The organism is Streptomyces sp. NPDC003379, from assembly GCF_053589195.1.
Genome location: NZ_JBSFRK010000008.1, coordinates 73,922 through 189,264, shown reverse-complemented (window position 1 = coordinate 189,264; position 115,343 = coordinate 73,922). Strand labels below are relative to the sequence as shown.

Annotated in this window: 86 protein-coding genes and 22 pseudogenes (1 of these 108 cut by a window edge); 58 read left to right on the top strand and 50 right to left on the bottom strand. The window is 69.8% G+C overall.

All coding sequences use genetic code 11. The features are described from left to right. The 5 genes from ACWDVB_RS10435 to ACWDVB_RS10415 form a co-directional block, all read left to right on the top strand. Positions 1-6,430: the 3' end of a non-ribosomal peptide synthase/polyketide synthase gene (locus tag ACWDVB_RS10435; RefSeq protein ID WP_451514307.1), read on the top strand. Its footprint begins 13,856 nt before the window's first position; only the last 6,430 of its 20,286 coding nucleotides appear in the window; its start codon lies beyond the left edge, outside the window; the stop codon is at positions 6,428-6,430. A 142-nt stretch (positions 6,431-6,572) separates the two neighbouring features. After that, entirely contained in the window at positions 6,573-6,776 is a 204-nt protein-coding gene (locus tag ACWDVB_RS10430; protein ID WP_451514308.1) for an MbtH family protein, read from the top strand. A 131-nt stretch (positions 6,777-6,907) separates the two neighbouring features. Beyond that, complete coding sequence (locus ACWDVB_RS10425) at positions 6,908-7,582, top strand: GNAT family N-acetyltransferase (protein WP_451514309.1); 675 nt, start codon at positions 6,908-6,910, stop codon at positions 7,580-7,582. Next, the gene (locus ACWDVB_RS10420; protein ID WP_451514310.1) at positions 7,579-8,838 is read left to right on the top strand and encodes an MFS transporter; all 1,260 of its coding nucleotides are present in this window, start codon (positions 7,579-7,581) and stop codon (positions 8,836-8,838) included. Before ACWDVB_RS10425 ends, ACWDVB_RS10420 begins: the two co-directional genes overlap by 4 nt. Positions 8,839-9,290: 452 nt before the next feature. Beyond that, positions 9,291-10,562 (top strand): MFS transporter, encoded by a 1,272-nt coding sequence (locus ACWDVB_RS10415; RefSeq protein WP_451514311.1) that lies wholly within the window; start codon positions 9,291-9,293, stop codon positions 10,560-10,562. Positions 10,563-10,623: 61 nt separating this feature from the next. Here the strand turns inward: ACWDVB_RS10415 and ACWDVB_RS10410 are convergent, their stop codons facing one another. Next, positions 10,624-10,725: an NUDIX domain-containing protein gene (locus ACWDVB_RS10410; protein WP_451514437.1), complete on the bottom strand. Its 102-nt coding sequence runs from the start codon at positions 10,723-10,725 to the stop codon at positions 10,624-10,626. 813 nt (positions 10,726-11,538) lie between these two features. Here ACWDVB_RS10410 and ACWDVB_RS10405 point away from each other — a divergent pair. Continuing rightward, a complete protein-coding gene (locus ACWDVB_RS10405; protein WP_451514312.1) occupies positions 11,539-12,969 on the top strand; it encodes a vanadium-dependent haloperoxidase in 1,431 nt (476 codons plus the stop codon). 131 nt (positions 12,970-13,100) lie between these two features. Here the strand turns inward: ACWDVB_RS10405 and ACWDVB_RS10400 are convergent. Together ACWDVB_RS10400 and ACWDVB_RS10395 are read right to left on the bottom strand one after the other, a co-directional pair. After that, a pseudogene (locus tag ACWDVB_RS10400) lies at positions 13,101-13,366 on the bottom strand (GDP-mannose 4,6-dehydratase); the annotation flags it as partial. Between the two features lie 121 nt (positions 13,367-13,487). Next, a pseudogene (locus tag ACWDVB_RS10395) lies at positions 13,488-14,348 on the bottom strand (IS701 family transposase); the annotation flags it as partial. 85 nt (positions 14,349-14,433) lie between these two features. Between ACWDVB_RS10395 and ACWDVB_RS10390 the strand changes: the two are divergent. Continuing rightward, positions 14,434-15,151 (top strand): annotated as a pseudogene (locus ACWDVB_RS10390) (IS630 family transposase); the annotation flags it as partial. A gap of 204 nt (positions 15,152-15,355) precedes the next feature. On the opposite strand, the gene ACWDVB_RS10385 reads toward ACWDVB_RS10390, so the two are convergent. Further along, positions 15,356-15,898, bottom strand: a complete 543-nt coding sequence (locus ACWDVB_RS10385) for a hypothetical protein (RefSeq protein ID WP_451514449.1) — start codon at positions 15,896-15,898, stop codon at positions 15,356-15,358. Positions 15,899-16,151: 253 nt separating this feature from the next. Here ACWDVB_RS10385 and ACWDVB_RS10380 point away from each other — a divergent pair, with 253 nt between their 5' ends. From ACWDVB_RS10380 to ACWDVB_RS10355, 6 genes are read left to right on the top strand one after another with little or no spacing between them, the layout of a single operon-like run. Continuing rightward, positions 16,152-17,189, top strand: a complete 1,038-nt coding sequence (locus ACWDVB_RS10380) for a cupin-like domain-containing protein (RefSeq protein ID WP_451514313.1) — start codon at positions 16,152-16,154, stop codon at positions 17,187-17,189. Positions 17,190-17,201: 12 nt separating this feature from the next. Beyond that, positions 17,202-18,047 carry a hypothetical protein gene (locus ACWDVB_RS10375; protein WP_451514314.1) on the top strand — a complete coding sequence of 282 codons (846 nt, stop codon included), beginning with the start codon at positions 17,202-17,204 and terminating at the stop codon, positions 18,045-18,047. Further along, the gene (locus tag ACWDVB_RS10370) at positions 18,044-19,078 is read left to right on the top strand and encodes a hypothetical protein (protein ID WP_451514315.1); all 1,035 of its coding nucleotides are present in this window, start codon (positions 18,044-18,046) and stop codon (positions 19,076-19,078) included. Before ACWDVB_RS10375 ends, ACWDVB_RS10370 begins: the two co-directional genes overlap by 4 nt. 26 nt (positions 19,079-19,104) lie before the next feature. Further along, positions 19,105-19,836 (top strand): SDR family NAD(P)-dependent oxidoreductase, encoded by a 732-nt coding sequence (locus tag ACWDVB_RS10365; RefSeq protein WP_451514316.1) that lies wholly within the window; start codon positions 19,105-19,107, stop codon positions 19,834-19,836. Between the two features lie 60 nt (positions 19,837-19,896). Further along, a complete protein-coding gene (locus ACWDVB_RS10360; RefSeq protein ID WP_451514317.1) occupies positions 19,897-21,018 on the top strand; it encodes an amidinotransferase in 1,122 nt (373 codons plus the stop codon). Further along, positions 21,011-22,072 (top strand): zinc-dependent alcohol dehydrogenase, encoded by a 1,062-nt coding sequence (locus ACWDVB_RS10355; RefSeq protein WP_451514318.1) that lies wholly within the window; start codon positions 21,011-21,013, stop codon positions 22,070-22,072. Before ACWDVB_RS10360 ends, ACWDVB_RS10355 begins: the two co-directional genes overlap by 8 nt. A 534-nt stretch (positions 22,073-22,606) precedes the next feature. Here ACWDVB_RS10355 and ACWDVB_RS10350 read toward each other — a convergent pair. Further along, positions 22,607-22,900: pseudogene (locus ACWDVB_RS10350) on the bottom strand (VOC family protein); the annotation flags it as partial. Between ACWDVB_RS10350 and ACWDVB_RS10345 the strand changes: the two are divergent. After that, a pseudogene (locus ACWDVB_RS10345) lies at positions 22,851-23,480 on the top strand (hypothetical protein). The pseudogenes ACWDVB_RS10350 and ACWDVB_RS10345 overlap by 50 nt on opposite strands. Before the next feature lie 66 nt (positions 23,481-23,546). Here ACWDVB_RS10345 and ACWDVB_RS10340 read toward each other — a convergent pair. The 5 genes and pseudogenes from ACWDVB_RS10340 to ACWDVB_RS10320 form a co-directional block, all read right to left on the bottom strand. Then, a complete protein-coding gene (locus tag ACWDVB_RS10340) occupies positions 23,547-24,095 on the bottom strand; it encodes a hypothetical protein (protein ID WP_451514319.1) in 549 nt (182 codons plus the stop codon). 50 nt (positions 24,096-24,145) lie between these two features. After that, the gene (locus tag ACWDVB_RS10335; RefSeq protein WP_451514320.1) at positions 24,146-24,376 is read right to left on the bottom strand and encodes a hypothetical protein; all 231 of its coding nucleotides are present in this window, start codon (positions 24,374-24,376) and stop codon (positions 24,146-24,148) included. 126 nt (positions 24,377-24,502) lie between these two features. Further along, positions 24,503-24,865 (bottom strand): annotated as a pseudogene (locus tag ACWDVB_RS10330) (IS5 family transposase); the annotation flags it as partial. A gap of 227 nt (positions 24,866-25,092) precedes the next feature. Continuing rightward, a complete protein-coding gene (locus tag ACWDVB_RS10325) occupies positions 25,093-26,301 on the bottom strand; it encodes an FAD-dependent monooxygenase (protein ID WP_451514321.1) in 1,209 nt (402 codons plus the stop codon). A 544-nt stretch (positions 26,302-26,845) separates the two neighbouring features. Beyond that, entirely contained in the window at positions 26,846-27,364 is a 519-nt protein-coding gene (locus ACWDVB_RS10320; RefSeq protein ID WP_451514322.1) for a cupin domain-containing protein, read from the bottom strand. A gap of 506 nt (positions 27,365-27,870) precedes the next feature. Here ACWDVB_RS10320 and ACWDVB_RS10315 point away from each other — a divergent pair. The 3 genes and pseudogenes from ACWDVB_RS10315 to ACWDVB_RS10305 form a co-directional block, all read left to right on the top strand. Next, a pseudogene (locus ACWDVB_RS10315) lies at positions 27,871-28,237 on the top strand (DUF6415 family natural product biosynthesis protein); the annotation flags it as partial. Between the two features lie 957 nt (positions 28,238-29,194). Continuing rightward, entirely contained in the window at positions 29,195-29,485 is a 291-nt protein-coding gene (locus ACWDVB_RS10310; protein ID WP_451514438.1) for an STAS domain-containing protein, read from the top strand. Continuing rightward, the gene (locus tag ACWDVB_RS10305) at positions 29,485-30,420 is read left to right on the top strand and encodes an anti-sigma factor RsbA family regulatory protein (RefSeq protein WP_451514323.1); all 936 of its coding nucleotides are present in this window, start codon (positions 29,485-29,487) and stop codon (positions 30,418-30,420) included. The genes ACWDVB_RS10310 and ACWDVB_RS10305 overlap by 1 nt, the downstream gene beginning before the upstream one ends. A 950-nt stretch (positions 30,421-31,370) precedes the next feature. On the opposite strand, the pseudogene ACWDVB_RS10300 reads toward ACWDVB_RS10305, so the two are convergent. Beyond that, positions 31,371-32,173, bottom strand: a pseudogene (locus tag ACWDVB_RS10300) (helix-turn-helix domain-containing protein). A 136-nt stretch (positions 32,174-32,309) separates the two neighbouring features. Here ACWDVB_RS10300 and ACWDVB_RS10295 point away from each other — a divergent pair. Beyond that, positions 32,310-32,708, top strand: a complete 399-nt coding sequence (locus tag ACWDVB_RS10295) for an MmcQ/YjbR family DNA-binding protein (protein ID WP_451514324.1) — start codon at positions 32,310-32,312, stop codon at positions 32,706-32,708. Beyond that, positions 32,705-33,079, top strand: a complete 375-nt coding sequence (locus tag ACWDVB_RS10290; RefSeq protein ID WP_451514325.1) for an MmcQ/YjbR family DNA-binding protein — start codon at positions 32,705-32,707, stop codon at positions 33,077-33,079. Before ACWDVB_RS10295 ends, ACWDVB_RS10290 begins: the two co-directional genes overlap by 4 nt. 564 nt (positions 33,080-33,643) lie before the next feature. Here ACWDVB_RS10290 and ACWDVB_RS10285 read toward each other — a convergent pair. Beyond that, positions 33,644-34,600 (bottom strand): ArsR/SmtB family transcription factor, encoded by a 957-nt coding sequence (locus ACWDVB_RS10285; protein ID WP_451514326.1) that lies wholly within the window; start codon positions 34,598-34,600, stop codon positions 33,644-33,646. Between the two features lie 85 nt (positions 34,601-34,685). On the opposite strand from ACWDVB_RS10285, the gene ACWDVB_RS10280 reads away from it, so the two are divergent. From ACWDVB_RS10280 to ACWDVB_RS10270, 3 genes and pseudogenes are all read left to right on the top strand, one after another. Next, a complete protein-coding gene (locus ACWDVB_RS10280; RefSeq protein ID WP_451514327.1) occupies positions 34,686-35,759 on the top strand; it encodes an alpha/beta hydrolase family protein in 1,074 nt (357 codons plus the stop codon). Between the two features lie 141 nt (positions 35,760-35,900). After that, positions 35,901-36,150: pseudogene (locus ACWDVB_RS10275) on the top strand (helix-turn-helix domain-containing protein); the annotation flags it as partial. A gap of 175 nt (positions 36,151-36,325) precedes the next feature. Beyond that, positions 36,326-37,780 (top strand): serine hydrolase domain-containing protein, encoded by a 1,455-nt coding sequence (locus ACWDVB_RS10270; protein WP_451514328.1) that lies wholly within the window; start codon positions 36,326-36,328, stop codon positions 37,778-37,780. Positions 37,781-38,191: 411 nt separating this feature from the next. Here the strand turns inward: ACWDVB_RS10270 and ACWDVB_RS10265 are convergent, their stop codons facing one another. Continuing rightward, a complete protein-coding gene (locus ACWDVB_RS10265; RefSeq protein ID WP_451514329.1) occupies positions 38,192-39,196 on the bottom strand; it encodes a helix-turn-helix domain-containing protein in 1,005 nt (334 codons plus the stop codon). 243 nt (positions 39,197-39,439) lie between these two features. Here ACWDVB_RS10265 and ACWDVB_RS10260 point away from each other — a divergent pair, with 243 nt between their 5' ends. The 10 genes from ACWDVB_RS10260 (at position 39,440) to ACWDVB_RS10215 (ending at position 57,399) form a co-directional block, all read left to right on the top strand. Further along, positions 39,440-39,838, top strand: coding sequence for a peptidoglycan-binding domain-containing protein (locus ACWDVB_RS10260; RefSeq protein WP_451514330.1), 399 nt, complete (start codon positions 39,440-39,442; stop codon positions 39,836-39,838). 195 nt (positions 39,839-40,033) lie between these two features. Then, positions 40,034-40,246, top strand: coding sequence for a peptidoglycan-binding domain-containing protein (locus ACWDVB_RS10255; protein WP_451514331.1), 213 nt, complete (start codon positions 40,034-40,036; stop codon positions 40,244-40,246). Positions 40,247-41,218: 972 nt separating this feature from the next. Next, positions 41,219-42,118 carry an alpha/beta hydrolase family protein gene (locus ACWDVB_RS10250; protein WP_451514332.1) on the top strand — a complete coding sequence of 300 codons (900 nt, stop codon included), beginning with the start codon at positions 41,219-41,221 and terminating at the stop codon, positions 42,116-42,118. Positions 42,119-42,353: 235 nt separating this feature from the next. Further along, positions 42,354-43,799: a CocE/NonD family hydrolase gene (locus tag ACWDVB_RS10245; protein WP_451514333.1), complete on the top strand. Its 1,446-nt coding sequence runs from the start codon at positions 42,354-42,356 to the stop codon at positions 43,797-43,799. After that, a complete protein-coding gene (locus ACWDVB_RS10240) occupies positions 43,796-45,157 on the top strand; it encodes an MFS transporter (protein WP_451514334.1) in 1,362 nt (453 codons plus the stop codon). The genes ACWDVB_RS10245 and ACWDVB_RS10240 overlap by 4 nt, the downstream gene beginning before the upstream one ends. A 53-nt stretch (positions 45,158-45,210) precedes the next feature. After that, positions 45,211-46,947, top strand: a complete 1,737-nt coding sequence (locus tag ACWDVB_RS10235) for a fatty acyl-AMP ligase (protein WP_451514335.1) — start codon at positions 45,211-45,213, stop codon at positions 46,945-46,947. Next, positions 46,944-53,405 (top strand): SDR family NAD(P)-dependent oxidoreductase, encoded by a 6,462-nt coding sequence (locus ACWDVB_RS10230; RefSeq protein ID WP_451514336.1) that lies wholly within the window; start codon positions 46,944-46,946, stop codon positions 53,403-53,405. Before ACWDVB_RS10235 ends, ACWDVB_RS10230 begins: the two co-directional genes overlap by 4 nt. Continuing rightward, the gene (locus ACWDVB_RS10225; RefSeq protein WP_451514337.1) at positions 53,398-54,978 is read left to right on the top strand and encodes an acyl-CoA carboxylase subunit beta; all 1,581 of its coding nucleotides are present in this window, start codon (positions 53,398-53,400) and stop codon (positions 54,976-54,978) included. The genes ACWDVB_RS10230 and ACWDVB_RS10225 overlap by 8 nt, the downstream gene beginning before the upstream one ends. A gap of 28 nt (positions 54,979-55,006) precedes the next feature. Continuing rightward, a complete protein-coding gene (locus ACWDVB_RS10220; protein WP_451514338.1) occupies positions 55,007-56,005 on the top strand; it encodes an alpha/beta hydrolase in 999 nt (332 codons plus the stop codon). A gap of 50 nt (positions 56,006-56,055) precedes the next feature. After that, on the top strand, positions 56,056-57,399 hold the full coding sequence (locus ACWDVB_RS10215; RefSeq protein WP_451514339.1) for a helix-turn-helix domain-containing protein: 1,344 nt from the start codon (positions 56,056-56,058) through the stop codon (positions 57,397-57,399). Between the two features lie 69 nt (positions 57,400-57,468). Here ACWDVB_RS10215 and ACWDVB_RS10210 read toward each other — a convergent pair whose 3' ends face one another. From ACWDVB_RS10210 to ACWDVB_RS10200, 3 genes are all read right to left on the bottom strand, one after another. Further along, positions 57,469-58,767 (bottom strand): MFS transporter, encoded by a 1,299-nt coding sequence (locus ACWDVB_RS10210; protein ID WP_451514340.1) that lies wholly within the window; start codon positions 58,765-58,767, stop codon positions 57,469-57,471. Next, the gene (locus ACWDVB_RS10205; protein WP_451514341.1) at positions 58,764-59,861 is read right to left on the bottom strand and encodes a PLP-dependent cysteine synthase family protein; all 1,098 of its coding nucleotides are present in this window, start codon (positions 59,859-59,861) and stop codon (positions 58,764-58,766) included. The genes ACWDVB_RS10210 and ACWDVB_RS10205 overlap by 4 nt, the downstream gene beginning before the upstream one ends. Positions 59,862-60,550: 689 nt before the next feature. Beyond that, entirely contained in the window at positions 60,551-61,006 is a 456-nt protein-coding gene (locus tag ACWDVB_RS10200) for a hypothetical protein (RefSeq protein WP_451514342.1), read from the bottom strand. A 349-nt stretch (positions 61,007-61,355) separates the two neighbouring features. Between ACWDVB_RS10200 and ACWDVB_RS10195 the strand changes: the two are divergent. Both ACWDVB_RS10195 and ACWDVB_RS10190 read left to right on the top strand, forming a co-directional pair. After that, a pseudogene (locus ACWDVB_RS10195) lies at positions 61,356-61,676 on the top strand (transposase); the annotation flags it as partial. 75 nt (positions 61,677-61,751) lie between these two features. After that, complete coding sequence (locus tag ACWDVB_RS10190; protein ID WP_451514343.1) at positions 61,752-62,417, top strand: HalD/BesD family halogenase; 666 nt, start codon at positions 61,752-61,754, stop codon at positions 62,415-62,417. A 144-nt stretch (positions 62,418-62,561) separates the two neighbouring features. Here the strand turns inward: ACWDVB_RS10190 and ACWDVB_RS10185 are convergent, their stop codons facing one another. The 11 genes and pseudogenes from ACWDVB_RS10185 to ACWDVB_RS10135 form a co-directional block, all read right to left on the bottom strand. Then, positions 62,562-62,732 carry a hypothetical protein gene (locus tag ACWDVB_RS10185; protein WP_451514344.1) on the bottom strand — a complete coding sequence of 57 codons (171 nt, stop codon included), beginning with the start codon at positions 62,730-62,732 and terminating at the stop codon, positions 62,562-62,564. Between the two features lie 785 nt (positions 62,733-63,517). Further along, entirely contained in the window at positions 63,518-64,282 is a 765-nt protein-coding gene (locus ACWDVB_RS10180; protein ID WP_451514345.1) for an SAM-dependent methyltransferase, read from the bottom strand. 62 nt (positions 64,283-64,344) lie between these two features. Continuing rightward, the gene (locus ACWDVB_RS10175; protein WP_451514346.1) at positions 64,345-66,051 is read right to left on the bottom strand and encodes a S8 family serine peptidase; all 1,707 of its coding nucleotides are present in this window, start codon (positions 66,049-66,051) and stop codon (positions 64,345-64,347) included. After that, positions 66,048-66,215 (bottom strand): hypothetical protein, encoded by a 168-nt coding sequence (locus tag ACWDVB_RS10170; RefSeq protein ID WP_451514347.1) that lies wholly within the window; start codon positions 66,213-66,215, stop codon positions 66,048-66,050. Before ACWDVB_RS10170 ends, ACWDVB_RS10175 begins: the two co-directional genes overlap by 4 nt. Before the next feature lie 92 nt (positions 66,216-66,307). Further along, positions 66,308-68,233: a PatA/PatG family cyanobactin maturation protease gene (locus ACWDVB_RS10165; protein WP_451514348.1), complete on the bottom strand. Its 1,926-nt coding sequence runs from the start codon at positions 68,231-68,233 to the stop codon at positions 66,308-66,310. Positions 68,234-69,157: 924 nt separating this feature from the next. Beyond that, positions 69,158-69,400 carry a hypothetical protein gene (locus ACWDVB_RS10160; protein WP_451514349.1) on the bottom strand — a complete coding sequence of 81 codons (243 nt, stop codon included), beginning with the start codon at positions 69,398-69,400 and terminating at the stop codon, positions 69,158-69,160. Between the two features lie 166 nt (positions 69,401-69,566). Beyond that, positions 69,567-70,142: a hypothetical protein gene (locus ACWDVB_RS10155; RefSeq protein WP_451514350.1), complete on the bottom strand. Its 576-nt coding sequence runs from the start codon at positions 70,140-70,142 to the stop codon at positions 69,567-69,569. A 392-nt stretch (positions 70,143-70,534) separates the two neighbouring features. After that, complete coding sequence (locus tag ACWDVB_RS10150; protein ID WP_451514351.1) at positions 70,535-70,912, bottom strand: hypothetical protein; 378 nt, start codon at positions 70,910-70,912, stop codon at positions 70,535-70,537. A gap of 398 nt (positions 70,913-71,310) precedes the next feature. After that, positions 71,311-71,661, bottom strand: a complete 351-nt coding sequence (locus tag ACWDVB_RS10145) for a helix-turn-helix domain-containing protein (RefSeq protein WP_451514352.1) — start codon at positions 71,659-71,661, stop codon at positions 71,311-71,313. After that, positions 71,658-72,498: pseudogene (locus ACWDVB_RS10140) on the bottom strand (site-specific integrase); the annotation flags it as partial. The gene ACWDVB_RS10145 and the pseudogene ACWDVB_RS10140, both read right to left, overlap by 4 nt. Positions 72,499-72,511: 13 nt before the next feature. Continuing rightward, a pseudogene (locus ACWDVB_RS10135) lies at positions 72,512-72,928 on the bottom strand (IS5 family transposase); the annotation flags it as partial. Between the two features lie 211 nt (positions 72,929-73,139). Here ACWDVB_RS10135 and ACWDVB_RS10130 point away from each other — a divergent pair. Then, entirely contained in the window at positions 73,140-74,354 is a 1,215-nt protein-coding gene (locus tag ACWDVB_RS10130; protein WP_451514353.1) for an MFS transporter, read from the top strand. 372 nt (positions 74,355-74,726) lie between these two features. Then, positions 74,727-76,085, top strand: a complete 1,359-nt coding sequence (locus ACWDVB_RS10125; RefSeq protein ID WP_451514354.1) for an FG-GAP and VCBS repeat-containing protein — start codon at positions 74,727-74,729, stop codon at positions 76,083-76,085. Between the two features lie 68 nt (positions 76,086-76,153). On the opposite strand, the gene ACWDVB_RS10120 is transcribed toward ACWDVB_RS10125, so the two are convergent. Then, positions 76,154-76,312 carry a hypothetical protein gene (locus ACWDVB_RS10120; protein ID WP_451514355.1) on the bottom strand — a complete coding sequence of 53 codons (159 nt, stop codon included), beginning with the start codon at positions 76,310-76,312 and terminating at the stop codon, positions 76,154-76,156. 591 nt (positions 76,313-76,903) lie between these two features. Between ACWDVB_RS10120 and ACWDVB_RS10115 the strand changes: the two genes are divergently transcribed. Then, entirely contained in the window at positions 76,904-77,398 is a 495-nt protein-coding gene (locus ACWDVB_RS10115) for a DinB family protein (protein ID WP_451514356.1), read from the top strand. A gap of 473 nt (positions 77,399-77,871) precedes the next feature. Continuing rightward, the gene (locus ACWDVB_RS10110; RefSeq protein ID WP_451514357.1) at positions 77,872-78,030 is read left to right on the top strand and encodes a hypothetical protein; all 159 of its coding nucleotides are present in this window, start codon (positions 77,872-77,874) and stop codon (positions 78,028-78,030) included. 52 nt (positions 78,031-78,082) lie between these two features. Here the strand turns inward: ACWDVB_RS10110 and ACWDVB_RS10105 are convergent, their stop codons facing one another. After that, positions 78,083-78,697, bottom strand: a complete 615-nt coding sequence (locus tag ACWDVB_RS10105) for a CGNR zinc finger domain-containing protein (RefSeq protein WP_451514358.1) — start codon at positions 78,695-78,697, stop codon at positions 78,083-78,085. A 27-nt stretch (positions 78,698-78,724) separates the two neighbouring features. Here ACWDVB_RS10105 and ACWDVB_RS10100 point away from each other — a divergent pair. From ACWDVB_RS10100 to ACWDVB_RS10090, 3 genes and pseudogenes are all read left to right on the top strand, one after another. Next, a pseudogene (locus ACWDVB_RS10100) lies at positions 78,725-79,207 on the top strand (NAD(P)-dependent oxidoreductase); the annotation flags it as partial. After that, positions 79,202-79,615: an NAD-binding protein gene (locus ACWDVB_RS10095; protein WP_451514439.1), complete on the top strand. Its 414-nt coding sequence runs from the start codon at positions 79,202-79,204 to the stop codon at positions 79,613-79,615. The pseudogene ACWDVB_RS10100 and the gene ACWDVB_RS10095, both read left to right, overlap by 6 nt. 374 nt (positions 79,616-79,989) lie before the next feature. Beyond that, positions 79,990-80,517 (top strand): annotated as a pseudogene (locus tag ACWDVB_RS10090) (ATP-binding protein); the annotation flags it as partial. A 14-nt stretch (positions 80,518-80,531) separates the two neighbouring features. On the opposite strand, the gene ACWDVB_RS10085 reads toward ACWDVB_RS10090, so the two are convergent. Next, positions 80,532-81,092 (bottom strand): hypothetical protein, encoded by a 561-nt coding sequence (locus tag ACWDVB_RS10085; RefSeq protein WP_451514359.1) that lies wholly within the window; start codon positions 81,090-81,092, stop codon positions 80,532-80,534. A 76-nt stretch (positions 81,093-81,168) separates the two neighbouring features. Here ACWDVB_RS10085 and ACWDVB_RS10080 point away from each other — a divergent pair. From ACWDVB_RS10080 to ACWDVB_RS10070, 3 genes and pseudogenes are all read left to right on the top strand, one after another. Continuing rightward, positions 81,169-81,623 (top strand): annotated as a pseudogene (locus ACWDVB_RS10080) (VOC family protein). Positions 81,624-82,129: 506 nt separating this feature from the next. Then, positions 82,130-82,219: pseudogene (locus tag ACWDVB_RS10075) on the top strand (IS5 family transposase); the annotation flags it as partial. A gap of 56 nt (positions 82,220-82,275) precedes the next feature. Further along, positions 82,276-82,809 carry a DUF6192 family protein gene (locus ACWDVB_RS10070; RefSeq protein ID WP_451611957.1) on the top strand — a complete coding sequence of 178 codons (534 nt, stop codon included), beginning with the start codon at positions 82,276-82,278 and terminating at the stop codon, positions 82,807-82,809. On the opposite strand, the gene ACWDVB_RS10065 is transcribed toward ACWDVB_RS10070, so the two are convergent. From ACWDVB_RS10065 to ACWDVB_RS10040, 6 genes are all read right to left on the bottom strand, one after another. After that, positions 82,769-82,909, bottom strand: a complete 141-nt coding sequence (locus ACWDVB_RS10065; protein ID WP_451514450.1) for a hypothetical protein — start codon at positions 82,907-82,909, stop codon at positions 82,769-82,771. The two genes, ACWDVB_RS10070 and ACWDVB_RS10065, sit on opposite strands and share 41 nt — an antisense overlap. 180 nt (positions 82,910-83,089) lie before the next feature. Next, positions 83,090-83,773: a hypothetical protein gene (locus ACWDVB_RS10060; RefSeq protein WP_451514360.1), complete on the bottom strand. Its 684-nt coding sequence runs from the start codon at positions 83,771-83,773 to the stop codon at positions 83,090-83,092. A gap of 66 nt (positions 83,774-83,839) precedes the next feature. Beyond that, a complete protein-coding gene (locus tag ACWDVB_RS10055) occupies positions 83,840-84,688 on the bottom strand; it encodes a hypothetical protein (RefSeq protein WP_451514361.1) in 849 nt (282 codons plus the stop codon). 4 nt (positions 84,689-84,692) lie between these two features. Continuing rightward, complete coding sequence (locus ACWDVB_RS10050) at positions 84,693-85,022, bottom strand: helix-turn-helix domain-containing protein (RefSeq protein WP_069774978.1); 330 nt, start codon at positions 85,020-85,022, stop codon at positions 84,693-84,695. Further along, positions 85,022-86,143, bottom strand: a complete 1,122-nt coding sequence (locus ACWDVB_RS10045) for a tyrosine-type recombinase/integrase (protein ID WP_451514362.1) — start codon at positions 86,141-86,143, stop codon at positions 85,022-85,024. The genes ACWDVB_RS10050 and ACWDVB_RS10045 overlap by 1 nt, the downstream gene beginning before the upstream one ends. 213 nt (positions 86,144-86,356) lie before the next feature. Beyond that, on the bottom strand, positions 86,357-86,857 hold the full coding sequence (locus ACWDVB_RS10040) for an NUDIX domain-containing protein (RefSeq protein ID WP_451514441.1): 501 nt from the start codon (positions 86,855-86,857) through the stop codon (positions 86,357-86,359). 136 nt (positions 86,858-86,993) lie between these two features. Between ACWDVB_RS10040 and ACWDVB_RS10035 the strand changes: the two genes are divergently transcribed. Both ACWDVB_RS10035 and ACWDVB_RS10030 read left to right on the top strand, forming a co-directional pair. Continuing rightward, positions 86,994-87,404: a RidA family protein gene (locus ACWDVB_RS10035; protein ID WP_451514363.1), complete on the top strand. Its 411-nt coding sequence runs from the start codon at positions 86,994-86,996 to the stop codon at positions 87,402-87,404. Positions 87,405-87,696: 292 nt separating this feature from the next. Next, positions 87,697-87,927, top strand: a complete 231-nt coding sequence (locus tag ACWDVB_RS10030; RefSeq protein ID WP_451514364.1) for a DUF998 domain-containing protein — start codon at positions 87,697-87,699, stop codon at positions 87,925-87,927. Positions 87,928-88,057: 130 nt separating this feature from the next. Here the strand turns inward: ACWDVB_RS10030 and ACWDVB_RS10025 are convergent, their stop codons facing one another. Continuing rightward, a complete protein-coding gene (locus ACWDVB_RS10025; RefSeq protein ID WP_451514365.1) occupies positions 88,058-88,684 on the bottom strand; it encodes a TetR/AcrR family transcriptional regulator in 627 nt (208 codons plus the stop codon). A 95-nt stretch (positions 88,685-88,779) separates the two neighbouring features. Between ACWDVB_RS10025 and ACWDVB_RS10020 the strand changes: the two genes are divergently transcribed. After that, a complete protein-coding gene (locus ACWDVB_RS10020) occupies positions 88,780-89,265 on the top strand; it encodes a DUF1453 domain-containing protein (protein ID WP_451514366.1) in 486 nt (161 codons plus the stop codon). An 82-nt stretch (positions 89,266-89,347) separates the two neighbouring features. Here ACWDVB_RS10020 and ACWDVB_RS10015 read toward each other — a convergent pair whose 3' ends face one another. The 3 genes from ACWDVB_RS10015 to ACWDVB_RS10005 form a co-directional block, all read right to left on the bottom strand. Beyond that, positions 89,348-89,599, bottom strand: coding sequence for a nitrilase-related carbon-nitrogen hydrolase (locus ACWDVB_RS10015; protein WP_451514367.1), 252 nt, complete (start codon positions 89,597-89,599; stop codon positions 89,348-89,350). After that, a complete protein-coding gene (locus ACWDVB_RS10010; protein WP_451514368.1) occupies positions 89,599-89,724 on the bottom strand; it encodes a nitrilase-related carbon-nitrogen hydrolase in 126 nt (41 codons plus the stop codon). The genes ACWDVB_RS10015 and ACWDVB_RS10010 overlap by 1 nt, the downstream gene beginning before the upstream one ends. A 332-nt stretch (positions 89,725-90,056) precedes the next feature. Continuing rightward, a complete protein-coding gene (locus ACWDVB_RS10005; protein ID WP_451514369.1) occupies positions 90,057-90,587 on the bottom strand; it encodes a GrpB family protein in 531 nt (176 codons plus the stop codon). A 192-nt stretch (positions 90,588-90,779) separates the two neighbouring features. Between ACWDVB_RS10005 and ACWDVB_RS10000 the strand changes: the two are divergent. Further along, positions 90,780-92,608, top strand: a pseudogene (locus ACWDVB_RS10000) (IS481 family transposase). Positions 92,609-92,761: 153 nt separating this feature from the next. Here ACWDVB_RS10000 and ACWDVB_RS09995 read toward each other — a convergent pair. The 3 genes and pseudogenes from ACWDVB_RS09995 to ACWDVB_RS09985 all read right to left on the bottom strand — a co-directional run. After that, entirely contained in the window at positions 92,762-93,403 is a 642-nt protein-coding gene (locus ACWDVB_RS09995; protein ID WP_451514370.1) for a nucleotidyltransferase domain-containing protein, read from the bottom strand. Positions 93,404-93,652: 249 nt separating this feature from the next. Continuing rightward, positions 93,653-94,466 (bottom strand): annotated as a pseudogene (locus ACWDVB_RS09990) (IS5 family transposase). 105 nt (positions 94,467-94,571) lie between these two features. Continuing rightward, a pseudogene (locus ACWDVB_RS09985) lies at positions 94,572-94,807 on the bottom strand (NF041680 family putative transposase); the annotation flags it as partial. 111 nt (positions 94,808-94,918) lie between these two features. Between ACWDVB_RS09985 and ACWDVB_RS09980 the strand changes: the two are divergent. Then, positions 94,919-96,524: pseudogene (locus ACWDVB_RS09980) on the top strand (IS4 family transposase); the annotation flags it as partial. A gap of 64 nt (positions 96,525-96,588) precedes the next feature. Here the strand turns inward: ACWDVB_RS09980 and ACWDVB_RS09975 are convergent. The 5 genes and pseudogenes from ACWDVB_RS09975 to ACWDVB_RS09955 form a co-directional block, all read right to left on the bottom strand. Further along, positions 96,589-96,931: pseudogene (locus ACWDVB_RS09975) on the bottom strand (transposase); the annotation flags it as partial. 66 nt (positions 96,932-96,997) lie between these two features. Further along, entirely contained in the window at positions 96,998-97,777 is a 780-nt protein-coding gene (locus ACWDVB_RS09970) for a class I SAM-dependent methyltransferase (RefSeq protein WP_451514371.1), read from the bottom strand. Between the two features lie 63 nt (positions 97,778-97,840). Further along, positions 97,841-99,427, bottom strand: coding sequence for a condensation domain-containing protein (locus tag ACWDVB_RS09965; RefSeq protein ID WP_451514372.1), 1,587 nt, complete (start codon positions 99,425-99,427; stop codon positions 97,841-97,843). Continuing rightward, the gene (locus tag ACWDVB_RS09960; protein ID WP_451514373.1) at positions 99,424-100,155 is read right to left on the bottom strand and encodes an alpha/beta fold hydrolase; all 732 of its coding nucleotides are present in this window, start codon (positions 100,153-100,155) and stop codon (positions 99,424-99,426) included. The genes ACWDVB_RS09965 and ACWDVB_RS09960 overlap by 4 nt, the downstream gene beginning before the upstream one ends. Further along, complete coding sequence (locus tag ACWDVB_RS09955) at positions 100,148-101,731, bottom strand: amino acid adenylation domain-containing protein (RefSeq protein ID WP_451514374.1); 1,584 nt, start codon at positions 101,729-101,731, stop codon at positions 100,148-100,150. The genes ACWDVB_RS09960 and ACWDVB_RS09955 overlap by 8 nt, the downstream gene beginning before the upstream one ends. 590 nt (positions 101,732-102,321) lie before the next feature. Here ACWDVB_RS09955 and ACWDVB_RS09950 point away from each other — a divergent pair. The 6 genes from ACWDVB_RS09950 to acnA all read left to right on the top strand — a co-directional run bounded on the left by ACWDVB_RS09950 (position 102,322) and on the right by acnA (position 110,959). Further along, positions 102,322-103,302, top strand: a complete 981-nt coding sequence (locus tag ACWDVB_RS09950; protein WP_451514375.1) for a TauD/TfdA family dioxygenase — start codon at positions 102,322-102,324, stop codon at positions 103,300-103,302. Positions 103,303-103,505: 203 nt separating this feature from the next. Next, the gene (locus tag ACWDVB_RS09945; RefSeq protein WP_451611954.1) at positions 103,506-104,282 is read left to right on the top strand and encodes a phytanoyl-CoA dioxygenase family protein; all 777 of its coding nucleotides are present in this window, start codon (positions 103,506-103,508) and stop codon (positions 104,280-104,282) included. Between the two features lie 43 nt (positions 104,283-104,325). Next, entirely contained in the window at positions 104,326-105,708 is a 1,383-nt protein-coding gene (locus ACWDVB_RS09940; protein ID WP_451514377.1) for a homocitrate synthase/isopropylmalate synthase family protein, read from the top strand. Then, positions 105,705-106,499: a hypothetical protein gene (locus tag ACWDVB_RS09935; RefSeq protein WP_451514378.1), complete on the top strand. Its 795-nt coding sequence runs from the start codon at positions 105,705-105,707 to the stop codon at positions 106,497-106,499. The genes ACWDVB_RS09940 and ACWDVB_RS09935 overlap by 4 nt, the downstream gene beginning before the upstream one ends. 21 nt (positions 106,500-106,520) lie before the next feature. After that, a complete protein-coding gene (locus tag ACWDVB_RS09930; RefSeq protein ID WP_451514379.1) occupies positions 106,521-108,269 on the top strand; it encodes an asparagine synthetase B family protein in 1,749 nt (582 codons plus the stop codon). Further along, the gene (gene acnA, locus ACWDVB_RS09925; protein WP_451514380.1) at positions 108,266-110,959 is read left to right on the top strand and encodes an aconitate hydratase AcnA; all 2,694 of its coding nucleotides are present in this window, start codon (positions 108,266-108,268) and stop codon (positions 110,957-110,959) included. The genes ACWDVB_RS09930 and acnA overlap by 4 nt, the downstream gene beginning before the upstream one ends. A 149-nt stretch (positions 110,960-111,108) precedes the next feature. On the opposite strand, the gene ACWDVB_RS09920 is transcribed toward acnA, so the two are convergent. After that, positions 111,109-112,353: an ATP-grasp domain-containing protein gene (locus ACWDVB_RS09920; RefSeq protein WP_451514381.1), complete on the bottom strand. Its 1,245-nt coding sequence runs from the start codon at positions 112,351-112,353 to the stop codon at positions 111,109-111,111. A gap of 165 nt (positions 112,354-112,518) precedes the next feature. Here ACWDVB_RS09920 and ACWDVB_RS09915 point away from each other — a divergent pair, with 165 nt between their 5' ends. From ACWDVB_RS09915 to ACWDVB_RS09905, 3 genes are all read left to right on the top strand, one after another. Further along, on the top strand, positions 112,519-113,775 hold the full coding sequence (locus tag ACWDVB_RS09915) for an MFS transporter (RefSeq protein WP_451514382.1): 1,257 nt from the start codon (positions 112,519-112,521) through the stop codon (positions 113,773-113,775). A gap of 252 nt (positions 113,776-114,027) precedes the next feature. Further along, entirely contained in the window at positions 114,028-114,216 is a 189-nt protein-coding gene (locus ACWDVB_RS09910) for a hypothetical protein (RefSeq protein WP_451514383.1), read from the top strand. A gap of 127 nt (positions 114,217-114,343) precedes the next feature. Beyond that, positions 114,344-114,946 (top strand): tyrosine-type recombinase/integrase, encoded by a 603-nt coding sequence (locus ACWDVB_RS09905; protein ID WP_451611956.1) that lies wholly within the window; start codon positions 114,344-114,346, stop codon positions 114,944-114,946. Here the strand turns inward: ACWDVB_RS09905 and ACWDVB_RS09900 are convergent. Beyond that, positions 114,865-115,322, bottom strand: a pseudogene (locus ACWDVB_RS09900) (transposase); the annotation flags it as partial. The gene ACWDVB_RS09905 and the pseudogene ACWDVB_RS09900 overlap by 82 nt on opposite strands. Positions 115,323-115,343: the final 21 nt, after the last annotated feature.

The window sequence follows — 115,343 nt, the reverse complement described above, 5'->3', positions numbered from 1 at the left end:
GTTCACCGCGCAGGCCCGGCGCACCCCGGACGCGCCCGCGATCCACGACGGCGAACGCCGCCTGACCTACTCGCAACTGCTCTCCTGGGCCCACTCACTGGCCGACCGACTGCGGGCCTCCGGAGTGGCCCCCGAGGACCGAGTGGCGCTGCTCCTCGACCGCTCCGCCGAACTGGTCGTCGCCCAGCTCGCGGTGCTCCTGGCCGGTGGCGCCTACGTCCCCGTGGACACCCGCGCCCCCGAGGAGCGCCGCCACACCTTGCTCGCCCAGGCGGGCGCGACCCTCCGACTCACCGCCACAGAGGTGGCGGCGGCCCGCACCGGGACCCCGAAGACGTTCGCACAGCCCGCCGCGGCGGAGCCGCTGACCTCCGCGGACCCCGACCGGCCGACGCACGGCACGGGAGCCGCGCAGAAGTCGGCGCCGTCCGTCCAGCCCGGCCCGGCGGCGACCGGGGCGCCGGACGCGGACCGGTCGGCGTACGACATCGGGACCACGGACAGTCGGACGCCGCCCGCACAGTCCGCCGCGGCGGAGCCGCCGACCTCCGCGGACCCCGATCAACTGGCGTACGTGATGTTCACCTCCGGCTCCACCGGGCTGCCCAAAGCGGTCGCCGTGCGGCACCGTGACGTGGCGGCGCTGGCCACCGACAGCCGGTTCACCAGCGGGGTGTGCGACCGTGTGCTGCTGCACTCGCCGGTGGCGTTCGACGCCGCCACCTTCGAGGTGTGGGCACCGCTCCTCAACGGCGGCTGCGTGGTCGTGGCTCCGGGCGGCGGCGTCGTCGCGGCCTCGCTGCGGCGGATCGCCGCCGACGGCGGGCTGACCGCGCTGTGGCTGACCGCCGGACTGTTCCGGCTGCTCGCACAGGACGCGCCCGACTGCTTCCGCGGCCTCGCGCAACTGTGGACCGGCGGTGACGTCGTACCGGCGCAGGCCGTGCGCCGGGTGCTTGACGCCTGCCCCGGCCTGACCGTCGTGGACGGCTACGGACCCACCGAGACCACCACCTTCGCGACCTCCTTCGCCCTCTCCGACCCGGCGGCGGTGCCCGGCACGATCCCCATCGGGCGGCCACTGGACGACATGCGGGCGCTGGTCCTCGACGCCCGGCTGCGGCCCGTACCGCCGGGCTGCCCGGGAGAGCTGTTCCTGGCGGGTGAGGGCGTCGCCCGGGGTTACCTGGGCCGCCCAGGCGACACCGCCGCCCGCTTCCTCGCCGACCCGCTCGGTCCTCCCGGCGCCCGCATGTACCGCACGGGCGACCTGGCGCGGCGGCGCCCGGACGGCACCGTCGAGTTCCTCGGGCGCGCCGACGACCAGGTGAAGATCCGGGGCTTCCGGGTGGAGCCCGGCGAGGTCGAGGCCGCGCTCGCCGCCCACCCGGACGTCGTCGACGTGGCCGTCCTGGCCCGCGAGGACCGCCCCGGCGCCAAGCGGCTCGTCGCCTACGTCGTCGGACCGGCGGGCCAGGGCGGCGAGGAACTGCGGGCGTTCGCCGCCCGCGCCCTGCCCGACTACCTCGTGCCCACCACCGTCGTCCCGCTCGCCGCGCTGCCGCTCAGCCGCAACGGCAAGGTCGACCGGGCCGCCCTGCCCGCGCCGGACGCCGTGCCGGGCCGCGAGCGGGTCGAGCCCCGCACCGAGGCCGAGCGCCGCACGGCGGACCTCTTCGGCGAGGTGCTCGGCAGTGAACCGCCCGGCGCGGAGGACAACTTCTTCCAGCTCGGCGGCGACTCGATCCTCAGCATCCGGCTCGCCTCCCGCCTCGCCGAGTCCTTCGACACCGACGTCACACCGCGCGCGGTCTTCTCCCACCCGACCCCGGCCGCCCTGGCCCGCCTGCTCGGCGACCGGCGGGACCCCGGCCGCCCGGGCCTCGTCCCGGTCGCCCGCGACGCGGTCGCGCCGATGTCACACGCCCAGCAACGCCTGTGGTTCCTGCACGAGTTCGAGCCCGACGGCGCCGAGTACGTCACCACGCTCGCCCTGCGCCTGCGCGGCACCCTGGACAGCGACGCGCTGCGCACCGCCCTCGGCGCCGTGGTGGCCCGGCACGAGTCACTGCGTACGACCTTCGACAGCGTCGACGGACACGGCATCCAGCGCGTCCACCCGCCCCACGACGTGCCCCTGCCCGTGCACGACCTGTCCCGGCTCGGTGTGGGGGAGCGGGAACCGGCCGTGCGCGGCCTGCTCGCCGAGGAACGCGTCCGCCCCTTCGACCTGCGCGAGGGCCCGCTGCTGCGCGCCGGTCTGTTCCGGCTCGCCGAGCACGACCACGTACTCGCCCTCACCCTGCACCACATCGTCACCGACGGCTGGTCCACCTCCGTCCTGCTCGGCGACCTCGCGCACTTCTACCGCGCCGAACTCGGCGCTACAGGCAGCCACTTGGCGCCGCTGCCGGTGCAGTACGCCGACTACGCCCACTGGCAGCGCACCACCGGAGCCACCGAGGCCGCAGAGCACCTCGCCTACTGGAAGGAGCAACTCGCCGACACCGCACCGCTGGAGCTGCCCACCGACCGGCCCCGGCCACCGGTGCGCACCAGTACCGGCGCGACCACCCGGCTCGTGGTGCCCGCCCGGACCGCCCGACGGCTCACCCGGCTCGCCCGGGACCACGGCACCACCCTGTTCACCACGCTCGTGGCCGCCGCCCAGAGCTACCTCGCCCGGCTCTCCGGCGCCGAGGACATCACCGTCGGCACCGTCAACGCCGGCCGCGACCGGCCCGAGACGCAGGCCCTCGTCGGCTTCTTCGTCAACACCCTGGTGCTGCGCTCCCGGGCCGAGGCGGACCGGCCGTTCACCGCGTTCCTCGGCGACGTACGGCAGACCGTCCAGGACGCCTTCGCCCACCAGGACGTACCGTTCGAACGGGTCGTCGACGAGGTGCAGCCCGTCCGCGACACCAGCCGCAGCCCGCTCTTCCAGGTCATGGTCGTCCTCCAGAACACCCCGGCCGTCGCCCTCGACCTGCCCGGCCTGGACGTCGCCGACGTCGAACCGGACTCGGAGCATGCCGCGTTCGACCTCACCCTGGAGTTCGCCGAGACCGACTCCGGCGACCTGCACGCCCTGCTCACCTACAACACCGACCTGTTCGACGCGGACACGGCCGAACGGATGGCGGCACAGCTCGGCACGCTGCTGCACGCCGTCGCCGAGGACCCCCGCCGCCCGCTCGGCGCGCTGCCGCTGGCCTCCGACGACGAGCGGGAGAACCTGTTGGAGCAGGGCCGGGGCACCTTCCGCCCGGTGCCCGAGGCCACCCTGCCCGCCCTGTTCGAACGGCAGGCGGTACGCACCCCGGGCGCCGTGGCGCTGATAGACGGCGACCGGGAGCTGACCTACGCCGACGTGGAGCGGGCCGCCAACCGGCTGGCCCACCGGCTCGTCCGGGACGGCGTCGGACCCGAGCGCGTGGTGGCCCTCGCACTGCCGCGCTCGGCGGCGGCCGTGGTGGCGCAGCTCGCCGTCGCCAAGGCGGGCGGGGCCTTCCTGCCCGTGGACCCCGAATACCCGCCGCAGCGACGGGAGTTCATGGTTCGGGACGCGGGCGCCCACCTGGTCCTCGACGACCCGTCCGAGGTGTGGTCCACCGAGGGGCCGGACACGGCGCTCACGGACGCCGACCGCACCACCGCGCTCACTCCCGCCCACTCCGCCTACGTCATCTACACCTCCGGCTCCACCGGCACGCCCAAGGGCGTCGTGGTCACCCACCGGGGCCTCGCCTCCTTCACCGCGGCGGCCGCCGAACAGTACGCGGCGGGCCCCGGCGACCGGGTGCTCCAGTTCGCCTCCCCGAGCTTCGACGCGTCCGTCCTCGAACTGTGCGTCTCCCTGCTCAGCGGAGCCGCGCTGGTGACGGGCGAGGAAGGGCCACTGGTCGGGGAGCGGCTGGCGGAGGTGCTCGCCGAACGGCGCGTCAGCCATACGCTGATCCCGCCGGCGGCGCTGGCCACACTCCCGCCGGAGACCGCCTCCGCCCTGCCCCACCTGCGCACCCTCATCGTCGGCGCCGAGGCCTGCCCGGCCGACCTGGTCGACACCTGGGCCCCGGGCCGCCGCATGGTCAACTCCTACGGCCCCACCGAGGCCACCGTGGTCGCCACCTGGACCGGTCCGCTGACCCCGGGCACCGGCACCCCGACCATCGGCCGCCCCTCGGGCGCCACTCGCGTATACGTGCTCGACGCCGCCCTGCGCCCCGTACCGCCCGGCGTGACCGGCGAGCTGTACATCGCCGGGCCCGGCCTCGCCCGTGGCTACCTGGGCCGGCCGCGGCTCACCGCCCAGCGGTTCCTGCCCGACCCGTTCGACGCGCCGGGGGAGCGGATGTACCGCACCGGCGACCTGGTCCGCTGGACCGCCGACGGGCGGCTGCGGTTCGCGGGCCGCGCCGACGACCAGGTCAAACTGCGCGGCTTCCGGATCGAGCCCGGGGAGATCGAGAGCGCGCTGCGGCGCAGCCCGCTGGTGCGGGACGCGGCCGTGGTCGTCCGCGCGGGGGACGGGCCCGGCGCACCGGCCCGGCTCGTCGCCTACGTCGTACCGGCACAGCCGCCCACCACCACACCCGCCACCCCTCCCGGCCACCCCGAACCGACGGGAACCGGCTCCTCGGGAACCGAACCGTCCGGGTCCGCGCTGCCCGTCGGGGAGCTGAGGCTGCATCTGGCCGGGACGCTGCCCCCGCACATGGTGCCGTCGGTCTTCGTCACCCTCGACCGGCTGCCGCTCACCCCGAACGGCAAGACCGACCGGCGGGCGCTGCCCGCACCCGGGCCCGCCCAGGCCGCGGAAGGCCCGCGGACCGCGCCGCGCAACGACACCGAACGCCGTATCGCCCGTATCTGGGCCGATGTGCTCGGCATCGCGGAGGTCGGCGCCGACGACAACTTCTTCGCGCTCGGCGGCGACTCCATCCTGAGCATGCAGGTCGTCTCCCGGATGCGCCGCGACGGACTGCACGTGGCGACCCGGGACCTGTTCACGCACCAGAGTGTCGCCGAACTGGCCACCGTGGTCCGCACCGCGCCCCGGCGCTCCGCCGACGGCCCGGTGACCGGCGAGGTACCGCTCACCCCGATCCAGGAGTGGTTCCTCACCACACCCCGCGCCGCCCACCACCACTTCAACCAGTCGGCGCTCCTTGAACTCGACGGCCGCCCCGACCCGCGGGCGCTGCGCGCCGCACTCGACGCCCTCCTTGAGCACCACGACGCCCTGCGCATGCGCTTCACCCGGGACGAGCACGGCTGGCGGCAGTTCAACCCGCCGCACGCCACCTCCGACGACGACATCCTCGTACGTCACGACCTGACGGGTCTGTCCGCCGAGGACGCCGACGCGGCGATGGCGAAGGCCGCCGACGATCTCCACGCGAGCTTCGACCTGGCCCACGGCCCGCACCTGCGGGCGGCCCTGTTCACCGGGGACCCGGACCGGCCCGCGTACCTCCTCCTCGTCGCCCACCACCTCGTGGTGGACGCCGTCTCCTGGCGCATCCTGCGCGACGACCTGGAGACCGCCTACCGGCAGGCCCTCCAGGGCGATCCGGTCGCGTTGGGCGAGCGCGGCACGAGCTTCCGCGCATGGTCCCGGCGCCTGGCCGAACACGTCGCCGAGGGCGGCCTCGACCACGAACTGCCGCACTGGGAGCAGACGGCGGGCGCCGAGCCCGCCCCGACGGACCCGGACCCGGCAGCCGGGTCAGGACCGGCCGCCACGGTGAGCGTGGAACTCGACGAGGACGACACCACGGCCCTGCTGCGCTCCGCGCCCACCGCCTACCGCACCCGGGTCAACGACGTACTGCTCACCGCGCTCGCCCTGGCACTGGCCCGCTGGACCGGCCACGACCGGGTCCGCCTGGACCTGGAGGGCCACGGCAGGGAGGACCTGCTCGACGACGTCGACCTCTCGCGCACCGTCGGCTGGTTCACCACGGTCTATCCGGTCGCCATCCAGGTGCCCGACCCCGGCGGTCTCGGCCCGGACCGCGACTGGCGGTCCCTGGTGAAGTCGGTCCGCCGCCAGTTGCGCGCCGTGCCCGGCAACGGCATCGGTTACGGCGCCCTGCGCACCTTCGGCCCGCCCGAGGCCCGCGAACGCCTCGGCGACCGGGCCCACAGCCAGGTGGTGTTCAACTACCTCGGCCAGTGGGACGCACGCCCCGAGACGGCGGACGGCGGCCTGGTCCGCGCCGAACACGGCTCCTTCGGACAGGACCACGACCCGCGGGATCCCGGCTCGCACCCGGTGGAGGTGGTGGGCGCCGTGCAGCACGGCCGGCTCGCCTTCACCTGGCACCACCGGCCGGGCCTCCACGACACGGCGAGCGTGCGCCGGGCGGCCGAGGACTTCGCCGAGGCCCTGCGCCACCTCGCCCGGCACGCCCGGGGAGGCAGGTGACAACACCCCGGCCCCGCCAGGCCCCGTCCCGGCGGACCGCCCGGCACGGCCCTCGCGCACCCCGCGCCCCGACCACCCACCCCTCGACTACTCATCGATCAGCCGAACCGGACGACGAAACCGGACGACGAAAGAGGACGACATGGACGAGAACACCCGCTACCAGGTGCTGCGCAACGACGAGGAGCAGTACTCGCTCTGGCCCGCCGACATCGAGGTGCCCGCGGGCTGGCAGCCCGTCGGGAAGGAGGGCACCGAGGCAGAGTGCTCCGCCTACGTCGACGAGGTCTGGACCGACATGCGGCCCAGGAGCCTGCGCGAGCGTATGGAGAACGCCGGGGCCTGACCGGCCCGCGCACCCGCACGCCGGGCCGGCCGCACCGAGCCGGCCCGGCGCCCCGCCCCCACGCGTCGCCGTTCCGGCGCCCCACCGCCCTCGGCCCACCACCGCACGGCATCGCCCCCGAGGAGCCCGTCATGACCCCCGTCCTGCGCACCGAACGCCTGGACTTCCTCCCGTACCGACCCGACCACGAGGACCACTTCGTCGCGCTGCTGCGGGACGCGGAGGTGTGCCGCTGGATGGGCCAGGAGCTCGTACCAGAACCACAGCTGCGTGAGGTGTTCCGCACCATCCTCACCGACGTCTACCCCCGGCACCGGTTCGACGTGTGGGGCCTGTGGCTGGCGGACGCCTACATCGGGCACGCCGAGGTGAAGCGCACCGGCAACGTCGACGGCCATGAACTCGTCACCGCGCTCGCCCCCGCGTACTGGGGGCACGGGCTGGGCGGCGAGGCCGTACGCGGCCTGCTCCGCCACGCCGCCGACAACCTGGGGCTCAGCGAGGCGTACGGCATGGTCGGCGCCGAGAACACCGCAAGCCTCGCCCTCTGCCGCCGCATGGGGTTCCGCCACGTCCGGGATGTCGTCGCGGACGACGGCTCCGTCACGAAGATGATGGTCATCCCGGTGACGGACCCGAGCGAGACGGCACCCACCGCTGGGAACCCAGAACCCGAGAACGCGCGGAGTGCCGGGGATACGGACGACGCGGAGCCGGTCCCGGGCGGGGCGGCAGGCGCGGGCGTGACCGGCGCGGATGGTGGGGCCGGAGCGGCCGGGACCGCGTTCGCCGGGGACTCGCTGTGAGTAGGCCGTCCGTCGGCAAGGGCACCGCCGGGACGGCGGACGGCGGTCGGTCGCCGGGGCTGTGGCGCAACCGCGACTTCAACCTGCTGTGGTCCGGGCAGTGCCTGTCCGACCTCGGCGGCGCCATGGTGGAACTGGCGCTGCCGCTGCTGGTGCTCCAGCAGACCGGGTCCCCGGCGCAGGCCGGGCTCGTCGGCACCGCCGGACTCGTCACCACCCTGGTGTGCCGGCTGCCGGCGGGTGTCCTCGCCGACCGCCTCGACCGGCGCCGCCTGATGATCACCTGCGATGTGCTGCGGCTCGTCGGGTACGCGCTGCTCGGCTGGGCAGTGGCGGCGGGCGCCGCGAGCCTGCCGGTGATCGTCGCGGTGGTGATCGCCACCGCCGCCGCCACGGCCGTCTTCAGCACCGCGGAGCACGCCTCGGTGCGCAGCCTGGTCCGCCCCGACCAGCTCACCGCCGCCGTCGCCCGCAACGAGGCGCGCACGTACGCCGTTTCGCTGACCGGTCCGCCGTTGGGCGGCCTGCTGTTCGGGCTCGGCCGCGCCCTGCCCTTCCTCGGCAACGCGCTGAGCCACCTGCTCTCCCTCGTGGCCGTCGCCTGTATCCGGCGGCCTCTTCAGGAGGCCCGGCGGGAGGCGGCCCCGCCCGCCGCCGTCTCCGCGGCGCAGGGCCTGCGCTTCCTCCTCGGACATCCCTTCCTGCGTGCCCTGTTGGTGATCGCCGCGCCGCTGAACATGGCCTTCACCGGCATGATCTTCGCGATGACGCTCGCCCTGCTCGACGCGGGCGTCCCCCCGGCCCTGGTCGGTCTCGCCGGCACGATCTTCGCGCTGGGCGGCTTCCTCGGCGCTCTCGTGGCCCCCGCGCTGCAGCGGCGGTTGCGGCTGCCCGTCCTGATGAGGCTGCTGTGCTGGACGACCGCCGCGCTGATGGCGGTGAGCACGCTGCTGGCGGGCAGTGTGCTGGCCGCCATACCGTTGGCCGCCGCTGTGTTCCTCGGGCCCACGGCGAACGCGGCGCTCTTCGCCCACCAGGCCGCCGTCACACCGGACCACCTGCAAGGCCGCGTGGTCAGTGGCGTACTGCTCGCCGCAGGTTCCGCCGCCGCGCTCGCCCCCGCCCTGGCCGGTGCCCTCCTGGCCCGCTTCAGCCCGGCACCGGCCATGCTGGTCTTCCCCGCCCTGGTGGCCGTCGCCGCGGTGACGGCCACTCGCAGCAAGGGCATCCGCGACATGTCCGTCCAGGTCTGTTGAACGAGCCGTGGTGCTCGGAAACGGGCATGCCCGTTTCCGCAAAGGCCGGGTAGTCGCCACCCGATACGACCAACGCGCCGCCCGCGCATGACCAGTCATGCGGTTACGGCACTCACAGACTCCGCCATAACGCTGCACCGTTTCGCCCCAGTGAGCGAAGTCGAAGTGTTCGGCAGGGGATCTGGTACGGGCCAGGCCAGGCGACGTATCGCGGGCACTGCGCCAATCCGGCGGGCAATGCTGCCGCTGTGCCGTGTCCACGCGTGGCTGCGTATACTGCCCGGCTCACGACGTCGGCATTTGACACCTCCACCGAGGATGGCCGCGGCGCCGACAACGCTTCCCGGAGGGGCGGCCCAATGTCCTGCGCGAAGTACGGACTTGAGGTTCCGGTCGACGGCGGAGGCGGCCCGACACCAATGATCACCGGAGTCACCAGGGGAGCCCGCAGCATGACCGGCACCACGGAGGCCCTTGGCGGGCCGGCCGCAGTCGACGATGCAGCACGAAGCGTCGCGCGCCCGTTCTACGTATACGCCGTGCTCGCCAACACGCTGTTCCAGCGCGGCGTATTCGTCCTCTTCCTTTATGAGCGAGGCTTCTCCGCCGGGCAAGTGGCCCTCCTTCAGACACTGCTCTATCTGGTCAGCGGGCTTGCGGAGTTGCCGACAGGAGTCATCGCCGACCGAGTCGGCAGGCGTGCCGGCATCGCGATCGGCCAGGTGCTGATAGCTGGTTGCCTGCTCGGTCAGGTGACGTCCTCCAACTACTGGGTGTTCCTGGCGCTGTTCATCGGGCAGGGCGTGGGCATGGCATGTGTGTCCGGCTCGGACACCGCCCTGCTGTACGACCTGCTCGTGCGCCGTGGTGCAACGACCGGCTACGTCAAGATCAAGTCCCGGTTCACCATGCTCGGGACGGTCACCTCGGGAGCCGCCATCGTCCTCGGCGGCCAACTGCAGCAGATCTCCTGGGGAGTCGTCTACTCCGGTTCGGCGGCGTGCCTCGTCCTGGCCGTGGTGGTGCTGATGTCACGGGTGCCCGAGATCCGCGGCGCGGACGCGGTGGACGAGCAGGACGGAGCCGAGGAGGGGCACGGCGACGCCACAGCATGGCGGGCGATGCTTCGGGTCGCCACGCCGGCGCTCGTGACGCTTGTCGTGGTGTCCGGAGTGATGCATGCGACCTTGACGCCGTACATCATTTTTACGCAGAAGACCCTCTCCGATCAGGGAGCGGGCACCGCATTGGTCGGCGCGGTCATATCGGCGGGATTCTTCGTCGGCGGGCTCATTCCATTGCTGTCGGACCGCGCGGACCGGCGCTTCGGGTATCGGGTCATCGTCCCGGTGTCTCTCCTGACGCTCGCCGTGGCGCTCGGCCTGAGCGGCCTCGGCCTTGTCTGGGTCACCATCGCCGCGTTCCTGGTCCTGGTCGGAATTCCCGAGATCACCGCCGTGATCGCGGACAACGTATTCAACGAGGCAGTGCCGTCGCGCCACCGGGCGAGCCTGCTGTCGATGATCGCATTCGTGGAGTCGGCGCTCATCGGCATCGGCTATCTCGTTCTCGGCGTGCTCATGGACGGGTTGGGCTCCAGCGTGGGCATGGCCACCTACGCCGCGGTCCCCCTGCTGGCATGTTTCCTGTGGCTCCCGGTGCTCTTCCGAAGGGCACGGGTGACCACCGAGATCGAGAAGCCCGCCGTCGAAAAGGCATCCTGAAACAGGCCATCTCAAGCAACGCCCTGCCCGATGGCAGAGGCGTGGCTCGGGGAACCCGAGTTCACCGTCCCAGCTGGCGCGCCGACAGGCCGCTCTCTTCCGCCAACTCCCGCACGGCAGCGGCCGGTGCGGCTTGCCCTGTCTCGATCCGCCCGCCCGCCAGGCAGTTCCCATATGCCCCGGGTCGAGCGGCCCAGCAGGACCCGCCCGCAGGCGTGTGTCAGTATCGACCACCGCGCCGCCGAAGACCGCGTGCGCTTCGGGCCGCAGCTTCTCCTCCGCACTGAACGTCCCGGCCGGGCGCAGGAGAGGCACCGCCAGTCCGTACACCCTCTGCACGCAGCCGGGCAGCCAAACGCCGCAGAATTCGAGCGCGATCACCAACGAAGGCAACGGACAACCGCATCACTACCAGGTCGTAACCGTCCTCGGTCAGGTCGGTCAGGTCGTCCTGCTATACGACGGTCCGCGCCGAACCATTCACTGAACGCACGAGAGCCGCCCCTGTCCCTCCGGTTGCCCCAGGGGGTGGGGCGTCGGTCGCAGGGGTCTGCCGAGTCGGATGTCGCGGGAGCTGCGCTACGCGGTGCCCCACATCTGGGGGTGGCGATGGCCCCTTGGCTCATCCGCTGGCCCCATGGGAATGGCGAACGGGCCTTGCCTCCGGTCGCCGACGGCCTCTTCGGCCGGGCCCGGAGCGTCACGGTAATTCGGGTTGCCACGCGGCCTGTTGAGCACGGACGGTGAACCGCCTGGGCGCAAGGCGCCAAGGAACTTTGCGTTCTTCTGATGGACGCGTGTGACCGCTGCTCAGCGGAGCGTCTTCCGCTGGCCGGTGACGGGTTTCGGACAAGCATATGCCCGGGGTCGGACATTCCGCCGGGAGCGGTCTGTGCCGTCGGTGCGCCGGGGCGAGGATCGCGCCGCCACCGCTCCGGTGGTGCTCGATCAGGATTGTGATCAGGGGGGTTTGACCATGCCCATGCACACTCGGACCGTCAACGACAAGCGGACGGCGCACTGGCGCCGGGCCCTGGTGATCGCCGTGGCTCTGACCGCGGCGGGCACCACGCTGACCGCGGTGCCGCAACCGGCCCATGCGGCGCTGCCGCCGCAGACCATCGCGGACCCGGTGCACTACTGGAATGACGTGCTCCTGGAGGTCGTACGAAGAGAGGGCGGCGGTCCCGGCCCGATGGCCAGATCCGCCGCGATGCTGAACGCCGCCGTCTACGACGCGGAGTCCTCGTACCAGCTCAAGTGGAAGGGCAAGATCACTTCCGAGCCCTACATCCGCGCCGACAAATACGCGGGTTGGGTCGAGGGACCGCATGAGGAGGAGCGGGTCATCGGCCGCACGGCGTATAACGTGCTGCTCGGGCTCTACCCGGGGCAGACCCACTACCTGGACGCCCGGTTCCGTGAGCGCTTCGGCACCGAGCCGACCGAGTTCGACCTCCTCGATACCACGATCGTCGGGCCGATGGTCAAGCAGATGCGGGACGCCCGCAACGGCGACGGCTCCGACAACAACGAAACGTACGTCGCAGACAACAAGCCCGGCGCCTGGCGGCCCACCAGCTACCCCGACATGGTCGACCCCGACTGTACCCAGGCCAGCCAGGCCGTGTCTCCGTTCTGGGGTCAGGTCAAACCCTTCGCGCTGACTTCGGGCTCGCAGTTCCGGCCGCCGGCCCCCGGCTTGTACGGCACGTACGAGAAGTTGCTGGCCAGTGACGCGTACAAGCAGCAGCTCGAGGCGGTGCGCACGACAGGCGCCGACGGGCCCACCGCCAAGACCCCAGTCATCAAGCGCACGCTGGAGCAGGAAGCGGCGGCCTGGTTCTGGGCGAACGACGAGGACGGCACGTACAAGCCGCCGGGCCAGCTGCTCCAGGCCACTCGTGAGGTCGCGACCCAGCGTAAACTCAACACGTACGCAAACGCCCGGCTGTTCGCACTCGTCTCGATCGCGATGGCGGACGCCGGAATCGCGGTGAGGGACGTGAAGTACCTGACCTCGATCGACCTGTGGCGGCCGGTCTCCGCCATCCGGGACAGCGGCCTCGACCGCGAGTGGAAGCCTCTGCTCAAGACGCGGGCCGGAGTGAACTTCACCCCGTGCTTCCCGGCCTGGGCCTCCGGACACGCCACCTTCGGTGCCTCCTGGGCCGGGGTGATGAAACGCTACTTCAACAACGACGACATCGCCTTCACCATGACCACCGATGAACCGCAGTCCCCGGTCAAGTCCCGCTCGTTCACCAGCTTCAGTCAGGCTGCCCGCGAGGACGCCGAGAGCCGGGTCTGGCTCGGCGTCCACTTCCCGTGGGACGCCGAGGACGGACTGGTTCTCGGCGAGAAGATCGCCAACCACGTCTACACAACCAAGCTGCGCAAGCTCTGAAGCTACAAAAAAGCTCCGAAGCTCCGAAGCTCCGAAGCTCCGAAGCTCTGACGCTCTGCCCGAGCCCGGCAGCCGGTCACCGCGACGACTGGCTGCCCGGCGCGTACCGCGCCCGGCGGGACAAGCCGAAGAGCCGGGGCCATCAGGTCAGACGCTGCCTTGGATGCCGCGTAGGCGGAGTTGGCAGCAGCGGGGAATCCTCCATCCACGACCCCTCGGCGATGGAGCCGTACACCTCATCGGTCGAGGCGTGCACCACTCGCTGCACGCCCGCTTCCAGGCAACTGCTCAGCAGTGTCTGTGTGTCGCCGACATTCGTCCGTACGAACGGATCGGCGGATTCCAGCGAGCGGTCGACATGCGACTCGGCGATGAAGTGCACCACGGCGTCGTGCCCCAGCCGTAGCACCCACCGCTCACTGCCCCGCAGATCCCTCGCGATCACGGCGTTTCCCCCGTCCCGCGCGAAGGTGATGCCCTGGAAAGGCCCTGCGGTTACCTGCCGATTGTCCGTTTCGGGGGTGGGGCAGGTTGGTGGCCAGGTACCAGGTGGTCTTCTCCGGCAGGGTGGCTGGATCGGTGGTGGCCACGACAAGCCGGCAGGGTGAGTGGGGGCGTAACCGCCCAGTTGGGCATCCGCGGCCCACCAGGTCTCGGTGTGCCCGTCGCGGAAGTGACGCTTCACCGGTGTCCAGTCGCCGGGATGGTCGGCGTTCTTCCAGGTCAGGGGGTATGGGGCGCGATGGGGGTGTACGGCTGGCCGGCCGGGGCCCAGGTGCCGCGATGCGGTTTGAGGGCTACCACGTAGGCCAGGTCGGCCTCGCGCAGGGTGAGGTAGCAGTCGTCGCTGACGGAGTAGGCGCTGTCGGCGACCACTGCCCGGCAGCCGAAGCCCGCCTCCTTCCCCCGGGCCGCCAGAGCGGCGGCCCGTTGTGGTTTCGTACGGAAGGCCGGGTCGGACCGGGAGCGGGCGAAGTGGTGGGCGGGGGTGTAAGGAGTGGCGTGCAGCGGGTAGTAGACGCGGCGTCGGTCCACACTGTGGTCACCGTGACGATGCTATGGACGGTCTTGCCCAACCGGCCCAGCCACTGCCGGCCCACGTTGGCAGTGGCCGTGCCGTTCTTGCGATCCCCAGAGTCGTCGATCATGATGACCCCGCCGTCGTACGGAGCCGTCGCCGCTTGCTCAAGCAGCGGCCCCAAGCCGCCGGTCGTTGACCTGCTCCGCCTCCCAGGGAGACTCGGACAGGAAGAACTGCAGCCGCTGTACCCCCGGCATTCCCGCGCCGGCCACCGGCTCAGCCCCTGCCAGGCAGGGTACTCGCGGAGACCTCGCCGCTGAGTCAGGCTGAAGAAGAGGTCGTCGAACCGGGCCGCGTACCAATTAGCGGACTCCCGCTACTGACTTCCTCGGTGTGTTGTCGGGGAGGGTGACGGGTGGTGATCCCTGCGGTAGGCCGGTGGTATGCGGTATGCGCAGGGCGCCAGGCTGACCGCGGAAAAGGCAGCAAGCGCGTGAACGGATCCGGTTCGAGGCCGGCGGGCAGTTCGCGCGGGGTGGGAAGAACGCGGCGATCGCGAAGGGACTGCGGGTGAGCGAGCGGTCGGTGGAACGCTGGCGGCGGGCCTGGCGCCGGGGTGGGACGGTGGCGCTGGAGTCCGCCGGGCCGCCGAAGCCGCCCAAGCTGACCGATGACCGGTTCGCCGACCTCGAGAAGGAGTTGGCCCGAGGGACAGCCGTGCACGGCGGGGAGGACCAGCGCTGGACGCTGGTCCGCTCCCGGGCACTGGTCTTGCGGGCGGCCGGTCTGGAGTGTTCGCCGGCGGCGGTGTGGCAGCTGATGCACCGGCACGGCCGGTCCTGGCAGGTGCACTGCCCGCCGAGCCCTGGAACGCGACGAGCACGCCGTCGGGCTGTGGAAGAAGGATGTGTGGCCTCAGGCGGGCTGACCGCGGCGGTGCGGGGCGCGTTCCTCGTCTTCGAGGACGAGGCGGGATTCGGGATGACTCCGTCGCGGGCCCGCACCTGGGGCCGACGCGGGCAGAGTCCGGTGGTGCGGGTGCGCGGCCGGTCCTGGCGCCGCTACTCGATCGCCGCCCTGTGCTGCTACCGGACGGGCGAAACCTCCCGGCTGATCTACCGGCAGCCCCGGCACCACAAGTACTGGGGCACAGGCCGCAACAGAGACCCCCACCGCCCAAGGCATCCAAGTCGTTCTCCAGGGCGAGGAGGACCTCCGCGAAGCCATGTAGCCGGCCGCTGGGCTCGCTACACCAAGCCCAGCAAAGAAAGGGAAGGGCGGCTTCCGACCTCGTTCCGCTGCAGCAGGACCGCGCGGCGGGAATACATGACATCACTTTCGGGTCCCGGGGCCGGCATCGCCTCCTTATCGGCCCCAGAAGTAACGACAGGCCTTCGCTACGACAAGTACACACTGCTCGGCAACACATTCCTCGTCGTCTATGAGGGATGGAGCCCATTCGCAGAGGGTAGAGCCCGGTCGGAATTCGCTCGCTGGGCCCTCGACGACTATTTCGGAGTCGGCGGATCGGACAACGTCCTCTTCCTGGCTCCGACATCCGAAGAAGACGTCTTCGCCATCCGGATATTCGAGCACGACGGCAGCGAGACTCTCTCCCGTGGCAACGGGTTGCTGAGGGCCGGGCACTTCCTCTCCCTCCGTACCGGCTCGTGTCCATGGACCCTCCTTACGGAACTGCCTTCCGGGCGTCCGCGCCGCGCCCGAGTGAGCGCCGGAGAGCCCCACCTCGTGTTCACCGGCGAGCCCCACCTCTCGTTCATCTACGGCCGCGGCGCACCCGCCTGGGAAGAGCTCCTCTTCCCACCCGAGCGCACCGACGAAAGCGTGGCGCTGCTCGATTACCTCGGCCGCGTCATCAACCTCCGCCACAAGGACCGTTTCCCCCACGGAGTGCATGTCAACGCCGTCAGCATTGATGGCCCATCACCGCGATACCGACCTCGGAATTTCGGGGCCTGGCCCGGCAGGGCCCCCTGCGGCTGCGGCCCCGCCGCGCCAACTGGCACGGTCCTGGCACCGCCCTGCACGTCTCCACAAGCGTCCAGGGCGGCCTCGAACTCGAAGACAGACCCACGCTGGTCCGCTCCGGCACCGTGCCAGAACGGCAGCAGTCACCAGAGTACTGGCAGGAGAACGCGCTGTGACGACAACCACCTCCAACTTCACCACACCGGCAGTAAGCACCGAAATCGGACAGACCGAATTGACCGGCGACGGATACACCGATCCCGCGCAGGCCCTGCGCCAGGCCGGGCTGGACGTCCGGCCCCTGCCTCTGGCTGCCGACGACAGCGCTCAGGGGCTGCGGCGAGCCGTCGGACAACGCGAGGTCCCGCTCCTGTTTCACCATCTGACCGATAGCTGGCCCGCACGGCGAACCTGGCAGCCCGAAGCCCTACGCCGCTCTCACGGTGAGCGGGAGGTGACGGCGCTGATGGATCTGCCTGGGGACGGAGTGCTGTACCCCCGGGACCAGCATGCTTACGAGCGCACGCTGCCTTTGAACCGGTTCATCGACGCGATGACGTCGGCCGACGGGACATCCCCGTGCTACCTGGCGTACCAGCGGGCGGCGGGGTTCTTCGACACACGCGACTGTGACTTCGCCGGCCTGCTCGGATCCCGCCAGGAGCAAGGCAGTGACACCCGGGTGTGGATCGGCTCCCGGGGGACCCGGTCCATGCTGCACTCCGACTTGAAGAACAACCTCTTCTGCCAGGTGTCGGGCCACAAGACGGTGACCTTGCTGTCATGGAAGGACAGCAAGGCCGCCTACCCCTTCTACGACAACCTGGTCAACAGCCAGGTGGACGTGGTCCACCCGGATGTGGCGCGTTTCCCCCTGCTGTCCCACATCACCTTCTACAGCGGCACCGTCGGCCCGGGCGACATCGTGTACATACCACGCGGCTGGTGGCACGACATCCGGGCATGCACCGCCTCCGTCTCGGTCAACCACTGGTTCGGCCCTGCGCAGAGCCTGAGCGAATACCTGGCGCTCCTCGTGCGCCTCGGTCCCCCCTACTGGCGGCGCACCGCCTCGGACTTTGTCCAGCACGGCCTGCTCGGGCGCCGGGAGGAGACCCGCTTCTTCTTCTCCCCGCCCTCCACGGGCCGTCGGCTCTATCAGGCGCTGCGCACCAGGAATTTCAACCACGACAACGACCCCTCCACCTGAGGAGCGCCACCGATGACCACCAAGGCGTTCGGTGTCGAGGTCGAGGTCGAGGTCGGTGTCGAATATCTGGCCAACGAGGGCGTGGTGACGGTCGACGGCGAGCACGCCACCCTCTGCCCCGAGGCGCGCAAGTACGCCGAGTTCCGCAGTTGGTACACGTTCCTGGTCGGCGGCTACGCCACCCCTGCCGGGCAGGTGGGCCAAGCCCTCCGCCACGGCTCGGCCTTCTGCACGCGTAACGGACGTGATGCCGGTGTGGAACCACGCACCATCCTGGCCCTTGGCCGCGGCGATACCCTGTACGTGATCGACATGTGTCGGCGGATACCGGGCGCCACCGCCTGGGGCGCCGAGCCCGACCCGGCGGCGTTCAAGCAGGCACAGGCCCACGTGGAGGCCGAGGGGCTGGCGGACCGCATCAAGCTGGTGAACACCTCGGCGGAGAAGTTCCTCGCCGCGCCCCCCGACGGGTGTGCCCCCGACACGATCGTCTTCGGCTACGTCCTTCAGGATGTTCTCGGCCAGCAGGGGGAGGACACCGTCCTGACCATGCTCAGCTCGATGGTCGACACCTTCCCTCATATCAACATCGTGGTCATCAACATCGTGGCCATCGAGGTCGCCAACGAGGTCGGCAACCCCACCGTGATGCGGCATGGGCTGGCCCGCAATTTCTGGAACATGTACTACCTGGTGCACTACTTCACCCACCAGCATCTAAAGAGCTGGCCCTTTGGGGAGAAGCTGTTCACGGAGGCCGGACTGGTGCAGCACGGCTTGGTCACCACGCCCATCAGCGCTGACAGCACCGGCGTGGAACTCGGCTACCTCCTGCGCGGACCGGAGGGGGAGGCATGAGCGGGAAGGTCCTGGAGCAGGTCACCCGGTGGGCGCAACGTCAGCAGCTGACCACCCCCGTCCAGCTCCTCTGCCGACAGGCCGTCACCGATGCCTTGGCGCGGCTCAGGCAGCACCTCGACGCCCGGACCTCCTATGCGGTCAAGGCCAGTACCCACCCGCTGACGTTCCAAGCCGTGCGCGATGTGGTGGACGAGTACAACGTCACCAATCTGGCGCACCTGCACCTGCACCTGCACCTGCGCCTGCTGGTGCAGGCGCGAGTCGACCCCCAGCGGATCGCCTACGTCAACGCGGTGATCGAGGAGGACACGGCACGAGCCACCGTGGAGGCCGGCATCACTCGCTTCGCCATCGACGATGAAGGGGGGTTGCACCTGCTGGCGGACCGAAGTTCAGGGTTACGGTCCACTCTGCGGCTGCGACCCTCCCGCGATGGCAAGTCCCCACGGTCCGTCATCCGCTTCGGCACGACACCTCAGGAGATCGCCCGCCTGGCCGGCCTCGCGACGGACCTCGGCGCCGACATCGAGGCGCTGTCCTTCTTCACCGGCACGCAGAGTGCAGACCTCACCGCCAGAGCCCCTTACCGGCGTGCTCTCGAAGAACTCGCCGAGGTAAAGGCCAAGCTCGCCGCCGGGAGGCTGGAGGTCCCAGAGGTGAACATCGGAGGCGGCTTCCCGATAGCCCGGCGTCGCTTCCACCAGGACTACCCGGACTTCTTCGCCCGGGTCAACGAGCATTTGCGTGCCGTACCGCCCGACCCGGTGACTGTGGTGTGTGAACCGGGCCTCTTCCCGGCCGAGCAGCCCTCGGCGACTCAACCGCTCGACCCGATCATGGACTCCTTCGACGCGAGCAAGCGCGACGCGTTCATCCCGCGCGTCGAGGACGGCGCGATGACCCTCCTGCCCAACACCGAGGCCCACTCCTTTCGTTGCACCGCAAGCTGTGAGGGCCTGCGCCAACCCCACGTGGTGCCGCTGCCATCGGAACTGGACCAGCTCACGGCCACCAACTGGTTCGACTGATGGCGACATGTGAAGAGCCCAGAAGGGTGCTCGTCACGGGCGGGGCATCCGGTATCGGAGAGGCGATCGCGGCCGCGTTCCTCCGACAGGGGGCTCGCGTCGCCGTCCTCGACCGGGACCCCGAGGCCCTGGAGCGTTCACCCGCAGGACGCGACGGTGCCCGTGGCCTGCTGCTCGCAGCGGATGTCGCAGACCCCGCGGCTGTGGAGGACGCCTTCTCCCGGATCGACAAGGACTGGGGTGGGCTCGACGTGCTGTGCAACAACGCCGGCATCAGCATCCGCCGGCGCTTCCTCGATACCACGCTCGACGACTGGAACCGGACACTGGCAGTCAACCTCACCGGCGCCTTCCTGGTCGCCCAGCACGCGGCACGCCTCATGAGCCGCACCGGCGGCGTCATCGTCCACACCGCGTCGGTCAGCGGCATGGTCGGCATGCCGCATTACGCTGCCTACAACGTGACCAAGGCCGGCCTGATCGAACTGACCAAGACCATGGCACTGGAACTCGCCCCGCGCATCCGGGTCAACGCGGTCTGTCCGGGCTATGTCCTGACTCCCATGCAACACGCCGAGTACACCGACGCCATGCTCAGAGAGTGCGCGTCGGACATCCCCCTGCGCCGTCTCGGGGCCCCCGAGGAAATCGCCGCGCTCGTCTCCTACTTGGCCTCCCCGGAAGCCGCGTTCGTCACCGGGCAGAGCTTCGTCATCGACGGCGGCGAAAGCGCGGGCGGCCTGGCCAGCGGGGCCTGAACCGTCGACCGCGAGACCGGCCATCCATCCCAGTTCACCCGACTCCCACAAGGTGGATACATGCTTCGCAACATTGTGACCGGCCGTTCCGCTGACTCCCGCCGCGCCGACACCAGTCCGGTGCACTCCTTCACCGAGTGGGACCCGCTGGAAGAGGTGGTGGTGGGCCGTCTGGACGGTGCCGTTTTTCCCACCTGGCAGTCCTCCATGACGGACACGACGCCCCAGAGCGCATGGGACGCCTTCAGTACACAGGGCGGTTCTCCCTTCCCGCACGGACACCTGAAAGCAGCCCAGGAGGAACTGGACAACCTGTGCGAGGTCCTCGCCCGTGAGGGCATCCGCGTACGCCGCCCGGAGGACGCCCCACACGGGCAGCCGTTCGCGACGCCCAACTGGTCCACGTCGGGCGGCCTGTACGCGGGCATGCCGCGGGACTGCCTCATGGTGGTCGGCGACGCCATCATCGAGGCACCTATGTCATGGCGGTGCCGGTACTTCGAAACGGATGCCTTCCGCGGGCTGATCAAGGACTACTTCCTGCGTGGCGCCCAGTGGGTCCCCGGCCCCCGGCCCCAGTTGACCGACGAGCTGTACCGCGACCAGTCCACCGACGGCCACGGCGGCTCGGCAGTCACCGAGTTCGAGCCGGTCTTCGACGCCGCCGACTTCATGCGCTTCGGCCGAGACCTGGTCGTCCAACGCAGTCACGTAACGAATCGGTTCGGCATCGAATGGGTACGCCGCGCCCTCGGCAACCGGTATCGGGTCCACGAGATCGAGGTCAACGACCCGCACGCGATGCACATCGACGCCACCCTTGCACCGCTCGCCCCCGGCAAGCTCCTGGTCAACCCCGACCGCTACGTGCACAACCCGCTGTTCGAGGGATGGGACATCCTGCCCGCACCCGAACCCACCCTGCCCTCCGACTGGCCCATGTACTTCTGCAGCCCCTGGGTGAGCATGAACGTGCTCTCCATCAGCCCGGACACCGTGGTGGTCGAAAGCCACGAGGAACCACTCATCGAGGCCCTCACCCAGTGGGGCTTCCACTGCCTGCCTGTCAGCTTCCGCCATGTCTACAGCTTCGGCGGCTCCTTCCACTGCGTCACACTCGACGTGGCCCGCTCAGGAGCCAACGGCACCTACCTCGCAGCAGGGGACGGCGCCGATGCCTGACCTGCCGATGCCTGACCTGATGAACACCGTACGGATCACCGGCCCACGCCAGGCCACCCTCACCGTCAAACCCATGCCGCGCATCGACCGGGACTACGTGCTGCTCCGTGTCATGGCGGCCCCCATGTGCAACGAGTACGTCGCCTACACCGAAGGGATCTACCTGGAGCGCAACCGGCCCGACTCCCTCGGACACGAGATGGCAGGCGAAGTGGTGCAGGCAGCGCCCGGGGCCCCGGTACAGGCGGGGGACCGGGTAGTGGCCCTGTGCGGCTACCCCTGCGGACGCTGCGAGCCGTGCCACCGTGGCTACTACTCGCACTGCGCTCGGACGGAGGATCCGCTGGAGGTGTGCGGCAGCGAGTCCGGGGAGTGCGGCTTCGCGCAGTACGCCGTGAAGCCCGCCTGGATGCTGGAGCCCATCCCCGACAGCATGTCCTACGAACACGCCGCCATGGCCTGCTGCGGCCTCGGCCCCACCTTCGGTGCCATGGAGCGTCTGGGCGTCACGGCCGGGAGCACCGTCCTGATCACCGGCCTGGGGGCGGTCGGTCTCGGCGGTGTCATCAACGCCAAGGCCCGCGGAGCGCGCGTGATCGCCGCCGCCCGTAGCCCCTACCGGGCCGAACTCGCCCGGAAGCTGGGGTGTGACCGCGTGGTCGGCACCTCCGTGGACGAGGTGATGGAGGCCACGGAGGGCCGCGGAGCGGACCACGTGATCGAGTGTTCGGGCCAGAGCGTCTACCACCGGCTCGCCGTGGACTCGGTGGCCCGCCTCGGCAAAGTGGCCTTCCTCGCCGAGCCCGGCCGCCTGGACCTCAGCGTCGACGAAGACCTGGTCCAGCGCGGAGTGACCCTGCTGGGCACCCTGGACATCAACCGCAACGACGCACGCCGGCTGCTGACCCTCATCAAATCCGTCCGCGACCAACTGGACTGCTACATCACGCACCGGCTGCCGCTGGAACGCGTGGCCGAGGCGTTCCAGGCACAGGCGGCGTTCGAGACCGGCAAGGTGATCCTGTTCCCGCACGGTATGAAGGAGGCCAGGTGACCGGCACACCCCGCCCCGCCCTGCTGCGGGTCGGCGGCGCCGGACCGGCCCCCTTGGCATCGACGTCGCAGTCACGTCCATCGAACAGGCCCGACCCCATGGCCTGTCCGTACACCTCATCGGCCACGCGGAAGACCTCGCACACGCGACGGTGCGCATCGCCCAGGCACCCGACCTGGCAGGCACCCGGCCCGACGTGATCGACCGCATCCCGAGCAAGGCGGACTGCCGACGCTATCTCGCGGGGCCGCCGACTTCCGCCAGCCCGCGGTCCACCCGCGCCGCGATGTGACCCGGGCCTGGCAGGCAATCGACCGACGGCTCAACCGGACCGTGGGTGATCAAGCCTCGCATCGGCATCGGCATCGGCATCGATATCGGTATCGGCAGCGGCAGCGAAGGGGTGACTAGCTGTGCTCAATCCACTGACCTGTGACGCTCCCTCGGTGAGCGGAGACCAGGGCCTGTCCGGCGGAGGATGTGACCAAGCGGCCTTGTCGCGTTGGGGGAGCGGACCTTGTCCCCGGCGGCCCATCACGCAGAGGCTGCGCCGACGCAGAACTCGTTGCCCTCCGGGTCGGCCATCAGGACGTGGTGTCCGTCGAACGTCTCCAGGATGGTCCCACCCCCCTACACCAGGCGTTCGGAGGACTCCGCCTTGATCCGTGCCCATCGCTCGTCGGAACTGCCGTGTCCTGGCACTCGGACGTCGATGCGGAGCCGGTTCTTTGCTGTCTTGGGCTCGGGGACTTTGAGGTTGCTGAGACGCGGGCCGACACTGTCGGGATCACAGAGCCATGCGCCGTCGTCCACGGAGTCGCAGGCGGGAGCTGCGGGGCACAGGACGGCCGCGAAGTACGCGAAGTACGCGACGTACGCGACAGAGCCGAGCGGGGTCTCCCCAACCGCTTGGTGGCCGCTGGACCTTCGGGACGCGGAGAGCGTCTCAGCCGTGATCGACGAGGTGAGGCCGCAACTCGTCCTCAACGTGTCGAGTGTGGCTGCCGACTGGGCGATCACGGCACAAGGTCGCACGAGAGAGTCGTGCACGAACTCGCCGCCCGTACACGCGACGGCGTCCTGTTCCGCGACGATGTCCGTTGCCCGGTGCACGTCGCCGACCTGGCCGCTGCTCTCTTGGAGCTGGCGGTCTCCGATGCGGCTGGTCCACCACCTCGCGGGACCTGACGCTGTGAGCCGACACGAGCTGGGCACGCTCATTGCTCACCGCGACGGTCTCGACGCCTCTCAACTCCCCACGGGATTGCGGGCCGACAGCACGCTGCCCGGTGCTCTCGACGTACGCCTCGACAGCCAGGCGACTCAAGGAATCTCGCGGACCCCACTGCGCGGTGCCCCGCCAGTTCTGCATCGAGCCCGAGTGACCACCATGCTCGTCGGCATATGAGGACCGGCGCGAAACGGCGGTACGACCTGACGCGGACCGAGAAGCCGGGCTACCGTCCGAGTTCCACTAGAGCCAACTGGCCCTCATGCTGGTTACCGCATCTGAATCCACACCGGTTTTGGGCTGGCCAAGTTCCCCGGCCCACACGCGCTCCAGCAAGCGGCGGACGGTGTCCACGATCTCAGGCGCCGCTGAGCGAAGACTGTCTGCGTCCGCCGCCGAGACTTCGTCCGGAGAGATGCCGGCCTCGCTCAAGAAGCTGGGGATGTCGGTCAGCTTGCCGGTCAGCCAGGCCAGCGGCTCGTTGGACAACTCCTCGACGAACGTCCGTGGGCCGGGTTCCCAGCCGACGATGTCGGGGTGGTGGTGTGTCCGGTCGAAGGTGTTCGGGGCGGCGTCCGCGTCTTGGAGGAGGTCTACCCGCCACAGCGGGCAGCCGATGGTGATCGGGCGCGCTGCGTAGATGGAACCGGGCAACTCGCCGCTTTCGAAGACTCGCATCTCCAGCCGCACGCCGCGCTCGGGGGTATCCTGCCCGTGCAGCGGATTCGGGTTGACGAAGTAGAGGTCGCTCACCACGACGCCGACCCGCTCAAAGGCGAATGCGTACAGCACGCCAACCCCCAGGGCTACTCGTGAGACAGGCGAGTCCTGTCTTGCCGAGCCTACGGAAGTCCGCCCCCGCCCACGATCCAGAATCGGCCAAGCGATGCAAGCATCCCGAGCCAGAGGCATGGGGCGGGCGCGGTCGCGGCATCGAGTTGGGCCAGGCGTCGATCGAGAGCTGTGAGGTCGGGGGAGTTGGCGACGGTGGCGATGCCGTTGACGTTGACGTTGACGGTGACCTTGAGCGGGTCGGCGAGGAACTGCGCGATGCGCTCTTTGTAGGACTTCACAGGCGACGGCCCGGACGGCGCCGAGCCGCTCGTAGCGGCTGGCCAGAGAAGGGGCGTGGTGGGGAGCCGGTGCTGCCCACCACGCGTGGGGGGCGACGGACTGTCTTCAGCAGTGGTCAATCGGCTTCAGGCTTCAGGCTTCAGGAGACTGTTGACCCAGATGATCGCTGCGCGGAGATGAAGTCCGGCGAGGTAGCTCTCGGGCTTCTTGTCGTAGCGGGTTGCGATGCCTTGCCAGTCCTTCATCTTGTTGATGGCTCGCTCGACCCTGTTGCGGTCGCGGTAGAGACCGGTGTTGTGGGTGACGGGCCTGCCGCCACGGCTGCCTTTCTTCCTGCGGTTGGCGGCTTGGTCCTTCTGCTGCGGGGTCACCGTCTGGATGCGTCGTTTGCGCAGGTGGGCGCGGTTGGCGAGGGATGAGTAGGCCTTTTCCAGCAGGGCCGCAGAGACGCCCGCGTCACGCCAACGCATGCAGCCGCTTGGAGTACGGGCCGAACCTGCCGACCGGCAGCAACAGCCCGATGAACTCCCAGTCGCGGGCTTCACTGCGAGGTCCCAGACCAAGTGGCGGTACTTCCCGCACGAGCGACCAGCGGTCTTCTGCTCAGGGACCAGTGAGCGTGTCGAAGGCGCCGATGCGCCGCAACCTTGCGATCGCCCTGGCCCGTCGGGGTCGGCGATTGCCACGAGAGCGTGGGGGAACTCGTCGGCAGGCTTCACCGGGTACGCCCGGTTCTCCGGGCGGAGACGGCCAGGCCCGCGACGGCGCGGGCGATGGCCCGGTTGGCTTCGGGCCGGGTCAGCAGGTGTTCGTAGGCGTGCTTGTGGGCGATCCCGGGTGGCGTGAAGTCGGTCATGAGGCGGCTTTGTATCCGGGTGCTGTGCAGGGTCTGGCGTCCGGCAGGCAGCCGCTCGCTTTCGTAGGTGTCCAGCAGCGCGCTGCCGGTGGGGTCGTGGAGCTGAGCGGCGAGTTTCCAGCCCAGGTCGAAGGCGTCGTGCAGGCCTATGTTGAGGCCTTGGCCTCCGGCGGGGAAGAAGGCGTGCGCGGCGTCCCCGGCCAGCAGGATCCGGCCCGCGCGGTAGTGCGCGGCCTGGTAGGAGGCGTCGCCCACCACGGCCAGGCGTTGAGGCTTGTGGATGCCCAGGTCGTTTCCGCAGACGCGCACCAGTGCGGCACGGATGTCATCCAGCGCCAGGAGCTGTGATGGCGGGGTGCGGGCACCGTGTTCGTCGACGACCACGATGCGGGTGAGTCGGCCGGTGACCGGCTGCAGCAGCAGCACGCCGCGGGCGTTGTTGCGCGGCACGCTGCCGGGTGGGGGAGGACGATCCACTACCGCGTCGGCGACGAGTGAGACGGCACGGTCCGGGCGGCCGATGAAGGCGATGTCCGCCTGGGCGCGCACGGTGCTGTGGGCGCCGTCGCAGCCGACCAAGTAGGCGGCCTGCAGTCGGCGCAGGCTGCCGCCTGGCGTGCGCAGGGTGATCTCGACCCGGTCGGCGTGCTGGAGGGCGGTGATGAGTTCGCAGGAGCGCCGGATCGTCACGCCCAGGGCGCGCGCGTGCATCTCCAGCACTTCTTCCAGCCGGGTCTGGGGCAGGCCGAGCATGAACGGGAAACGGGTGTCAAGAACGGAGAAGTCCAGTGCGACAGGCAGAGCGGCGAAGTGCCCGCACGGCATGCGCCTGCCCTCCTGGACGAGGCGGCTGGCCAGCCCGCGCCGGTCCAGCAGCTCCAAGCTTCGCGCGTGCAGGCTAAGGGCCCGCGGATGGGGTGCCGGCGCGGGCCGTTTGTCCACCACCAGCACCTGGATGCCGGCCAGCGCCAGCTCTGCGGCCGTCATCAGCCCCACCGGACCCGCCCCGGCCACGACGACGGGGAAGTCTGCCGGATTGCCCCTCCGGTGCCTGTGGTGTTCCGTCATGGCGCACGGCGGCCGCCTGCCGGCAGCACGCACCGACGAACGTCCCTGCGGACTGGCATACCCTGGCCGGGCCCCGAAGGCCCCGTCCGTCGGCTTACGGTCGGTGCGCCGGGAGCGACGTCGGCATGGAAAAAGCCGGTACAGGCGAAGGCGAAGCACCGCATGCAGTCCTCCCTCGGTGCCTGATGTCACCGCGTGCCGGTGCGGGTGCCCGTGCCGGGGGCGGACAACCGGATGACGGCGGCGGCTGGCCGGTCGCCGCCCAGGCCGGGCCGCCGCGCTGGGCTCGGCTGTCGACGCGTGGGCGGGTGCGGCCGAGACCGGCAGCGGCCTGCTCCTGGTTGCCGAAGTGGCGGGCGGGGAGTTCCGGCAGCGGCACGCTTTCTCGAGCGTGGCCTGTCACCGTCCACGGGCCCGTGTCCGGCCATTCGCCCCTCGCCGTGCCCCGCTGTCCGGCCGTTCGCCCCTCCCCGTGCCCCGCTTGCCCTGGCACGGGCACGTATTCAGCGGTAGACGTGGTCCGTCGGGAGGCGGGCTGCGGTGCTCACGAGGGGGCTTTCAGAGGGGTGAGCTGGTGGGTGTCGTATGCCTCCCGCACCCGGATGATCTCTTCCTGGCTGACGTCGCCGCCCCTGGCGAACATGCCCGCCACTTCCTTGAGGTAGAGCTCGTGCTCGGGCGGCGGGGAGGTGATCCCCAGGAAGCGGGCGGGGGCGTCGCCGGTGTTGCGGAAGGCGTGCGGGCATCCCGGCGGAACGTAGACGCAGGCTCCGGTGCCGGCCCGGACCGGGCGCTGCCCGTCTTCGGCCTGCCAGGCGCCCCAGTCCTCGCCGGTACGGTGCTGCGGCTCGAAGGCGAACACCTCGAGCTCGCCCTCCAGGATGTAGAAGCACTCCTCGATCCGGTCGTGCAGGTGCGCGCCCACATCGAAGCCGGGAACGACGATGTTCTCGTACACCGAAGCGTGCTGTGCATGCGCGCCGGTGACTTTGAAGATCAGATTGATGGTGTCGGTTCCGACGCGTTCTCCTTCGCCGGGCATCACGACCAGTCCTTGCGTCATAGGTCTCTCCTCACTGGCGAGCGGCGTGGGGACAGCGATGCCCAACCAGCGTCCACAGGGCGCCGCCACCCACCACGGCATTTGCGGCCTGAGCCCCCTGTGTCGGCCGGGCCCCGGATGAGCGGCCCGTTCTTCCCCGGCCCAGCAATGGACGGTGCGGGCGGAGGCCAGTCTCCTAGCCGCTCGATATAGCTGGATACCCCCACATATAGGGTATATGGGTTTCCATCGGGGGGTCGCAAACCCACTGTCCTGAGTTTGTTGGGACGATGGCGATGGGGGAGGGGGAGTTTATGGCCGGGGCGTGGCAGGAGGCGCGGGCCTTGACCCCGGGGCTTCGTGGGGATGAAGCACGATCCGCCGAGTCCCCCTGCCCGGCCCGGCCCCGCCCGGCCCTGCTCGCCCGCGCGGACCGAGGACCAGGACGACCGCGCCGACAGCGGCGAGGACCCCCAGCGGCGAGCGTCGGCCACCCGCGCGAGGACGTCCCAGCAGCGAGGCCCGCCATGCACACCAGCACGCACACGATCCTGTACGACCCCGACGGCCTGATCGAGATGGAGCTCCCGCTCGATCGCGAACAGTCCGAGTGCCTGGTGAAGGCCGTCCTGGCGTGGACCGGCGGCCCGAAAGCGCTGGCTGAACGCGACTACGAGCATCGCGCTCCAGCTCACCGGCCACGCCCGCGCCGTCGCCTCCGACGTTCGCCGCCGCGCCGCCCAGATGCGGAAGGACAGCGGCCCCCGGGCGCCCGCCGACGTCGTCCTGCGCGAGGCGGAAGGCCGGCTGTCCGTGACGATTGAGGGCCCGGTGCACTGCGTCCAGAACCGCGCCCGCCTCGTCCGAGCCCTCTCCGAGAAGTGGCCTCGGCTCCCCACTTGCTATGACCGGTCGGACTCACCTGTCAAACGGTCAAGAACATCTGCCAGGAAAGGTGCCTGTCAGCGGACGATCATCTCTACGGCGTCGGAGTCGACCGGGCCCTCCTGGTGCGCCTTCCGCGACCGCCGAGTGACCTCGGCAGCGAGAGCATCAGCCTCTCCATGGACTTCACGAAACGTCCGCTCAGGCACGCCGAAGTCAAGGAGACGGTTGCCGATGGCTCTTCGTCGGGAGACCACACGCCCGCTGCCGCAACCCCGGCCGTGAGGGCTGCGGGCGTGCGCGCGAAGCGGATGAGCCGGTAGGCGTGTGCCCTGCTGATGCCAAACTCTCGCCTCGGTGAGCTGCCGCGCGGTGACGGTGGCCATCAGGTCGCCGCCCTGTGTACCGCTTGGGACTTGTGAGATCGACATCCGCTTAGCGTGGCAGCGAGCAACGTATCCCCACGCCGACGTGGACGGCTGCGCAACACGGGTCGCAGGGCGCGCATAGAAGCACCCCAGTGAAGATCTGCTCATCGCACCGGGAACGACGCACGAAGCCCCGGGTGCTGCCATGACAGCCCGGGCCCTCACACGTGTCCGGCTCAACGCCCGTCGGCGGGCGGCGTCGTCACCGACCGCGCGTCGCCTCGCCCGTGACACTCACACCTCAAGGCCTGTTGCGGCCGACGTCAACGTCCCGTCCCCTCGAACGTTGCTGGTTCTCCATCGACATGTGCGGGCTCCGCGCTCCCCGAGCACTGTCCGAAACCTCGATAATGCTCGCTCCCACCTACAGAACCAGGCGTGTCTGTCACCTGGATACACTGCCCCCGTCCGAGGAGCTTTTCCTCTGGCCGTGCCGGGACGGTCGGCAGGCGGCTTGTTGTGAAGGAGTTGGAGCGTGGATGCCCCACATGTGGTGGGTGGGCCCGCCCCGGCGAAGCCTGGGAGGGCCGCGTTGGAGGTGAGCCCGTTGCCCGGTCGTTCCGGGATCCGAGCCCGCGGTGAGATCAGCGCCCTCACTCGCCCGTCTTGGGAGCAGGCCCTGTCCGAGTTGGCCCGGCAGCACGCGGGTGTGTCGTACGTGGAGCTGTCGGATGTGGCGTTCGTCGACGTGGCCGGGGTGACCGCGCTGGCGGTCACCGCCATGAAGCTGCCCGACGGGAGGGTTGTGGTCGAGAATCCCCCGCCGCAGCTGCCGCGGGTTTTGGAGATGTTCTGGCCGGGCCTGGACCGGATCGAGGTGGCTCTGTGATGAGCACGGTGACCACCCACGAGGCGTTCGTGCACCCTGCCCTTTTCTACCGCACCGAGCAGGAGTACACGCGGCAGACGGTGGCCTTCCTGCGCGAGGGCCTGACCAACGGCGAGCCGATGGCCGTGGCGGTGCCCGGCCCCAATCTGGAGCTGATCAAGGTAGGTCTGGGCGGGGACGCCGAGGGCATCCTGTTCCTGGACATGACCGAGGTCGGCCGCAACCCGGGGAGGATCATCCCCAAGGTGTTGCGCGGGTTCGCCGACGCCCACCCGAAGGGGCGTGTGCGGATCATCGGCGAGCCGATCTGGGCCGAACGTAGCGCGGTGGAGTACCCGGCGTGCGCGCAGCACGAGGCGCTGATCAACGCCGCGTTCGAGGGCCGGGCAGTGACGATCCTGTGCCCCTACGACGAGGTGCGGCTGGACCCGGAGATCATTGCTGATGCGAAGATCACCCACCCGACCGTCATCAGCGGGGATGGACGTGAGTCGGTCAGCGACGTCTACGACTGGCAGGCGGTCGTCGATCGGTACAACCAGGCGCTCGCGCCGCCTGCACCGGACGCCGCCGCCTTCTCCTACGGTGATGAGGACCTTCCGGCGGTCCGCCAGTTCGCTCTCGTTCAGGCGATGCGGCTGGGCCTGGCCGGGGAGCGGCTGATGGATGTGGAGCTGGCGGTCGCGGAGCTGACGACCAACAGCGTGGTCCACGGCGGAGGCCGCGGGGCACTCGCGGTCTGGGCCGAGCAGGGGCAGCTGGTGTGTGAGGTCCGCGATGCGGGCCGGATGGCCGATCCGCTGGCCGGCCGCCGCCCACCGGAGCGCGGCCAGCTGGGCGGCCGGGGCCTGATGCTGGTCCACGAGGTGGCCGACCTGGTGCGCGTGCACACGGGCGACGACGGCACGACCGTGCGCTTCTACCTCAGCTTGTGACAGCGCTCGGGCGGCCACTGTCCGGGTGGCCGTCCGCCCCGCTGTCTCGCGACCTTGTATTCCTGCCAGCCCCCCGCCGAGGGCCGGTAGGCGTCGTCCAGCCTTGTGAAGACCATCCGCTCCATCCCGACCGACGCCCACGTCAGCCACTCGCGCACGATGTCGGCCTCGGTAGTGGACGGGCACAGCGCCCACGGCGCAGTGTCTGGCTTGACGAGGTCGGGTTACCCGGTGACGGCGAGCCGGCCTGGTGCACGCGCCGTGGCCGGGTACGGCCGCTGACCTACTGGGCGGCCCGCCGTATTCTCCAGCGGGCAACCGAGCACGAGCATCTGGGCATGAACTGGACTACTGGACTCTCCATGATGCGAGGCACACCGCGGCCACCAGGATGGCCCGCGACCCGAATCTCACCCTGGTGGAGGTGCAGTCGATTCTGCGGCATGCGCATATCAGCACCACCACCCTGTACACCCCTGTACACCGCTCTCAGGTGGCCGACTGTAGTGCGCGGCGAGTTTGTCGACCAGGTCGTCCAGACCCACACCCGGAGGCGCTGTCCACTCGCACCCTGCGCCGCCTCACTCAGGCGGCGCAACGCTCGGCGAGGCCGCTCCCGCCCTGCCCGGCGGTGAGGCGCAGTGACTCAAGCTCGCCACCGAACTCGACCGCGACCAGCACGACGCCTTGTTCGTGCGGGGACGAACCCAGCGTCGGCCTGTACCCGCTCGACGTCCGCGTCCTGCTCGGTGTGCTGCAACGCCTGGTCGACAACGGGGCCACCGTCGTCTTCATCGAGCACGATCTCGACACGATCGCCAACGCCGACCTCGTGATCGACCTCGGCCCCGGTGGTGGCGTGCACGGCGGACGCATCACCGCCACCGGCACCCCCGGCCAGGTCGCCGACAGCCCCGACAGCGTAGGTGCGGGCTTGTGCCGCGCCCGCCTCACATGCCGGTCTTTGTTTCGCGGGCCGCGAAGGCGGCCGGTTAGTGAGACCGGTGTGGCTACGGAAGAAGCGGCCGAAGTTCGCGGGATCAGTGAAGCCGAGATGGATGGCTACAGCCCGGGCGTCCCAACCGGCACCTCCCAGCAGGCGCCGGGCTTCGAGCAGCCTCCGCTCGTCGATGACCTCACGCACCCCCTTGCCGGTGGCGTCCCGGGGCGCGCGGCTGAGGGTGCGAACCGAACAGTCGAGCAGCCCGGCATAGTCCACGGCCCGGTGCGATTCCCGGAAGTGCAGCCCCAGGGCGTCCAGGAACCGTGCGTACGTGTCCCCACGGCCCGCGCCACTGGCCGCCGCGCCGGTAGGGGTGAGGTCCGGGGAGTGGGCAAGGCGCAGCAGCAGCGACTCGAGCAGGCTGCGCCGCAGGGCGTGGTGGACATCGAGGCGGCGGCGCCCCAGAGCGCGGTGCTCGTCCAGGAGCTGGAGCGCCGTCTGCCGCAGCCAGGCCGCGTCATCGGGGTCCGGGCTGAGAACGGCAGGGGCCCCGTGCTCGGTGAGCGGGGCCAGCAGGTGGGCTGTGCCGGACGGCAGCACATCCGGCTCGAACGGGATGAACGGACCGCGGGCAGTGCCCGGCGGATTCCACGGCCAGTCGTCGTGCTCGGCAAAGAAGTCCTCGACGGTACTCACCTCAAGGCCGTACGGAGTACCGACCGGGGGCTGGAAACCGTACAGCGGAACTGCGGCCTGCCCGCTGCGTCCGACTCCTGGAGAACGCCCGGGGTGTCGCTTGGCGACCATCACGTGTCCGCAGTTTACTGCCCGTTTTGCCCGCTTCGGGGAAAGGATGGGGGGTGTACCGCCGCGATCACGTGGCGCGCCGTCCACTGTCCTTGGTCGGTCTCCCCGCCCCTCGCCTCCCCCAGGAAGGAAGACGCTCATGAACGGAGCGACCCTGCAGACGTTCGCCGCCGGTTGTGCGGAGGGATTTCCCGGAGCCCAGCTGGAGCATCCCTTCGGCCCGGACTGGGAGGTCTTCAAGGTGCACGGCAAGGTGTTCATGCTGATGACCAGCGTGCCGGGCAAACCGGTCGTGATCCTGAAGTCGGAGCCGGGTGAGGGTGAGGCCCTGCGCGAGACGCATGCCGACGTCACCCCCGGCTACCACATGAACAAGAAGCACTGGATCACGCTGGAGGCCGGCGACTCGATCGACAAGAAGCTGGTCGAGGAGCTCGTCACCGAGTCCTACCGGCTCGTGGTCGGCAACCTTCCCCGATCGAACCAGCCGGTCGATCCGGAAACGTACGGCACCCGTTCCCAGGCTGCGCGACGATGACGATCACCGGAAAGCGGCTCCAGGACGTTGCGCGCAGTACCGCGGGGAATCTGCCCGGTGTCAGCAACGGTCGCCCGTTCACCGAGAAACTGGACGTCTACAAGGTGGCGGGGAAGGTGTTCCTGATCGTCACGGACGACCCCGACGAGCAGATCATCACCGTCAAGGCCGAGCCTGACCGCGCGCGGTCCCTGCAACAGGAGCACGAATGCGTCGCTCCGGGGCGATACCTCGACAAACGGCACTGGATCTCCGTGAGTGCGGGTCAGGGCATCACCACAGGGACGGTGAAGGACCTCGTCGGCTATTCCTACGACCTCGTTCTGGAATCGGTGCCGCGCAAGCGGCGGCCCCGGGAAGCGGGACAGTAGTCGGCACAGCCGGACACCGCCGGGCACGCACGGGATGCGCTGACCCTGCACACCATGTCGGGTGGGGAGTGGCGCGCGTTCGTCCAGGTCCTTGACGCCGTGGACGGCGCCGGTGGGGGATACGACGGCCCCGGGATCGCCGGCCGGGCCCGTGCGGCAGGTGGAGTTCAACGCGTTCCTCGACGACGACTGGCTCAAGCAGCACGGCGTCTACTGACAGGCGAGGGGGGCGGGGAACGGCCTCTCCCCTCAGCCAGTCCTCCTGAGCGGAGGCCCGATCGTTGTTCAGAGAAGCGGTGATCTTCCACAACGCCCTGGACATCGCGGAGATCGTCCGCCAGCTCCTTGAGGAGTGCTGGGAGATCGACCCGGAGGACCTGGCTCCGCGACCAGGCCCTACGCGCCGAGGGCTTCAGGACCGCGGCCTGACCGGGCGAGGCCGGGGGCGGTGCGGTCAGGCCGAGTCCCCGAGCACGGCAGCCTGCCCCGCCAGGGCGGGTGGACGGCCGTCGCCGGTGGCGACGGGCCGACCCACTCTGTCTGTCTTGTGGGGAACTACGGCGGTCAGTCGCCCGCAACCAGCGTGCCGAGGGCCGTGCGCTGGTGGGTGACCGAGCGGCCTGTGCGGGTCGTCGTCGCCATGCCTGCCGATCTGAGCGCCGCCGCGTGGGACGAGGCCGTCGCGTTGCTGACGTGGAGGGCGCGGGCCAGGGACGTCGTGGTGTGAGGCTCGGCGAGGAGGCGCAGGGCGTCCAGCCGGGTGCGGCCCAGGACGGCGGCCAGAGTCTCGGCGACGACGACCGGGCGCCCCGCAGTGGGCGGGAGCCCGGGACCGGCTGGGTACGTCAGGACTGCGGGATGGCCCGGGGTGTCCTGAAGAAGTGGGCCCGCCGGGTGGTGGAAGGTGGGCAGCAGAACCAGGCCGCGCCCCTCGAGGCAGACGTCGCGGTCCGGCGCTGCGCCGGGCCATTCCCACACATCCTCGTGGAGTCGGCTGCCCGGGGCCAGGCCGGTCAGCGTGGCGGCCACGCCGTGCTCGGCGACCGTCAGGGCGTAGCGGGTGAACTCCTCGCGGTGCAGCTCCTGTACGACGGACCAGACCGGGGCGAGGACCTTCTCGTACGCGGCTTGCTGGGCGCGGTGCAGGGTGCGCCAGGCCGTCTCGTCGCCCGCGTGCAGGCCGCGGATCCAGCGAGGGGCGGGCGCCGCCCCGTAGACCCGCTCCAGCTCGGAGCGGACGAGACCGGGGCTGGTGGCGCGGATCTGTTCGAAGCCGTCGGCCATGGTGTCGCCGAGGACGTCGAGGAAGGAGGGCGGGCGGCCCGCCGGAACCAGGTCGGCGAGCGGGTCGATTGCGGCCGGGAGGGAGCGCAGGACACGGCCGCGCCACGACGCGAACAGCGGCCCGCCATGCTGGGCCACGGCTGTCGTCAGGGCGGCGTGCAGCTCCTGGAGCGGCGCCGGGCGGGGTGCGAAGCGGATCCGGGCGTAGTCCTGCGCGGTGAGTTGGATTCGCAGCACCCTCACAACTCCTCGTCCTGGGCCAGCCTTTCGGCCAGGGCCTGAACCTTCGCACCGTTACGGCCCACGCCCCAAGGATGTTCGTATGACTTCTCGACGCACTCTTCTGAAAGGCACCCTATTCGGGAGTGCCGCCGCCCTGCTGCCCACGGCTGCGTCCGCCTCCGCCGGCGGCCCGTTCCTCCGCCTGCCCGCGCCCGCCGGCCCGTACCCGGTAGGCATGCAGACGGTCCATCTGACGGACCCGGCCCGTACCGACCCGTGGGTGGGGGGCGTGCGGGAGCTGATGCTGACCGTCCTGTACCCGGCCCGATCGGTACGCGGCTTCTCCCGGGCCCCGCAGCTCACCCCGGACGAGGCCGGGGTGTTCGCCGAGTACGCGCCGCACGTTCATCCGGGACTGCCGGAGCCGGGAGCGGTGAACTGGGGCGCAGTCCTCACCCACGGGTACGTGGGGGCGCCGCCGCTGCCCGGGCGGCGGCCGGTACTGGTGTACTCACCCGGCGGCGGTGACTCCCGCACGCTCGGCACGACCCTCGCCGAGGACCTGGCGAGCCACGGCCGGGTGGTCGTCCTCGTCGACCACCCCGGTGATGCTTCTCAGGTGGAACTGCCGACCGGGATGCGAACGACCGTCCTGATCGGACCGCCGGACCCGGCGACCTTCCGCACGATGATCGACACCCGGATCGCGGACCTCCGCCTGGTTCTGGACCGGCTCAGCGATCTGCCGCTCGCACCGGTCATGGACCTCTGCCGGATCGGGTTGTACGGGCACTCCGCAGGCGGCACGGCGGCGGTGTACGCAGCCCACCACGACCGCCGGGTCGGCGCGGTCGCGAACCTGGAGGGCCACCTCGACCTGTACCCGACGCCGGTCGAAGCCCACCGGCCGCTGCTGCTGTTCCGCACCGACGGATTCGAGGGCGCCGCCCGTATCGAATCCTCCTGGGCACGCCTTCCCGGCCGCCGCGTGCTGCTCGCCGACGCGAACCACTGGGCGTTTACCGACTACGGCTCGCTCGTCGCACGGCTCCAGAGCGCCGGCCTGGTGACAGCGGCAGCGCGTGCCACGCTCATCGGCACCGGCGACCCGGTTGTGACACTCGCTGAAGTGCGGCGCCGGGTGGGGACCTTCTTCGCCCGCCATATGTTGTAGCGGGACTACGAGGAGGCGACCGGTGGCCTGCTGCGGCCGCACGACAGGGCGTCGGTCGTCGGTCGTCAAACGAATGACGACAGGCGCGACGGGCGTCCAATGAACTCGGCACTCCCGGGCCTGACGGCAAATCAGTTCCGGGTGGTGGCGAAGCAACTGCGGGTCAGTGTGCGGTCGGTGCAGCGGTGGCGCCGTTCCTGGCAGCACGGCGGCTCGCAGGCACTTCGTTCCCGGGGACCGGCCGCGCGTCCCAACCTGAGTGAGGCCCTGTTCGCAGTGCTGGAGCAGGAGTTGGCCAGGCCGCGGGGCCGGTCGCGCACGGCCTGGCCGGACCAGACCTGGACCCTGGCCTGGATCAGGACACTGATCGGGCGCCGGTTCCACACGTCGTCTCTCGCGCTGCGGCCACGTGTCCTTCACCCAACCGGTGACCCGGCGGAAGCACCGCGGCGGCAGTAATTGCTCCCTCAGGGTGAGGCGCACCGTACGCCACTTGCGCACGGCGTTCCAAGATGCGTACGGTGTGTGCAACTGGAGGACGACGTACGCACTGGACAGGGGTAAGCATGTCGAAAAACGTGAACTGGGACGAGCAGGGCAACTGGCACGCCAAGGGCGAGTGGGGAACCCGCAATTCGGCGGGCCGGAATCTGGACCTCGCCCACTGGCAGTCCCGGCTCGACGCCCTGCGCGCCAAGCACCACGTCCCAGCGGCCTCACTGGCGATCCTCACCAACGGGACCATCCATGAACTGGCCAGCGGCATACTCCACCGCGGAACGAACGTCGAGGCGACAACCGACTCCGTCTTCCAGATGGGCTCGATCGCCAAGGTCTACACCGCCACCCTGATCATGCAACTCGCCGATGCGGGCCGACTGGACCTGGACGCACCCGTCACAGACGTACTCCCGCAGTTCTCAACCGCCGACTCCGAACTGACCAAAGCAATCACCACACGCCGACTGCTCAGCCACACCAGCGGCCTCACCTGCGACTTCACCTATGACAGCGGACGCGGCGACGACTGCCTCGCCACATACGTCGAGGCCGCCAAGGACGTACCACTGGACTGCCCGCCCGGCGAGGCACTCTCGTACAGCAGCATCGGGTACAACGTGCTCGGCCGCATCATCGAGGTACTGACCGGCAAGGTCTGGGACGAGGCACTGAAGGACCTGCTCCTCACCCCGCTGGGCCTGGACCACACCATGACCCTGCCCGAGCAGGCCCTGCGGTTCCGCGCAGCGATGAGCCACCTGGGCGAGCCGGGCCAGGACCCCGACCCGGCGCCGTCCTGGGACTTGATGCCGCGCTCAGCAGGCCCCTACGGCCGGGTCATCGCCACCGCCGGAGACCTCGCGCGGCTCGCACAGATGCACCTCGCGGGCGGAGTGGCGCGGGACGGTGCCCGGGTACTCTCCGAGGAGACCGTCGCGCTGATGCAACACCGGGTCGTGGACTCTCCCGACAAGTGGTCGGTCAGCGCCGACGGCTGGGGCCTGGGCTGGACCCTCTACGACTGGAACGGCATCCAGGGCTACGGCCACGACGGCGCCTCCATCGGGCAGTACGCCTATCTGCGCGTCGTCCCGTCGGCGGGCGTCGCGGTCGCGCTGCTCACCAACGGCGGCGGTGCGCGCGAGCTGTACGCGGCGCTCTACCGGGAACTCCTCGCAGAACTGGCCGGGGTGACGATGCCGGACGCCTTCACCCCGCCGGCCAAGCCTCCCGTGGTCGACTTCGCGCCGCTCGTCGGCACATACCGACGCGAGGGCGTAATCATCTCCGTGACCGAACGGGATGGAGAGGGACACATGACGTACGAATTCGTCGACGGCATGAAGGACTTCTCCGAACCTCTGGAGATCGAACTGATACCGGTGACAGAAACGGTCTTCGCCGGTACAGGGGTGGGCGCGGCGTTCAGCGAGGGCCACATGCCCGTGATCTTCTCCACGCTGCAGGACGGCACCGGATGCGTGTACATCGGCATGCGCTGCGGCCCCAAAGCCGCATAACACGGCTACACCGACCGAAGCCAAGAGGCGGCCCCCGCGTGCGCCAGTGAAGCCGGAATACCGGTGCGGGGAGGCCCTCATCAGTGACTGCTGGCCCGCGGTCGGCGAGTGCGGCGCTGTCCAGGAGCGGTTCTTCTGATCAGTAGGTGCAGTGGGCGGGAGGATTGCAGTGGCTCGGTAGCTAGTTGTTGCGGCCAGGGGGAAACGTTCACGGCGAGCACAATCCGTCCCGCGAAGCGCGGCATCGGCAGAGAAACCAAAAGGTCACGCAGGGCGTTCGGGGACCGGGAACGTTGCGCCGGAGCCACGGCCGCGCAGGCTTCGCCCTCTTCCGCCACCACAACTTCCTTGGACAGCAGCACGGCCCATTACCACCGCATGCGTGGCAGGGCCGTTCGTTGGGCAGATCCGTCAGGCGGTTAGGTGGGGCTGCCGCCCGTTGAGGAGGGCGATGCCGAGGGGGGTGATGGTGTACAGGGTCGTGTTGCGGTGTCGTCCACTGTAGACGAGCGCGGCCTCGCGGAGGGCGGATAGGTGGCGGCTGGCGTTGGACGGGGTGGTGCCTACGAGGCGGGCGAGTTCCCCGGTCGTCGCGGTGCCGTCTGCGGTGGCCTGTAGTAGTCGGGCTCGTACCCCGCCGAGCAGGTCTATCAGAGGGGCCGCCGGGGCCGGGGCGGCACGGTTGGAGTGTGTCCAGCCCGGTTGGTGCGTGATGGGGTAGACGAGGACGGGCGGCCGGTCAGGGTCGTACAGGCCGGTGGGGCTGTAACGGCAGAAGAAGGACGGCTGGAGTACGAGACCGCGCCCCTGCAGATGGAGGTCTCGATCGACAGGGTAGTCCAGCTCCAGTACGGGATACCTCCAGCGGGCCGACGGATGCAGGGTGCTCAGGGCCGCCTCCAAGCCCCCTTTCGCAAGCAGCGTCGTGCGCCGCAACCGGTCCTGCGCCACCGCACCTCTGACGTGCTCCCAGTAGGGCGCCAGACACGCGTCGAAGTAGTCGGTCGCCGCTCGGGCCAGGCGGTCCATGGCCTCCGTCCCGCCCTCGGCCAGGCGGGACGACCAGGAGGGGAACCGCACTGCCGGATGCTGTCGGCGGAACTCCTGCAGATCGTTGCGGACAACGGTGGTGGGTGTTGCTCGCAGGTCCTCTGCCTGATCCGCCAGACTCGCGCCCCGGGCCAGGGTCGGGGTCAGGAAGTCCACGCAGTATCCGCGGGCGGGGGCGAGGAAGGACAGCATCCGTGTGCCCGCCGGAACTCTGGGCAGGACGCGGGTTCTCCAAGGTCCGAAAAGAACGCCCGCGTCGCGGCGCTGCAGCCGGTGCAGGCTGATCGACACCTCCCACAGCGGATCTGGTTCTCCCATGAACACGAGGCGCGTCAGGTCCTCGCCGGTGAAGTGGATCCGTAGCACTCGCCCACCTCCGAACAGGGTTTTTGCGCCCAGGCGCACAGACGTACCGATCGGAGGTAGATCTGACCAGACTTGGACGGGCACGGACGGCGAACCACGCTCCACCCCCGATCCGTGCGCGACTCACGGCTCCGGGCTCAACTTACGGATTGGGCCTCGACGCCGACAAGTGTGCTCCCGGCCAGCCGAACCGCACGGCCGGGGCGAGCGACCCGACCGACCAAGACGAAGGAGATGCACTCGATGAAGTCCTTGCGCCGCACGGCGGCAACCCTGATCGTCACAGCGACCTTGGCGGGCGCCGGCCTCGCCACGACGGCGTCCCCCGCGGCAGCCCGAACCGGTGCCCCGGCGAATACCGTTCAGGACATAGCCGACCAGGACGCATCGGTTCTCGCGCTGTACTGCGGCTACGACGACGCGGTGACGCCGCGCACCATCCGGCGCGGAAGCACAGGGAACACGGTGCGCGAGGCCCAATGCCTCTTGGTCTATTGGGGCTTCAGCGTCGGACCCTCAGGGATCGACGGTGACTTCGGCACCAACACCCACAACGCCACCATCAGGTTCCAGCGCAGCCGCGGACTCACCCAGGACGGCGCGATCGGACCCAACACGTGGCGCGAGCTGCGGGACCGCTGAGGAAGAGGAGTGGAGCTGGTGCGAGGGAACCTGGCAAGCCACGGCCGAAGGGCGGCCACCGCGGTCGCCGCTGCTCTGCTGACAGCGGGCCTGACCGCCGCGACGGTCCAGACAGCCGCGTCACAGCCCCATCCGTCAGCCCCAGCCCCAGCCACCGCCAGTGACGTGGGCTGCGGCTACTACAACGGGCCGCCCGTGTCACTCAAGCCGGGAGACCAGGGCAGGGCGGTCAAGGAGCTGGAATGCCTGCTCGACCGCTGCGGCTACGATCCCGGGCCCATTGACGGGGTGTTCGATCTGAGAACGCGCGATGCGCTGGTCCGGTTCCAACGGGATCACGGCCTGGTCATCGATGGGCAGACCGGCCAGGCGACCTGGCGGGCCCTACGCGCCTGCGGATCGACCTGAGTGACGTCCGCGGCCCTGCGGATGTGAGCGAAACTGGCGCTTGTCCGCTCACAGCGAGATACCCCCGCAGGGCCGCGGCGCCACCGTGGCCGCGTGAGCTTGTGCCTTGACACCCACCCCGGCCATATCGTCACTCTCGGAGCGGGCGCCGACGGCACCGTACCAGGGCACCGAGAAGGGCTGCCCGCGCGGGACGACGCACCGGGGACCAGCCGAGCTGACCCCTACCCAGGCACCCGTGCAAAGGCGCCACGCTCAGGATGCCCCTCGGTGCCCTCGCCGTGAAGTTGTCCAGCTGGCGGCGCTGACCAGCGTCGATGAGGCTCCCCGGCACCGCGATACTCGGGGGGCGTGTGTGTGACGTTGCCTCGCGGTTCGCCTTCGAACTCCGCGCTGCTGGGAGCCGACGTCTATCCGATGACGCGACGTGTGGGGAGATCCTTGCGCGCAAAGCGGCCGCGGGCATGGCGGCTGCCGAACTCCTCGAGTTCGCGATGGAGACCCGGTGACCGTGCACCCGCTCGTCGAGGCGAAGAAGCAGAGCAACCACAACGTCAAACGCGCGTGTGAAATGCTCAAGGTCTCCAGAACCGCCTTCTACGCCCGCCGCAACGGTACTATCGGCCCTCGGCCGGGGTCCGTGACCTGGAGCCGACCGAGAAGATCACCGAAGTCCACGAGAGCTCGCGCGGCACCGACGGAGCCGCAGGACGCGCTCTTCGAGGATCTTGGGCCTTCCTCGGTCAGACCCCCTTCATGCCATGGCGCAGCCGAGTGCCAGGCCCAGGCAACCCACACCCAGGCAACCCGGACCCAGGTGCTCGGATACGGGTAAGACGCTCACGAGCGTGACAGTCCGCTCCGGTGGTCGTGGCACTGGTCGGCGATCTTTTCCGAGCTCCGTTCTCAACGCCGTAACGGTCACTTAATTTTCGAACTCCGCATTTTCCGCCGAGCGTTGAGGAGTTCGACGTGCGCCGTAGAGTCGTTTCGAGACTTGCGGTCTTTGCCGCCGCAGTGGCGACGAGTGCCGCCACGCTGGTCGGCCCGCAGGCTCTCGCCACCGAGCACGTGTCGGCCGCGAGTATCTCCGCGCGTGATTTCGCCAAGGGGCCCGACCCGACCGAGCAGTCGGTGCGGGCCGAGCGGGGGCCGTTCGCCACGGCCACGACGGTCGTGCAGGGGGAGTTCGGCCGTGGCTTCAACAAGGGCACGCTGCACTACCCGACCGACACCAGCCAGGGCACCTTCGGTGCGGTCGCGGTGATTCCAGGTTTCATGGAGCCGGAGTTCACCCAGATCTGGTACGGGTCGACGCTGGCCTCTCACGGGTTCGTGGTCCTCACCCTGGAACCCATCGTGGTCAGCGACTTCCCTGACCCTCGTGGTGACCAACTGCTCGCGGCGCTGGACTGGATGGTGGAGTCTTCGCCCGTCCGCGGCCGGATCGACCCCGACCGGACCGCCGTGATGGGCCACTCGATGGGTGGCGGCGGCACGCTTGCCGCGGCGAACAAGCGGCCTTCGCTGAAGGCGGCGATTCCGCTGGCGCCGTGGCACACCACCAAGGAGTTCCCGAATGTGCGGGCGGAGACGCTGATCATCGGTGCCGACGGTGACGCGATCGCCTCGCCGGCGGGTCACGCCGAGCCGATCTACCAGAACCTGAGGAGCCCGGCCGAGAAGGCGTACCTGGAGCTGCGCAACGCGGATCACTTCACGACCAATTCCTACACCCCGACGGTGACGCGGTTCGTGGTGTCGTGGCTGAAGCGATTCGTCGACGAGGACACCCGGTACGCCCGGTTCCTCTGTCCGCCGCCCGCGCCGGACCCCACGTTCGTCGAGTACCGCAACACCTGCCCGGTCTGACCGGAGCCGTCGGCCGGAGCCATCGGCCGGGGCGCCGCGCGCGTCCCGGCCTACGGACCGGCCGGCTACCAACTGTGCGCATTCCCGGAAGAGGTGGCAAAGGTAAATGCGGCGGCTCTTCGTGCTGTTTCTGCTGCCTGTCCTCGTGGCCGTCAGCACTTCACTGGGAACTCCCGTCGCGAGGGCGGAAGGAGGCTTCGATACTCGTGTCGTAGACGTCCCCGGGCATAAGGGTGTGACGCTGCGCTCGGTCGTAGTGCAGCCGCGGTCGCGGGGGCCGCACCCGCTGGTCCTGATCCCGTCGCCTTGGGGTGGCAACGCGCTGTACGGCATGCAGGTCGCGGCCAGGCTGGCCGAGCGCGGGTACGTCGCGATCTCCTACTCCGAGCGAGGCTTCGGCGGCTCGACCGGCCGTGTCGAGGTCGCCGGTTCCGGGGATGTCGCCGATCTGTCCGCGGTCATCGACTGGGCGCTGGGCGCCACCACCGCCGACCCTGAGCGCATCGGCGTGGTGGGCACTTCCTACGGTGGTGGTGTCTCCCTGCTCGGCGCCGCGGCCGACCCGCGGATCGACGCGGTCGCAGCCCTCAGCGGCTGGTCGGGCCTGTTGTCCTCACTGATCCTCGGTGACACCCGCGCCCGTATGGTCGGCCTGGCCCTGTACCGGTCCGGGATCAGCAACGGCAGCCTGACCGCCGACGCCGACCGGATGTTGCGCGGGTTCATCGATCCCGGCCTCGTGCCGGAGGAGGAGCTGATGCGCTGGGCGCAGGAGCGCTCCCCGATCGGCGTGGTCGACCGCATCAACGACAACGGCACGGCCGTCCTGCTCGGACAGGCGTGGAGCGAGACGGTGTTCCCTCCCGGTCCGCTACTGGATCTCTTCGATGCCTTGAGCGGGCCCAAGCGCATCGAACTGCAGCCCGGCGACCACGCCTCCGTGGAGGTTCCCGGCCTGCTGGGGCTGGGCTCGGTGATCTGGGACTCGGTGTACCACTGGTTCGACGCGCATGTCGCGGGCACCGGCCCGGGGCCGCGCCAAGGGGTCGTCATACGTCCGCGGCCCGGCCCGGAGCGGGCCGAGGAACACTATCCGGACCGGGCGTCGGCGACCCTGCCCGCGCGGAAGCTGCACCTCGGCGGCGGTAACGACGGTGTCCTCGCCGCCCGGCCGGCCGCCGGACCGGCGCACACCATCGACCTGGGCCGCGACACGATGGCCGCGGTCGGCGTCCCCTTGGCGACCTATTCGCTGGAGGCTCTCACGGGCGATCCGCCGACCACCCTGTTGCCGCTGGTGGACCGCTCGGCCGCCGGGGTGTGGCACGGGTCCGCCGCCATGACGACCACCCGGCTACGCGGCGCACCGAGGCTCTCCCTCGACGTGGTGCCCAGTGCGGGCCAAGGCACACTGGTCGCCTACCTGATGGCCGTGGACGGCAATGGTGTCGGCCGCATGATCGGGCATGCCCCGGCCAGCTGGGAGGGCGCCACCGCGGGCGCCCGCCGGACCGTGGAGTTCCGCTTCCAGCCGACCGCGTACGACTTCCCTGCGGGTGACCGGATCACCCTGGTCGTCGACGGCCAGGATCTGCTGTACGCCGACCTGAACAACCGGTCCGGTTCGATCGCCTTCCCCGCGGGTTCTCCGGGCTCGCTGGCCCTTCCGGTGTCGCCATGACTGCCCGACTGTCCCGCGCTCGCCCGTCCTCCAGCCGCCCGCTGGCCGTCATCGCACTGGTCGCGTTCGTGGCCACCGCGGACAACACGCTTCTCGTAGCGACCCTGACATCCATTCAGGCCGAACTCGGTCTGGGGATCGCCGGCGCCCAGTGGCTCGGCATCGCCTACATGCTGACCTTCGCCGGACTGCTTCCGGCTACGGGAGCGCTGCTCGACCGCTGGGGACCGGCAGGACTGCGGGCAGGGCTGGTTCTCTTCGCCTCGGCGTCGCTGGCCGCGGCGCTGGCGTCCGACGCTGCCACCCTCATGGCCGCACGGGTGGGGCAGGGCGCGGGTGCCGCGGTCGTGGTACCCGGCGCTCTGCGGCTGCTGCGTACTCAACTCCCGGCACGTCACCGCGCGTTGGGTGCTGCGGTCTGGACCGCGGCCCTGGCCGCGGCACTTGCCCTGGGGCCGTGGCTCGGCGGTGTGCTCACCCAGCACGGCCACTGGTCATGGATCTTCCTGGCCCACCTGCCGCCGCTGGCCGCCGCGGCGATTCTGCTCGGCAGGCCGGCGCACGACAGGCCCGAGCAGGCCCACACTCCGGTCCCCGTCGGTTCCGCGCTGCTCGCGGTCGCCGCGAGCACGGCGCTGATGGCAGGCATCGTGGGACTTGGACACGGCTGGTCCTGGCTGTCGGCGGCAGCAGGCGTGGCCGCGCTGACGATGCTGGTGCGCCACGACCTGCGCAGCGCGACGCCACTGATCCCCCGCAGGATCGTACGGAACCGGGCCGTGCTCGGTTCGGTCGCGGTCCTGCTGCCCTGGGGGATCGGAGTCAGCGGGGCCGTCTACTTCACCCCGATGGTCCATCAGGGCGCGCTCGCACAAGGGCCTGTGGCGGCGAGTCTGCCGCTGGTCGTCATCGCGATCGCGGTGGTGGTCGCCGCGCCTGCCGTGGCGCCGATGACAAAGCGGTTCGGGGTACGTGCGACGGTCGTGGCGGGCTGCCTGACGGGTGGCTGCGGGTTTCTGGCGCTCGCGGGCACGGCCCATGCGCCCGACCTGCTGTCGCGGGTGCCCGGCATGGTGCTGCTGGGCGTCGGGGCGGCCTGCACCGCGCCGCTGACGGCACACCCGCTCGACACCGTCGCCGAACGGGACTCCGGCACGGTCGCGGCACTGCTCACCGCGGCACGCGAGGTGGCCGCCGCGCTGGGTGTCGCCCTGCTCGGCCTGGTGCTGGCCCGCAACGCGGCGGCGGGTCCCGCGAACGGCTACGCCACGGCGCTGGTCGTCGCGGCCGGGCTCCAGGCCGTCGCCGCGGCCGCTGCGGTGGCGCTGCCGCGTCCGCCGAGGCAGGTGCCCGCGTGACCGCCCACGATCGCGTTCCTCGCCCTGTCCCTTCCATCCTTGCTGAGAGTCCGATGAAGCTGCAAAGAGCCGAATTCACCACCACCTCCGACCCCGACGCCCCGGTCCTGGAGCCGCTGTCCGGCCTGCTCCGCCGTTCTGCCGAATCGCGCGGTGACGAACCCGCTGTCACCTACCTCGATCACTCCCGAGTCCGCGACGGCGTAGCTGTCACCGTGACCTGGAGAGAGCTTGACGCACGCGTCGACGCCGTGGCCGCGTGGATCCGGCCCCGGGCGTCCGCGGGGGACCGGGTCGCCGTGATGTGCGCCCAGTCGATCGACTACCTCGCGTCGTTCCTCGGAGTGATCCGCGCCGGGCTGATCGCGGTGCCGCTCTTCCCTCCGGGTGACGCCCGGCAGTGGCCGAGGTTGTCCGCCGTACTCGCCGACTGCGCGCCGAGCCTGCTGCTCACCACCTGGCGTGAGGTCCACGCCGTGCAGGAGTTCGCGGGCACCGAGGGTCTGTCCGACGCCGGAGTGGTCGCGGTCGACGCTCTGCCCGCCCCCGGTGAGCGGTTCGCCGAACGCGCATGGACCGACCCCGACGACGTCGCCTACCTGCAGTACACCTCCGGGTCCACCCGGGTCCCGGCCGGCGTCATGGTGAGCCACCGCAACGTCCTTGTGAACTCCCGGCAGGTCGTCGACGCCTTCGGCATGCGGTCCGGGCACACCGTGAACGTCTCCTGGCTGCCGCTGTTCCACGACATGGGACTGGTCGTCGGGCTCACCGCCCCCGTGGTGTCGGCGACCCGGTCGGTGCTGATGGATCCGATGGCGTTCCTGGCCGACCCGGGCCGGTGGCTGCGCGCGATGTCGGCCAACCCGGGCGCGATCACCGCCGCTCCGAGCTTCGCCTACGCCTATGCCGCGACGCGTGTCGCCGAGCCCGATCGCCTGCTGCTGAACCTCGGCCATGTCGTCGCGCTGGTCGACGGCAGCGAGCCGGTCCTGCCCGGGAACATCGAGCTGTTCCGGGAGTCGTTCGCCGCCTGCGGCCTGCCGCCCCAGGCTCACCGCCCCGCCTATGGGCTGGCCGAGGCGACCGTACTGGTGTCTGCCTCCCCCGCCGGGGAAGGACCGCGGGTCATCCGCCTCGACCGCGACGCCCTCGCGGCTGGACGCGCCGTCGAACCGGTAGGCAAGAAGGCGGTGGCCATGCTCGTCAGCTGCGGGCTGCCTGCCGACCAACGGATACGGATCACCGACCCGGCCACGGCCGCGCCGCTGGCAGCGGGCCGCGTGGGAGAGATCTGGGTCAGCGGCGAGAACGTGGGCCTGGGCTATTGGGGCAGGCCTCGGGAGACAGCGGCCGTCTTCGTCGAGGACGGGGAGAGCCGCTGGCTGCGCACCGGCGATCTCGGCGTGGTCGTCGACAGCCACCTCTACATCACCGGACGCATCAAGGACCTTGTGGTCATCGACGGACGCAACCACTACCCGCAGGACATGGAGATCACCGCCGAGCAGGCACACCCCGGCATACGCAGGCACGCGGTGGCAGCCTTCGGAATCCCGACCGGCGACGGCGAACGCCTGGTCCTGCTCGCCGAGCGGGCCAAGGGCGTAGAGCCGGGCTCAGCCACCGACAGCGACATCATCACCGCGGTGCGGGCCGCGCTCGCCGACGTGCACGGCATCGGCCTGAACGACATGGTGCTGTTGGAGCCAGGAGAGCTGCCCCGTACTTCCAGCGGCAAGATCAGCCGGTCCGGTGGCCGGGCACGCTACCTGGGGAGCGCGTCGTGACGGCCGCGCCGCGCGACGAGCGCGAGTGGCTGCTCTGGCTACGCAACCGCGTAGGCGCCGAGTCGGGTCACGAGCTGACCGACGCCGACCTGTCCCGCCCGCTGCGTGACTGCGGGCTGTCCTCGCGGCAGACAGTCGCCATCGCCGCCGCCATCGCCCGCCGGACCGGGCGCGATCTGCCCCCCACTCTGCTGTGGAGCGCGCCCACGGTCACCGACCTGGCGAAGGTGCTCGCCGACGCCGCCGGCCCGAAGGAAGCGGCTGAGGCTCGCGCGGCCGAGTTCCCGCCGATCGCGGTGGTGGGCCTGGCGTGCCGGGTTCCCGGCGCCGCCACGGCCGAGGAGTACTGGGCGCTCCTGCTCGAGGCCCGTGACGCGGTCGGCGAGGTCCCCGCACAGCGCTGGCCACAGGCAGGCAACGACGTGCCGCGACAGGCAGGGGTGCTCGCCGACATCGCCTCGTTCGACGCCGAGTTCTTCGGGATCTCCTCCGAAGAGGCCGCAGTGATGGACCCGCAGCAGCGGCTGCTCCTGGAGGTCGCCTGGGAGGCCCTGGCCCACGCCGGAATCCCGCCGGGGCGACTGCGGGGCACGGACACAGGCGTCTATGTCGGGTTGTCGGCCACCGAGTACTCGCTGCTCACCCTCGCCGACGCGACCAGGGTCGACGCGTGGTCGAGCCAGGGCGCGGCCGCCTCGATCACGGCCAACCGGCTGTCCTACGCCCTTGGCGTCCACGGCCCCAGCATGACCATCGACACCGCGTGCTCGTCGTCACTGGTGGCCGTGCACCAGGCGGCGCGCGCACTGGCACTCCACGAGGCCGACACCGCCCTGGCCTGCGGAGTCAACCTGCTGATCACACCAGGGGTGAGCGCGTCGTTCGCCGCCGCCGGCGCGTTGGCCCCGGACGGCCGGTGCAAACCGTTCGACGCCGCCGCGGACGGCATCGTCCGCGGCGAGGGCTGCGGTGTCGTCGTCCTCAAGCTGCTTGCCGACGCCCGCCTGGCGGGGGACCGGGTTCTCGCCGTGATCCGTGGCGGAGCCGTGAACTCCGACGGCCGCTCCAACGGGCTGCCGGCCCCCAATCCGCTGGCTCAGCAGCGACTGCTGCGCCAGGCGTACGCCTCGGCCGGGGTCCCGCCGTCCACCGTCGACTACGTGGAAGCGCACGGGACCGGCACCCTGCTCGGCGATCCCATCGAGGCGACCGCCCTGTCGGCGGCCCTCGCCGCCGACCGCCCCGACAACCAACCGCTGCTCACCGGTTCGGTCAAGAGCAACATCGGCCACCTGGAGGGAGCCGCGGGCATCGCCGGTCTGATCAAGACCGTGCTGGCCCTACGCCACGGCCGCATCCCGGCCAGCCGCAACTACACCGAGCCCAACCCCCACATCGACATGGAGCGGCTGCGGGTCGTCACCGAGACCACCGCGTGGCCTCGCTACTCGGGCCATGCCCGCGCCGGGGTGTCCGCGTTCGGTTTCGGCGGCACGAACGCCCACCTCGTCGTCGAAGAATGGCCGCACGCCGCACCACCGGCCGGGCAAGCGCAGCGGCGTCCGGCGGTGATCGGGCTGGGGGCCCCGACCACCGACCGGCTCGCCCGCGACGCCCGAACGCTCGCCGACTGGCTGACCGAGCGGGATGTGAGGCCGGATCAGCTGGCCGCCGCGCTGGCCCACGGCCGCGACCACGGCACCTGCCGCGCGACGATCGTCGCCACCGAGCGATCCGATGTCCTGGCCGCCCTGAGAGCCCTCGCCTCGGGTCGCCCCCACGAACTGCTGGACACCGCGCGGCCCTCCCCTGTGCTGGACAAGGCACCGGTGTTCGTGTTCTCCGGCTACGGGTCTCAGTGGCCGGCGATGGGCGCCAGACTCCTCGAGGAGGAACCGGAATTCGCCCGCAAGGTCTCCGAACTGGACGACGACTACGCCGACCTGGCGGGATTCCTGCTCTCGGAAGCCCTGGGCGACAACGTGGGGGCCCAGGGCTTCCGGATCCACCAGCCCGCACTGTTCGGCATGCAGCTAGCGCTGGCCGAGCTGTGGCGCGCCCACGGCGTGACCCCCGGCGCGGTGGTCGGACATTCCGTCGGTGAGATCGCCGCCGCCGTCGTGGCGGGGGCACTGACCGCCCGTGACGGCCTTCGGGTGGTGCTTGCCCGCTCCGCCCTGCTGGCCGGTGTCGAGGGCGCCGACACCGGGGCGATGGCCGTGGTCGAACTGACACCGGCCGAACTCGCCGAGCTGGGTGGGACGTTCCCCTCCGTCACCGTCGCCGTCTACGCGTCCCCGGCACAGTGCACCGTCAGCGGGCCGCGCGAACAGGTCGCCGCCCTGGTCGCCCACGTCGACGCGCGCGGCGGCATGACACGGACACTGAACGTGGGCGGAGCCGGACACTCAGCGGCAGTGGACCCACTGCTGGGCCGGTTCCGCGCCGACCTCGGGCGGATCCACTCCGCCGCACCCACGATTCCCCTGTACTCCAGCGTCACCGACGACCCCCGCGGAGAGGCCGCCTTCGCCGCCGACTACTGGGTGGCCAACCTGCGCCGGCCGGTCCGGTTCACCCAGGCCGTCGCGGCCGCCCTCGACGACGGCCACCGGGGCTTCGTCGAGATATCCCCGCACCCCATCGCGACGATCGCCGTCGAGCAGACCGCCGCCGGCCGGGAGCCGGCCGCCTACGCGCTGGCGACCGTACGCCGTGACCCGGACCGCTTGACAGGGGGATTCGCCGCCGCGGTGGCGCGCGCCCACGTCCTGGGCCACCCCGGCGCCCTGCTCGCCCGGCACCCCGACCGAGTGGTGCTCGACCTGCCCGCGCCGGGCTGGGAACACCGCAGACACTGGGTCTCGCCCGCCCCGGCGAGCCGGCCCGCCGGCGGTCATCCCATGCTGGAGGCGGGGAACGAACTACCCGACGGCGACGGGCACGTGTGGTTCGGCGACGTCGGCCTCGCCGACCACCCATGGCTGGCCGATCACACCGTCGACGGCGTACCGGTGCTGCCCGCAACCGCTCACATCGAGCTGATGCTCGCCGCCGGACGGTCGGTGCTCGGTCCTGTCGAGGTGCACGACGTGGTGCTGCACCGCATGCTTCCGCTGTCCGAGCGCGCACGGGTATGCCTGCGCGGGCGCCGGACCGGCACCGGACTGGCTGTGCGCGTGTACGGACCGGCGGGGGACCGGCACGTCCTGCTGGCCGAAGCCACCGCCGTGCCGGCCCGGGGCAACCGGTCCGACGCCTTCGCCGTGCCCGACGGCGACCCGGTCGATCTCTACCCGCGTCTCGACGGCGTCGGCCAGCACTACGGCCCGGCGTTCCGTGCGCTGCGTACGGCCACGACCTCTGGCGGCACGGCCCAGGCCGACCTCGCCGTGCCCGAGCACCTGCGCATGCGCCGGTTCCACCTGCACCCCGCCCAGGCCGACGCATGCCTGCACGCGCTGGCCGCGGCGGTCGACGCCGACGAGGCCGCACACACGGCGTGGCTACCGGTCCGGTTCGGCAGGGTGCGCCTGATGGGTGACGCTGCCGCCGGGGTGCGGGTCCGGGCCAGGCTCGCGCCGGCAGGAGAGGGGACCGTCCGCCGAGGAGACGTACAACTCCTCGACGCCCGTGACCAGGTGGTGGCGGAGTTTGAGGCCGTCGAATGCGCCCCCCTGCCCGCAGGGGAAGTCCCCCTGGGCCTCGACCGGCTCGGCCACCACGCCGTCTGGACACCGCTGCCGCACGACGAGCCGCTGCGGCGGGCGGGCACTCACGTGTTGCTCGAGCACGGAGCCACGTGGACGGCCGAGCTCGCCGACGAGATCACCGCACGCGGGGGAAAGGTGCACCTGGCCCCGGCGCACGAAGCCGCCGCCCACGCCGCCGGCCGTGACAGCGTCGTCCTGGCCGTCGGCGCCTCTTCCGCACCGCTCGATCCGCGATCAGCCCGGACACTCGTCGCCTCTGTCGCGGGCGTCGTCCGTACCCTGGCCGAACTTGACGCTCCGCCGCGGCTGTGGATGGTGACCCGGGGCGCGGCCTCGACCACCGACGATCAGTCAGGGGACCCGGGTCGGGCGGCGCTGCGTGCGCTGGTCCGCGTACTCGCCTTCGAACACCCGGAACTGCGTGCCACCCTGGTGGACATCGACCCGGCGGCGCCCACCGGACAGGCCGCCGCGGAGGCTGCCGCGGACATCCTCGTGTCGGCGCCGGACGACGAGGTCGCATGGCGCGCCGGCGTACGGTACGTGCGCAGGCTGCGGGGCGGGGCGCCCGAGCCGGGCACCCCGCGCACACCCGTCGTACGGCCGGGCTCCTACCTGATCACCGGCGGCCTCACCGGCCTCGGCCTGGCCACCGCCGAGTGGCTGGCCGAACGGGGCGCGACCCGGCTGGTGGTCGCAGGCCGCCGGCTCCCCTCGCCCGCCGCGGCCGAGAGCATCGGCCGGATGCGCTCGGTGGGCATCGAGGTGGCCGTGGTCACCGGAGACATCGCCGACCCCGACACCGCGGGCCGCATGGTCGCCGAAGGCAGTGCGGACGGTATCCCGGTCCGCGGCGTGATCCATGCCGCAGGCGCCCTCGCGGACGCGGCCGTGGTCTCCCTGACCGACGACCGACTCGCCGCCGCCTGGCGCGCCAAGGCCGACGGCGCCCTGCGGCTGCACGAGGCGACAGAGGCGCTCGATCTGGACTGGTGGGTGGACTACTCATCGGCCGCGGCCCTGCTCGGTTCCCCGGGGCAGAGCGCCTACGCCACCGCGAACGCCTGGCTCGACGCCTTCGGCGCCTACCGGCGGGCCCAGGGCGTTCCGGTGGTGACCGTCCACTGGGGAGCCTGGTCCGGCATCGGTGCCGCCGCCGCGACGGCAGAGTCCGCGGCCGCTCGACTCAGCCCCGACGAAGGGTTTGCCGTGCTCGGGGAGCTCCTGGCCGCGGGAGTGCCCCAAGTCGGTGTGTTCCGGCTGGACATGACCGCCGTGCGCGCCCTGTTCCCCGAAGCGGCGGACCGTGCCTACCTCGTGGAGCGGGCGGCACCGGCGCAGTCTTCGACGAGGCCGGTCGTCGACGACACGCCGGAGGCGATCACCGGTCATCTGCTCGCCGTGTTCGGCGAGCTGCTGCGCGTCGATGTGGCAGCACTGGATCCCGATGTGCCGCTGACGTCGCTGGGTCTTGACTCGCTCACCGCCATGCGGGCCCGCTCCACCGTCGAACGCGACATCGGGGTGCCACTTCCCCTCCCGCTGCTGCTGCGTGGCGCCTCGACCGCCGAACTCGCTGCCGCACTGGCCGAGCGGCTCGCCACCGGCACGACAGCGGGGCCCCGGCAGCGGGCGAGTACCGAGAAGGCGCCGGGACCAGGACCGCGTGACACCGCTGAGCGCTGGGTCGCCCGGCACTGGCGTCGCGTACTCGGCGGCCACGGCCACACCGTCGACGTCACGCTGGACACCGCAGGAGCCGGGGAGTCGGAGCTGACCCGCCTGGCGCAGGAGTTGACCGCCGGTCTGCCCGGCACCGGCCCGGTCCGGCTCACCGGCACGGACACGATCGCGGCCATCGCCGACCTCCGGCGCGACCGCATCGAAGGGGGCACCAACGGTCCGGTACGCGTGCTCGCGGACCACGGACGCGACCTCGCGCTGTTCCTGTTCCACCCGGCGGGCGGGCCCACAACGGTCTACCAGCCACTTGTCGAGCAGATCGGCCCGACGGCGAACTGCTACGGGCTGGAGCGGCTCGACACCGTCGACGCCATGGAGGACAAGGCAGCCGCCTACATCGACGTGATCCGCCGCCTGCGCCCGGACGGGCCCTACCGGCTCGGGGGATGGTCCTTCGGCGGCTGCCTGGCATACGAGGTCGCGCGGCAACTGACCGCCGCCGGGGCCGAGGTCGACCTGTTGTTCCTGATCGACTCCATCCTCCCCCTGCCCACCGACGACATCGAGAAGGCACGCCTCGCCCGGGTCGCGCGGTTCGCCGAGCACATCGAGCACACCTACGGCGTGCCGCTCGGTCTGGACGTTCCCGGCAACGGCAACGGCAACGGCAACGGCAACGGGACTGACCTCGACCTGTTCGACCAGGTCATGGCACGCATCCGCGAGCGGGTGCCGGAGATGGGACAGGCCGTCCTGCGCCACCAGTACACCTCCTACGTCGACGCACGCATCGCCGAGGGCTACCGGCCGGAGCCGTACACGGGCCCGGTCCTGCTCTTCCGCGCCGCCGAACCGCACCCCCTCACCACCTCGCTGGACCCACGCTATCTGCGCACGGACACCGCCCTGGGCTGGGGAGCCACCTGCTCCGACCTCGAAGTCGTACACGTCCCCGGAGACCACATCTCCATGATCGATCCGCCCCACATCGACGTCGTCGCACAACGGCTGGCCTTCGAACTGGAGCGGAACACACGCGTCACAGGAGGCCACCGTGCATGACGGCAACCCCGACAGCACCTCCTTGGGCATCGCGGACCTGCTCGCACGCGACGAGGAGGTCCTGCGAGTCAATGAGAAGAACGCGGTCGAACGCCAGCACTCCAAGGGCAAGTTGACCGCGCGCGAGCGGATCGACCTGCTGGTCGACGCAGGCTCCTTCAGCGAGTTCGACCGCTTCGCCCGGCACCGCTGCACCGACTTCGGCATGTCGGGCAACCGCCCCTACGGCGACGGCGTGGTGACCGGCCAAGCCACTGTGGGGGGACGCCCCATCTGCGTGTTCTCCCAGGACTTCAGCATCCTGGGCGGCAGCCTCGGCGAGGTCTTCGGCGAGAAGGTCATCAAGGTGATGGACCGGGCCCTCGACATCGGGTGCCCGATCGTGGGCATCAACGACTCCGGCGGGGCCCGCATACAAGAGGGGGTGGCGTCGCTGGCGTACTACGCCGAGATCGCCATGCGCAACGTCGCCGCTTCCGGCGTGGTGCCGCAGATCTCGCTGATCCTCGGGCCTTGCGCGGGCGGGGCGGTCTACACCCCGGCCCTCACCGACTTCACCGTGATGGCCGACGAGACGGCGCACATGTTCGTCACCGGACCCGACGTCGTCGCCGCCGTCACCGGGGAACGCGTCAGCGCCGCCGACCTCGGCGGCGCCGCCGTCAACAGCACGGTGTCCGGCAACGCCCACTACCGAGCCGGCGACGAGCACGACGCCGTCGACTGGGTCCGGACCCTGCTGGGCTACCTCCCGGCCAACAACGTGGATGCCGCTCCCACTTACCCATCCGCCGCCGGCGACGAGCTCACTGTCACCGACCGGGCGCTGGACTCTCTCGTCCCCGGCGACCCCAACCAGTCGTACGACATGCGCAAACTCGTCGCCACCCTCGCCGACGACCGCGAATTCCTCGAAGTGCACGACGGCTTCGCGCCCAACATGCTCTGCGCATTCGCCCGCATCGAGGGCGACACGGTCGGCGTCGTGGCGAATCAGCCCCGCCACATGGCCGGAGTCATCGACATCGACGCCTCCGAGAAGGCGGCCCGCTTCATTCGGTTCTGCGACGCCTTCGGTATCCCGCTGCTCACCCTGGCCGACGTCCCCGGCTACCTGCCCGGAGCGGCCCAGGAGCGGGCGGGCGTCATCCGACGCGGAGCGAAACTCGTCTACGCGTATGCGGAGGCGACTGTTCCGAAGGTGACCGTGGTGGTCCGCAAAGCCTACGGGGGCGGCTACGCGGTCATGGGCTCCAAACACCTGGGAGCCGACATCAACCTCGCCTGGCCAACGGCGGAGATCGCGGTCATGGGCGCCGAGGGCGCCGTCGCCATCCTGCACCGTCGCACTCTGCGTGAGGCCGATGAAGGCGACCGTGACCAGGTCCGACAAGCACTGGTGGACGACTACCGGGCCAGGGCGGCGTCGCCGTACGCGGCGGCCGAGCGAGGCTACGTCGACCGCGTCATACGCCCGGCGACGACGCGCGTCGAGGTGGCGCGGGCGCTTCGCTCGCTCCGCTCGAAACGCAGACGGCTCCCCGAGCGCAAGCACGGGAACATCCCGCTGTGACTCCCGCCCCCCATGGAAGGAACGAGCAATGAAGTCTGTGCGCGGACGTCGTACGGCAGTCGTGGCACTCCTGGCCGCCGCACTGGCCGGGAGCCTTCTCACCCCCGGCGCCGCCCCCGCCGCGGAGGCCGCCGCGTCCGTGCGCGCCGACGACGGCGCCGGCGTCGTGCGCGAGACCCGTATCGACGACCGCACCCTTGACCTGGAGATCAGCTCGCCCGCACTCGGCCGGCGAGCGATGGTCCGGGTCCTTCTCCCCGAGGGCTGGGACAGCCGATCCGACCGGACCTGGCCGACCCTGTGGCTGCTGCACGGCTGCTGCGAACCGGCCGACTACCGCTCATGGACCCAGTTCACCGACGTCGAGAAGTTCACCGCCGACAAGGAGGTGATGGTCGTCATGCCCTCCGACGGCGCGGCCGGAATGTACACGGCCTGGTGGAACTACGGTCTGGGTTCCCAGCCCGATTGGGAAACCTTTCACGTGACCGAGACGCGGCAGATCCTCGAACGCAACTACCGGGCGGGCACCCAGCGGTCCGTGGCCGGCCTGTCCATCGGCGGATTCGGCGCCATGCACTACGCGTTCCGGCACCCGGACCTCTTCGGGGCCGCCGCCTCCTACAGCGGAATGCTCAACACGCTCTCCTTCGGCGTGCCCGGACTGATAAAGACCATCCTCGTTCGGGAAGGGTTCTGGAACTGGACGGCCCTGTGGGGCGAAGAGCGCTGGACCAAGGAGGTGTGGCGGTCCCACAATCCGTACGACAACACCGAACCACTGCGCGGGAAGCCGCTCTACGTCTCGTCCGGAAACGGTCGGCCTGGTGATCTCGCACCGGACGAGGGCGCGGACGCGCTCGAACCCGCAGCTCTGGGTACGTCCCAGGAATTCGTCGAAAAGGTCCGTGACAACGGAATTACGGTGACCAGTGATTTCTACGGAAACGGCACACATGATTGGCCGTACTGGGAACGCGCGTTGCACCGGTCCTGGCCCACTCTTGCCCAAGGGCTCGGTTCGTGAGAAGAAGCTGTGTGCAGGAGACCACACCGTGTCGGCTGGAGGTGCTCCGAGTGGGAAGGAACAACGTCTCGGCCCACGACCCTTGGCTGGAGTTGCCGGTCGAGATGGCCCATGTGCTGCGGCCCCGGCTGGACACCATCGCCGCCGAGATGATCGAGGCCATTCAGCACACCGTGGCCAGCTACCGCAGTCCACTCGATTCCTACGTCGGACGCGACTTGGTGGGCGCGGTCCGGCGCGCCGTGTACCAGTTCGTGGAACTCATCGAGTACCCCAGCCGGCCGCAGGACCAAGCTGCCGCATACTTCCGCGGACTCGGCCGCACGGAGTTCTTCGCCGGCCGCGACCTCGACCACCTGCAGGAGGCGTACCGCGTCGGGGCGCAGGTCGCCTGCCGACGCTACGTCGACTTCGCCCGTCAGGCCGATCTGCCGCTCTCGGCGGTGCTGCGCCTGGGCGAGGCGGTGCTGGTCCACATCAACGCCTTGGCCAACGAGTCGACCAAGGGCTATGCCGAGGCCAAGGCGGTGAGCACCGACGAGGTCGCCCATCATCGCCGCGCGTTGGCCGAGCGCCTCCTGCAGCGATACGGGGACGAGGGCACTCCACTGGAGGTCCTGGCCGACAAAGCGCGGTGGCCGCTGCCCGACCGGGTCTCCTGTCTGGTCGTGGAGAACCAAGCCATGCCACCGCTCGGACAGTTCGACGACGTGCTGTACGTCACGCGCGGCACCGAACTGCGTGCGGTCTTCCCGGCCACGGGTCAGCTCGAACGGGAGCACCGCCTGCGGGCGGCATTTCCGGACAGACGTACGGTCGTGGGCCCCGCGGTTCCCCTGGCGAAGGCGTGGCTGTCGCTGCACTGTGCCCGCCTGACCGTGCACCATATTCGCCGAGGCCACCTTCCCGGCGACCAGTCTCTGGTGAAGGCTGAATCACATCTGACCGACCTCATTCTGCTGGCAGGCGAGCCCATCAGCGAATTGGTGGTCGAACGGCTGATCGGCACCCTTGAAGGACTCTCTCCGAGCAAGGCCAAACGCCTTGAGGAGACGCTCCGTGCCCTGCTCGCCTCCTGGAGCCGGTCCGCGCCAGAGGTCGCCGCGGCACTGGGGATCCACCCCCAGACCGCGCGCCACCGGCTGCGTCAGCTCGATGAACTGCTCGGTGACCGCCTCGGCGACGCGGACTTCCGGTTCGACGCCGAGCTGGCTTTGCGCCTCGCGTCCACTTTCGCATGCTGGAGGCAGTGGGCCGGTGCGGAGTTGGCCGGAACGCCCAGCCCAGGGAACGCCTCAGCCAGGGCGCTGGCCGGCGGCCGTGACGCCCGTTCGACGCCAGGCCCCTCCCCCTTGCCGCGTCGTGAGGGTCAGGGGGCCGGAGGGGCCTCCTGAAGTACGAGGACATGGCGGAGCCGAGGGGCGGAGCGGTTCGTCCGCCCCTCAGCCGCGGGACGCGGCGTGTTACGCGATGACGGGCCGGCTGTCGGGGGCAGCCGGTGTCAGCCGTCCGCTGCGGTGCAGGCCGTTGAGGGCCACGGCGCAGGCGAGGCCGAGCGCCAGGAGCGCTAGCCAGGGCAGCGCGGGAAGGCCCGCTTCCCGGGCCGTGTCGAGTGCGGCGCCGGTCAGCAGGTTCCCCAGGGTGATGCCGATGCCGCAGATGGTGCTGTAGAGCCCGTAGTGGGTGGCGACGAGGCGGTCCCCGCAGAGGCGGACGATGGTGTCCATCTCGAAGGGGTACGCGATCATCGTGCCCACTGCGAGCAGAAGGGCCGAGAGCGCCGGCGGCACTGCCGCGAGCAGCCAGCGTCCTGGGCCGCCGTCCGGCACGGGCAACGGCATCACGGCGAGGAGCGGCACGAAAGCCGCGCCCATGGTGACGAGCCCCCATGTGAGCGCCCGCCCAGGCTCCATCCGCTCCTTGCACCAGGCTGTCACGCGTGTCTGAAAGACGATGGTGGTGAGCCCGGAGACGGCGAAGAGCAGAGCCGTCGCCGCTGTGCCGGCCTCTCCGGCGCCTCCCAGCCGGCGTACCTCCAGCGGCAGCGCCAGGTAGACCTGGAAGGAGAGGACGTACGAGCCGATCATGGCCACGGAGAAGAGCAGGAAAGGCCGGTTGGCCACCATCGCGCGCCACTGCGCCAGCACGCCCGCCCGCTCCGTGCCCACGCCGGTGCTCTTGTCGGCGGCCCGGCGCGCGGGAAGCGCACGTACCTGGACCGCGCTCAGGAGCGCGAAGATGCCCGCGGACACCAGGCAGGTGGTGCGGAAGTCCACGGCCGTCAGCATCATGCCGACCAGAGGGCCGAGCAGGATGCCGGCCTGGTAGAAGACGTTGAACAGCGCGAAGGCCTCAACTCGGCGATCGCCCGAGTCCACCGCGAGGTAGGCGCGGACGGCCGGATTGAACAGTGCTCCGGCAAGACCGGTTGCCGCCGAGGCGGCCAGTAGCGCGGGCAGCGAGTCGACCAGGCCGAGCGTTGCGAACCCGACGGTACGAAGGACACATCCAGCGATGATCAGAGGCTTGTACCCGAACCGGTCGGCGAGCGTACCGCCCACCAGGAACATGCCCTGTTGCGTGAAGTTCCGTACCCCCAGGACCAGCCCGACCACCCATCCGGCGAGGCCGAGCGAGCCCGACAGATGCGCGGCCAGGTACGGCATCAGCATGTAGAAGCCCAGGTTGATGGTGAACTGATTCACCATCAGCAGCTGCACGCTGCGCTCGTACGTTCTGACCTGCCGCAGGGTGCCCTTCATCGGACGTCCTCGGTCGCGGCGGCCAGGGTCAGCGGGTCGACGACGTCCGTGCACCGGGTCCAGCGGGTGACTTCCTTGTCGTCAGGCCGCGAGATCTCATCGGGTTCGGCAGCCGGGGGGTGGTCCAGCAGGCCGTGGGCCTCGCAGTACTCGTCGTCGTACACCGTCCCGAGGTAGCGCTGCGGGCCGTCGGGGAAGACGGCTGCGATACGGGTGTCGGCGGGCAGGGTCCTGGCCATCCAGCCGGCCGCGAGGGCGACCGCGCCGACACTCCAGCCGCCGGTCGTGTAGTGCGAGGAGGCGAGCTGGCGGCAGGTCCACACCGCCTCGGCCGGGGCGACCCAGTGCACCTCGTCGAAGTTCTCGTACGCCACGTTGCGGGGGTAGATGCTGGAACCGAGGCCGCGCATGAGACGCGACCGCGCGGGCTGGCCGAAGATCGTCGAGCCGATGGTGTCGACACCGACGACGCGCAGGTCCGGATAGAGCTGCCGCAGTACGCGGGACACGCCCGCGGAGTGTCCGCCGGTGCCGACACTGCACACCAGTACGTCGACATGGCCGAGCTGGGCGGCGAGCTCAAGGGCGAGCGGGGTATAGGCGGTGGTGTTGTCGGGGTTGTTGTACTGATCCGGGCACCAGGACCCGGTGTACTCGGTGAGCAGTTCGGTCACGCGGTCGCGGCGGGCCTGCTGCCAGCCACCCTCGGGGTGCGGCTCGCCGACCACATCGACCTGGGCGCCGTAGGCGGCGAGAAGCCGGGTCATGGACGGCTCAAGACCGGGGTCGGTGACCAGGGTGACGGGGTGCCCGTACACCATGCCGGCGAGCGCCAGGCCGAGGCCCAAAGTGCCGCTGGTCGATTCGATGATCCGGCCGCCGGGCACCAGTTCGCCGCGGCTCCGTGCGCGTTCGACCATGTGCAGGCCGGGACGGTCCTTTATGCCGCCGGGGTTGCAGCCCTCCAACTTGGCCCAGAAACCGTGCCCTTGCGGGGTCAGCGGCTCGGACATGTGCAGGACCGGTGTGTTGCCGACCAGCCCGGAGATGGCTGTTCGTGTGGCGGGCGCATCGGTGGTGATCAGGGAGTGCATCGTTTCGCTCTCGTCGAAGTCGGCGTGTCCGGTGCGGGGTTCGGCGCGCGCACCGCGGTGCGGGCGGCGGCCGTGTGTTCACGGCCGCGGAGACGAGCCCTATATGCGCCACCGACAGACGGCGATGAGCGTTGTTCTGGAGGTCGCGGCGTAGGCCGTTCTGACCTGCGTGAGTCCGCAGGACGGGCGCGTCGTCGCCGCGGTCACTCCGGTGCTGGATGGCGCGTCACGGGGAGGTCCGCCGGTGTTGCGCGGAGCGGTCCTGCTGTCTCCGCCACGATCGGACGAGCAGGTAGGCGAATCATCCAGCGCCTGACGAGATACGAACCCATCCGTCGACGACGCCTCCACGGCGCTGAGCGGCCGCACGCCGGGCCCGTGCCCGTCACCTGCCGCGGTCAGATGGTGCGGACAGGCGAGGGCGCTCGCCAGCAGTACGGCGAAGACAATGGCGACGAAGTGACGGGTCCAGGGCGGCGCTTGGGGGACCGGATGACGCGGGAGGAACGACAGCACAGCGGCTCCGCACGGCTGCCCGAGCCCGCGCGAAGAACACGACGGAGCGGAGGACAGCGGTCAAGGATCGGTGAGATGGCAGGCGGGGCCGTCGCGTGGCAAACACGTACACAGCGGAGCGAACGAGGAGCGGTTCGCGCGCCGATGACGGCCGACTGGGGCTGCTGTCGGACCTAGGTCCGAAGGACCGCTGCCTGCTGGGAGGGTGGCGGGGCATGGGCCTCAGGCCCGGAGCCGCCCGAGGAGGTGATCCCGCCGCCCGGGCCGCCGTACTCGAAGGCCGAACCCAGAGCCGAGACGCAGGGCGCCGCGAGGGACGGGCCGTCCTGAGGCTGCCCGGAGAGGCACTCGCCCGCAGCGTGGGAAGAGCCTTCGTCGTGGCCGTGGCCGCGGGAGCCGTCGCTGGCGGGCTCGGAAGTGTCGGCGTGCCCCGCAGCCGATTCAGAGGCGCGGTCCACGGCGATGGAGGAGGTCACTATCGCCGGGGTTGTGTGCGCCGACGCGCCTTCCACCCCGATGCCGTGTGCGTAGAGCACAGCGAGGAGGAGGGCACCCAGCCACCACAGGCGCGACGTACGCGGCGCGCAGCCGGTACGTCGTACGCCGAAAGGCGACCGGGTCGTCATCATGACGTGATGCTAACCGTTGTGGTGCGAGAGCCCGTGCACACCTCGTGGAACTCGGCGTTAACAAGCCATGAAGCGTGTCGCAGGTGGTTCAACTGGCTGAGGGCTGTCAAGGGTGCCTCTTCGGCCATCTCTCAAGCCATGTCATGACTTTGACATCATGATCGAGGACCATCGGCGGGTACTGCTGTCGGAGCGGCTGCTCGATCACGGTGGCCTGCCCGGGCCCGAGCACCGACCGCCGTGGAGCTGGAGTACCCACTCGTGCTGACCCGAGCACGGCTCCTTCGTGCACAGTCGGCACCGCGCCATCACCTCACTGCGCCGCCGTGCGACCGACCCCTCGGTGGGCACCGGGGTGCAGTGGCGGGGGCTGCCCGAACGCTTCGGCCCGTGGAAGACCGTCCACAAGCGGCACTTGCTGTGGTCGGCCGACGGCACCTGGGACAGGCTCCTGCGGCACGTTCAGTCCGCCGCCGACGCTGACGCCGAAGGCGGCATCGACTGGAACATCAACGTCGACTCCACCATCACGCGCGCTCACCAGCACGCCGCAGGAGCACCTCGGGCTCCACCGCCCCCGCCGATCCCTTCAAAAGGGGGAGGCCGAAGGTCAGTGCGCGGCTGCCGCCCATGGCGATGCCGCACCAAGATTCACATTGCCGCGGAGGGCCACGGCGAAGCCGTCCACGACGCCCGTGCGCGATGGGGCGACATGGTTGGGGACGAAGCCGGGTAAAGCGTGTCCGTGCTGTCCTTACCCGAGTACACCCGTGTCCTGCACGACCGCTTCGCCGCCGACGGCTACCTGCCCCTGCCCGCACTGGTGCCGCCTGAGGTGCTGCCGGTCCTCGACAGCGAGGTGAGACGGCTGGGAAAACTCGCCGTACGACGGGACTTCTCCATGGAATGCATGGACCGGTCACCCCGGCACATGACCACCCTCGGCGGCAACGCCATCGCCCGAGACTCCGAACTGATCCCACAGCTGTACCGCGACGAGCATCTGCTCGACCTTCTCAGCCGGATCGCGGGCCTTCAGGCCGTCCCAGTGAGCGACCCCCTCGAACGCCACGTCATCAACAGCCTCCACCAGCAAGGCGATACCCACGGAGCTCACACCGACGACTACCCCCTGGCCCTGGTGCTGTTCACCGAAGCCGCGGCCGACCCCGCCCACGGCGGACTCCTGGAATACGCCCCCCACACCGTCAACCTGAACATCCTCCGGACCGACGCCGCCAGACTGGCCCACCACCGGCCCGGTGACGGCTACCTCCTGCGCAGCGACACCACGGCCCATCGCGTCACTCCTCTGCGCCGACCCGGCCTGCGCCGTACGGTCCTCAACTTCGCGTACACGACACCAGAGCGGCAACAGGCTGTGACACACTCCGCCTCCCTGCTGTACTGACCACGCTGTACTGACCACAGCACCGTCGTCAGCTGCCTCACGCACCTTGCCCCTGACGTGCGAACCGGCCAACGGTGGGTGAGACGGAGGCAGGCTTGGCGGGATGGGGCAACGGTTCAGCGATCTGCCCCTATGGTGGCGCTGCTACCGGCAGCCGGAGGAGTCACACACCCACTTCCGCAAGCCCGGCAGGTCGTAGTGCCCGCTCTTGATGATGCCCTTCCCGAAGGAAGGGTCAGCCGGGTCCCATGTGGCGTCGGCCAGACCGGCGTCCTGTCCGGAGATCTTCCGGAAGGCCGCCCGATCCAGGTCCATTCGGTCCTCGTCAGGCCCTGCACGGCCGTGATCCGGCTCAAGTCCATGTCCGAGCCCTTGACCCCGCAGAACACCCGGTTGGTGTCCAGGTCCTTCTCCGCCTGGTAGTCGTGCCAGGAGACGCCTGGCTGCCCTTGAGCATGCCCGCCATGGGAGCTGCGGGGATATGGGCGGGCCGAGGCTAAGTGGCCGGGCCTGCGCGGAGCCGGCGTCCAGCGTCACCGGGAGCAAGGCCAGGCCTGACAGGAGTGCCGCAGCCGCGGCCGTCGTGGTCTTCACGACCCATCAACGACCCCACCGTCGCTCTTGGGCAGTGCGGCAGCAGCGCAACAGTGGGCGCGACCCTCGTCGCAACCTCGTGCTTCTGGCCGGCCGAGGCGGCCGGTCACGCCGCCCGCCTGGACCGCTCCCCGGGCGCGGGCATGCTTCTTCGTATCCTCGTTGCTGAACTCCCATACGTGCAGAGCTGAATGTCATCCCGCGTGGAGGCGACGGAGTCATCAGCTCCATAGTCCGGGGCAGGCGCCGGTAGAGGTCAGCCAGGAGGCCGAGGTGGGCCAGCGTTTATCTCTGCACGTCCGAGGCGGGTGATGACGGCAGTGCCGTCGAACGGGCCCAGACTCAGCAGCCGCATACCGTCGGGCCAGCCTGGTCGGCCGCGCCGCGAACTCCACGACGGCTGCCTCACCGCCACCGGCCCGAGATGGAGTACGACCGTCATGCCGCAGCGAAGATTCCGCACCCCGGACGAAGGTCATCGCATCTGCCTGTGGTTGGCCAGGGCTTCAGCCCTGCATGAAGTCGAGGGGAGAGGTCGCCGCGCTGAGGCGGGGGACGCAGAGCGTGCTCATGGTGTGCGCACTGGGGTGATCGAGGTCGGAGAGGGGCAGCGGTTGCACGGAGGGTCCGGCCGTGCTGGTGCCGGAGCTGGCGTGGACGTAGTGCACGACGTGGTCAGGAGGGTAGAAGCGAAGGAGGTGGTCGCGCAGTTCGGTCATGGTGGTGCTGGTCTCCATGCGGGGTTCCGTTCGCATGTCAGGTCCGTGTTGGACACCGAATACGGGGGCTTGGGGCAGGACCAGGTTGGCGTCGGTGTTCGGCCGCACCCGACGGTGGACGAAGACGGTGGCTTCCCATACTTCGAAGCCGAAGAAGGGCTCGATGTTGAGGTCGGCCCAGATGCTGTCCAGGTGTGAGGCTGCGTGGGTGACGTGGACAGTCAGACCACGAGTCGGTGCTTGCGCAAGAAGGCGGTGGCTGACCAGTGTGCCTACCATGGCGCTGCCATAGGTCGCGAGGGCCACGGGAGGAGTGGCTGCGGCGGCGTCGAGCACGATGTCGAGCCACTCCTGGTAGGTCTCCAGTCGCTCCTTCTGGCTACCGTAGTGCGTGAAGAGGTTCTCCATGGGCGGCAATCCGAAGTCGGGCGCGTGCAGCGGGGGGATACCGAAGACGCGGTTGCAGCGTTTCAGCACTGCCAGCGCCTCGAGAGTGAGGTCGTTGGGCAGGCGCATGCCGTATCCGACGAGGTGGATGTCGGCTTCCGGCACGACGAGGTTCCACGGGACGTGCAGTTCGCCAGCGGTGGAAGGGGACGCTTGAGGGTGTGCGGTCATGGCGTACTCCGGTTGTGGTGGTGACAGTGCCAGGCGATTGCCTGGCGCACGGCTGAGGGCAGTGGGCTGCCGACATCCACGGTGAGCCGGCACAGAGCGGGTGCGTCAGGACCGCTTTCGTGATTGACGAGCCGGAAGGCGACGTCCCAGCAATCCCCGCCCGTACGGTGCAGCCTGCTCTTGTCCACGTCGATGTGCTGCAGGACGTGTCCGTGGGCGGTGGCGTAGGTGAGTGCGGAATGTGGCTGCAGTGCGGCGCTGACGGCGAAGTTCAGGGCCCGGTGACGTGCGGACAACCCGGGGTTGCGCAGCTTGCGGGAAAGCCACGCAAACAGGTCGTGCAGCGCTCGGCTGCTTCGGTGGCTGTCACCGCAGGAGGGAAAGGCCCGTTCGGGATCACAGTGGTGCACTCCCCGTGGAAGCTCGATGTCCACCACGGGGACACTGCGGCCGGAGGCCACGGTGACGCTCTGACCGCTCAGTCGGCCAGGTACACATACCCAGCCGCCGTATGTGCCGCTCTGCTCCGCCAAGAGCCGCCGCAGGAGGTGCATACCGCGCGGCGCGAAGGGGCCCACCGTCCGCAGGGCATAGAGGGGGACGCCGTCCCGGTCGAGGGTCAAGGAGGGCGCACGGGTGCCGCCGTGGAGCGAGGCGTCGGTTCCGTGCCGGTCATGGGGCATTCGCATTCGGGGAGCCAGGGGCTCATCAGGGAGGCGGGCAGCAGGAGCCAGGGTGCCTGTCGCGTAGACGAGGGGGCGCAGCGCTGGTGTTACGGGACGCGACGCGGGACTGTGCGGGCTCGTGCTTGTCGAGCGACGTACCGACCGGAGCACTGAACGGGTCGCTGCCGGTACGTCGAGCCTTCCTGCCAGGCAGCGCGCCGCGTCTCCCTGGGCTTGTTCGGAGGCGGTTGACTGAGCGGTGCCGAGCAGTGCGTTGCGGATCACCTGTGTGTCCACGTGTACGCCGTGTTGCTGCTGGAGGCTTGCCAGCAGCGCTGCTACACCGCTGACGATGGGGGTGGCGATGCTGGTGCCCTGGTGGGTGGTGGTCCCGCCGCCGGGGACCGCTGCGCGCAGGGCTGCGCCCGGTGCGACGATGCCGTGGTGGCGAAATGGTGGGCCCCAGTTGCTGTACTGGAACACGTGGCCGTTGTCACGGTGGGCGCCGACTGCCAGGACTTGGGGCAGGATCCCAGGTACGACGTAGTTGCGGCCGTAGTCGTTGCCGGTCGGTGCGATGACCAGCACACCGCCGCGGGTTGCGGCGTCGATCGCCTGGGCGAGCAGAGGGTCGACTCCCTGGGAGCGAGTGGGCTGGGCGGCAGTGAAGTGGATGATGTGGGCTCCCGCCTGTACCAGGGTGTCGATGGCGCGGGCCGCGTTCAAAGGGTCTAGTACGGTGTGCTGGTCTCGCAGGGCGGGAACCAGGACACCTCGGCAGCGCGGGGTGAGGCCGGCGGCCGAAGTGCCGTGCCGGCCGAAGAGGATGCTGGCCGTGAAGGTGCCGTGTTCCCGGGCGAGAGGGTGGACGGGGCCCGCGGGTAGCCAACTGGGACGGATGACTGTCAGGTCCGCGCCGTCGAAACACGGATGTGCCAGGTCAGGCGGCCCCTCAACCACCCCGATGACCACGCTGGGGTCTCCTGTGGTGTGTTGCCAAAGCTCTGCAATGCCGGGAATGGCCTCGATTTTCGTCATGAGCGCCGCTCCACGGCGGTGCCCGCGGTACGCGCGCGGGTGATGTCGCGGTGAGGTGGCGCAGCCGGGGGCTGCTGGGTGGAGAGGCGCATGCGGTTGTGGTCGGGGAGGAGGAAGGCCGGCGGGTCGTGGACGACGGAAGCGGGACCGGAGTGCAGTGGCATGTCCGGTGCCGTTCGTTCAGATCGAGGGGGGGATGCCCGGGGCACCGGCGGGGACTGGCTGGGCAGCAACGCCGGTTGGTCCGGTTCGTCGATCAGCTCTCCGGCCACGCCCGTACCTCTCCTACGGAGACGGGGAGTACGTCGCTGACGTCGACGGTGAAGCGGTACACCCGTTTGGCACGCCGACTGTTCTCCGGATCGAAGAAGCGGAGCTTGATGTCCCAGCAGTCGCTGTCTTGTCGGCCGAACGGGCTCTTCTCCACGTGGATGGAGTCCAGCGCCATACCGGCGGCGAGGGCCCCGCTGAGGCTCTGCGTGATCTGGAAGGCGTTGGTGGCGGCGAAGTTCAATGCGCGGTCGCGTGAGGTCGCGCCCAGGTTGCGCAGGTCGAAGTACACCCTGGTCAAGAACTCGCGCAACGACGTGCGGATCGTCGCTGTGTCGGCGGTCGCGGACTGCGCTGCTGCGGATTGGATGGCCGCCTCGGCCAGGCGGTTCACCTCCCAGCCGCAAAGGCCGCGCGGGTGCTCGACCTCCACCACAGGCACCGTCTGGCCACTGAACAGCCTGACGGTACGGCCGCTCAGCCGCCCCGGGAGCGCGATGCGCTCGATGTGGTCGTCGGCGTCGGCCGCCCCTGCGGCCAGCAGCCGCACGAACCTGCTGTGAACGTCGGCCGCGTAGGCACCCACGGGCTCGATGGCGTACACCGGGGTCATCTCCAGGCTGAGAACCCACATGAGGGCGGAAGCCTCCGACGGAGAGGCCAGTAGGTGGTCGACCATCCTCCGCACGTCGTAGGGATTGGCGTGCGCTACGTGACCGTCCCCCGGCGGCGCGTCCATGACCTGCCTGAAGGCGTCACGCCGTGCCTCCGTCCCGAAGTCGTAGCCGAGCGTGCCGATGGCGTAGACCAAAGGAGTCCATGGAATGTCGCTCGGCATGTCAGGGAAGCCCGCCGCCTCCGCACTCCTCGAACAGGTGGCAGAGACCGGGGGGATGGCTGCCGCGAGGGATACAGAGCCGGTGCCAACGTCCCTAGCAGGGCCCGCCTGGCCCGCCCCAGAGCTGTCGTCCCAGCACCGGCACGATGGCGAGGCACGCTCTGTGTCATCGGTGGCGTCGGGAAGATGCAACTGGTCATCGGCCATGGCTTCCACTGCTCTTTCCAGGTTGAGGCTTCCGGCGAGGTATCGGACGCAGAGCGCGGAGTGGGGTTGCGGACACGGATCAGCGCTGGCCAACAGAACCGCCCCGACACCGAGTGGGTCCGGTCTCCGCCCGGATTGCACCTGCATGCTCAGCAGCAGTGCGGCGCTGCCGGCCACGATCGGAGCGGCCAGACTGGTGCCGCTTCGCCGACCTGTGCCTCCCCCGGGAAGGGCGCACAGGATGTCCTCACCCGGCGCCGTGATGCCGTGCTGCCGATACGCGGTGTCCCAGTTGCTGCAGGCCATGGGGCATCCGGTGTTGCCCAGTGCTCCCACAGCCAGGACCGAAGGCAGACTGGCCGGCACATGGATTCCTGGGCGTCCATCGTTGCCCGTGGCGGCCACGACAAGGACGTTGCTCTCCCGGCAGCGTCGGACAGCGGTGTCAAGCAACGTTCCCGCTCCACCGGACGAACTCAGCTGGCCACCGCTCACGTTGACCACATGCGCCCCGGCGGACACCGCGTACTCCAGGGCACGTGCGAGTTCTACCTGCGAGACCTTTGTACGGGTGTTGGTGAACACGGGCACGCTGATCCCCGTGCATCCCGGGGCGACGCCGGGCACCGGGCCACCATGCTGACCGAACAGCACACTGGCCACCATCGTCCCGTGGACCGCGCTCAAGTCGCCGAAATCGCCTTGCGGCCAGATCCCGGCAAGGGAAGTGAGGGACCCTCCCGCGAAGGCCGCGTGATCCGCGTCGACGGATCCGTCGACCACGGCGACTCTGATCCGGCGGTCGCCGCGTGTCCGCTCCCACAACCTACTCAGACCGCAGACAGCCAGCGACTCGTCCTCAGCCACACTGCCCGACCCCCGAAGCTCACCGCGATGGGCCGGGAGGCCGGATGGAGGGGTGGTTCCCACCTGTCCGGCGCTCCCAGCCATCATTCTGCTAATCGTCACCATCGTCGGCGAAGGTGAAGCCGCCGATGGTGACGCCGAAGATGGACTGCTCGGCCCCTTCGTCGTCCCTGGCCGCGCTGCAGGGCTTGCGTGTCACCGGCGGACTCATACGGGGAGCCACCAATTCGATGAGATTATCCGACAATTGTCTTCCCCTTCTCTTTGACGGAAACAAGGGAACATGTATGCGCATTTTCCAGAAGTCACTCAATGCATGCCGTGCCGCGACTGCCGGGTATTTCTTGCAGCGCTTGACGTCGAGCGTCCTACTGGCGATGCGTATACGCCGCCTCCAGTTTGGCGGTTGTACCTCTCCTTCCAGGTTGCCCGCCTGAAAGCGACAAAAACATCCAGAAGGTAAACGGCCGAAGGGGTGGAAATTAACGCGTCGGCCGGAAGGCGTGGCGCCCTCTTTGCCAACGCGACAGAAATATGCACCGAGCCGTTTTCACCCTCGGTTTGAGCTGGTCAGATGCAGGCAGAGGATGGCTTGAATGAGGGCCGTGATGGGGGGTGAGTAACTCGTCCGGCACTTGCGGGGTGTTTTGACCCGTTGTTTGGCCCCGTTCTGCGTACTTATTCTGTTTCGTGTGCCTCGCCAGGTTGGTGTGGATTCACGTGTTATGCGCGGGTCATGAGGGCGATCATTGCGCGGTAGATCATTGCGGTGGAGCGCCGCGCTGACCTGTTGGACCTGGGCGACTGCTCCGTGGACGGATCACACGTTCGGGCACTCAAAGACATCTCAGGGGATCACGTCGGCCCCTCGCCCCTCGCCCCTCGTCCGTCGTCCGGACCCGCCCCTGATGGCTGCCGCTCGCCTCATCGGGGTAGCTTTGCGGTGCGTTGGGGGTGGGCCGCGGTGATGTACCGCATGGCGGTGTGAGAGGAGATGCCGAACAGACGCATCAGGTGGAGCGGGTCGTCGACCTCGAATGCCTCGTCGCGAATCCGGTCCTGCCGCAGCGTCGGCATCGTGAGCCAGGTGGGCCGGAAGATGGCGGTGAACGTGGTGCCGATGGGCAACTGGGTGGTGTCTACCGCGGTCCATCGGTTGATCAGCACATGTGGGTTGGTCGTGACCGGCCAGCGGCGGTGACGTTCACGGCGCCACGCGGAGGCGCAGCGGTAGGTGAGTTCGTCCAGGTAGATGATGTGCCGTTTGCCGGGACGCCGGACGACGAGCCGCTCACGGGACAGGTCGAGGTCGGTGAGCAGCAGCCGGCGGATATCAGTGCCGCTGAGCGCGGGCCGGTGTCCCCTTGCGGGTAGCGATTGCCCTTTTGGCGTCGTCGCGGGTTATCTCACGTATCTCACGCAGGCTCTCGATGCCGTCCGCGAGCCACCCCTTGAGGATCGGGTCGAGACCGTGCCAGTAGCGAGCGAGGCTCCGGTAGATGCGGCCGGTGTGGTGCCACTTGTCCTCTCCGCGCACTGCCTTGATCCAGACCGAGAGTTCCTGTGCGATCGTCTCGGGCAGTGCGGCGAGCTCGACCTCCAGGCGCTTCTGCTGCACGTCGCGGCGGAATGCGGCATCCGGGATCAGCAGCTCTCGGGTCTCAAGGAACTGTGTGACCCGCCGTCCGCTGAACTTCGGGGGACGGTTGTCGACGAGCGCGCGGATGTCGGTCTCCAGCAGCGGGGCATCGGCGCCGGGCCAGGACACCAAGACGGTCAGCGTGTGTCGGGTCTTGGTGGCGGGGACTGTGGACCACATCTCCTGCTTCATCACGCTGTCAAGGTCGGCGAGCAGCCGCTTGGCCGAGTCCGTGAGCGTCGGCAAGTCCTGCCGCGCCAGCTCGGTCACCGGGCGCCAGTCTTGCCGGACCTCGAACAGCCTCTCCTGCCCCGGGGCCACCAGGGGCCACCGGGGGCCACCGGGGGCCGCCGGGGGCCGCCAGGGGCTCGGAGACAGGACGGCGCAGGATAGGCGGGGCCACGTCCGAGCCACGCAAGCCTGGGTGTGCCGGGGCTGGTGGGCCAAACCACAGCTGGGCTCCGAACCGGGCGATGTCCCCTGGGCCCTGGGCCGTAGTTGGCCACGTGCCGGCGGCATCCGCGGCAGTGTCCGTCAGCCAGCGGCAGGCCGACACGGTGGCAGCGGTCGCACGCTCCCGTGGATACCGGGCGGTTCCCTCTCGTCCGGAAGGCGAAGGCCGAGCAGGGCTCGCAGGTGACCCTCATCTTCGCAGTGAACCATCAGCCGCACTGCTGGCAGAACCTCGCTGTCATGGTCCGGGGCGGCCAGAGACGGCGCGTAGTCCGCGATGTCCGTGACCGCTGGGGGCGGTCAGGTTCGGGGGGCTCTGGCAGCAGCCTGAGCATCTGCGCCCGCAGAAGGACCGTCCGGACGGACCGGCCGTAGTTGGGGATGTCGTCGAGGACCAACTCGTCGACGAGGTCGTCGCCGTCTGCGTCGCGCACGGCGAGCGCGAGGCGCAGCATCTCGTGCAACTCGCGCTGCATGGGTTTGCTGATGCCGGTCTCCGCCGCGAAGGCCGCAGTGTGCTCGACGACGTCGCGGTAACCGGCGAGCGGCCTTTGCGGAATGCGCCGGCAGACATCGATGGACAGCATCCGGCGGACCGGGAAGAGCGGCAGCTGCCCCGACAGTGAGTGGGGGGACGGCAGGGTCGTCCCGCGTCGGCGCCGCGGCCGCGCGTATGTGTTCCACCCAGTGCAGCCGCTCGCGCTGATCGGCGCCTGTGCGGCCGGTGCGCCTGCCGTACTTTTTCAGCGGTTGGGCGTGGGTGGGGGCGAGGCCATAGTAGAGGAACATCAGCTGGCGGCTTCGTGGGCCGGCGCCTTCAGGGTCGGTGACCCACGCGGCATCGGCGTCGAGTCGGACGGCGTGCAGACATGCCCGGCACAGACGGTCGGAATTGAGGTTTCCCGTGTGACGGCAGCGCAGACATATGCCTCATATGCCCTGCTCGGATGCTTCTTCCGCCATTCCGTGCACCCCTGACACATGGTCAGCCATTCGGCGGGAACGAGCGACGGCTGCCCTGCCGATGGGGCATCGGCCGTACGGGACCCCCGCCGGAGCCGCCGGAGCCTTCGGCTCCCACGGCTTTTGGCAGTGCTTCGCTCTCTCCGGTAGTGGCCTCCAGGGGCTCGGCCTGGAGCAGATCGCCGGCGGCGCAGTTCAGCACCGCACAAATCTTGTCTAGGTCATCGAGCCGCACCGTGACCGGTGTACCGCCCCACATCGCAGCGACCTTGCTCAGCGACGGCGTGGACCCGACAGCCTTGAACGCCTCCAACAACTCGGTGGGACGCCATAGGTCCCGCTGAGCGGCCACCATCCTCAGATTCCACTTCACCGAAGGTTCCCCTTGTCCATCACCAGACGCTGGGCCGCCCTCGAGCTCGCTGCACCATTGGCATGCTCGGGGTCAGCCTGTGCAGTCGTGCCGAAGAAGGTGCGGGAAGAGGTCGGCGACCGGGCCGGTCAGGTAGCTCGCGGCCGCCGTGTGGAGCTGGCGCCGCAATGTCGACGGTGTGATCGCCGGCGCGATGGGCAGGTTCAACGCCGCTATCGCCTTGGGCTTCCGCTCGGACGGCCACAGGGGTGCCGACGGGTGATCGGCGTCGTTGCCGAACTCCGCCCGGTCCTCCTCGATGTACTACCAGAGCAACTCGCGCCCCTCGCCGGAACATGTACGCCTCGCGGCGCCGCGGCCCCGCGCCGCGAGCGCCCTCGCCCTCGACGACGAACCGGCCCCACTGGCCGTGTTCCCAGTGGACATCGCCGATCGTCACCGGGCACAGCTCGGCAGCCCGCACACCGGAGATGTATGCGATCTTCGTCATGACGTAGTCGCGGCAGGCCACGGCGTACTTCGGCGTACGTTGGCGTACTTCCGGGCGTACGGTAACTGCCCCCGCCAGCGCGCGAAGAACTCCTTCATCGCCGTCCGCGATGGCGGGATGCGCAGCCCGAAGTCCCCACGGTGAACGGGCCTGTTGAACGGGTCGACCGGTGACTCCACCGCCGCCCCGAACCGCATCATGATCGCGTGGGCGTAGCGCAGTTCCAGGAAGGCGAAGAACGCGTCGATGTGGTTGAGCTTCTGCCGGTGCGTGTTGTGTGCGCGCTTCCCCGGACCGGCGAAGTACTTGTCGACCTCGTGTGGGGTCAGGTGCCACGGCACGGTGCCGTTGAGGATGACCCGCGAGCGGAGTGCCGCGCCCGTCGGTGATCTGATGGTGTCTGGAGCCGGCCCGGCCCCGGTCGACCGGCGACGGGCCCGTGTGGATCCCCCTTTCAACGCTCGCACGTGGCTGGAGTCGACAACGCAGCGCGACCAGTCGAGCCGCGATGCGGCATTGAGCTCGGCAAGTAGTGCCTCATGCAGTCATTGCCAGACTCCGGCCTCATTCCAGTCTCGTAGTCGTCTAGCAGGTCATGCCCGACCCGAAGCCCATCTCGGTGGGCAGGTACTCCCACTGAATGCCGGTGTGCAGCACGTACAAGATGCCGCAGAGAACCTTCCGGTCCGGCATGGGCTTGCGCCCCGGATACCGGAGCCGCCGTTGCTTGCAAGGGAGCAGCGGTTCGATCCGCTCCCACAGCTCATCCGACACGATCCACGGTGAAGCCCCATGTGATCGGAATGCTCAGCCCGCCCTGCGGGCACCACAGCTAGGGCCAAGGCACCTCACTGCGTCGGCCGTTGACAGCCGGAATGCGACATCACCCGTGAAGGGCAAGGGTGCAGTCGCAGATCTGCCAGCCACCTCTCGATGAGACCTGCTGAACTGATCACGAAACGCGCTGCCTTTCACAGGACGGGACACCATGCCGGCAACCACCACAGCTTCAGTCAACGGCAAACTCTTACTCCCTCGGTCCCCGCTGATGGGGTGGCTGGCCGTGGTCTCGGTGATGCTGGGGATCTTCGCCATCGTCACCACAGAGATCCTGCCGATTGGTCTGCTGACCTCGATCGGATCCAGTTTCACCGTCTCGGACGGGATGGCTGGACTGGTGATGACCATGCCGGGCTTTCTGGCGGCGCTTGCTGCTCCACTGGTCACCGTGGCCACGGCACGCTTCGACCGCCGACTGATGCTGTGCGTCTTCATGCTCTTGCTGGCACTGGCGAACTTTCTTGCCGCCGCGGCGCCCGACTACTGGCTCGTACTGACCTCCCGGATCATGGTCGGAATCACGATTGGCGGCTTCTGGCCGATCGGAGCAGGGTTGGCGGAACGACTGGTGCCGCCGGCCTCGGTCGGCAGGGCAACTGCTGTGATCTTCTCTGCCGTCCCGCTGGGATCCGTCCTCGGCGTGCCGGCGGGCACCCTCATCGGAGATCTCGCCGGATGGCGAACGGCCTTCACCGTCATGGGAGCTCTGACGGTCGGCGTACTGATCATGCTGCTCTTGTTCGTCCCGCCGCTTCCTGCGGTCCGGACCACACGGCTGGGCGTTCTGGGAGGCATGCTCCGCAGCGTCAACACTCGCTTCGCACTCCTGCTGACGTTCCTTGTTGTGCTGGCTCACTTCGGCACCTACACCTACGTGACACCATTTTTGGAACAGGTCACCCACGCCAGCGGTGGTCTGATCACTGCATTCTTGCTGCTCTATGGTGTCGCTGGCATCCTCGGCAACTTCCTGGGCGGCGCCTGGGTGGCGCGGTATCCGCGGAGCGTCTTCGGGCTCGCGGCCGCCCTGATCGCCACGGTGACTCTCCTGCTTCCAGCGTTGGGCCGCTGGGAGACCGGCGCAGTGATGCTGCTGGTCGTGTGGGGCATCGCGTATGGCGCCGTACCAGTCGCGTCGCAGACCTGGTTCTCCAAGGCGGCACCGCACGCTCCGGAAGCGGCATCGGTCTTGTTCACGGCTTCTTTTCAGGCAACGATCTCGATTGGGGCACTCGTAGGGGGAGTCATCCTGGACCGCACCTCTCCGTCCGCGGTCATGCTGCTGGGCGGTTGCACCGCAGTGCTTATGGTCCTGGCAGTAGGGGCACGCCTCGTCGGGCCGGACTGCAACGAGCGGTCCTGAACACACAGAGATTCGCCCACAGGTTGCAGTCGAACACTTAGCGCATGGCCGTCGACCTGGCTCCCGCTCGGTCGGTCAGCCACTGACCACTTGGCTCATTGTGTTAGCCGTTGTTACTCGCAAATTCCTGGAGACCGAGAAACGAGAGCTACGTACGTCGCTGACTTGCTGACGAGCACCTTCACCGCTCTCGAAAGCCCTCCGGGAACCTGCACGTCATCCACTAGCCTGGGACAACTTGCGGTGAACGGCGCGGCACCCCTCACGCACCACCTGGCCACGCACCCGCTTCGACGCCCGGATCACCGACTGACCACACGCCTCCGCCTCCTTCACGCTCTGCCCCTCCACTCGCAAGGAACCCCAACACCCATGCGCATACGCACAACAGCCCCGCTCGCCGCCACTTTCCTGATCACGGGCCTCAGCCCCCTCACCCTGCCCGCCGCGACAGCGAGCGCCGCGCCCGCGAAGCACGGCGACGACTTCAACGGCGACGGCTACCGCGACTACGCGTACTCCAGCTTCAGCGCCAGAGGGGGCGGCGGCGTCACCGTGGTCTTCGGGACCGCGACCGGGCCCGGCTCCAGACAGCAGCGCCTCACCCAGGCGAGCCCCGGCGTGCCCGGCGCCGACGAGGCCGACGACATGTTCGGCGAGGTACGGGCCGCCGCGGACTTCGACGGCGACGGATACGGCGACCTCGCGGTGGCGGCGACCGGCGAGAACGGCTTCCAGGGCGCCGTGACGATCCTGTGGGGCTCCGCCTCCGGCCTGTCCAAGGGCACGACTCTCCCGAACAAGAACCCGGGCCGCCACAACTACATGGGCAAGGACCTGGCGACCGGCGACTTCAACGGGGACGGCAAGCAGGACCTGGCCGTCATCAACGAATCCATGACCTACGTCTACCGCGGCCCGCTCAAGCGCTCCGGCACCACCGGCACCGTGACCAAACTCGACAAGACAACGGCCTTCTACGCCACGGCCCTGATCTCCGGCAAGGTCAACGGCGACAAGAAGACCGACCTCGCGATCATCGGCGACGTGGTCAACCCCGAAAAGATCGCGTCCGACGCCTGGTTCATCAAGGGCGGCGCGAGCTCGCTCACCCCGGGCAAGACCCTGCGCCTGGAGTCCCAGTCCGGCAACGGCGGGAGCACCGAGCGCGGCGGCGACGGTGTCATCGCCGACTTCGACAAGGACGGCTACGGCGACATCGCCATCGGCACCTCCCTCTACTCGAAGCACAAGGGCCGCGTCAGCGTCTGGTACGGCGCCTCCACCGGCCCGTCCCGCAGCGCCCGCCTCACCCAGTCCACGAGCGGCGTCGCCGGAACCCCGGAGAACTACGACGAGTTCGGCTCAACCCTCTCGGCGGGCGACGTCAACGGCGACGGCTACGCGGACCTCGCGGTCGGCGCACGGGGCGAGGAGATCGACGGCCTGGACCACGCGGGCGGCGTACACGTCTTCAAGGGCCGGGCGAGCGGCCTGTCCGGTGCCGGTTCACAGTGGTTCGCCCGCAACACCCCCGGCGTCCCAGGACCTTTGACAGCCGACGACCAGTTCGGTGGCCTGGTACGGCTGCGCGACACAGACGGTGACGGAAAAGCCGACCTGCATGTGAGCGCCGCCGACTCTCTTCGCCTGCCCGGCTCACCCAGCGGCATCACCACGGCAGGCGCGACAGAATACGACGCCGCGCCCATCGACGGCTTCTTGGAATAACTCCCCTGTGTGTACGTGACAGTGGCCCCGGACCAGACATCTGGCCGGGGCCACCCGTGTGTCCGGGGTCAGGTGTTGGCGAGCCGGTGTTCCTGCCGGGCCTGGACCAGGCCGCGCCATGCGGAGCGGACGTCGGTCGCGCTGGTGATCCAGCGGGTGGTGGAGGGTTCTGGCAGGGGCAGGGGGGCGGCCATGAAGTGGGCGATGTAGGCGTAAGTCGCCGTCACGTGTGTACGGGCACGGCTGGTAGCGCCTGCGGACGCGTGGGGAGGGGGAGTGAGGACATGTCCAACCTCTGTTTCGCGGTTGCTGCGGCCTGGCCGCACCCGTGCTCCGCCGGTCACTGGCCGCCGCTGGCGGAGACGGCTCCGACAACCACCAGAGTCATCAGGACGAGCTGTAGAACGACGAACAGAGCGAGCGTGGACATGCGGTTCCCCCTCGGGATAGGGCACGCGGAGCTCCACGTGCGATGGCGGCTGGAAGGAGTAGCAGGAGGCCTCTTGCGAATGGGCGCCCGGAGGGGCCAGACGAGGCGGCGCGATGGTCGTTGCTGTGGTGGCTAGCTCCGCAACCCCAACCTGACCAGTGCTTTCAACCCGGAAATGTGAAGTAGGTCACATGGCGTGCGGAGTGACTGATTGGCAGTGCGGGTAATCCCGAATCTTTCTGAGGCGGAGGCGGAGGCGGAGGCGGCATTCAACGGATCCCGCCCACGGGAACGTTTGAATGCGAGGTGCCAGGGCGGCACGCGCAGGCCACCTCGACTCTCCTCACACTGTGAGGAGAGTCGGCGTGGTCGCTGCTACGTTCCGCGCATGATCAAGCATGTGCCGTTCATCGGCAGGGAGAAGCAGAGTCTGCACGCCGGCCTCGACCGGCACCGCGATGCGGTCCTCTGGAAGCTCGACGAGCTGGATGATGACGCATTACGACGGCCGATGACTCCATCAGGGACGAATCTGCTGAGCTTGGTGAAACATCTGCCAACCGTCGAGTACGGGTGGTTCTGCACGACGTTCGGACGCGAGACCGAGCCGTTCTGGTTCGATCCCTTCACCGAAGACATGTTCGTGGCCACGAGTGAAACCACCAAACAGATCGTGGAATTCTACGGACGGGCTCGGGCAGCCGCGGACGCGACGATCGCTGAGCTGGACCTCGACGACTTGGGCACGGCCTGGAACGGCAACGAGGTGTCCTTGCGCTGGGTCCTCATCCATATGCTTGAGGACACCGCCCGGCATGCGGGTCACATGGACATCGTGCGTGAACTCCTCGACGGCACCACCGGAGACCACCCGCAGATCTGATCTTGAGCTCCTCAATCGCCCCGCTCTCCCCACTCGGGATCTCGAACAGACCCCGAACTCGAAGCGGACCCCGAACTTGAAGCGGATACCGGGCATGGGGGCGGCCTCCCCGTGATCCTGAGCTCTGTGACGAGCGCGGGAGTTCATGAGGAAGGCCCTGGTGACGAGAGTGCTGCAACAGGTCGACCGTCGAGACGCGGTCGCGGAACTGTCCTGCTTACGGATGGCCTTCTATGAGTGCTTGTCCGCGCGGGCGGATGCGTTCTTCGAGCTGACTCTGGCTTCCCTGCCGATACCGCGCTTCGCGGGGCGGATCGTGCTCGCCGTGGATGTCTCCCCATGGCTGAGCTCGGACGCGGCGTGCTCGCCGGACGCTTGTTCCGCCATGTCCACGGCCGTTCTCGGTAGGCCGCGCAGATCATCCCGGGAGGGCCGCACTCGTCCGTCGTCGCGCTGACCCCGGACCGTACTTCGTGGACGCAGGTCCCGGACGCGGTCCGGCTCGGCCCACCGACGACGCCGCGGCCGTCACCGCCGACCAGCTGCGGGCCGTGGTCGAGCGACTGATCGCGGCCGGCCAATGGCACTGCGGCGACCGGAACATCTTGGTCGGCTTGGCGACGCGCCTGTGAGATGAGCGCGAGGCGGTGGCGGGCAGCTTTGGGCGCGGTTTCCTGTAGTCGGTTACTTGTTGGCAAGTCGGGCCTTTTTGACCCTGTTGCCGCAGGTGTTCATGGAGCACCAGCGGCGGTTTGCGCCGCGACTGGTGTCGAGGAAGAGGCCGGCGCAGCCGGGGCCTTCGCATGCTTTGATCCGGCCGCGGTCGGGGCCTCCGAGGACTTGGATGGCGTTGGCGGCAAGCACGCCGAGAGCGTCCGGTACCGGTGTTTCCTCGTTCAGGTGCCAGACTGCGAGCCCGTTCTCGAGCGCGAGCCTTGGCTGTCCTGCGGCCGCGGCCGCGTTCAGGATCGCCGCGTCACCCGGATCGGGTCGCTGGGCGACAGTGACGGCCAGCCCGGCACGGTAGATCGCCTCCCTCAAGTCGAGCGCATCCTGGAGCTCGGCGGGTGAGACGTCGGGCACGCCGAGCCCCGCGGCGTGCAACCAGAGCTTGAGCCGGCCGTGGTCGGAGAGCCGCTCCCGGGGCGCCGCGCCGGCCCGGTCGCTCATCGTGGCAGTGAAGCGGAACGCCAGCACCTCGTTGTCTAGCCGGAACAGTTGACGGGCCTCCACAGTCACCACCTTCCGCACCACCATGGACCGCCGCTTGAACCAGTTTAGCCAGTTCGACACAGACATCGACCCACACCAGAATGGAGCCGTCTTAGACGGTTCGTATGTGGAGGTTGTGCGATGGGCGAGGTTGCAGTCATCGGTCTGGGCGGGATGGGGCGGGCGATCGCGCGCAATCTGGTGCGGGCGGGCCACGAGACCGTGGTGTGGAACCGTTCAGCGGGGCCTGCACAAGAGCTCGCGGAGGCGGGTGCCCTCCGCGTCGCATCCGTCGCGGAGGCCCTCCAGTGTTCGGTGGTGTTCTCGGTCCTGTCCGACGACACCGCCTTCGCGGAGGCATTCCTCGACTCCGGGGTCCTCGGCGAGGCCCGGCCTGGGGCGGTGCACGTCAACGTGGCCACGGTGAGCGTCGGGCTGGCCCGCCGTGCCGCAGAGGCGCACGCCGCGCACGGGATCGGCTATGTCGCCGCCCCAGTGTTCGGCCGGGTCAGCGTCGCGGAGGCCGGTGCGCTGAACATCCTCGCCGCAGGAGAGCCCGAACTCATCGACCGGGTCCAGCCGTTCTTCGACGTGATCGGATCCCGCACCTGGCGCCTGGGCGAGCTGCCTGAGCAGGCCAACATCGCCAAGGTCCTGGGCAACTACCTGATCGCCTGCGCGATCCAGTCGCTCGGGGAGGCGGTCAGCGTCGCCGACGCGGCCGGCGCCGACCCCGGCCAGTTCGTCGAACTGCTGACCTCGACGCTCTTTCCGGGACCCGTCTACTCCGGATATGGGTCGATGATCGCGCAGCGGAGATACCAGCCCGCCGGGTCCACCACGGCACTGGGACGCAAGGACCTCCACCTCGCCCTCGAGGCAGCAGCAGGCCAAGCGGTCTCCCTGCCGTTCGGCGAACTGCTCAGAGGCGTGTTCGACCAGGCGATCGCCGACGGCCGCGCAGCGGACGACTGGGCGGTGATTGCCGAACAGCAGCCGCGATGAACACCCCTGCTCGTACGGTCGATGGCGTGCGGTGCCCAGCGCCGGGCAGGGCGGTCCGCATGCTGCCCGTGCCGCACCGCAACGCCCCGCCGACCGTCTTCCAAATGGATCAACCGGTATCGGCGGTACGGGGAACTGGGCCTCTGGAAGACGTGGGGCCAGATGACCTGGGGGAGCACCAGCGCGCACGGCAACTGCGCCAGGCCATGGTGCCTCCCGCGCACCCTTGCGACTGAGGCGCGTCACCACGGCGCCGTGGGCGCTCGATCCAGGCTCCCGCCACCCGCCGGTGTGCAACTGACGCAGTTGCTCAAGTTGCTCAGTTGCTCCGACGCCGTCGCGCCAGCGGCGGCGCCCACCAGGTGAGAAGCCCAGTGACTCAGCCCCGCCAGCGAGGGTTGACCGAGCAGGCCGCCGACGCCGCCATCGACACCGCCTGCCGCATCCTGCGGTGTCCTTCGATCCGTAACGCGTTCGCCGACATCACCGACCGGGCGGTGAAAGACCAGATGACCTACCGCGGCTTCCTCGCCGAGCTCCTGATGGCCGAGTGCGGCGACCGGGCCCGCCGCCGCACGGAACGTAGGATCAAGGCAGTCGGCTTCCCGAGGGAGAAGTCGCTGTGGACCTTCGACTTCGACGCCAACCCCCACATCAACCCGGCCACCATCCACACCCTCGCCAGCTGCCAATGGATCGAGAAGAGCCAGCCCCTCTGCCTGATCGGTGACTCTGGTACCGGCAAGTCGCACATGCTCATCGCCCTGGGCACCGAGGCCGCCATAAAGGGCTACCGAGTCCGCTACACGCTGGCCACCAAGCTGGTGAACGAGCTGGTCGAGGCCGCCGACGAGAAGCAGCTGAACAAGACCATCGCCCGATACGGCCGCGTCGATCTGCTCTGAGGCTTGTGAGCCTAGACGGATCCGTCCGCCGACGGAGCTGGGGCATACGGCTCGACCTCGTGCCATGGCGGCGGGCCACCAAGCTGCCAGTCCAGCGGCAACTGTGACCCGTCCAGCGAGGCACGGGCCGCATTGACAAAACGCATCTGGCCCTCAACGAGGGCGGTGTGGATGCCCCGCAAGTCCTCGCGCGTCTTGGGTGAGCTATCGACCAGTTCCGCGAAGCGTCCCACGGTCCCCGTCAGCTCCGAAGCAGCCGCCGCCACTTCACGCGGCGCAACCAGACTGATCGTCGTCAGCGCCGAGTGCCACGGCACCCAATCAGCCGTATGGGGCCGGTCCTTGAGGAACGCCTCACGAAGTTCCATCTCCAGCGTGGCGAACGCCTGCAAGAAGGCTGCATACGCTGCTGTCCGATTGTCCCTGATCCACTGCTGATTCTGGCCCCGTCGTCCGACAACACCACCGGCGACAACACCTACGACCGTGGCGGCAACACCGCCCGCGCTCGAGATCGCCAGCTCCCACGGAACAGCCAAGACAAACTCCCCCACGCCGAACAGGCCACTCAACCGAACAAGGCTCAGCTCAGAAGCCTAGGGCCTGTCTCAAAGTCCGGCTCATTCGGTCTTGTGGCAAGAGCGCGGGATGCTACGACTAACCGACTTCATCATCGACTGCCCGGACACGATGAAGCTGGCAGCCCCTACTCCGAGGTGATGGGGCTCCCGGTCAAGGAGGGCAGTGACGAGAACTGGGCCGGTATCCAGTTCGGCGAGATCGAACTGGCCTTCATCCAGGTGGAGGACTACCGCGCCCTGCAGGGGCCCGACAGCGAGCACCCCAAGCAGTTCCACCTCGACTTCGAAGTCGACGACATCGAGGCCGAACAGCGCCGCGTCCTGCTCCTCGGCGTGACCCTGCAGCGGGACTGCACCGGCCCCGACGGCTACGGCTTCCGCGTCTACGCCGACCCCACCGGTCACCCCTTCTGCCTCTGCCGCAACAAGGGCGTCATCTGGACCGATCAGGGCCTCATCTGGCCCAAGCGCGATAGCAGGCCGTGTACCGAAGTAGGTGGAGCCATTCGTCGATGGCGGTGATGTGGATGGTGGCCAGGTAGCGGACGGCGAGCTTGTCGGACCGGTGGCTGCCGCCCGGAGGCGTTTGAGGCGGTTGATGCCGCACGCCACGGCATGTCGGCCGAGGTGGTCGGTCGGGTCGAAGGCGGCCGGCCGGCTGCCGTGCCTGCGCCGATGACCGGCATGGTCAGCGGGCTCGGGAATGGTGCAGGCGATCTGGCGCCGCCGCAAGTGGGCGCGGATGACGCGGGAGGAGTACGCCTTGTCGGCGCGGACCCCGCTGCGGCCGGGTCCGCGGTCGGCCACCATCCGGCAGGGCGATGCGGATACCGGCCATCACCGCCTCGAAGTGTGGGGCATCCCCGGCCTGCCGGGCGCTGAGGACCAGCGACAAGGACCTTTGCCCGTGCTCGCAGGCCAGGTGCAGTTTGGTCGACAGCCCACCGCGGGAGCGGCCCAGCGCGTGATCGCCCGGCTCCGGTGTGCTCCCGCCGGGCGGCTCACGCTGGGCCGCTCCCGCTGGGTACCTGGTCCGCGCGGCCGAAGGTCGCGACGGCGAGCCGTCGGCCTGCGTGCTGGACTCCCAGACCATCAAGTCCTCCGCCAACGCGGCAGCGTGAGCCGGGAACGCTACGACGAGCTGGTCAGGCTGGGGCGCGACTGGGTGGCCACGATGAGCGCGGCCCAGTGGCGGATCGGGGACGCGGCCGGGGAGATCGAGCCGATGCGCTCCTATGGAGGGGTGAACCCGTCCGGGAAGGAGGACCTGTTCACCGTCAGCGAGGCCATCCGGATGTTCGCGGAGGACATCGGCCTGGCCCACTCCACGGTCCGCGACTACCGGTGGGTGGCCTCGCGCTGGCCGAAGCAGCACAGGCGCTCGGACGTGTCCCACACGATCCACACGATCCTGGCGTCCATCCCTGACGAGGCAGAGCGGTTCGAGGCGGTGAACAACCCCTGCCCCAGCCGCGCGGCGGGCCGCCGCGGTGGACGCACGACAGTGCGAAACGAGTGGGCTGGAAGGTCGACCCCGTTCCTAGGCCTACACCGGCATCGCGCGCCTGCGGCAGATCGCGGCTGCCCGCGGTCTGCCGCCGGTGACCCGGGGCAAGACCTGGGATACCGGATGCTGGAGGACGGGACGCACCGGAGGTGTGGATCGGCTACGAGCGGGCGTTCTTCGAGATCCTGGGCCACCGCGTGACGCCGTCCCCGCCGTCCACCGCCAGCTCCTCGCCCGCCGCCAGCCGCTCGACGGCGGGCACGGCGCCCCCGCGGTCCCGGCCCAGCGCAAGGCCCGCCACGAGGACGAGAACCGCGTCAGTACGCTCACGTCCTGACCATGATCGTTCTCAGCGCCAACTGCTGTACCGATGTTCCCCGAGGCCGGGGACCTCCGCGAGTTCGCGGAAACTGAAGGTTCTTCACTACGAACCTGAGGGTGCGGCGCCCTGATTTTGGGGGATGGACCCGTGGGTTCGGGATCAACTCGCGGGGTCGGTCTCGGCTGCCTGGTCCAGCAGGGCCCGTGCGGAGTCCGCGTAGCGCATGGCGGTCTTCTCGTGGAGGCCGAACACCTCAGCGAGGTGGAGGGGGTCAGGTCCTTGAACCATGGCCTCTTCGAGCTGTCGGTCGACGCGGAGCCTCTCCAATGTCGCCTTCTGGCCGCGCATCGGTGCGCTGATCCAGTGATTGCTCACTCGGCTGGTTCCCATCGCTGTCTTGCTGTTGACCAACAGGTGCAGGTTGGCCGTGCTCGGCCACCGCTTCCGGCGGTGCTCCAGCCACTCCAGCAGCAACTTCAGGGTGAGATCGTCGAGCGGGCGGACTCGGCCGGCGATGGTCAATCGACGATTGCCAACATCAGCGTCGTCGAGTATCAGGGCGCCGATCTGAGCGACCCTCGCGGCGTGCACCGCAGCCAGGGCGAGGACGAGTCGCGCGGCTGGAGTGGTGGCTGCGGCCACGGAGCGGTCGATCTGGTTCGGTGCGAGTGGCTGGAGCACGCTGTACTCGTTCTGACCGACCTTGATCCGGCTGGCCGGGTTGCGGAAGATCAGGCCGGATCGTTTGGCCCACGCGAACAACGAACGCAGGGCAACAAGTTGGTCTCTGCGGTGGTGACCGTGCAAGGTCTTGAGGTGGGTGAGGATGTCCTGGCGGGTCACTTCCCGTAGGTGGTCGTAAGAGTCCGACCAGGTCAGCAGGGCCGGGCGGACTCGATTGAGGTAGAGCTAGACCGTTCCTTGTTGCCGGGGCAGGCTGCGGGGGCCGCCGTCTCGCAGAACCCGAGTCCAGCGTTCGGCTTCTGCGGCGATGCCCGGGGCAAGACCCTTCAGGCGCCCGGCGAGCCAGCGCTCGAAGGAGGGTTCGCTGTCGTCCAGGAAGATTCCCATCTCCTCAAGGACCGTGATGACGTGTCCGACGCGCAGGTCGAGGGCCCTGAGCGGGGTGAATATCTCGCTGTGCCGGACGACGTCGCCCTCGACGTAACCGGTGAGGACGACGGCCAGGCCGCGGTTGACGGCGAAGCGGAGGTTGCGTCCCCACCCCCGGGCTTCGGCGAGTTGGTGGGCGAGGTGCTTCGCCCAGGCCAGCCAGGGGCTGGCCAGGCCGACGGAGGCCGGGTCGAGCCGACCGTAGTCACGCGGAACCTGCTCGAACAGTGGCAGTTGGCTCCAAGCGGTGCGCGGCTGTGAGCGCAATATGGGTGGCGACTTGCGGGATGCTTCTCGTGCCTTGACGTGGTGCAGGGTGGTGAGAGCCGATCCTCTGCGGTAGTGCAGTCCCACGAAAAAGAGCTGGTGATGGCGGACGGTCTGGAGCCACGGAGTTATCACCTCGCCGCTGACGGTCGGCATGCCGGTGGCGGTCCTGGCGTTGAATCGGGCCTGGCACCAGCACAGACGGCAGTATTCCCACTTCAGCGGCTGTACTCGCCGGCAGCCGATGCAGACGGCCGTCTCGTGGCTGCGGCCGAACATGTAGCAGGTGTGGCAGAGCCGACCGCGGAAGTCGCCCCAGGCCAGGCAGCCTGGGCAGGAGCTGGTGGGCTTGACGTAGCCCTTCGGGAAGCGTGCCATCAGTTCACTCCGGCGGCAGCGACCGGCCGTCCCGGCGCTTGGGGATCACCGCCGGTGTGGCAGTCCCCGCGCCGACCGCCGCTCGTTCCGTCTCCGCCTGCCCTGGGCGGCTGACCTTCTCCGGCTCGGGGATCAGCAGGTCGCCGATCTCGCAGCCGAGGACGACGCAGATGACGTCAAGGTCCTCCAGCTTGAGCGAAACGGGCTGCCCTGACCACAGACCGGACATCTTCCCCGCCGAGATCACCAACCCGTGCTCGGCCAGGTTCCGCTGGAGCTCGGAAGCCTTCCAGACCCCTTTGTTTGCGGCGGTCAGCCGCAGGTTCCACCTCATCAGACCAGTCCTTCCAGCCGCTTCGCGGCCCGTTCCATCCCGGCGACCCAGGCGTCCTCGACCCGGGTCTGCTGGACGTGGATGTATCGCATCGTGGTGGCGATCCACGAGTGCCCCAAAACCTCCTGGATTGCGAGCAAGTCCAGTCCGTTTCCGTAAAGTTGGGACGCGCAGAAATGCCGCAGGACGTGCGGTGTCAGCTCCTTGCCCCACCCGGGCAGGTGCGCTTGGGCCGCTTCCTTGAGTCCATTGCGCAGGGCGTCGTCGCCCACCCGGCGCGAGGACCCATCGGCGTTCTTGCGTTCGGAGGGAAACAGCGGGGCGCCGGGGCGGGTGTGGTTGTCGTCGAACTGGCGCCAGGCGTCCTCGATGAACCACCGAAGGGTCCGGTCGACACCGTTGATCAGCGGCACCATCCGCTCGCGCGGCCCCGATCCGCGAGCGCCCTTGCCGTGCCGGACGTGGAGTTTGCCGAAGCGGCCCAGATCCCACTTGATGTCGTCCAGGTCGAGCCCGCATGCCTCGCTCACTCGCAGGCCGACCTGGGACAACAGCTTCGAGGCGGTGTAGTTCCTGGCGGTTGGGGCGAACTTGCGGCAGGTGGCCAGCTCGCCGCCCCAGCCGGTGAAGAGCGTTCCGATCTCCGGCTCGCTCGGTGGAATCCGCAGCTGGGCGTCCTTCGCGCCGCGCGGCTTGTTCATCTCGTTGATCGGGCACTCGATGACCCGGCCGGTCATCCGGTGCAGTTCAACCTTGTGCCGCAGCTCCAGGAACATGAAGTACGTGGTCAGCGCCTGGGATCGGGCCAGCCGGGTGCCGCTCGGCGAGCCACGCAGCACCTTCCCGAAGTACGCGTCGGCGTCGGCCGGCTCCATATCCCACAGCGGTCGACCGAACCAGGTCCTGATCTGGTCCAGGTGTCCGACATCCCCGCGGATCGTGCCGTCCGCCAGCCCTGCCGAGGCACGTGCGAGGACGAACCCGGACAGCGCGTCGGTCTCGAACTGCTCCAGTTCCTCCGCCGACGCGGGCGCCCAGTGCTCGCGCAGGTCCCGTACAACTGCCAGCGCCGCCAACCCGAGCCCCCTCACCTTCAGCCCGACTGCGGACCATTCGGACACGGTGAGAACGCTTCAAGAATCCCGAAGTTACGTCACGAGACCGCAGGCCACCCGAAGGGGGAACAACCCCCTGGCCACGGGCACGGGGACTCAGCGGCGCTCAGGGGAACTCACGGGATGTCGCACTAGAGCATGGGCTTGGACAGCTTCTTGATCATCCATGGGCGTTCATCGTGCCAGCTGCCAGAGACAGATCGCTAGGCATCGCCTGGCTTACGGCCTTGCATTTCTGGGACGGAGCCGGAACGCAAGGTACCGGTTGAAAGCTTCGTGGCTGTCGGGGGCGAAGCTCCACTCCAGCAGGGCCTGCCGCAGCTCCGGCTCGGTCAGCCGGCCATGCCAAGCGATCTCATCAGAATCAGCGGCCACGGCGTTCGGCACCACGGCTTCGTGAACGCCGAGCCAGTGAGGGCTCAAACCGCTGCGGTTGAGGAACGTGAACAGCAAGCGCGGCTGCACACGAACGCCCAGCTCTTCGGCCAGCTCCCGCGCGGCGGCCTGCTCATAGGACTCACCGACACCCACGGCGCCACCGACCACGACCTCATAGAGCCCGGGGAAGCGCGACAGTTGTTCCGACCGGCGGGTAACGATGATCCGCCCATCCTCATCACGACACACCGTCACGGCGACCCGGTGCAGCCAACCCTCCCGAACTGCCTGCCGGCGACTGGCCACCCCCAGGACACGATCCTGATCATCGACACGCTCCACCAGTTCGTCCACGACGCACACCCTGGCATAGCCCACTGACAGGGCTGCTTCCGGGATGTGATCGGTTCTCAAACACTCACTGAGCTTGGAAGAAATTGCGGTGCGTGCTGGCAGCACCCTGGTCAGACTCGCGTACATGACTGAGAAGATCACCCGCATCAACCCCGAGCAGTTGCATGAAACGCCTGGCTACCACCACGTCACCGTGGTGGAAACTGGCCGTACGGCCTATCTGGCGGGGCAGTGTCCGCTTGATCGAAACGGCGACCTCGTCGGTTGCGGTTCCCTTGAGACGCAGGTCGACCAGGTGGCCGCCAACGCGTTCACTGCCCTCACGGCCGTGAGGGCCCGGCCGCACCATGTGGTGCGGTCAGTGATCTACGTGCGGAGCGACGACAGGGAGGCTCTCGCAGCCGCGTGGCGTCGGCTCACCGACTCTGCCATCGGCCCGGCGTTCACAACCGCCAGCACGCTCCTGGGCGTCGCCCAGTTGGGCTTTCCCGGACAACTCGTCGAGGTGGATCTCACCGTGGCACTGCCTGAGTGAGTTTGCTCATCACCGGGCCTCGAACAGCGTCTCGAACTGGGTAGCCCTGCTGGGTATTCGCCGGACGCCGGGGCGGCCTTCGTCTGATCATGTGCTCCGGTCAAGGTGCACGTGACCACGACGAAGGCCGTGAGGGTGAGTCTGTTGCCTGAAGCTGCTGCGGGGGAAGCGTTCGCGCTCACCCGCCTTTGGCGCGTCAACTACAAGTGACAATCCTAGAGTGTCAACTTAAATTGACAACATGAGTGGGTCAGTGCAATCGAGTTCGGGCGTAAGCAGCTGTGGCTCTTCGGTGGCATTACGGTCGCTGCTGATCTGCGGGGTGGTCAGTGGTCCGCTGTTCACACTCGTCCATCTCGCCGAAGGTTCCATGCGCGCCCACTACAACGCGTTGCGCCACCCGGTCAGTTCGCTGGCGCTCGGCGACTACGGCTGGGTGTGGACGCTCAACTTCATCGTCGTGGGCCTTCTCGCGTTGGCGTTCGTGGTCGGTCTACGGCGTGCGCTGCGCCCCTCGGGGTGAAGTACGCCATGGAACTCGCCATGAACAGGCCGATGCCGAGCCACTGGACGAGAGCGGCGACGACGAGCCTGCGCCCGCCCGCGGTGAGCCTCACGCCGCTTTCCCCTCGCCCATGCTCAAGATCAAAGACTCACGCGGGCTCCTGGCCGGGGGCCAGGGCACGCAGATGCCGGTGAAGGATTGCGCGCGCGTCATCGGGCGGCATCAGATCGGGGTGGAGCACCCCGCCGAGGGTGAGGCCGTCCAGGAGGGCGGCCAGCCGCTGGGTCTCCAGCGCGATGTCGAGGTCGCCGGGGATGCCACCGGAGCGCTGGGCCTCCAGCAGGACCCGTCCGATCAGCTCGCGTGCCTCCTCGTGCATCCGGCGCGCGCAGGGCCGGAATTCCGGGCGGGTGCGCGCGGCGGTGACGAACGCCAGCCAGACCACCGCCTCCTCGCGGCGGGTCTCGTCGAGGGGGAGGAACTCGGCGAACATCTCCTCGGTGCGGCTGCGGCGGTCGATGCCCGCGTCCGGGTCGAGGAGCTGCTCGGCGTGGCTGCGGATGCGGCCGTCGATGCGGCGCCGCAGCTCTTCCATGGTGAAGATCATCAGCTCGGTGTGGCTGGCGAAGTAGTGCCGCACGGAACCGATGGCGAGCCCGGCCTCCTGGGCGACGTTCCGCAGGGAGGCGCTTTCGAGGCCCTCCCTGCCCACCATGCGGAGAACGGCTTGGGCGACATCCTGGCGCCGGGCTTCGGCTACGACGACTCTTGGCATGTTGCTGTTATAGCACGGGCTTGCTAAATTAATCTGGCGCCTCTGCTGGGGCACGGACAGGCCAGGAACCAAGGGGTGCAGTGGTGGACACGTGGATGCTCGTAACGATCATCGCCATAGGCGCGGTCGTAGTGGTGATCAAGCGCCTGCTGGGCGAACCGCTCAACGCCCGGGACCTCTTCGCGCCACCGCTGGTCCTCACCGGCCTCGGGATCTGGGCGCTGACCGAGGTGAAGGGGCTGACCGGTACGGACCTCGGCTGGGTCATCGCCGGTTCGGTGCTCGGTGTCGGGCTCGGCGCGGTGCGTGGCGCCACCATCCAGGTCTATCCCAAGGAAGGGATCCTCTACCAGCGCTACACCGGCAGGACGTTCCTCGTGATCATCGGTTCCCTGTTGGTGATGGCCGCCTTCGGCTTCCTCGCGGTGCACATGGGCATGCAGGCGGAGGCCCGGCCGATCAACCTCTCCATCGGCGTCGGATTCCTGGGCGAGGCGCTGGTCGTCGGCGCCCGCGGGCTGTCCACGGGGGTTCCCTTCGCCCCCGAGAAGCCGCGGCGCTTCGAGCGGCCGCGCATCTGACGGCCGCCCGCCACGACGGCACGACGAGGGGCCCGGAGACAGTGACTGCCTCCGGGCCCCTCCGTCTCGTCATGTCGTCTCGTCATGTCGTCTTGTCATGCGTCGTGGAGGCGCGGGCGCGCTTGAGGACCAGCGGGTCGATGTCGGCCACGAGCAGGTCCTCGCGGTCCCCGGTGACGGCGTGCGTCGTGCCGTCCGGCGCCGCGACCGTGGTGTGGCCACAGAAACTGAGGCCGCCGTTGTCCTCGGTCCAGTTCGCGTACGCGATGTAGAGCTGGCTCTCGAAGGCGCGGGTCGGCACCAGCGTGCGGGCCACGAACTCCCAGGCCCGCATCAGTCCGGCGGCACGAGCAGCAGATCGGTGCCGGCCAGCGCGTGCGCCCGCACCGCCTCCGGGAACTCCACGTCGTAACAGATCAGCATGCCCAGCGTCAGGCCGTCGAAGGACGCCTGCACCACCCCTTGCTCCCCGGGGTGAACCGGGCCCGCTCGGCCCGCCCGTACAGATGCGCCTTGCGGTAGACCGCGAGCGAGGCGCACCTCACCTGGACGATGATCACGCTCATCATCCGCCGCCTCACCCGCCCGCCGCGGCCTCCGCGCAGCGAGCCCCATCCTGTCGAACGGCAGGCCGCCGTCCGGCCCAGGCCGATCCGCATCCGAGCCCGGCACCAGCGGGACACCATTCGCCTGGCCCCCACTGCCCTGGCCTGACCAGCACCGCGTCCCCACGCGGTCCGCCCCACCGTCACAGAGGCGCGCCCGTCGACGCAGTACGGCAGACGCCGCCCTCACATGAGCCGGCCACTCGCGACGTAGGACCTTGCTATGAGCTCCTCCACCAGTGCACTCTTGGACGCCGAGTAGGCCGCCCTGCCCTCGCTGTCGGCTGTAGACCGCTGGGCCAGGGCCATCTTCAACGCGCTGTAGCGCTGGACTTCAGCGGGCCGCTGCCGCAGGTAATCACGGAGTAGCACGTGATCAAGGTGAGGCTTTGTGCCCGCGACCACGCCGTACAGATGGTGTTTGAAAGCTGCAGGTGGGGCCTGGAATGCCTCTCGTCCCTGGATCCCCAGGTCGCCTCCGTGCTGGTAGCCCTGTCCCGCGAGCCGGGAGATCAACTCGGGCATGGCCGCTTCCTCGGACAGCACGATATCGAGGTCGATGATCGGCTTGGCGACACACCCGGGCACAGCCGTACTGCCGACGTGCTCGATGGACAAAGCCAGATCCGCGACGTGAGGGGCCAGCCGCTGCCGCAGATCCTCGAACCGCTCGAACCATTGGGGGTTGTAGGCACTGACCACGATCCTGTCCGTCATGTCGGCAGTCTCTCAGAGACGCCAGAGCCCATCGCATTTCTCGGAGTGACTATGTAACGGCCCAGGACTTGCTTGACCGTTTGTCGTCGGCAGTTGCTTGACGGCTTTCGGGTGTTGGCCAAGTTCGGTCTCAGCACATCCTTGACCGCTCCGCTCCGCTCCGCTGTGTTGGCATGGCAGCGGAGGCGGCCCATGGATCCGGAAGCAATGACGCAGTTCAGGTATCGGGCCGTGTGTGATGTCCTGGGCGGCTCGCCGATCGGCGAGGTGGTAGAGCGGTACGGAACGACCCGTCAGTCTCTGCACACCTGGCGGAAGCGGTTCGAGCAGGAGGGACTGGCCGGTTTGTCGGACAGGTCTTGCCGTCCGCGGACCAGCCCGACTCGGTTGCCGCCCGCCGTCGAGGCGGCGATTTGCGAAGCACGGCGGCATCCGCGTTGGGGCGCCCGCCGCATCAGCCATGAGCTGGCTCAGCGGCAGGACGCTCCGGTTCCCTCACGAGCGACGGTGCACCGAGTGCTTGCCCGGAACGGGCTGATTACGGCTCAAGCCCAGGCGCACAAGCGCAAGGACCGCAGGTGGCAGAGGGAAGCGCCGATGCACTTGTGGCAGATGGACCTGGTCGGTGGGGTCATGCTCGCTGACGGACGAGAGTGCAAGATGGTGACGGGGATCGATGACCACTCGCGCTTCGTGGTGATCTCCGCCGTGGTCGCGGTTCCCAGCGGCCGTGCCGTCTGCGAGGCGTTCGCGGCGGCGATGCGCCAATACGGCGTCCCGTCAGAGGTTCTGACGGACAACGGCAAGCAGTTCACCGGGCGCCATACCAAGCCTGAGCCGGTGGAGGTGCTGTTCGAACGGGTCTGCCGGGAGAACGGGATCACAGAACGGGATCACAGCCCGGCGGACCAAGCCTCGCTCGCCGACCACAACCGGGAAGATCGAGCGGTTCCATCGGACCCTGCGGGAGGAATTCCTCGACCGCGTCGCGCCGTTCACCTCTGAGGAAGCGGCCCAGCAGGCGATCAACGAATGGGTGGCCACCTACAACTACCGGCGCCCCCACCAGTCGTTGCACATGGCCGTTCCGGCTAGTCACTTCCGACCCAATGGCCCCACCCGCACCGACCCCGCATCTCCCGTCGAGGTCGGTCTCGGCGACGAGGAGCGCGAGCCGTTCATGATCGGTGTCATAGAGGCACCACCACCGTCTCCGGCGGGATCCGGTGCCGTCGAGTTCGAGGCTCGGGTTCCACCCGGCGGAGAACCCACCTTGGTGCCCGGGGCCTTGAGGATCTCGCTCCCGCAGGCCATGGCTGGCCGGGTCCTCACGGGTCCGGGCAGACCAGCGCAGTGTCCACGTCGTCATGGACGGTCACTTGGTCAAGACGGTCGCTTCACGGCTGACTCCCGAGAACCTGCGCTGGCTGACCATGCGCGGGGCCCGGCCAGCCGGGCCACCGCCAGGAGTCCCGGCTCTGCCCCGCAGCAACGGGAAGACCGGACAACTCACCGTCCCAGCCGGACAGGCCATCGAGATCGACCGTCTCGTCCACCGCGACGGACTGATCAGCGCGAAGGGAGAGGGCTACCACGTCAGCAACGGCTTCGCGGGACGCAAAATCACCCTGCTGCTCGACGGACACCTCATGCACGCCATCACCGACGATGCTCTCATCGGCAGCTGGCCCTGCCCCGTGGGGCGCGACCAACTGACCTCCCTGCGCGGAGCACGAGCCGCCGGCGGACGCCTCCCCGCCCCGGCACTGCCGACCGGAGCCATGAGAGTTCAGCGACGGGTGAGCGACAACGACCGGATCATGGTCACCCGACAGCGCCTGAAACTCGGCAAGCGAAATGCCGGCAAGATGGTCACCGTCATCATCGATGACACCTACTTCCGCATCCTCCACGAAGGCGAAGAGATCGCCGTCAAACAGCGGAGGAACACCGGCCCGGTCAGCATGCTCCGCGTCGTCTCCAAACGCGAGGACAGCCAGAAGCAGTCAAGCACCTCCTGAGACACACACCAGTACGTCGAACGTCACGTGATGACAAACCGTCAAGGATACCCCGAGACCTCACATAGCCACCTCAGAGATCTGTGGCCAGCGTGCACGGGGTCGCGGGTGTCCCAAGAGACGACGTGTCATCGCAGCCAGCCATCAGGTGGATTACAGGTTCCCGAGCCAGCGATGTCCTGGGTGGACGCGGGTGAGGAACTCGGCCAGTGCCGTGCGCTGAGCTGACGTCATGTGCGGGACGGTGGCGTTGAGGTCTTCCTGATCCTTGGGCCGCGCGTGCTTGGCCTTGAACAGCAGGACCAGTTCAGGCGCCAGGTAGGGGATGCCCTCTGGGGTGCGGTGGACGATCTCGCTGTAGGGAAGTCGGATCGTCTCATCGTGTCGGCAGATCCAGGTCCTGCCGTCGTGGGGTTCCCGGAACACATCGAGCAGGTAGTCGCCGGTGGCCGGCTCGCGCAGCCAAGTCTGGTGTGTGGCTGCCAGCACGTCCGGTGTGGCGTTCTCCCAGATCCGGCCGCTGCTGACCGCGTCGAAGACATATCCGGGAAACCGGTTGCGAACCCCGGGGAACTCTGCGGCAGGGATCGCAATCTCGATGTCCCCGTGCTCGCGTGTCTGCGTACCGCGGAATAGATCCAGCGCCCAGCCAGCGGCGACACACCACGGCGCGGCGACCCCGGCCAGGCGCTGTGTAACCTCACCCGGGGTCCAGCAGGATGACCACCTGGTGTCGAGGGCATCGAGCTCGGCAGCCGACAGCTCGATGCCACCACTGGGGAGTTGCTCGCTCACCAGAAGGAATCTATCAGCAGGATAGAAGCGACCCTGCGAGGTTCCTCCCGGGCACACTGGGCAATCCGCGCCTTCCCGGCGAGCGGCAGACCAGCCGCCGCGGCGGCGAAGAGCCGAACGGCCCTGGCTCCCCACTCCTCAGTGGCAAGGGCATCCACCAAGGTTCGAAGGGTGAAAGCCGAGCACGGGTGCCCTGCTCACCGAGCGTCACAGGTCATGGGGATTGAGCACAGCTAATAAGACCGTGTCCTATGTGGTGAGGCGGACGAGCGTTTGTAGCAGCACAGGGCGGCGGGGCCGAGGAAGGCCGGGTAGTTACGGGGGTTGCGCTCGTAGCGGGGGCTGAGTCTGCGGTATCCGGACAGCCAGGCCAGGGGGCGCCCGATGACCCACCGTCGGCGTCCCAATCGTTCGCTGGACTCGATTCCCTTCCGGGCGATGCGTACGCCGATGTGCTTTCCCCCAAGCCATCTCCGCAGGTGGGGCACGTCGTACGCCTTGTCCGCATGCAGCCGCTGAGCCTTGAAGTACCGGCTGCGGCAGGGGGCGTGTTGCGTTTGGTGGCCCTCGATCATGGGCTTCAGCCCCTCGCTGTCATGGACGTTGCCGGCCGAGATGCCGACGACGAGGGGCAGCCTGTTCGCGTCCGACAAGATGTGCATCTTGGAACCCGGCTTGCTCCGGTCCACGGGGCTCGGACCTGTGTGTTCGCCCCCTTTTCTGCCCGGACGTGAGCGGTGTCGAGGACGACGCGGGTGACGTCGATGAGACCGGCGTCGTCGAGCCGGTGCAGCACGGCCTGGTGCAGCCGGCCCCAGACACCGGCTCTGGACCAGATCAGGAACCGGCGATGCGCGGTGGACTTCGAGATGCCGAAGCACGGCGGCAAGGCTCGCCAGGCGGAGCCGCTGACCAGGACATAGATGATCGCCGCAAACAGCGTCTCATCAGGTGTGTCCGGCGTCCCACCACCCTGCCGTGGCACCCGCGGTGGTGGGATCAGCGGCTCCGCGATCTCCCACAGCCCATCCGGAACGATCCAACTCCGAGTTCCCCGCCCCATACCGCGTTCTACGTCCGCCTCACCACATAGGACACGGTCTAAGCTTGTTCCTTGGCCTTGCTGGTCACGTTGGGTGAGGTTTGCAGGGCGTTTGAGGGTCTTGCCGACGTCGTAACGGATGGTGGCATGCCGGTTTCTGGAGCCGGGCGGGCGCCCGGGGCCGGGGCGGCTGGGTTTCGGTGCGCGGCCGGGTAGGCGGGGTGAGGGCGGATGTGCCGGAACCCGCGGCGGACGCGGGTCGGCGTGAGCACTTGGCCGGGGCGGGTGGTCTTCTCCCAGGGTTTGCGCCGGTCGGCGGCGAGCGGTGCGGAGAGGCGGAGTTGGGTGTGTGCGGCGATCACGCAATGCCGCGAAGTCAAGGGCCCGGAGACGGTGTCAAGCGGAGTGTGAAATGTCGTGGAGCCTCTGCTATTCAGGGGATCGACCAAGATCTTCCCGAAAGCAGAGGCCCTATGGTCCAGCCCGTCATGGGCAGCACCAATGATGTGTTCGCGCCTGGCCACCTCGGTGAGTTAACGCAGGCCGTGCCCCCCAGAGTTGGTTGACGGGTTCTGGAGGAGACCGGAGCCCGGGAGCGACGGCTGCGGTGTCTTCCCTCTCGGGTCGGGGTGTACTTCGTTCTGGCTTTGGGGTTGTTCGAGCATCTCGGTGTCCGTCTTGTGTGGACCAAGCCGGTCAGCGGGGCTAACCGTCGGCGTCTCCGAGCCTTCCGAGGAGGCGCTTCGTGACCTGCGTCGGCGGATCGGCCCAGCTCCGGTCAGGCGACTGTTCGAGGTGTTGGCGGGGCCACTGGCCCAGCCGTCCACTCCCGGGGTGAGTTACCGGCGCTGGCGTACGGTCGCCTTTGACGGGTGCAGCAGCCTGATCGTCCCCGACCATGAACGGAACTGGTCCTGGCTCGGCCGCCCCGCCAGCCGGCTCGGCCAGGCGGGATGCCCCAGGTTGATGCTGATGACACTGTGCGAGACCGGAACCCGCGGCCTGATCGCAGCATCCTTCGGCCCCGTGGCCAGGGGCGAGACCTATTACGCACAACAGCTGACTTCGCACTTGAGCCCGGACATGCTGCTACTGGCGGACCGCGCCTTCCACACCAATGATCTGCTCGCGCAGATCGCCCGCCGTGGCGCACAGTTCCTGGTGCGTTGCACCAGTCGTCGGCATCCGCCGATCATGGCCCTGCTGCCCGACGGCTCCTACCTCACGCGCATTGTCGGCCTCACCCTGCGCGTCGTCGAGGCAGAGATCCGCACCCGCACCGCCGACGGCAGCGCCTTCAGCGAGAGCTACCGGCTGTTGACCACGCTCACCGACCACCGCACCGACCCCGCTCACCAGCTCGTCCGCCTTTACCACGAGCGCTGGGAGATCGAGTGCGCCTACCTGGCGCTGCGTCACACACTCCTCAGGGTCCGCGTCCTGCGCTGGAAGGATCCTGCCGGTCTCGCCCAGGAAATGTGGGGCTTGCTCACCCTCTACCAGGCATTACGGTTCGTCATGGTCACGGCCGTGGAGACCCAGCCTGGTACCGACCCGGACCGCGCCGCCTTCCTCATTGCCCTGGAGTCCGCCCGCGACACCGTCGCCCTCACCACCAGCCGATAGCGGCTCCCGGACACGACGCCCAGGCGGACCTGGTCGGCCGTATCGGCACCCGTTTCCTGGGTGCCTTGCTCCCCAAACGCCGCCCGCGGACCTCTGCCCGCGTCGCGAAGCGCGGAATTTCGCGCTACCACACCTGGGAACCGTGATCAACGTCCCCGTGGTGGCAGCACGCCCATCACTGCCATCGACATCACGGTCCAGACACCCGCTCTCCCGACCGCACGGGACCCGGCCCGGAAGGCATCCAGTCCCTGGGACCGGCTCTGCCAGATCCTCGCCGAGTACGCCAACCATCCCATGCACGCCCACGACCTCGCCGATCGCATGGGGCTTACGGCAACCCAGTCCCGCAAGAACCTCGCTTCTCAACTCTGCCTCTGGACCCGCCACAGCCTGCTGACCCGCACCGCGCCGAATACGTACAAGATCACCCTGCCTGACAACTTGACACCGTCTCCGGGTCCTAACTTCGCGGCATTGGGTGATGACCAGCTGCTCGTCGCCGAGCGGGCGGTAGGTGATCAGCGGGCTCGCCGTGGTGGCCCGCCCCTTTTTGAGTTCTCTGGCAGCGTGCTGATGGTCCCGGAGGACGGTGGAGTCCACCGACACCGTCCACTCGATGTCGTCGCTGGCGGTGTCCGCCGCCAAAAGAGCGGCGAGGATCCTTTTTCCCGTGCCGTCGACGGCCCATCTGATCAGGCGCTTGTGGGTGGTCTGGAAGGAACCGAGCTCGTGGGACAGGTCCCGCCGGGGCGAGTTGGTGCCTTCCAAGCACTGGCCTCAAGAGTGCGGCGGTGATCGGCCCAGCGCCGCCCGCGGACCGGATCCGCCGGCATCAGCGGCGCGATCCGGTCCCACATCGCATCGGTGATCACTGATCGGACAGATGCATCCGATCAACTGACAACCCTTCAAACACACAAGCGTTAGGCCGACTTGGTCGCCACGACGGCCCACGTGCGGTGCGGGACGCGGAGGTCGTCGCCGGGGAACCGGTCGCGCAGGATGCCCTCCAGCTCGGCCGAGAACTCCTCCACCCGCTCGGGCGTGAGGCTGGCGCCCACCCCGGCGCTGGCCCGGATGCGTCCGGTCCACGCCTGCGGGGTGTACGGCGCCTCGACGTCGAAGGAGAACGTCTCGATGCCGCCGAAACCGGCCGTCGCCAGGTCGGTCAGCCAGCGCGGGTACAGACCGGTGCCGCCGCCCATGGTCCAGTCGGGGTTGTACGCGGTGATCAGCCGCTCGGTGGCGTCGACGACGTTGCCGGGCAGCGGCAGCCAGTCGAAGTGGGCGATGACGACGTGCCCGCCGGGCCGCAGCAGCCGCCAGGTCTCGGCGGCGGCCCGGGGCGCGTCGAACCAGTGCCAGCACTGGCCCGCCGACACCACGTCGAACGACGCGTCGGCGAACGGGGTGTCCTCGGCGGTGGCCACCTCGTACCTCGTCGTGACGCCGGCCTCCCGGTCCAGCTCCCGTGCCTGCTCCAGCAGGGGGGCGGCCGGGTCGACCCCGGTGACACGGGCCCCGGCCAGGGCGAAGAGCCGGCCGAGGCTGCCGGTTCCGGTGCCGACGTCGAGCACGTCACGGCCCCGGACCGGGACCCCCGTGCCCTCCAGCCGTTCGACGACCCGCGGCGGGAAACCGGCCCGGTGGCGGGTGTAGTCCTCGGCGGTGCGGCCGAAGTCCGGCCTGAACTCAGTGGACATGGGGTCCTCCGTTTACTGACGTACGTGTGGTGCGGGATGTCGGGACAATGACGGGGGTGGCCCTCAGCGGGCGGGCAGCAGGTCCCGCATCGGCCGGTCGGGGTCGGTGGTGAGCAGCCGCAGGGCCGCCACCAGGCTTTCGGCGAACTCCCGGACATAGGGCGCCGGGTACTCCGACTCGTAGTGCAGGACCTGGAGGCGCAGCGACTCGCCCTCGCGCAGCAGCCACATGTGCAGGCCGGGGGAGTCCGCGTCCTCGACCAGGTGGTGGAGCCGGACGTCGGTGCCCTCGCCGAGGCGCAGGCCGGCCCCCCACACGTCGTTGTACATGAAGTACACCCCGGGGTCCTTGCGGAACCCGGCGGGCAGGTCCGGCCAGATCCGCCGGCGGACGAACATGGCGGGCATGTCGCCGTGTGCCGTGGCGCCCAGGATGCTGCGCTGCACGGCGCCGACCAGGTCCCGGAAGGGACCGGAGAGGTCCACGTCCGTGGTCGGGAAGACACCGTTGGCGAACCAGCCGACGGTGTCCTGGTAGGCGCCGTCCAGCCGGTTCGCGTTGGTCGTCAAAAGCGTGACCCTGGAGCGCCCGGTGACGTGCGCGACCAGCGCCTTTACCGCCGCCATCGCCACGCAGTACGGCGTGGTGCGCAGCGCGTGGGACGCCTCCCGCAGCGTGCGGGCGGCCTCCGCCGGCAGGTCGAGGACGAGCGAGGAGGGCTTCGTCAGCTCGCCGGTGCCCTCGTGGCCGGGCAGGCGCAGCCCGAAGTCCGCCGCGTCCGCGGGGAGCTGCTCCCGCCAGTAGGCGGTCAGCTCCTCGGCGCGCCCCTCCTCCCAGCGCCCCCACTGCCCGGCGGCCCACTGCGCGTAGTCGCCGCGGCCGCCCTCCGGAGCGGGCAGTTCACCGCTTCCGTAGGCGGCGGACAGGTCGCGGACGAAGATGTCCAGTGACCAGCCGTCGGCGATCATGTGGTCGAAGACCAGGACCAGCATGTGGTCCTCGGTGTCGCGCCGCACGGCCAGGACACGCCACAGCGGTGCCCGCGTGCGGTCGAAAGGCTCGCGCACGTACCCGCGCAGGAACTCGTCGAGTTCGGTGTCCGGCACCCCGCGCCGGTCCACGGTCTCCAGGCTCACGCGGGGCTCCGGCTCCACCGCCAGGGCCGCCCGGTCGCCCTCGGCGCGGAAAGCGGTCCGCAGCGAGTCGTGGCGCTCCGCGACGCGGCGCAGGGCCGTGCCGAGCCGGTCGGTGTCCAGCGGGCCGGTGACCCGGTACACGGCGTGGAACTGGAGCAGGGGCGCGCGCGGATCGCGCAGCGCCGACAGGAGCGCCCACTCCTGGGCCATGGCGGCGCGCCCGCGGTGGCCGCCGTCCCGGTCGGTGTCCGCGCGCGGGGCGACGGCCCGCTCCGCGCTGACGTGCCCGGCGACGTCGGCGATGCTGCGGGCGGTGAAGAAGACCTGCGGGGGCACCTTCACGCCCAGCTCGCGTTCGATGCGGCCGAGGACCTGGAGGGCGAGGATGCTGTCTCCGCCCATGTCGTAGAAGTTGTCCTCGGCGAGGAGGGACTCGTCCTCCAGGACGGCGCGGTGGATGCCGAGCACGGCGTCGTGGACGGCTGCGGGGCCGGTCTCTACTGCGAGAGTCATCGTTCCTCCTCCAGGGGGGCCGGGCGGTACTGCGCGTAGAACTCCTCGATCACCGAGGTGACCGGTCCGTCGGGGCGCACCACGTCGGCGTGCGCGCCGTCCATCAGGACGCAGGAGAAGAGGGGGTGGCGGCGGGCGAGCAGCGCCGCCCGCTCGGCCTCCGGGATCACATGGCTGTCGCGCGGCACCACCATCAGCACCGGGATGCCGGCGGCCGTCACCATGTCCAGGAGGTGGGTGTAGTCGTACTCCCACTTCAGGAAGCTCGACTCCGCCCACGGGCCGCCCTCGATCCGGTGGGGGCGCCGCTCCAGGGACTGGTCGAGCAGGACGAGGCTGCACACCCGGGCCGGTCCCATGACGGCCGCGTGGACGAGCCCGACGAGGGCGCCGTAGGAGTACCCGATCACGTGCGCGGGCGAGGGCAGCACGTCGGTGAGACGGTGCACGTCGGCCGCGTAGTCCAGGGGGGAGTAGCCCCAGGCCGGCGCGGGGCTCGGGGGGTGGTCGCGGAGGGTGGGCAGCAGCGCGATCCGGCCCTCGCCGCACAGGGCGTCGCTCAGGAAGCGCAGCCGGTTCCTGTCGTCCTCCAGGCCGTGCAGCAGCAGCAGGGGGGCGCCGGCGCCCCGGACGCCGGCCCGGCCGGGGACCACCTCGTGGTCGAGCAGCGCCACGTGGTCGAAGGCGCGCAGATAGGGGGTGGGCGGTGTGAACTGCGGCTCAGCCATCGCTGTCCTCCCACGCGGCGGCCAGAGCGCTGCGGTCGATCTTGCCGTTGACGGTGCGGGGCAGTTCGTCGACCACCCGGTAGCGGGCGGGCTGCATGTACGAGGGCAGCTTCGCCGCCGTGTGCCGGCGCAGCTCCCGCACGTCCGGTGCCGTGCCCTCCCGGACGAGCAGGGCGCAGTACAGGCGCTGCGTCCCGTCGGCCGACGTGCGCGGGAGCGCCACCGCCTCGACGACCGAGGGGTGGGAACGCACCGCGTTCTCGATGTCGCCCAACTCCACGCGGTGGCCCCGGAGTTTGACCTGGAGGTCGGCGCGGCCGTGGTAGACGAGGTCGCCTTCGGCGCTACGGCTCACCAGGTCGCCCGACCGGTAGTAGCGCGTCCCTTCGGGGCCGGGCGGGAGGCGGATGAAGCGCTCCTCGTTCAGCTCTGGCCGGTTGAGGTAACCCGACGTCACCTGCGGCCCGCCCAGCAGCAGTTCGCCGACGGCGCCGGGCTCGGTCACCTCCTGTCCGTCCGGTCCGGCGACGCGGACCGCGAAGCCGGGCAGGGCGGTGCCGATGACGGAGTCGCCGCCGTCGACGTCGGCGTGGGTGACGCGGTGGAACGTGGCGTGGACGGTGATCTCGGTGATGCCGTACATGTTCACCAGCCGGGGCCGGTCCAAGCCGTGGACGTCCACCCACTCGCGCAGGGCGGCGGGGGTGAGCTTCTCGCCGCCGAAGACGATGTACCGCAGGTCCGTCAGGCGGCGCCCGGTGGCGGCCCGGCCGCGGACGAGCATGCCGAACGCGGTGGGTGTCTGGTTCACGACCGTGACCCGCTCCTCGGCCAGCAGCTCCACGAGCTGCTCCGGGGCGCGGGTGACCCAGGAGGGCGGCACGACGACGGCACCGGCCGTGGAGAGGGCGCCCCAGATTTCCCACACGGAGAAGTCGAAGGCCAGCGAGTGGAACAGCAGCCACCGGTCCGAGCGGGAGACGTCGAACAGCCCGCGGGCCGCGTCGAGCAGGGCGATGACGCTCTCGTGGCGGACCGGGACGCCCTTGGGCACCCCGGTGGTGCCGGAGGTGTAGATGACGTAGGCGCAGTCGTCCGCCGAGGGCAGGCCGTCCGCCGCCGCGGGGTCCGTCCCCGGCGGCTCGGCCGGTGAGCCGTGGCGCAGTGCGGCCAGCTCGTTCACGCCGGTGCGGGTCAGCGCGTCGCCCCAGGCGGCGTCCGCCTCGCCGACCAGATGGCGGACTCCGCTGTCGGCGACGATGAACGCGTTGCGCTCGGCGGGGTTGCGCGGGTCGAGCGGGACGTACGCGGCGCCCGAGCGCAGGATGCCGAGGATTGCCGCGACGGCGTCGCGGCCGGCCTCCATCCGCAGCGCGACCCGGTCGCCGGGGGCCACCCCCTGTTCCCGCAGCCGCCGGGCGACGCGCAGGCTCCACGCGTCGAGTTCGCGGTAGGTGGTCCGGCCGGTCTCGTCCGTGACGGCGGTGCCGTCCGGATGCCCGGTCGTGCTGCCGGCGAAGACGTCGACCAGCGTGCGGCGCGGCTGCGGGTCCGGCGCCGTCGATGGGGCGTTCATTTCCACCTCTGATCCAGTACGTGTGTGCAGTGGGCGCCGATGCGGTCGAGCACGCGGGGGCGGCCGCGACGGGGTCGCGCAAGGGCCGCCGAGGCGCGGCGGCAGATGAGTTCGCGGGCGAGGGCCGCTCGTCGAAGGCGGGGCGGACGACGCGGTGCGCACCGGACGCCGACCCGCCTGCCGCTGAACCATACAGTGATCAATTAGGTCGCCGGTGTGACGCCCGTCTCATATTGGAGGCCGAGGTCGAGGCGTCCGGAAAAGTCGGGGAAGTGGGCGGAATGAGAGGCTCCGAATTTGCACTATCCGCTCAACGCAAAGGCGGTGCAAAATGTTCGAAGAAGCATGTGATCCACATCACAGTGACTTTCCGTGGCGAGATTGCATCATAGAGTTCGATCTTGTCCGGCCGTCGCCGACCAAACCAACGGCGCCCCGGACCAACTGACTGCACCATGTGACTGGGGGGCCAAAACATGCACTCTCCCGTTCGACCAGAGGCCCTTCCCGCGAATTCACGGGCCGCCCCTTTGGGAAACGGCTGGCTGGGTTCTTCCCTGGCAGTCCGGGAAGAAGAATGGCGCCTTCCCATGCCGGGCGAGGTGGCCGAGGAACTGCTGGCCGCCGCCCGTGCGGCGCTGGCCGCGGGCGGCCGTCCGCACCTCGCCTCCCCTTGGCCCGCGGGCCTCGGCCGCACCGAGGGGTTCGTGACCCAACTCCGACGCAGACTCGCCGGACGTCCGGGCTTCGTGGTCGTCTCGGACGTTCCTGTGGAAGCGGAGGATCCGCAGGAGACCGAGATGCTCTACTGGCTCCTCGGCCTGCTCCTCGGGCGCCCGGTGTCCCAGAGCCGCAAGGGCGACCTGCTCGGCCGGGTCGAGGACCGCGGCGCCGACATCGGCAGCCCGGTCCAGCGCGGCTACGAGAGCTCCGCCGCGCTGCCCTTCCACGCCGACCGCACCGACATCATCGGCCTGTTGTGCGTCCGGCCGGCGGCGTCCGGGGGACTGAGCCGCATCGTGTCCTCCAAAACCGTCCACGACCTGCTGCTCTCCGAGTCCGAGGAGCTGCTGGCCGAGCTGTACCGGCCCTTCCCGAACGACCGGCGCGGCGAGGAACAGCCCGGGGAGGCCCCCTGGTCGGGCATCCCGGTGTTCAGCCGCACCGGCGACGATTTCGCCGCGCGCTATCTGCGGCGCTTCATCGAGGGGTCGCAGCGCCACGACACGGCACCGCGGCTCACCGGGCGCCAGCTCGCCGCGATGGACGCCCTCGACGCGGTCCTGGAGCGGCCGGGCGTCTCGCTCGACATGGAACTGCGCAGGGGCGACCTGCAACTCATCAACAACTTCCATCTGCTGCACGCCCGCTCCGCCTTCGCGGACGGCGGCGGCCGGGGACGGCTGCTGCTGCGCCTGTGGCTGGCCTTCGAGGGGAGCCCCGAACTCCCCGCCCACTACGCCTCTTTGTACGGCGCGGTGGCCGCGGGAACCTACCGGGGCGGCGTCTGGCCGGAAGGCGCCCTGCCCGACACCCTGGGCCGCCCGGTCGGTGAACTCGGCCGGGGATAAAAGCAATCACGCCCCGGGCTCGATCCGGGACGGGCCCGGCGCACCCCCATTGATTTCCGCCCGATCGCGGCGAGTCCCGATAACAGAAGTCATCGGTGCGCCCATTCCGTGACGGCGTCCTCTCGAATTGCGCCGTTCCGTCGATTTCCTCTCCCTTTTCCTTTTGCGGAGCTTCCCCTTGTGTGGAGCTGCCCCTTTTTCCCATGATCATCCCACGATGCCCGACAATGACGAGAGAGCATATTTGCATGCCCAATTTCGACCCTAACCTCTACAATCGGGATGGCTTTCACCCGCTCCCCGGCCTCCTCGCGGAGGCCGACGTGCACCGCGCAGTGGAGTTCTTCGACGGCCTCGACGGCGCGGCGGAGGTCCCGCCCTCCTACGAGGCCGAGTACGAAGAGGGCGACGGCCTGCGCCGGCTGCGCAAGCTGCGGCGCCTGCTGTGGAACGACCCGCAGATCTGGGGACCGCTCCTCAACCGCGCCGGTGTCCCGGCCCTGGCGCGCGAGGTCATCGGCGAGGACGCCGCGGTGGTCTTCCACGCCGCCTTCCTCAAGCCCGCCCTCGTCGGCACCGAAGTGGCCCTGCACCAGGACCAGGCGCTGTGGAGCCACCAGTACCCGAAGGCGTTCAGCGTGTGGTTCGCGCTGACCGAGGTCTCACCGGCCAACGGCGGCCTCTTCGGCAGCCGCGGCTCGCACGGCGGCGGCCACATCCCGCACCGGGCCCGGCCCTCCTACCGCTGGCACGACAGCCTCGACGCAGCCGAGGACGGCCTCGACAAGCCCGTCCAGTTCCGGCTCGCCCCCGGCGACGGGGTGATGTGGGACCGGTACTTCGCCCACGGCAGCTCCGCCAACACCTCACCCCACGACCGGCGGGGCATGGTCGTCGTCCTCGCCGACGCCTCCTCGCCCGAGTTCCAGGCCAAGGACAGCTTCCCGCTGGCCGACCTGGTGGCCCTGGGGGCCGGCTGACATGACCGAACACACTGCGGCCCCTCCGGCCGGTGGAGGACAGATGACCCGCGTCATCGACAGCACCCTGCGCGAAGGCATGCAATCGGCCCACGGCCGCTTCACCGTCGGCCAGAGCGTGGAGATCGCCATCCTGCTGGCCCGCTCCGGCGTCGACATGATCGAGTGCGGCCACCCTGCCGTCGACGAGGACGAACTCCTGCGCGTCGCGGCCGTCGTGGAGGCCGCCGGCGACACCCCCGTACTGGCCCACGCCCGCGCCCACGCCGGCGACATCGAGGCCGTCGCCAAGACCGGTGCCCCCTGGATCGGCATCTTCCTCGGCGTCAACGAGACCTCCCGCCAGTACCGGTTGCCCGGGCGCACCCTGGCCCACCTGTACGAGACCATCCGGCAGTCCGTCACCCACGCCCGGGACCTGGGGCTGCGGGTGCGGTTCACGGTGGAGGACAGCAGCCGCACCGACCCCGGCCAGCTGGTCGAGGCGTACCTCATCGCCGTCGAGGCGGGCGCCGACCGGATCTGCTTCGCGGACACCCTCGGCATCCTGGAGCCCCAGGAGACCGCCGACCGGGTCAGGACCCTGCGCAAACGCTGTCCGGGCACCGACATCGAGGTGCACCTGCACGACGACCGGGGGCTCGCCCTCGCCAACGCCCTGGCCGCGATGGACGCCGGCGCCGACTGGGTGTCCACCTCCGTCAACGGCCTCGGCGAGCGGGCCGGCATCACCGACCTGGCCACGCTGCTGGTCAACCTCCACCACCGCGGCACGCGCCCGCTGGTGGACGGCACCCTGCTCGGTGACCTCAGCCGCCGCGTCGGCGCCTACTCCCGCTCCATGCCCGACCACCGGCGGCCCGTCGTGGGCCGCGACGTCTTCCACCACGTCGCGAAGCTGCACGTACAGGCCGTCGAGCGGGAGCCCGGGTCGTACGAGTGGCTGGACCCGGCCGAGGTCGGCCGCACCCGCAGCCTCACCCGCCCCGGGCTGCCGGCCGACCCCGCCGACTGGATCGTCAGCCCGCAGGTCATTTCCGCCACCGAGCTGCGCCACCACCGGGCGGGCCCCGGCCAGCGCTTCGTGATGGTCGACAACCGCTTCGTCCCGGGCGCGGACCAGTACTGCATCGCCCGGCGCGTGCCGCGCATGGACGACTACGGCGCCGGCCACGTCGACACGCACGTCCACCACTGCGACAGCCTCTTCATGTTCCTCGGCGACGAGCCCGACTACAGCGGCCTGTCCGTCGAAGTGACCCTGGGCGAGCGGGTCTTCCCCGTGCAGAGCCCCGCGTCCGTCTTCATCCCGGCGGGCGTCCCGCACGGCTACCGGGTGGTCGACGGCGCCGGCACCTACCTCAACCACGTCCTCGCGGGCGAGTACAACTCCAGCCTGCTCGACCCCCTTGGGAGCACCCGATGACCGTCCAGACCGAGAACACCAAGGCCGCCGCCTGGGACCTGATCGGCTCCCTGTTCTGGGAGTCGGGCCGCACCACGGCCAAGCCCAGCGACGAGGAGATCGGCCTCTTCCTCGACGGCATCCGCCCGGGCGACCGCTGCACCGTCGTCGGCGCCTCCACCAAGGACCTCGTCGAGGCGCTGCTGGACCTCGGCGCCGAGGTCACGGTCGTCGACTTCTCCCAGCGCATGTGCGACGACCTGCGGGCCGCGCTGCCCGAGGGCTCCTGCCGCGTCCAGCGGCACGACATCACCGGGCGGGCGCCGCAGGAGCTGCGCGGCACCCAGCAGTTCGTGCTCAACGACCGCCTGGTCAACCGGTTCGGCGAGACGGAGGCCCGCAAGGGCCTGGAGGGCATGCTGGACCTGCTCGCCGACGGCGGAGAGGTGCGCGCCTCCATCAAGCTCGGCCTGTACCCGATGGACGAGCGGATGATCGCCGCCGGCCGCGAGCGCGGCACCCTGGACGATTTCTACGACGCCCGCACCAAGGTCATCGACTTCGCCGCCGCCGGTGACGTCCTCACCGACTCGCTGCTGCCCCACGGCGACATCGACCCCGAGCTGCTGCTCCAGTGGTACCGCGGCCGCGGACAGGAGCAGCGCTTCGACCACGAGGACGTCACCGCCCTGCTGGCCGCCGCCGACGTCGAGGGCCGTCGCCTCGAACCGGTCGCCGACACGGAGTTCGGGCAGGCGCCGAAGACCCGCATGTACACCGCGGCCGCCGTCCGCCCCGGCCGGGACGCCTGACCCATGTGCGGAGTCGCCGCAGTGAGCCTGGCCCCGCGAGGGGCCGGGCCAGGCCGGGACGCGGCCCGGCTCGCCCGCAGCGTGGTGCTGCGCCTCGCCCATCGCGGGCCCGACGGGCACGGGGTGGTCGGGGACACGCTGTCCGCGGCGGCCATGTGCCGGCTGCGGGTGCGCAGCCGCCCGGCGGACCCGGTCCCCTTCCCGGACGGCTCCGACGGCACGCACCACGCCTACAACGGCGAGGTCTACGCCGCTGGACCCGGCGCCCGGTCCGGCGCGTCCGACGCGACCGTGCCGAGGGGCGGACCGGACGAGGCACAGGCCGTCCACGACCAGGGGTGCCACGCACTGGACGGCATGTACGCGCTGGTGCGGCGCTCCCCGGACGGCACCCTGGAGATCACCCGCGACCCGCTGGGCATCAAGCCGCTCTACCTGCGGCGCCACCGGGACGGCGTCGCGGTGGCCTCGGAGATCCCGGCCCTGCTCGACGTGTTCGGCCCGGCGCGGATCCGCGCCGCCGCCGTCGCGCAGTTCCTCCTGCTGGGACGGGTGGTGGACGGCGGCAGCTGGTACGAGGACATCGAGCCGGTCCCGCCGGGCACCCGCCTGCTGCTGAAGGAGGGGCGCACCGAGACGGTACGGGCGGCGGCGGCCCCGTTCGCCGTCACCGGGACACCGGGCTGGCCCGCCACCGCGGACGGCATCCGAGCGGCGGTCTCCCGTGCCGTCGACCGGGTGCTGGTCTCCGACCGGCCGCTCGGGCTCGCCCTGAGCGGCGGTCTCGACTCGACCGTCGTAGCGCTGGAACTGGCCCGCCGGGGCATCGACGACCTGGCCACGGTCAGCGTCGTACCCGAGGGCAACGGCGACGGCGTACGGCAGGTCGCCGACCTGTCGCTGCCGGGCACGGCCTGGCGCGGCTGGCGGCACCGGTGGACCGGATTCGGCCCGGCGGACCTGCTCGCGGGCGTGGCCGACGCGGCCGCCGTACTCGGCGAACCGACGGCCATGACCAGCGTCCCCATGTACGCGGCACTGGCCCGGCTGGCCCGCGAAGAGGGCATCGTCGTGCTGCTGCTCGGCGAGGGGGCCGACGAGGTCTTCGGCGGCTACCGCAGCTACCTCGGCCTCCCGGACCTCGCCGACGCCGAGGAGTTCTACGTCACGCCGCACCGCACCGCACTCGTACGGGCCCTGCTCGGGGAGGAGGCCGCGGCGGTCGCGCTGGACGCGCTGCGGGCCGCGCTGCCCGAGGCCAGGGGCCGGCCGGCCGCCGAGGTGGTACGCGACTTCGAGTACGCGCACAGCCTCGAACCGCTGCTGCGCCGCGCCGACCACCTGCTGATGGCGGAGGGCGTCGAGGGCCGCACGCCGTTCCTGCACGGCGGCCTGCCCGCGCTCGGCCGGTCGTATCCGATGGCCGGCCTCGTCCGGGGCGGGCAGACGAAGGTGCCGCTCCGCGAGGCGTACGCGCGCGAGCTGCCGCGCTGGCGGACCGAGGTCAAAAAGCCCTTCAGGGCCCCGGTGGCCGACTGGCTGACCGACGGTCACCGGACGGCGGCGACCGGCCGGCTGGCCGGCCAGGAAGCGCTGTTCACCGCCGTGGGCCTGCGCTCCGACGCGCTGCGGGAAGTGTTGCGGCAGGTGGCCGACGGCGACCCCGGCGCGACGGGACTCGTCTTTCCCCTGCTGAGCCTCGGCGCCTGGCTGGAACAGGCCGGCACCGAGGTGGCCCGACCCCAGAACGAGGAGACGGTTCCTTCGTGAACGAGCAAGACATCACCGGGTCCGCGGTGGTCGCCGCACCGGAACCGCTGGACGCGCCGGACTCCGGCATCGCGTACCGCCCGCTGCGCAAGACGGCGGCGGCGGCCGGCGTCGACCTGGACACCCTGCCCTACACCGTGCGGCTGCTGCTGGAGAACGCCGCGCACCTGGTCTCGGCGGGCAAGGCGGGCCCCGAGGCGCTGCGCGCGCTCACCCGGCCCGGCCCGCCGGGCAGCGAGGGAGGGACCGTGGCCTTCCAGCCCGCCCGCGTGCTGCTCCAGGACTTCTCCGGCGTACCCGTCGTCCTCGACCTGGCCGCGCTGCGCGGCGCCGCCGTACGCAGCGGCCTGCCGGCCCGGGCGGTCCAGCCGGCCGTACCCGCCCACCTCGTCGTGGACCACTCCGTACGCGTCGACCGGTCGGGCGCCGCCGACGCCCTGCGGTTCAACACCGACCGGGAGTTCGCCCGCAACCACGAGCGCTACGCACTGCTGCGCTGGGCCGAGCAGGCTTTCGAGGGGTTCCGCGTCGTCCCGCCGGGCACGGGCATCGTGCACCAGGTCAACCTGGAGCGGCTGGCGCAGGTGGTCACCCTGACCGATGGCCCGGGGCCGCGGCTCGCCCGCCCCGACACGGTGCTCGGCACCGACTCGCACACCCCGATGGTCGGTGCGCTCGGCGTCCTCGGCTGGGGCGTCGGCGGCATCGAGGCGACCTCCGTGCTCCTCGGGGAGCCGGTGCTGCTGCCCGCCCCGAGGGTCGTCGGCGTGCGGCTGACCGGCCGGCTGCCGGCCGGGAGCACCGCGACCGACCTGGTCCTCACCCTCACCGAGCGGCTGCGCGGCCACGGCGTGGTGGGCGCCTTCGTGGAGTTCCTCGGCGAGGGATGCGCCGAGCTGACCGTGCCGGACCGGGCGACCGTCACCAACATGGCGCCCGACTACGGCGCGACCACCGCGCTCTTCCCGGTCGACGACGAGACCCTGCGGTTCCTGCGGACCACCGGCAGGCCCGAGGCCCAAGTGGCGCTGGCCGAACGGTACCTGCGGGCGCAGGGGCTGTTCCGGGCCGGGGACGCCCGGACGGCGGTGCGCTACACCGAGGAGCTGACGGTCGAGCTCGGCGACGTCGAGCCGTGCGTCGCCGGCCCCGCGCGGCCCGACCAGCGGGTGCCCCTGCGGGCGGTCCCGAGCAGTCTGACGCGGGCGCACGGCACCGGACGTCCGGCCCCGGGCAGTGCCGGGCCCGACGACGGCGCGGTGTTCATCGCCGCCCTGACCAGCTGCACCAACACCTCGCACCCGGGTTCCATGCTCACGGCCGGGCTGGTGGCCGAGGCCGCCGTCCGCCTCGGCCTCCAGGTGCCCCCCTGGGTCAAGACCAGCCTCGCCCCGGGCAGTCGCACCGTGCCCGCCTACCTCGGCCGGGCCGGGGTGCTGCCCGCCCTGGAGAAGCTCGGCTTCCACGTGGTGGCCTTCGGCTGCACCACCTGCCACGGCATGAGCGGCGACCTGCTGCCGCAGGCCAGGAGTGCCGTCGACACCGGGGTGCTGGGCACGGCCGTGCTGAGCGGCAACCGCAACTTCGAGGGCCGCGTGCACCCGGAGGTGAAGGCCGCCTATCTGGCCTCGCCGGGACTGGTGGTCGCGTACGCCCTCGCGGGCACGGTCATGCGGGACCTGACCACGGAGCCGGTGGGCGTCACGCCTGAAGGACGCGAGGTATTCCTCGCCGAACTGTGGCCCTCCGCCGAGGAGGTGCGGGCAGCTGTCCGCACGGCGGTGGGGCCCGATCTGTACGAGGAGGCGTACGCGGACCTCTACGACGGCGGTGCTCGATGGCGGGCGCTCGACGCGCCGCAGGGGGAGTTGTACGCCTGGCCCGAGGACTCCGACTACATCCTGGAACCGCCCTACATCGACCCGTTGACGGCACCGCCCGCACCGTCCGGTGCGGAGCCGACCCCGAAAGGGGACGTGGTCGGCGCCAAGATCCTCGCGCTGCTGGGGGACGCGGTCTCCACCGACCACATCTCGCCGGTCGGCACGATCAGGGCGGACAGCGACGCGGGCCGCCATCTGGCCCGTAGCGGCATCCCTGAGGCGGAGTTCAACAGCTTCGGCGCGCGCCGCGGCAACCACCACGTCATGGTCCGGGGCACCTTCGGCAGCCCCAGGCTGCGCAACGCGCTCGCGGGCGACCGCGAGGGCTCGTGGACCCGACGCGGCCCCGAGGGCGAGCTGGAGTCGATCCACGACGCGGCCGAGGGCTACCGGGCGGACGGCGTGCCCCTGATCGTGGTCGCCGGCCGGGACTACGGCTGCGGCAGTGCCCGCGACTGGGCCGCCAAGGGCACGGCGCTGCTGGGCGTACGGGCGGTCCTGGCCCGGAGCTTCGAGCGCATTCACCGCAGCAACCTGGTGGGGATGGGGGTGCTGCCGCTGCTGTTCCCGGCCGGGACCGACGCCGGCACGCTGGGCCTCGACGGCTCGGAAGAGATCGACCTGCTGGGCCTCTGCGACCTGTCACCGCTCGGCAAGGCCACCGTGCGGGTGCGCGGCGCCGACGGCACCGTCACCGAGTTCGACGCGGTCGCGGCACTGGAGACCGACCGCGAGGTGGCCTACTTCGAGGTCGGCGGGGTGCTCCGGTACACGGCGGCACGCCTGCTGCGGGAACACGGCGGCTGAGGACCCTGCAGCCCCGGCACACGGCCGGACGCCGGGCGCCACGGACATCGTCGCGCCCGGCACGCTGCGGGGCGGCCCGGCATCCGTCGGCCATCCCGCAGCGTGCCGCCGCCCCCCCGGCAGGCCCCTTCCCCGCAGGCCCCTTCCCCTCAGGCGCCGTCCGACGGCTCCTGGGGCTCCAGCACCACCCGGTTCGCGAACCAGGCGGCGAGTTCCTTCGACCGGTTCGTGACCTCCGTGTCGTCGGCACCGGACAGCACCACCACACCGGCCCGCAGATAGGAGGCCGCGGTGACATCGGGCATGGTCTGGCCGGGCGCGATGCGGACCTCGGCGTATTCGACGCCGGGCCGGGCGAGCACCTCGTCGACGGAGGGCGCCTCGCGCACCGCTCCTGCCGGTGCGTGCAGGTGCAGATCACCGTGGACCGCGCCGCTCTCGGCGGCGCGGGCGGCGGGGACGGCCGAGGGGCGCCCCAGCACCCCGCGCACCCACTCGTCGTGCAGATTCACCCCGAAAGTGCGCTCCACGACCTCATCGGTCCTGCCACCACCGACCCGGCCGCCGCATTCCCCGAAAACTATTTCTCCGGACCGGTCGAAAACCTCGATGTGGAATACGCCGTCGGCGTGGTCCAGCGCCTTGAGCGCGTTACGGGCGACGTCGGTCGCCTTCGCGTACAGTTCGGGATGATGATGCGGCTTAAGCGCGGTGCAGCCCACGAGCCCACCCTCGTGGATATCGATGATGTTCTCCAGATAGCGCGCCACGGAGACAAAAGCGACTTCCCCGCCCCGGACCACACCGTCCACCTGGTATTCGGTGCCGGGTATGAATTCCTCCACGAGCCAGGGACCCTTGGCCGCGGACGTGGCCAGGAAATCCCGCAGCTCCTCGGGGCGGTCCAGGCGGAACGTGTCCAGCGCGCCGCTGCCGCTGAGCGGCTTGACCACGACGGGAAAGCGCGCGTCCCGCGGCAGCACGTCGTCCGGGGCGGTCAGGCTCGTGCAGTCGGCCGTCGCCACGCCCGCCGCCCTGACCAGGTCCTTCTGTACTTCTTTGTCGCGCATGGCGACCGCCCGGAGCGCCGCTCCGCGGGTCAGGCCGCCGAGGTCGGAGAGCACCGCGGCGGCGGTGAGACACAGTTCGAGTCCGCTGCACACCGCGTCGAAGTCCTGGACGCGCAGGGAGTTCCTGGCGAGCCCGGAGAGTATTCCCTCGACATTGGACTGGTCCGGCACCACCACGGTGCGCATTTCGGGGAACGCGCTCCTCGCGGTTTCCAGGTCACCCGGTTGCAGAACACAGGTGACATTCAGGTCCGCCCGGTGCAGTGCATCGACCGCGCGCAGCATCCAGCCGATGTGCAGGACAGTGGTCCGCTGTTGCGTCATGTGACTCCCTCGATAATTTTCGGCGCAATCGATAACTTAATGCTTGATTCGGCGCCTTAACCATGTGATGAAGATCACGAATTCTCCGCTCGGGCTCTGTTGATCACGGTGCGGCGTCTCTGATGGAATTACGCACGACTAACCCATGAAAGCAAGGAGCTGCCGATGTCGGAAAAAGGCAAAACGAACCGGCTCCGTTCCTTGCTCCCCCGGACGCGCCCGGTGTGGGTGCTGGCCCTGAGCACCCTGGCCCGCAGCACCGGCAACGGCGTCGTCGTCGCCGTCATCGTCCTGTACTTCACCCGCACCGTCGGCATCGACGCGACCCGGGTGGGCCTCGGCCTGACGGTCGCCGCCGTCGTGGGCATGGTCGCGAGCATCCCGGCCGGCCATGCCACGGACGTCCTCGGCGCCCGGAACACGGCGATCGTCTCGGTGATCCTGCACGGCGCGACCATCTGCTGCTACGCCCTCGTCGAGGGTTTCACCGGACTCCTCGTGGCGGCGGGCCTGGTGGCCGTCGCCGAAGCGGCGTCCAACGCCTCCCGCGGCGCGCTCGTGGCGCTCGCCGTGCCCCGCAAGGACCGGGTGCCCACGCGCGCCTACCTGCGCTCGGTGACCAACGTCGGCTTCTCGATCGGCGCGCTGCTCGGCGGTCTCGTCCTCGGCCACCACACCCGCGGCGCGTACACGCTGGCGCTCATCGGCTCCGGCGCCCTGTTCGTCGTCGCCGGACTGGCCTTCCTCGCCCTGGACCGCACACCGCCCCTGCCCCGCCCTGCGGACGCCCCGCCCTGGCAGGTGCTCAAGGACGGCCCGTTCGTCGCCGTCGGCGCCATCAACGCCGTACTGATGATGAACGCGGGCATCCTCGACATCGCCCTGCCCCTGTGGATCGCCGAGCACACCAACGCCCCGATATCCCTCTTCGCGCCCCTGCTGCTGGTCAACACCGTCATGGTGGTCTTCCTCCAAGTCCCGGTCAGCAAGGGCGCCGAGGACGTGCGCGGCGGTGCCCGTGCACTCGCCAGGTCCGGGGTGTGGCTGGCCGTCTGCTGCGCCGTAATAGCCCTGGCGGCCGGCCGCACACCGTGGGTGGCCGGAGTCTTCCTCGTGGCCGGCGTGGCCGTCCACACCATCGGCGAGCTGCTCCACAGCGCCGGCTCATGGGCGCTGTCGTACGAACTGGCCCCGGAGCACGCGCAGGGCCAGTACCAGGGAATGTTCGGCCTGACCACCCAGCTCGGCACCGCCATCACCCCGGCGGTCACCGCGCTGCTCATCGTCCGGCACGGCTGGGTCGGCTGGCTGGTGATGGGCGCGCTGCTGGCCGCCGCGGGCCTCGCCGCCCCCGCCGTGGCCCGCTGGGCCGAGCGCACCCGGGACGGCGTGGTGGCGCCCGTCGTACGGGCGGGCGCGTGACGCGCGCACGACGCCGCCCGCCCGGATCCGGCGACCGCCGAAGACAAGATGTATTCCTGGACAGGGTGCCCCTCATGTCGAAGCTCCCCTCCTCCCGCCACGACCTCCCACGGCACTGCCAGCGGATCATTACCCAAGAACCGGCCGATAGCTTGCGCATGACCGTTGTCGGTGACGGTCGTTGCTCCATCCGAGGGATCCACTGGTTGCGGAGGGGCCGGGATGTACGTGAGACGGGTCGTGGGGTCTGGGATGCGGCAGGAGACGTACGCAGTCGTGGACGACGAGGGGCGGGTCGTCGAGCCGCTGGACGACTACCTCGCGCCGTGTACGGACCGGGAGCACTCGCCGAACACGCTTCGCGCTCGGGCCTTCGATCTGAAGGCGTGGCTGGACTTCCTGCAGCTCCTCGGCGTTGATCTGCTGGCCGCTTCCCCCTGAACAGGTCGACCAGTTCGCCGGGTGGCTGAGGCGCCCGGTCCAGCCCGGACGGCTGCGGCCGGCGGATACCGATGAGGGGCCGGCCCGCGAGGCGTCAACGGTGAACCGCACACTGAACAGCGTCTACATGTTCTACGAGTTCCTCGCCCGCCGCGGTGTCGGTATGGGCGCCCAGCTGACGCATCGCCGGGCGACCTCGATCGGCGACCATGGTGGCTTCCTGGCCGGTATCGCCGAGCGTCAAGTCACCGGACGGCCGACCCGGTTAAAGCAGGTCAAGCGGCGGCCAGGGACTCTGTCGGATGCCGAGGTGCAACAGGTTCTGGATGCCTGTGAGCGGTCGCGGGACCGGCTGCCGATGGCCTTGATGTTCGAGACCGGCTGCCGGATCAGGCAGGCGTTGGGGCTGCGGCACGAGGACATCAACACGGACCGACGGTCCCTGACGTTGCGGCCCCGGGACAACAACGCCAACCGGGCACGCGGCAAGAGCCGGGACCCCGAGGAGATCCCGGTCCGGCAGACGTTGCTCGACCTCTACACCGACTACCTGTTCGGCGAGTACGGCGAGCTGGACTGCGACTACGTGTTTCGCGAACCTGTGGAACGGGATGGTCGGTGCACCGATGAAGTACTGGGCGGCGATGACATCGACGTGATCCGCCCGGCGAGCTCCGCGTCCGGACGTGCCCGCCTGGCCCGCGCATCCGAGCCGACCAGGTGCCGGTAAAACCCGGAACGGGAGAGCCCCAGGATCCGGCACAGCCGCTTCACGCCGAAGGCGTCGTGGTGGTCGGCAACGAACTGGAAACGGCTCACCAGCTGGTCTCGCCCGCAAAATACTTCGCGGCCCCCCGCAGGATCTCGCGTTCCAGTTCGAGCTCCTTCACCTGGGCCCGCAGCCGCTTGCTCTCCTTCTCCAACGCGCTGGCCTCCACCGCGCCGGGCACGGCGGCCTGCTCGGCATCATCCCGCACCCAGGTGCGGAGCGTCTCGTGGTTCACCCCGAGATCCTTGGCCACCGACGCGTACGTCTGCCCGGGGCTCGAGCGGTACAACGCGACGGCATCGGCCCGGAACTCAGACGAATGCTTCGACGTCCCCAACGGGAACTCCTGTCCTTCGGA

Coding starts and splice junctions, on each gene's coding strand:
- ACWDVB_RS10430 (WP_451514308.1), top strand. CDS start 6,573: ATGGACGAGAACACCCGCTACCAGGTGCTGCGCAACGACGAGGAGCAG.
- ACWDVB_RS10425 (WP_451514309.1), top strand. CDS start 6,908: ATGACCCCCGTCCTGCGCACCGAACGCCTGGACTTCCTCCCGTACCGA.
- ACWDVB_RS10415 (WP_451514311.1), top strand. CDS start 9,291: ATGACCGGCACCACGGAGGCCCTTGGCGGGCCGGCCGCAGTCGACGAT.
- ACWDVB_RS10405 (WP_451514312.1), top strand. CDS start 11,539: ATGCCCATGCACACTCGGACCGTCAACGACAAGCGGACGGCGCACTGG.
- ACWDVB_RS10375 (WP_451514314.1), top strand. CDS start 17,202: ATGACCACCAAGGCGTTCGGTGTCGAGGTCGAGGTCGAGGTCGGTGTC.
- ACWDVB_RS10370 (WP_451514315.1), top strand. CDS start 18,044: ATGAGCGGGAAGGTCCTGGAGCAGGTCACCCGGTGGGCGCAACGTCAG.
- ACWDVB_RS10360 (WP_451514317.1), top strand. CDS start 19,897: ATGCTTCGCAACATTGTGACCGGCCGTTCCGCTGACTCCCGCCGCGCC.
- ACWDVB_RS10355 (WP_451514318.1), top strand. CDS start 21,011: ATGCCTGACCTGCCGATGCCTGACCTGATGAACACCGTACGGATCACC.
- ACWDVB_RS10325 (WP_451514321.1), bottom strand. CDS start 26,301: ATGACGGAACACCACAGGCACCGGAGGGGCAATCCGGCAGACTTCCCC.
- ACWDVB_RS10320 (WP_451514322.1), bottom strand. CDS start 27,364: ATGACGCAAGGACTGGTCGTGATGCCCGGCGAAGGAGAACGCGTCGGA.
- ACWDVB_RS10305 (WP_451514323.1), top strand. CDS start 29,485: ATGAGCACGGTGACCACCCACGAGGCGTTCGTGCACCCTGCCCTTTTC.
- ACWDVB_RS10295 (WP_451514324.1), top strand. CDS start 32,310: ATGAACGGAGCGACCCTGCAGACGTTCGCCGCCGGTTGTGCGGAGGGA.
- ACWDVB_RS10290 (WP_451514325.1), top strand. CDS start 32,705: ATGACGATCACCGGAAAGCGGCTCCAGGACGTTGCGCGCAGTACCGCG.
- ACWDVB_RS10280 (WP_451514327.1), top strand. CDS start 34,686: ATGACTTCTCGACGCACTCTTCTGAAAGGCACCCTATTCGGGAGTGCC.
- ACWDVB_RS10270 (WP_451514328.1), top strand. CDS start 36,326: ATGTCGAAAAACGTGAACTGGGACGAGCAGGGCAACTGGCACGCCAAG.
- ACWDVB_RS10260 (WP_451514330.1), top strand. CDS start 39,440: ATGAAGTCCTTGCGCCGCACGGCGGCAACCCTGATCGTCACAGCGACC.
- ACWDVB_RS10240 (WP_451514334.1), top strand. CDS start 43,796: ATGACTGCCCGACTGTCCCGCGCTCGCCCGTCCTCCAGCCGCCCGCTG.
- ACWDVB_RS10235 (WP_451514335.1), top strand. CDS start 45,211: ATGAAGCTGCAAAGAGCCGAATTCACCACCACCTCCGACCCCGACGCC.
- ACWDVB_RS10220 (WP_451514338.1), top strand. CDS start 55,007: ATGAAGTCTGTGCGCGGACGTCGTACGGCAGTCGTGGCACTCCTGGCC.
- ACWDVB_RS10210 (WP_451514340.1), bottom strand. CDS start 58,767: ATGAAGGGCACCCTGCGGCAGGTCAGAACGTACGAGCGCAGCGTGCAG.
- ACWDVB_RS10205 (WP_451514341.1), bottom strand. CDS start 59,861: ATGCACTCCCTGATCACCACCGATGCGCCCGCCACACGAACAGCCATC.
- ACWDVB_RS10200 (WP_451514342.1), bottom strand. CDS start 61,006: ATGATGACGACCCGGTCGCCTTTCGGCGTACGACGTACCGGCTGCGCG.
- ACWDVB_RS10185 (WP_451514344.1), bottom strand. CDS start 62,732: ATGGACCTGGATCGGGCGGCCTTCCGGAAGATCTCCGGACAGGACGCC.
- ACWDVB_RS10175 (WP_451514346.1), bottom strand. CDS start 66,051: ATGACGAAAATCGAGGCCATTCCCGGCATTGCAGAGCTTTGGCAACAC.
- ACWDVB_RS10170 (WP_451514347.1), bottom strand. CDS start 66,215: ATGCCACTGCACTCCGGTCCCGCTTCCGTCGTCCACGACCCGCCGGCC.
- ACWDVB_RS10150 (WP_451514351.1), bottom strand. CDS start 70,912: ATGCTGTCCATCGATGTCTGCCGGCGCATTCCGCAAAGGCCGCTCGCC.
- ACWDVB_RS10130 (WP_451514353.1), top strand. CDS start 73,140: ATGCCGGCAACCACCACAGCTTCAGTCAACGGCAAACTCTTACTCCCT.
- ACWDVB_RS10125 (WP_451514354.1), top strand. CDS start 74,727: ATGCGCATACGCACAACAGCCCCGCTCGCCGCCACTTTCCTGATCACG.
- ACWDVB_RS10115 (WP_451514356.1), top strand. CDS start 76,904: ATGATCAAGCATGTGCCGTTCATCGGCAGGGAGAAGCAGAGTCTGCAC.
- ACWDVB_RS10105 (WP_451514358.1), bottom strand. CDS start 78,697: ATGTCTGTGTCGAACTGGCTAAACTGGTTCAAGCGGCGGTCCATGGTG.
- ACWDVB_RS10070 (WP_451611957.1), top strand. CDS start 82,276: ATGAGCGCGGCCCAGTGGCGGATCGGGGACGCGGCCGGGGAGATCGAG.
- ACWDVB_RS10055 (WP_451514361.1), bottom strand. CDS start 84,688: ATGGCACGCTTCCCGAAGGGCTACGTCAAGCCCACCAGCTCCTGCCCA.
- ACWDVB_RS10050 (WP_069774978.1), bottom strand. CDS start 85,022: ATGAGGTGGAACCTGCGGCTGACCGCCGCAAACAAAGGGGTCTGGAAG.
- ACWDVB_RS10035 (WP_451514363.1), top strand. CDS start 86,994: ATGACTGAGAAGATCACCCGCATCAACCCCGAGCAGTTGCATGAAACG.
- ACWDVB_RS10025 (WP_451514365.1), bottom strand. CDS start 88,684: ATGCCAAGAGTCGTCGTAGCCGAAGCCCGGCGCCAGGATGTCGCCCAA.
- ACWDVB_RS10020 (WP_451514366.1), top strand. CDS start 88,780: ATGCTCGTAACGATCATCGCCATAGGCGCGGTCGTAGTGGTGATCAAG.
- ACWDVB_RS10015 (WP_451514367.1), bottom strand. CDS start 89,599: ATGCGGGCCTGGGAGTTCGTGGCCCGCACGCTGGTGCCGACCCGCGCC.
- ACWDVB_RS10005 (WP_451514369.1), bottom strand. CDS start 90,587: ATGACGGACAGGATCGTGGTCAGTGCCTACAACCCCCAATGGTTCGAG.
- ACWDVB_RS09970 (WP_451514371.1), bottom strand. CDS start 97,777: ATGTCCACTGAGTTCAGGCCGGACTTCGGCCGCACCGCCGAGGACTAC.
- ACWDVB_RS09965 (WP_451514372.1), bottom strand. CDS start 99,427: ATGACTCTCGCAGTAGAGACCGGCCCCGCAGCCGTCCACGACGCCGTG.
- ACWDVB_RS09960 (WP_451514373.1), bottom strand. CDS start 100,155: ATGGCTGAGCCGCAGTTCACACCGCCCACCCCCTATCTGCGCGCCTTC.
- ACWDVB_RS09955 (WP_451514374.1), bottom strand. CDS start 101,731: ATGAACGCCCCATCGACGGCGCCGGACCCGCAGCCGCGCCGCACGCTG.
- ACWDVB_RS09950 (WP_451514375.1), top strand. CDS start 102,322: ATGCCGGGCGAGGTGGCCGAGGAACTGCTGGCCGCCGCCCGTGCGGCG.
- ACWDVB_RS09945 (WP_451611954.1), top strand. CDS start 103,506: ATGATCATCCCACGATGCCCGACAATGACGAGAGAGCATATTTGCATG.
- ACWDVB_RS09940 (WP_451514377.1), top strand. CDS start 104,326: ATGACCCGCGTCATCGACAGCACCCTGCGCGAAGGCATGCAATCGGCC.
- ACWDVB_RS09935 (WP_451514378.1), top strand. CDS start 105,705: ATGACCGTCCAGACCGAGAACACCAAGGCCGCCGCCTGGGACCTGATC.
- ACWDVB_RS09920 (WP_451514381.1), bottom strand. CDS start 112,353: ATGACGCAACAGCGGACCACTGTCCTGCACATCGGCTGGATGCTGCGC.
- ACWDVB_RS09915 (WP_451514382.1), top strand. CDS start 112,519: ATGTCGGAAAAAGGCAAAACGAACCGGCTCCGTTCCTTGCTCCCCCGG.
- ACWDVB_RS09910 (WP_451514383.1), top strand. CDS start 114,028: ATGCGGCAGGAGACGTACGCAGTCGTGGACGACGAGGGGCGGGTCGTC.
- ACWDVB_RS09905 (WP_451611956.1), top strand. CDS start 114,344: ATGTTCTACGAGTTCCTCGCCCGCCGCGGTGTCGGTATGGGCGCCCAG.